This is a genomic window from Aeromonas sp. FDAARGOS 1419, assembly GCF_019047045.1.
GTDB classification, from domain to species: Bacteria; Pseudomonadota; Gammaproteobacteria; order Enterobacterales; family Aeromonadaceae; genus Aeromonas; species Aeromonas veronii.
This window is the reverse complement of the sequence record NZ_CP077209.1, coordinates 460,819-576,161: the sequence shown is the minus strand read 5'-3', so window position 1 is coordinate 576,161 and position 115,343 is coordinate 460,819. Positions and strand designations below refer to the sequence as shown.

General features: G+C 58.4%; 98 protein-coding genes, 1 tRNA gene and 2 pseudogenes (2 of these 101 only partly in view). 51 read left to right on the top strand and 50 right to left on the bottom strand.

Annotated elements, in window-relative coordinates; translation table 11 throughout:
* The 5 genes in view from I6L49_RS02495 to I6L49_RS02475 are tightly spaced (each overlapping or abutting the next) and all read right to left on the bottom strand, a layout consistent with a single transcriptional unit that may run on beyond the window.
* Window positions 1–644: the 5' portion of an acyl-protein synthetase gene (locus I6L49_RS02495; protein ID WP_204383485.1), read on the bottom strand. It extends 412 nt beyond the left edge of the window; 644 of the gene's 1,056 nt are visible here — the first part of the coding sequence; it begins with the start codon at window positions 642–644; the stop codon falls past the left edge of the window.
* The gene (locus I6L49_RS02490; protein WP_216950529.1) at window positions 641–1,999 is read right to left on the bottom strand and encodes an AMP-binding protein; all 1,359 of its coding nucleotides are present in this window, start codon (window positions 1,997–1,999) and stop codon (window positions 641–643) included. Before I6L49_RS02490 ends, I6L49_RS02495 begins: the two co-directional genes overlap by 4 nt.
* Window positions 1,996–2,745, bottom strand: a complete 750-nt coding sequence (locus I6L49_RS02485; RefSeq protein ID WP_216950528.1) for an SDR family NAD(P)-dependent oxidoreductase — start codon at window positions 2,743–2,745, stop codon at window positions 1,996–1,998. Before I6L49_RS02485 ends, I6L49_RS02490 begins: the two co-directional genes overlap by 4 nt.
* Entirely contained in the window at window positions 2,745–2,978 is a 234-nt protein-coding gene (locus tag I6L49_RS02480) for an acyl carrier protein (RefSeq protein ID WP_120413983.1), read from the bottom strand. Before I6L49_RS02480 ends, I6L49_RS02485 begins: the two co-directional genes overlap by 1 nt.
* Window positions 2,975–3,511, bottom strand: a complete 537-nt coding sequence (locus tag I6L49_RS02475; protein ID WP_216950527.1) for a GNAT family N-acetyltransferase — start codon at window positions 3,509–3,511, stop codon at window positions 2,975–2,977. The genes I6L49_RS02480 and I6L49_RS02475 overlap by 4 nt, the downstream gene beginning before the upstream one ends.
* Before the next feature lie 164 nt (window positions 3,512–3,675).
* Between I6L49_RS02475 and pseF the strand changes: the two genes are divergently transcribed.
* From pseF to I6L49_RS02450, 5 genes are read left to right on the top strand one after another with little or no spacing between them, the layout of a single operon-like run.
* Window positions 3,676–4,371, top strand: coding sequence for a pseudaminic acid cytidylyltransferase (gene pseF, locus I6L49_RS02470; protein ID WP_216950526.1), 696 nt, complete (start codon window positions 3,676–3,678; stop codon window positions 4,369–4,371).
* Complete coding sequence (gene pseG / locus I6L49_RS02465; RefSeq protein WP_216950525.1) at window positions 4,361–5,617, top strand: UDP-2,4-diacetamido-2,4,6-trideoxy-beta-L-altropyranose hydrolase; 1,257 nt, start codon at window positions 4,361–4,363, stop codon at window positions 5,615–5,617. Before pseF ends, pseG begins: the two co-directional genes overlap by 11 nt.
* A 6-nt stretch (window positions 5,618–5,623) precedes the next feature.
* Window positions 5,624–6,670 carry a pseudaminic acid synthase gene (gene pseI, locus I6L49_RS02460; protein WP_216950524.1) on the top strand — a complete coding sequence of 349 codons (1,047 nt, stop codon included), beginning with the start codon at window positions 5,624–5,626 and terminating at the stop codon, window positions 6,668–6,670.
* Window positions 6,663–7,955, top strand: a complete 1,293-nt coding sequence (locus tag I6L49_RS02455; RefSeq protein ID WP_216950523.1) for a motility associated factor glycosyltransferase family protein — start codon at window positions 6,663–6,665, stop codon at window positions 7,953–7,955. The genes pseI and I6L49_RS02455 overlap by 8 nt, the downstream gene beginning before the upstream one ends.
* Window positions 7,952–8,197, top strand: a complete 246-nt coding sequence (locus I6L49_RS02450) for a hypothetical protein (RefSeq protein WP_216950522.1) — start codon at window positions 7,952–7,954, stop codon at window positions 8,195–8,197. The genes I6L49_RS02455 and I6L49_RS02450 overlap by 4 nt, the downstream gene beginning before the upstream one ends.
* A 177-nt stretch (window positions 8,198–8,374) precedes the next feature.
* Here I6L49_RS02450 and I6L49_RS02445 read toward each other — a convergent pair whose 3' ends face one another.
* The 7 genes from I6L49_RS02445 to flaA all read right to left on the bottom strand — a co-directional run bounded on the left by I6L49_RS02445 (window position 8,375) and on the right by flaA (window position 15,527).
* A complete protein-coding gene (locus tag I6L49_RS02445; RefSeq protein WP_216950521.1) occupies window positions 8,375–10,456 on the bottom strand; it encodes a 6-hydroxymethylpterin diphosphokinase MptE-like protein in 2,082 nt (693 codons plus the stop codon).
* Between the two features lie 6 nt (window positions 10,457–10,462).
* A complete protein-coding gene (locus I6L49_RS02440) occupies window positions 10,463–10,762 on the bottom strand; it encodes a hypothetical protein (protein WP_216950520.1) in 300 nt (99 codons plus the stop codon).
* Window positions 10,759–11,181 carry a flagellar export chaperone FliS gene (gene fliS, locus I6L49_RS02435; protein ID WP_216950519.1) on the bottom strand — a complete coding sequence of 141 codons (423 nt, stop codon included), beginning with the start codon at window positions 11,179–11,181 and terminating at the stop codon, window positions 10,759–10,761. The genes I6L49_RS02440 and fliS overlap by 4 nt, the downstream gene beginning before the upstream one ends.
* A gap of 25 nt (window positions 11,182–11,206) precedes the next feature.
* Complete coding sequence (gene fliD / locus I6L49_RS02430; RefSeq protein ID WP_118853648.1) at window positions 11,207–12,616, bottom strand: flagellar filament capping protein FliD; 1,410 nt, start codon at window positions 12,614–12,616, stop codon at window positions 11,207–11,209.
* Window positions 12,617–12,643: 27 nt separating this feature from the next.
* Entirely contained in the window at window positions 12,644–13,084 is a 441-nt protein-coding gene (locus I6L49_RS02425; RefSeq protein WP_019446041.1) for a flagellar protein FlaG, read from the bottom strand.
* 33 nt (window positions 13,085–13,117) lie between these two features.
* Window positions 13,118–14,029: a flagellin B gene (gene flaB / locus I6L49_RS02420; protein WP_019446042.1), complete on the bottom strand. Its 912-nt coding sequence runs from the start codon at window positions 14,027–14,029 to the stop codon at window positions 13,118–13,120.
* A gap of 583 nt (window positions 14,030–14,612) precedes the next feature.
* On the bottom strand, window positions 14,613–15,527 hold the full coding sequence (gene flaA / locus I6L49_RS02415) for a flagellin A (RefSeq protein ID WP_019446043.1): 915 nt from the start codon (window positions 15,525–15,527) through the stop codon (window positions 14,613–14,615).
* Window positions 15,528–15,900: 373 nt separating this feature from the next.
* On the opposite strand from flaA, the gene I6L49_RS02410 reads away from it, so the two are divergent.
* Entirely contained in the window at window positions 15,901–16,533 is a 633-nt protein-coding gene (locus tag I6L49_RS02410) for a trimeric intracellular cation channel family protein (RefSeq protein ID WP_005333975.1), read from the top strand.
* A 100-nt stretch (window positions 16,534–16,633) separates the two neighbouring features.
* Window positions 16,634–17,026: a hypothetical protein gene (locus I6L49_RS02405; RefSeq protein ID WP_005333978.1), complete on the top strand. Its 393-nt coding sequence runs from the start codon at window positions 16,634–16,636 to the stop codon at window positions 17,024–17,026.
* Between the two features lie 75 nt (window positions 17,027–17,101).
* Here the strand turns inward: I6L49_RS02405 and thiI are convergent, their stop codons facing one another.
* A complete protein-coding gene (thiI, locus tag I6L49_RS02400) occupies window positions 17,102–18,550 on the bottom strand; it encodes a tRNA uracil 4-sulfurtransferase ThiI (protein WP_216950518.1) in 1,449 nt (482 codons plus the stop codon).
* A 177-nt stretch (window positions 18,551–18,727) separates the two neighbouring features.
* Here thiI and I6L49_RS02395 point away from each other — a divergent pair, with 177 nt between their 5' ends.
* Entirely contained in the window at window positions 18,728–19,693 is a 966-nt protein-coding gene (locus tag I6L49_RS02395; RefSeq protein WP_042053187.1) for a hypothetical protein, read from the top strand.
* 55 nt (window positions 19,694–19,748) lie between these two features.
* On the opposite strand, the gene I6L49_RS02390 is transcribed toward I6L49_RS02395, so the two are convergent.
* The 5 genes from I6L49_RS02390 to I6L49_RS02370 all read right to left on the bottom strand — a co-directional run bounded on the left by I6L49_RS02390 (window position 19,749) and on the right by I6L49_RS02370 (window position 30,133).
* On the bottom strand, window positions 19,749–19,997 hold the full coding sequence (locus I6L49_RS02390) for a hypothetical protein (RefSeq protein ID WP_074042647.1): 249 nt from the start codon (window positions 19,995–19,997) through the stop codon (window positions 19,749–19,751).
* 122 nt (window positions 19,998–20,119) lie between these two features.
* Window positions 20,120–22,552, bottom strand: coding sequence for a penicillin-binding protein 1C (pbpC, locus tag I6L49_RS02385; protein ID WP_216950517.1), 2,433 nt, complete (start codon window positions 22,550–22,552; stop codon window positions 20,120–20,122).
* Entirely contained in the window at window positions 22,518–27,404 is a 4,887-nt protein-coding gene (locus tag I6L49_RS02380; RefSeq protein ID WP_254127527.1) for an alpha-2-macroglobulin, read from the bottom strand. Before I6L49_RS02380 ends, pbpC begins: the two co-directional genes overlap by 35 nt.
* A gap of 165 nt (window positions 27,405–27,569) precedes the next feature.
* Window positions 27,570–28,229 (bottom strand): DedA family protein, encoded by a 660-nt coding sequence (locus tag I6L49_RS02375; RefSeq protein WP_005353037.1) that lies wholly within the window; start codon window positions 28,227–28,229, stop codon window positions 27,570–27,572.
* A gap of 215 nt (window positions 28,230–28,444) precedes the next feature.
* Window positions 28,445–30,133: an FAD-dependent oxidoreductase gene (locus tag I6L49_RS02370; protein WP_005344666.1), complete on the bottom strand. Its 1,689-nt coding sequence runs from the start codon at window positions 30,131–30,133 to the stop codon at window positions 28,445–28,447.
* Between the two features lie 135 nt (window positions 30,134–30,268).
* Between I6L49_RS02370 and I6L49_RS02365 the strand changes: the two genes are divergently transcribed.
* From I6L49_RS02365 to I6L49_RS02355, 3 genes are all read left to right on the top strand, one after another.
* Window positions 30,269–33,205 (top strand): EAL domain-containing protein, encoded by a 2,937-nt coding sequence (locus I6L49_RS02365; RefSeq protein WP_216950515.1) that lies wholly within the window; start codon window positions 30,269–30,271, stop codon window positions 33,203–33,205.
* A 65-nt stretch (window positions 33,206–33,270) separates the two neighbouring features.
* On the top strand, window positions 33,271–34,068 hold the full coding sequence (gene pflA, locus I6L49_RS02360) for a pyruvate formate lyase 1-activating protein (protein WP_216950514.1): 798 nt from the start codon (window positions 33,271–33,273) through the stop codon (window positions 34,066–34,068).
* 87 nt (window positions 34,069–34,155) lie between these two features.
* On the top strand, window positions 34,156–34,797 hold the full coding sequence (locus I6L49_RS02355; RefSeq protein ID WP_043819419.1) for an energy-coupling factor ABC transporter permease: 642 nt from the start codon (window positions 34,156–34,158) through the stop codon (window positions 34,795–34,797).
* Window positions 34,798–34,881: 84 nt separating this feature from the next.
* Here the strand turns inward: I6L49_RS02355 and I6L49_RS02350 are convergent, their stop codons facing one another.
* Window positions 34,882–36,174, bottom strand: coding sequence for an NAD(P)/FAD-dependent oxidoreductase (locus tag I6L49_RS02350; protein WP_216950513.1), 1,293 nt, complete (start codon window positions 36,172–36,174; stop codon window positions 34,882–34,884).
* Between the two features lie 74 nt (window positions 36,175–36,248).
* The gene (ycfP, locus tag I6L49_RS02345) at window positions 36,249–36,788 is read right to left on the bottom strand and encodes an alpha/beta hydrolase YcfP (RefSeq protein WP_005334000.1); all 540 of its coding nucleotides are present in this window, start codon (window positions 36,786–36,788) and stop codon (window positions 36,249–36,251) included.
* Window positions 36,789–37,293: 505 nt separating this feature from the next.
* On the opposite strand from ycfP, the gene I6L49_RS02340 reads away from it, so the two are divergent.
* Window positions 37,294–38,700, top strand: coding sequence for a nucleobase:cation symporter-2 family protein (locus tag I6L49_RS02340; protein WP_216950512.1), 1,407 nt, complete (start codon window positions 37,294–37,296; stop codon window positions 38,698–38,700).
* Between the two features lie 63 nt (window positions 38,701–38,763).
* On the opposite strand, the gene I6L49_RS02335 is transcribed toward I6L49_RS02340, so the two are convergent.
* From I6L49_RS02335 to I6L49_RS02325, 3 genes are all read right to left on the bottom strand, one after another.
* Window positions 38,764–40,560, bottom strand: coding sequence for a M3 family oligoendopeptidase (locus tag I6L49_RS02335; protein WP_216950511.1), 1,797 nt, complete (start codon window positions 40,558–40,560; stop codon window positions 38,764–38,766).
* Between the two features lie 123 nt (window positions 40,561–40,683).
* Complete coding sequence (locus I6L49_RS02330; protein ID WP_128814758.1) at window positions 40,684–41,604, bottom strand: DUF808 domain-containing protein; 921 nt, start codon at window positions 41,602–41,604, stop codon at window positions 40,684–40,686.
* Window position 41,605: 1 nt separating this feature from the next.
* Window positions 41,606–41,746 carry a hypothetical protein gene (locus I6L49_RS02325; protein ID WP_021231002.1) on the bottom strand — a complete coding sequence of 47 codons (141 nt, stop codon included), beginning with the start codon at window positions 41,744–41,746 and terminating at the stop codon, window positions 41,606–41,608.
* A 250-nt stretch (window positions 41,747–41,996) separates the two neighbouring features.
* On the opposite strand from I6L49_RS02325, the gene I6L49_RS02320 reads away from it, so the two are divergent.
* Entirely contained in the window at window positions 41,997–42,599 is a 603-nt protein-coding gene (locus tag I6L49_RS02320; protein WP_216950510.1) for a DUF924 family protein, read from the top strand.
* A 67-nt stretch (window positions 42,600–42,666) separates the two neighbouring features.
* Here I6L49_RS02320 and I6L49_RS02315 read toward each other — a convergent pair whose 3' ends face one another.
* From I6L49_RS02315 to I6L49_RS02295, 5 genes are all read right to left on the bottom strand, one after another.
* Window positions 42,667–44,286, bottom strand: a complete 1,620-nt coding sequence (locus I6L49_RS02315; protein WP_216950509.1) for a methyl-accepting chemotaxis protein — start codon at window positions 44,284–44,286, stop codon at window positions 42,667–42,669.
* A gap of 104 nt (window positions 44,287–44,390) precedes the next feature.
* Entirely contained in the window at window positions 44,391–45,650 is a 1,260-nt protein-coding gene (locus I6L49_RS02310; RefSeq protein ID WP_043819404.1) for a dicarboxylate/amino acid:cation symporter, read from the bottom strand.
* A gap of 204 nt (window positions 45,651–45,854) precedes the next feature.
* Window positions 45,855–46,286, bottom strand: a complete 432-nt coding sequence (locus I6L49_RS02305) for a hypothetical protein (RefSeq protein WP_216951573.1) — start codon at window positions 46,284–46,286, stop codon at window positions 45,855–45,857.
* Between the two features lie 216 nt (window positions 46,287–46,502).
* A tRNA-Pro gene (locus tag I6L49_RS02300) sits at window positions 46,503–46,579 on the bottom strand.
* Between the two features lie 112 nt (window positions 46,580–46,691).
* The gene (locus tag I6L49_RS02295) at window positions 46,692–48,035 is read right to left on the bottom strand and encodes a dihydroorotase (protein ID WP_129503690.1); all 1,344 of its coding nucleotides are present in this window, start codon (window positions 48,033–48,035) and stop codon (window positions 46,692–46,694) included.
* An 80-nt stretch (window positions 48,036–48,115) separates the two neighbouring features.
* Between I6L49_RS02295 and I6L49_RS02290 the strand changes: the two genes are divergently transcribed.
* Window positions 48,116–48,991 (top strand): 6-carboxytetrahydropterin synthase, encoded by an 876-nt coding sequence (locus tag I6L49_RS02290; RefSeq protein ID WP_216950508.1) that lies wholly within the window; start codon window positions 48,116–48,118, stop codon window positions 48,989–48,991.
* Between the two features lie 71 nt (window positions 48,992–49,062).
* Here I6L49_RS02290 and I6L49_RS02285 read toward each other — a convergent pair whose 3' ends face one another.
* On the bottom strand, window positions 49,063–51,075 hold the full coding sequence (locus tag I6L49_RS02285; protein WP_216950507.1) for a methyl-accepting chemotaxis protein: 2,013 nt from the start codon (window positions 51,073–51,075) through the stop codon (window positions 49,063–49,065).
* Between the two features lie 252 nt (window positions 51,076–51,327).
* On the opposite strand from I6L49_RS02285, the gene hinT reads away from it, so the two are divergent.
* The 12 genes from hinT (at window position 51,328) to tyrA (ending at window position 63,783) form a co-directional block, all read left to right on the top strand.
* A complete protein-coding gene (gene hinT, locus I6L49_RS02280) occupies window positions 51,328–51,678 on the top strand; it encodes a purine nucleoside phosphoramidase (protein WP_021231009.1) in 351 nt (116 codons plus the stop codon).
* A complete protein-coding gene (locus I6L49_RS02275; RefSeq protein WP_216950506.1) occupies window positions 51,678–53,114 on the top strand; it encodes a COG3014 family protein in 1,437 nt (478 codons plus the stop codon). Before hinT ends, I6L49_RS02275 begins: the two co-directional genes overlap by 1 nt.
* Window positions 53,115–53,197: 83 nt before the next feature.
* Window positions 53,198–53,596: a YcfL family protein gene (locus tag I6L49_RS02270; protein ID WP_216950505.1), complete on the top strand. Its 399-nt coding sequence runs from the start codon at window positions 53,198–53,200 to the stop codon at window positions 53,594–53,596.
* On the top strand, window positions 53,596–54,192 hold the full coding sequence (lpoB, locus tag I6L49_RS02265; RefSeq protein ID WP_005334041.1) for a penicillin-binding protein activator LpoB: 597 nt from the start codon (window positions 53,596–53,598) through the stop codon (window positions 54,190–54,192). Before I6L49_RS02270 ends, lpoB begins: the two co-directional genes overlap by 1 nt.
* 10 nt (window positions 54,193–54,202) lie before the next feature.
* Window positions 54,203–55,027 (top strand): phosphotransferase, encoded by an 825-nt coding sequence (locus I6L49_RS02260; RefSeq protein WP_254127523.1) that lies wholly within the window; start codon window positions 54,203–54,205, stop codon window positions 55,025–55,027.
* Window positions 55,028–55,030: 3 nt separating this feature from the next.
* Window positions 55,031–55,888 carry a DUF6279 family lipoprotein gene (locus I6L49_RS02255; protein ID WP_216950503.1) on the top strand — a complete coding sequence of 286 codons (858 nt, stop codon included), beginning with the start codon at window positions 55,031–55,033 and terminating at the stop codon, window positions 55,886–55,888.
* A 95-nt stretch (window positions 55,889–55,983) separates the two neighbouring features.
* Window positions 55,984–56,418 carry a hypothetical protein gene (locus tag I6L49_RS02250; protein WP_005334044.1) on the top strand — a complete coding sequence of 145 codons (435 nt, stop codon included), beginning with the start codon at window positions 55,984–55,986 and terminating at the stop codon, window positions 56,416–56,418.
* A gap of 158 nt (window positions 56,419–56,576) precedes the next feature.
* On the top strand, window positions 56,577–58,379 hold the full coding sequence (gene secD / locus I6L49_RS02245; RefSeq protein WP_216950502.1) for a protein translocase subunit SecD: 1,803 nt from the start codon (window positions 56,577–56,579) through the stop codon (window positions 58,377–58,379).
* 150 nt (window positions 58,380–58,529) lie between these two features.
* Window positions 58,530–59,447: a protein translocase subunit SecF gene (secF, locus tag I6L49_RS02240; RefSeq protein WP_005334046.1), complete on the top strand. Its 918-nt coding sequence runs from the start codon at window positions 58,530–58,532 to the stop codon at window positions 59,445–59,447.
* Window positions 59,448–59,737: 290 nt separating this feature from the next.
* A complete protein-coding gene (gene glgC / locus I6L49_RS02235; protein WP_005334047.1) occupies window positions 59,738–61,039 on the top strand; it encodes a glucose-1-phosphate adenylyltransferase in 1,302 nt (433 codons plus the stop codon).
* Window positions 61,040–61,449: 410 nt separating this feature from the next.
* A complete protein-coding gene (locus tag I6L49_RS02230) occupies window positions 61,450–62,523 on the top strand; it encodes a 3-deoxy-7-phosphoheptulonate synthase (RefSeq protein ID WP_021231016.1) in 1,074 nt (357 codons plus the stop codon).
* Between the two features lie 132 nt (window positions 62,524–62,655).
* Complete coding sequence (tyrA, locus tag I6L49_RS02225) at window positions 62,656–63,783, top strand: bifunctional chorismate mutase/prephenate dehydrogenase (protein WP_216950501.1); 1,128 nt, start codon at window positions 62,656–62,658, stop codon at window positions 63,781–63,783.
* Between the two features lie 160 nt (window positions 63,784–63,943).
* On the opposite strand, the gene I6L49_RS02220 is transcribed toward tyrA, so the two are convergent.
* The 4 genes from I6L49_RS02220 to dapB all read right to left on the bottom strand — a co-directional run bounded on the left by I6L49_RS02220 (window position 63,944) and on the right by dapB (window position 71,261).
* Window positions 63,944–65,095 carry a DUF1615 domain-containing protein gene (locus I6L49_RS02220; protein WP_216950500.1) on the bottom strand — a complete coding sequence of 384 codons (1,152 nt, stop codon included), beginning with the start codon at window positions 65,093–65,095 and terminating at the stop codon, window positions 63,944–63,946.
* A 301-nt stretch (window positions 65,096–65,396) separates the two neighbouring features.
* A complete protein-coding gene (gene carB / locus I6L49_RS02215; protein WP_216950499.1) occupies window positions 65,397–68,621 on the bottom strand; it encodes a carbamoyl-phosphate synthase large subunit in 3,225 nt (1,074 codons plus the stop codon).
* Between the two features lie 20 nt (window positions 68,622–68,641).
* Entirely contained in the window at window positions 68,642–69,778 is a 1,137-nt protein-coding gene (carA, locus tag I6L49_RS02210) for a glutamine-hydrolyzing carbamoyl-phosphate synthase small subunit (RefSeq protein ID WP_005337628.1), read from the bottom strand.
* Between the two features lie 670 nt (window positions 69,779–70,448).
* Window positions 70,449–71,261, bottom strand: a complete 813-nt coding sequence (gene dapB / locus I6L49_RS02205; RefSeq protein ID WP_005347132.1) for a 4-hydroxy-tetrahydrodipicolinate reductase — start codon at window positions 71,259–71,261, stop codon at window positions 70,449–70,451.
* Window positions 71,262–71,534: 273 nt separating this feature from the next.
* Between dapB and I6L49_RS02200 the strand changes: the two genes are divergently transcribed.
* The 6 genes from I6L49_RS02200 to I6L49_RS02175 all read left to right on the top strand — a co-directional run bounded on the left by I6L49_RS02200 (window position 71,535) and on the right by I6L49_RS02175 (window position 78,799).
* Window positions 71,535–72,515, top strand: a complete 981-nt coding sequence (locus tag I6L49_RS02200; protein ID WP_216950498.1) for an alpha/beta hydrolase — start codon at window positions 71,535–71,537, stop codon at window positions 72,513–72,515.
* Window positions 72,516–72,953: 438 nt separating this feature from the next.
* Window positions 72,954–74,288, top strand: a complete 1,335-nt coding sequence (locus I6L49_RS02195; RefSeq protein WP_216950497.1) for a Na+/H+ antiporter NhaC family protein — start codon at window positions 72,954–72,956, stop codon at window positions 74,286–74,288.
* A gap of 211 nt (window positions 74,289–74,499) precedes the next feature.
* Window positions 74,500–75,096: a 5-formyltetrahydrofolate cyclo-ligase gene (locus I6L49_RS02190; RefSeq protein WP_058059524.1), complete on the top strand. Its 597-nt coding sequence runs from the start codon at window positions 74,500–74,502 to the stop codon at window positions 75,094–75,096.
* A gap of 161 nt (window positions 75,097–75,257) precedes the next feature.
* On the top strand, window positions 75,258–75,911 hold the full coding sequence (gene rpiA, locus I6L49_RS02185) for a ribose-5-phosphate isomerase RpiA (protein ID WP_005353106.1): 654 nt from the start codon (window positions 75,258–75,260) through the stop codon (window positions 75,909–75,911).
* 324 nt (window positions 75,912–76,235) lie between these two features.
* Entirely contained in the window at window positions 76,236–77,468 is a 1,233-nt protein-coding gene (gene serA, locus I6L49_RS02180) for a phosphoglycerate dehydrogenase (protein ID WP_005337639.1), read from the top strand.
* A 111-nt stretch (window positions 77,469–77,579) separates the two neighbouring features.
* Window positions 77,580–78,799, top strand: a protein-coding gene (locus I6L49_RS02175) for an IS3 family transposase (RefSeq protein WP_216950496.1) whose coding sequence is annotated in 2 segments (ribosomal slippage) — window positions 77,580–77,928 and window positions 77,928–78,799 — 1,221 coding nt in all. Because the reading frame shifts where the segments join, the coding sequence is not laid out codon by codon here.
* A 75-nt stretch (window positions 78,800–78,874) separates the two neighbouring features.
* On the opposite strand, the gene I6L49_RS02170 is transcribed toward I6L49_RS02175, so the two are convergent.
* Window positions 78,875–79,255, bottom strand: a complete 381-nt coding sequence (locus tag I6L49_RS02170) for a diacylglycerol kinase (RefSeq protein ID WP_005337641.1) — start codon at window positions 79,253–79,255, stop codon at window positions 78,875–78,877.
* A gap of 144 nt (window positions 79,256–79,399) precedes the next feature.
* Here I6L49_RS02170 and I6L49_RS02165 point away from each other — a divergent pair, with 144 nt between their 5' ends.
* On the top strand, window positions 79,400–80,461 hold the full coding sequence (locus I6L49_RS02165) for a 3-deoxy-7-phosphoheptulonate synthase (RefSeq protein WP_064336455.1): 1,062 nt from the start codon (window positions 79,400–79,402) through the stop codon (window positions 80,459–80,461).
* A gap of 116 nt (window positions 80,462–80,577) precedes the next feature.
* On the opposite strand, the gene I6L49_RS02160 is transcribed toward I6L49_RS02165, so the two are convergent.
* The 3 genes from I6L49_RS02160 to I6L49_RS02150 all read right to left on the bottom strand — a co-directional run bounded on the left by I6L49_RS02160 (window position 80,578) and on the right by I6L49_RS02150 (window position 83,277).
* The gene (locus I6L49_RS02160; RefSeq protein ID WP_216951571.1) at window positions 80,578–81,375 is read right to left on the bottom strand and encodes an ATP-binding cassette domain-containing protein; all 798 of its coding nucleotides are present in this window, start codon (window positions 81,373–81,375) and stop codon (window positions 80,578–80,580) included.
* A gap of 65 nt (window positions 81,376–81,440) precedes the next feature.
* The gene (gene btuC / locus I6L49_RS02155; protein ID WP_216950495.1) at window positions 81,441–82,448 is read right to left on the bottom strand and encodes a vitamin B12 ABC transporter permease BtuC; all 1,008 of its coding nucleotides are present in this window, start codon (window positions 82,446–82,448) and stop codon (window positions 81,441–81,443) included.
* A gap of 97 nt (window positions 82,449–82,545) precedes the next feature.
* The gene (locus I6L49_RS02150; protein ID WP_216950494.1) at window positions 82,546–83,277 is read right to left on the bottom strand and encodes an ABC transporter substrate-binding protein; all 732 of its coding nucleotides are present in this window, start codon (window positions 83,275–83,277) and stop codon (window positions 82,546–82,548) included.
* Window positions 83,278–83,389: 112 nt separating this feature from the next.
* Between I6L49_RS02150 and I6L49_RS02145 the strand changes: the two genes are divergently transcribed.
* A complete protein-coding gene (locus I6L49_RS02145) occupies window positions 83,390–83,746 on the top strand; it encodes a DMT family protein (RefSeq protein ID WP_005337656.1) in 357 nt (118 codons plus the stop codon).
* Between the two features lie 58 nt (window positions 83,747–83,804).
* On the top strand, window positions 83,805–84,944 hold the full coding sequence (gene tapW, locus I6L49_RS02140; protein ID WP_005353124.1) for a type IVa pilus ATPase TapW: 1,140 nt from the start codon (window positions 83,805–83,807) through the stop codon (window positions 84,942–84,944).
* Between the two features lie 93 nt (window positions 84,945–85,037).
* On the opposite strand, the gene I6L49_RS02135 is transcribed toward tapW, so the two are convergent.
* Entirely contained in the window at window positions 85,038–85,487 is a 450-nt protein-coding gene (locus tag I6L49_RS02135) for an isoprenylcysteine carboxylmethyltransferase family protein (protein WP_216950493.1), read from the bottom strand.
* A gap of 173 nt (window positions 85,488–85,660) precedes the next feature.
* Between I6L49_RS02135 and alr the strand changes: the two genes are divergently transcribed.
* The gene (alr, locus tag I6L49_RS02130; protein WP_216950492.1) at window positions 85,661–86,887 is read left to right on the top strand and encodes an alanine racemase; all 1,227 of its coding nucleotides are present in this window, start codon (window positions 85,661–85,663) and stop codon (window positions 86,885–86,887) included.
* A gap of 64 nt (window positions 86,888–86,951) precedes the next feature.
* Here the strand turns inward: alr and I6L49_RS02125 are convergent, their stop codons facing one another.
* From I6L49_RS02125 to I6L49_RS02095, 7 genes are all read right to left on the bottom strand, one after another.
* Entirely contained in the window at window positions 86,952–87,896 is a 945-nt protein-coding gene (locus tag I6L49_RS02125; protein ID WP_005361606.1) for a TerC family protein, read from the bottom strand.
* A 302-nt stretch (window positions 87,897–88,198) separates the two neighbouring features.
* The gene (gene oppF / locus I6L49_RS02120) at window positions 88,199–89,194 is read right to left on the bottom strand and encodes a murein tripeptide/oligopeptide ABC transporter ATP binding protein OppF (protein WP_005337666.1); all 996 of its coding nucleotides are present in this window, start codon (window positions 89,192–89,194) and stop codon (window positions 88,199–88,201) included.
* Window positions 89,195–90,175, bottom strand: a complete 981-nt coding sequence (locus I6L49_RS02115) for an ABC transporter ATP-binding protein (RefSeq protein WP_005337668.1) — start codon at window positions 90,173–90,175, stop codon at window positions 89,195–89,197.
* A 54-nt stretch (window positions 90,176–90,229) separates the two neighbouring features.
* Window positions 90,230–91,141, bottom strand: coding sequence for an oligopeptide ABC transporter permease OppC (oppC, locus tag I6L49_RS02110; RefSeq protein ID WP_019446650.1), 912 nt, complete (start codon window positions 91,139–91,141; stop codon window positions 90,230–90,232).
* Window positions 91,142–91,155: 14 nt separating this feature from the next.
* Window positions 91,156–92,076 (bottom strand): oligopeptide ABC transporter permease OppB, encoded by a 921-nt coding sequence (gene oppB / locus I6L49_RS02105; protein ID WP_005337672.1) that lies wholly within the window; start codon window positions 92,074–92,076, stop codon window positions 91,156–91,158.
* Window positions 92,077–92,174: 98 nt separating this feature from the next.
* Window positions 92,175–93,794 (bottom strand): ABC transporter substrate-binding protein, encoded by a 1,620-nt coding sequence (locus tag I6L49_RS02100; protein WP_216950491.1) that lies wholly within the window; start codon window positions 93,792–93,794, stop codon window positions 92,175–92,177.
* Window positions 93,795–94,073: 279 nt separating this feature from the next.
* Entirely contained in the window at window positions 94,074–94,709 is a 636-nt protein-coding gene (locus I6L49_RS02095) for a YchE family NAAT transporter (RefSeq protein ID WP_005337678.1), read from the bottom strand.
* A gap of 840 nt (window positions 94,710–95,549) precedes the next feature.
* Here I6L49_RS02095 and adhE point away from each other — a divergent pair.
* The 4 genes and pseudogenes from adhE to I6L49_RS21125 form a co-directional block, all read left to right on the top strand.
* On the top strand, window positions 95,550–98,216 hold the full coding sequence (gene adhE, locus I6L49_RS02090) for a bifunctional acetaldehyde-CoA/alcohol dehydrogenase (protein ID WP_019446648.1): 2,667 nt from the start codon (window positions 95,550–95,552) through the stop codon (window positions 98,214–98,216).
* 108 nt (window positions 98,217–98,324) lie between these two features.
* Window positions 98,325–99,544, top strand: a protein-coding gene (locus I6L49_RS02085) for an IS3 family transposase (RefSeq protein ID WP_216949694.1) whose coding sequence is annotated in 2 segments (ribosomal slippage) — window positions 98,325–98,673 and window positions 98,673–99,544 — 1,221 coding nt in all. Because the reading frame shifts where the segments join, the coding sequence is not laid out codon by codon here.
* Window positions 99,545–99,600: 56 nt separating this feature from the next.
* A pseudogene (locus I6L49_RS21130) lies at window positions 99,601–99,675 on the top strand (hypothetical protein); the annotation flags it as partial.
* A 2-nt stretch (window positions 99,676–99,677) separates the two neighbouring features.
* Window positions 99,678–99,767 (top strand): annotated as a pseudogene (locus I6L49_RS21125) (hypothetical protein); the annotation flags it as partial.
* A gap of 339 nt (window positions 99,768–100,106) precedes the next feature.
* Here I6L49_RS21125 and I6L49_RS02075 read toward each other — a convergent pair.
* The 3 genes from I6L49_RS02075 to I6L49_RS02065 form a co-directional block, all read right to left on the bottom strand.
* Window positions 100,107–100,847: a YebC/PmpR family DNA-binding transcriptional regulator gene (locus I6L49_RS02075; protein WP_005337681.1), complete on the bottom strand. Its 741-nt coding sequence runs from the start codon at window positions 100,845–100,847 to the stop codon at window positions 100,107–100,109.
* 102 nt (window positions 100,848–100,949) lie between these two features.
* Window positions 100,950–102,716, bottom strand: coding sequence for an aspartate--tRNA ligase (aspS, locus tag I6L49_RS02070; RefSeq protein WP_005361614.1), 1,767 nt, complete (start codon window positions 102,714–102,716; stop codon window positions 100,950–100,952).
* Window positions 102,717–102,748: 32 nt separating this feature from the next.
* Window positions 102,749–103,000: an FmdB family zinc ribbon protein gene (locus I6L49_RS02065; RefSeq protein ID WP_005337686.1), complete on the bottom strand. Its 252-nt coding sequence runs from the start codon at window positions 102,998–103,000 to the stop codon at window positions 102,749–102,751.
* Window positions 103,001–103,162: 162 nt separating this feature from the next.
* On the opposite strand from I6L49_RS02065, the gene I6L49_RS02060 reads away from it, so the two are divergent.
* The 6 genes from I6L49_RS02060 (at window position 103,163) to I6L49_RS02035 (ending at window position 109,359) form a co-directional block, all read left to right on the top strand.
* Window positions 103,163–104,011, top strand: a complete 849-nt coding sequence (locus tag I6L49_RS02060; protein ID WP_216950490.1) for a DUF72 domain-containing protein — start codon at window positions 103,163–103,165, stop codon at window positions 104,009–104,011.
* 275 nt (window positions 104,012–104,286) lie between these two features.
* Window positions 104,287–105,033 carry a carboxy-S-adenosyl-L-methionine synthase CmoA gene (gene cmoA, locus I6L49_RS02055; RefSeq protein ID WP_216950489.1) on the top strand — a complete coding sequence of 249 codons (747 nt, stop codon included), beginning with the start codon at window positions 104,287–104,289 and terminating at the stop codon, window positions 105,031–105,033.
* Entirely contained in the window at window positions 105,030–106,007 is a 978-nt protein-coding gene (gene cmoB, locus I6L49_RS02050) for a tRNA 5-methoxyuridine(34)/uridine 5-oxyacetic acid(34) synthase CmoB (protein ID WP_216950488.1), read from the top strand. Before cmoA ends, cmoB begins: the two co-directional genes overlap by 4 nt.
* Before the next feature lie 52 nt (window positions 106,008–106,059).
* The gene (locus tag I6L49_RS02045) at window positions 106,060–106,848 is read left to right on the top strand and encodes an ATP-dependent zinc protease (RefSeq protein ID WP_005337698.1); all 789 of its coding nucleotides are present in this window, start codon (window positions 106,060–106,062) and stop codon (window positions 106,846–106,848) included.
* A gap of 3 nt (window positions 106,849–106,851) precedes the next feature.
* Window positions 106,852–108,390, top strand: coding sequence for an inactive transglutaminase family protein (locus I6L49_RS02040; RefSeq protein WP_005337699.1), 1,539 nt, complete (start codon window positions 106,852–106,854; stop codon window positions 108,388–108,390).
* A gap of 3 nt (window positions 108,391–108,393) precedes the next feature.
* Window positions 108,394–109,359 carry an alpha-L-glutamate ligase-like protein gene (locus tag I6L49_RS02035; protein WP_005337700.1) on the top strand — a complete coding sequence of 322 codons (966 nt, stop codon included), beginning with the start codon at window positions 108,394–108,396 and terminating at the stop codon, window positions 109,357–109,359.
* A gap of 249 nt (window positions 109,360–109,608) precedes the next feature.
* Here I6L49_RS02035 and I6L49_RS02030 read toward each other — a convergent pair whose 3' ends face one another.
* Window positions 109,609–110,211, bottom strand: coding sequence for a peroxiredoxin C (locus tag I6L49_RS02030; protein ID WP_005337701.1), 603 nt, complete (start codon window positions 110,209–110,211; stop codon window positions 109,609–109,611).
* 146 nt (window positions 110,212–110,357) lie between these two features.
* On the opposite strand from I6L49_RS02030, the gene I6L49_RS02025 reads away from it, so the two are divergent.
* The 3 genes from I6L49_RS02025 to I6L49_RS02015 all read left to right on the top strand — a co-directional run bounded on the left by I6L49_RS02025 (window position 110,358) and on the right by I6L49_RS02015 (window position 112,398).
* Window positions 110,358–111,266, top strand: a complete 909-nt coding sequence (locus I6L49_RS02025) for a hydrogen peroxide-inducible genes activator (protein ID WP_005337702.1) — start codon at window positions 110,358–110,360, stop codon at window positions 111,264–111,266.
* A gap of 194 nt (window positions 111,267–111,460) precedes the next feature.
* Window positions 111,461–111,910 (top strand): C40 family peptidase, encoded by a 450-nt coding sequence (locus I6L49_RS02020; protein ID WP_216950487.1) that lies wholly within the window; start codon window positions 111,461–111,463, stop codon window positions 111,908–111,910.
* Between the two features lie 311 nt (window positions 111,911–112,221).
* Window positions 112,222–112,398: a hypothetical protein gene (locus I6L49_RS02015; protein ID WP_005337704.1), complete on the top strand. Its 177-nt coding sequence runs from the start codon at window positions 112,222–112,224 to the stop codon at window positions 112,396–112,398.
* 168 nt (window positions 112,399–112,566) lie between these two features.
* Here the strand turns inward: I6L49_RS02015 and dsdC are convergent, their stop codons facing one another.
* Window positions 112,567–113,511 carry a DNA-binding transcriptional regulator DsdC gene (dsdC, locus tag I6L49_RS02010; RefSeq protein ID WP_216950486.1) on the bottom strand — a complete coding sequence of 315 codons (945 nt, stop codon included), beginning with the start codon at window positions 113,509–113,511 and terminating at the stop codon, window positions 112,567–112,569.
* A 223-nt stretch (window positions 113,512–113,734) separates the two neighbouring features.
* Here dsdC and dsdX point away from each other — a divergent pair, with 223 nt between their 5' ends.
* Together dsdX and I6L49_RS02000 are read left to right on the top strand one after the other, a co-directional pair.
* Window positions 113,735–115,072 carry a D-serine transporter DsdX gene (dsdX, locus tag I6L49_RS02005; RefSeq protein ID WP_216950485.1) on the top strand — a complete coding sequence of 446 codons (1,338 nt, stop codon included), beginning with the start codon at window positions 113,735–113,737 and terminating at the stop codon, window positions 115,070–115,072.
* Window positions 115,073–115,088: 16 nt separating this feature from the next.
* Window positions 115,089–115,343, top strand: the 5' end (the start) of a protein-coding gene (locus tag I6L49_RS02000; RefSeq protein WP_216950484.1) for a D-serine ammonia-lyase. 1,077 nt of this gene lie beyond the right edge of the window; only the first 255 of its 1,332 coding nucleotides appear in the window; it begins with the start codon at window positions 115,089–115,091; its stop codon lies beyond the right edge, outside the window.

Sequence of the window (115,343 nt, the reverse complement as noted above, 5' to 3'; positions counted from 1 at the left end):
TGAAAAAGCGTGCCCTGCGTCAGCGGCAGTTGCAGACCTCGCTCACGCAGCGGTTCCAGCAGACATTGCCAGACCATGAAGGTAAAGCCGAACAACAGGACCGGCTGGCCCGCATATTTGTCACAAAACGCCTCGATGACAGGCCAGTTGGGCCGCATCTGCTCGTCGAGGGCATAGGTATGGTCTCGGCCAAGGAAGGAGAGCCCCAGCGCACCGGCGCCGCGGGCGGAAAAACCGCTGCGGTTTTGAATCAGGGCGGGTTGCTCCACCAGCAGCATGGGCAGCCGCTGCTTGCCGACGAACTCTTGCAGGATCTTCACCAGCACCTTGCTCTGCAACGCGGCTGTATCCCGATCCAGCACGATCCGTGACGGCGTTCCGGTAGTGCCAGAGGAGGTGAGCACCTTGAATACCTCTTCTTGCGGCACGCTCTGCCATTGGGCCAATTTGAACAAACGAGCGGCCAGATAAGGAAGCTCTTGATAGGTCGAGGCCTGACCCCAGCCAAACGCCGACAGAATATTGGCAAAAGCTGGACACCCCTGCGCATGGCGCTGCGTCAATTCATTCAGGCGAGCAAGGAGCAACCAACTTTTTTCATGTTGAGACAGCCCGAAAACCGGCGCATCAAACAGCCTGTTCATAGCTGCTCCAATTGTGTTAACAGGGCCGGATAATCGATCTTCATATTGCTGCGTCGTGGCAAATGATGCCGATAAATGCGAACGCTTGATGGCGGCACCATCAGCCAGCGGGCCAGCTCCAGCTGCAGTGCGTCACTGGGGCACGCGTCTGCCTCGATGGCCACCAGCAGGCAATCATCACGGCCGGTCGCAGCGCAGGAATAGCCCCTCCCCTGCAACCAGGTTTCCACTTCAGCCAAGCTCACCCGTTTGCCAAACAGCTTCAGGAAACGGTTGAGTCGTCCGGTCAGATAGAATCGGCCCGACTCATCACAACGAGCCAGATCGCCGGTAAAGAGCGCATCCATATCACGCCCCCGAGCCAGATCTTCAGGGCGCTCCGCATAGCCCAACATCACATTTGGCCCTTGGTAAACCAGCTCTCCCTCCCCGTCGGGAAAGCCGGACTCATGACGAAGAGAGAGGCACCCGCCCGGTACGGCACGGCCGATCGCATCCGGAGCAACAATCACTTCATCGTGAGCCAACCAGGCGATGCGCGGCGCCGCTTCGGTCTGACCATACATCACGAAAAAACGGCGTCCCAGCGCAGCTGCCTGTTCGGCAAATTGCTTTGCCAGTGCCGGCTCAAGCCGTCCTCCGGCCTGGGTCAGCGTCATCAGGCTGGGATAGCGGGTCCAGTCAAAACGCAAGCGGTTAAGCATCTGAAAGGTAAACGGGACCCCCGCCACGCTAGTGACCTGATGACGATTTACCTCATCCCAGAATTGGCGCTCAAGGGGACTGGCAGTGCATGAAACCAGAGAGGCGCCAACCAAAAGATGGCTGTTAAGTACCGACATCCCGAAGGAGTAAAAAAGTGGCAACGAGGTGATGGCTCGCTCACCCCCGTTCAGCGCCAGATATTCGGCGATGGCCGCGGCATTGGCATCAAGATTGGTTCGCGACAATCGCACCCATTTGCAGGAGCCGGTACTGCCCGATGTCGGCAGCAGCAAGGCCAACTCAGGGTGAAACGAGGGCGCATCGCCAAGATGCGCAACTGCCCCATCCTCCAACACCCGCAGACTGACACCAAAGCGCTGGCACTGCTCATGGTGCAACTGGGCATCCTGTGCAGGATCGGCCAACATGATGGCGTGGCCATCACGCAGGGCCAGCAAGTAGTGAAGCAGATGCAGGGTGGACGTCACAAATGGCAGGTAGACCAAATGACGACCGACGGGATAGGTGGTAGCCAACTGCGCCACACGCCGAGCCAGCTCACCATAACTGAGCCACCCCTCTTGCGGGTCTCGCCAGGCGGGCTCGTCATTACTTTCAACCAGATGCGTCAACAAATCAGGCTGGCTCAAATCACCATCCCCCCATCGACCCCAATCACCTGCCCAGTCACATAGCTCGACAAGTCGGATGCGAGAAACAGGGCCACCTTGGCCACTTCTTCTGGCGTACCAATCCGCCCCATTGCGATGCTGGCCACCCGCTCGGCAAACTTATCTTGCGGGATGGCGTGGGCCATATCGGTATCGATAAAACCGGGAGCAATCGCATTGACCCGGATCTGGCTGGCGGCCAGCTCCTTGGCCAGTGACAGGGTAATGCCAATCACCGCCGCCTTGCTGCCGGCATAGCAGCTGAGCCCAGCCGTCCCCACTTGCCCCATCAGGGAGGCGAGATTGATGATGCTGCCGCCACCACTGCGCGGCATCAGGCGGGCGGCATACTGGCTGCAATAGATCACACTAAAGGTATTGTTGCTGAATGTCTTTTGCAGATGGGTCTGGTTCGCCATCCCCAATAACGCCTCTTCCAGCATGCCGGCATTGTTGACCAGCACGTCCAGCTGGCGAGTCTGAGCAAACAGCTGCTGAAAGGCCTGCTTGACCGCCGACGGATCAGCCACATCAAAGCAGAGAGGCTGGCAAGGCACGCCAAACTCGGAACCAATCGCGGTCGCCAGCAGGCTCATCGTTACCTCATCACGGCCTCCCAGCCACAGTTCAGCCCCCTGAGAGGCAAACTGGCGGGCGATGGCAAGCCCGATGCCACGCCCGGCACCGGTGATCAACACCCGCTTGCCCTGCAACAGTCCCTGCATCAGAAAGCGACCCCGTATTTGGCCAGGATCTCCCGCGCCTTGACGACCGAACTCATGTCGATAATGTCATCGGTGTCGAGCAATACACCGTAGTTATCCTCCAACTGGGCGATCAGCCCCATGTGGGCGACGGAATCCCACTGCGGGATGCTGTTGTAAGCCAGCCCATCGCTGACGCTGCCGATATCAATACCCAAAGCCTCGGCAAAAACCTGTTCCAATGCGATTGTCATCTGAAAAATCTCCGTAGCCGCTCACGGGCGGTATAGTAATTCGCCGGCAGCAGTTCCAATGCAAAAAATCCGTTATCTTGTCCTATCTGGCGGTAACCCAGTTGTTCATTCAAGCGCAGGGCCGAGCGATTGTTCTCCCGAACCAGGGTGCGGATACAACCGATGTGCAGCTCATCAAAACCCTGATCAAGCTGGGTTAAAGCAGCAGCAACGGCCAACATGGGATGCCGCACGGTTGAGTTGCCCAGATAGAGCCCCGCATCGGCAATCGCCTGACCCTGCAGCTTGCCCTGGCACTCACCTTTCAGATTGACGTAACCCGCTCGCACGCCCTTGCACCAGAGCACCCAGTGCAGCTGATCCCGCCGCTCACGGGTAGCGGTGAACCATTGGCGCTGTTGCCGTGGTGAAATACGCGTTTGGGATACCATCTGCATTCGCACCTCATCCTTATTGCGCCAACGTCGCAAGGCAGGAAGATCCCACGGCTCTATCGGGCGTAACTCAACGCCATAGCTCATCTTAAACGCCATCCACTTTTCATGACCTGTCTCTCTTATCGACCACACTGCTGCCATTCCGTAGCAAAAATCGATAATACAAGCATAAAAACCAGTATAATATCAAAAATAATCAAAGAGTTGTCATCGATTATCCTGGCTTTGGCCAGGCATTGATCCAGCGGAGAGAGCCCATCATGGCCATCGCCATTATCCCGGCCCGGGGTGGTAGCAAACGCATTCCACGCAAAAATATCCTCCCCTTCTGTGGTCAGCCCATGCTCGCCTATGCCATCCAGGCGGCGCAAAAATCTGGCTGTTTCAGCAAGGTGGTGGTCTCCACCGATGATGAGAATATTGCCGAAGTTGCTCGTCAACTGGGCGCGGAAGTACCATTTCTACGACCAGCCAACCTCGCCGATGATCACACCGGTACCACCCCTGTGGTGATCGACACCATCCAGCGACTCGACCAGCTCGGCATCCAGGCTGAGCACTACTGCTGCATCTATGCCACGGTGCCGCTGATCCAGGCCGACGACCTGAAGGCCGCCTATCAGCAACTGATCGCCAGCAAGGCCCCCTTCGTCTACACGGTGGCTGAATTCGGCTTCCCTATCCAGCGCGCCGTGCGCATGGATGAGCAGGGCCGGGTCACCCCCTTCTGGCCAGAACAGATGGCGAAACGCTCTCAGGATCTGGAGCCTGCCTATCAGGATGCAGGCCAGTTCTACTGGGGCAGCCGTGCGGCCTGGCTGGGAGGGATCAGCCCGGTGGGGGGAGAAGGGATTGGCCACATACTGCCGCGGCACAGGGTGGTCGACATCGACACGCCGGAAGATTGGCACCTGGCCGAACTGCTCTATCAAGTGCTGGCCCAATATGACGTTTAAGGTTGCCTTCCGGCTCGACGCCGGCACCGAGATTGGGCTGGGTCATCTGATGCGCAGTCTGGCCATCGCCGATCGGCTGAAAACGGCTGGCGCCGAGTGCCACTTCCTCTGCCATCAGCTACCTATGCACCTGTTGCCACTGCTGCACTCCCACCAGCATCACACTCTCTGTGATCTGGACGATGCAGGCCCCTTGCCCACCTTGCGCCCGGAGTGGCTGGTGTGTGATCACTACCAGATTGATCGGCAAATCGAGCAGACACTGGCAAGTCACTGTGGTCAGTTGCTGGTGATCGACGATCTGGCCGATCGCCCTCATCATGGTCAGTTGCTGCTGGATCAGGGGCCACTACGCAGCACAGCCGATTACCAGTCACTCGTCTCTGCCGACTGTCGGCTGCTGCTGGGCACCGACTATGCCCTGCTGCGCCCCGCCTATCGCCAGCTTGCACGCCAAAAGGTCAGCCGGTGGCAACGTGGCCTCATCTGCTTTGGTGGTGCCGATCCTGCCGGAGCCTGCCTCATCACCCTCAACAGCCTAGCCCGCCTGCCTTGGGCCCGCACCATCCAGTGGACCTTGGTGGCGGGCGGCGCCAATCCCTTCTGGCCCGAGCTGGAACAGAGAGTGGCCGAACTGGCCGGCCTCGATTTGGTGCTGCTGCGCCAGAGCGACCAGATGGCCGACCTGATGAGCCGACACGACTTCGCCATTGGCGCCGCCGGCGGCATGACCTGGGAGCGAGCCTGTCTCGGCCTGCCGACTCTGGCGGTGCCCATCGTCGACAATCAGCAGTTCAACGACCTGGTGATCGCACGCTTCCAGTTGGCCGAGCGGCTGACTCTGAGCGAGCTAGCCGAGCCTGAGCGGCTGCTGCAAGCCCTGCACCGGCTTGAACAACAGTCAGACGACTACCGCCGCCGTGGCCAGCAACAGGTGGATGGGCTGGGGCTGGATCGGCTCACCGCCTGGTTGCTGCAACAATCGGATTATCAGCTGTTACCTGATGGTCAACAGTGGCAACTACACCATGATGACCAGCCGCTGCTTACCCTGACGCTGAACGGCCAGCGGCTGACATGGCAGGCTGCCCGGCCACTTCAACCAGCGGAGTGGCAAGAGCTGGCACATCGCTTGCAGACAATTTTCTCCCAATTTCCCCTCTATCTTGCCGAGCCACCGCAGATAGCGCCCCCTGCCCCTTGGCAACCGGCGCCGCAAGGCTGGCAACTTGGCATAGGAATCTGAACACAGATGCAGATCGATCATCGCTCCATCAACCAGGAACAGGCTCCCTATGTGATTGCCGAACTGTCGGCCAACCACAATGGCAATCTGGACCGCGCCCTGGCCATTATGACCGCCGCCAAAGCAGCGGGTGCCAGCGCCGTCAAGCTGCAAACCTACCGCCCGGATACCATCACCCTCAAAAGTGATCGACCGGAATTTCAGATCCACGGCGGTTTGTGGGATGGCCACAGCCTCTATGACCTTTATGAGTGGGCGCACACTCCCTGGGAGTGGCACCAGGCGCTGTTTGCCAAAGGGCGCGAGCTGGGGCTGACGGTCTTTAGCAGCCCGTTCGATTTCAGTGCGGTGGACTTGCTTGAATCACTGGACTGCCCGGCCTACAAAATCGCCTCCTTCGAGCTGGTGGATCTGCCCCTCATTCGCTACACCGCCCAGACCGGCAAGCCGCTTATCATGTCCACCGGCATGGCGGACGAGGCCGAGATCGCCGCCGCGGTCGAGATGGCACTCAAGCACGGCAACGGCCAGCTGGCGCTGCTGCACTGCGTCAGCGGCTATCCGGCGCCGGCGGCCGAATATAACCTGCGTACCATCCCCATGTTGCGCCAGCGCTTCGGGGTCGAGGTGGGGCTCTCCGATCACACCCTGGGGTCGGCCACAGCCATCGCCGCTACCGCGCTCGGGGCCACCCTTATCGAGAAACACTTCACCCTGGCCCGCGCCGACGGCGGGCCGGATTGCGCCTTCTCAATGGAACCGGCCGAACTCACCGAGCTGGTAACCTCGGTCAATACCGCCCATGCCGCCCTCGGAGTGGCCGATTACCATCTCACAGCCAGTGAACAGGGTAACCGCGCTTTTCGCCGCTCCCTCTATCTGGTCAAGGAGATGGCAGCTGGCGAGGTGCTCACCGCAGCGCATATCAAATCGGTGCGCCCCGCCCTCGGCCTGCCCCCGGCCGATTACGATCGGCTCATCGGCAAGCAGGTCAACCGCGACATGGCAGCCAATCAGCCTCTCAACTGGGATTGGATTGCACAAGATGAATGAAGATCTGCTGCGTCATCATCTGGCGATAATCGAACAGCGTTGGCCACAGCTTGCTGCCCACCTCACGGTGACACAGCTGGGCGATCTGCAGGTGGAGTTGTGTGAAGGCCTCAGCAGCACACTGCTGGTCAATGGCATCCAGCTCACCAGCCGGCACGATCGGGTGAAGGAGGCCGAACTGCAAGCGGCAACTCTTCCCGATGTACCCGTGCTGCACCTTTATGGCACCGGACTCGGCGATCTGCAGAAGGTGTTGCTGACACGCCCCCGGTTAGAAACCCTCCATGTCCATATCATGCACCACAATCTCTTCACTCTGGTGCTGGCCTTGCTCGAGCACGACGAGTGGCTGCAAGACCCCCGGGTAGAGCTGAGCCTCGCGGCCGATGAACAGGAGATTGTCCTCCCCTTCTTCGCCCTCCCCAGCGAACTGGAGCTGGCCGAAGATGCGGCCTGCCGCATTCGTGGTCGACTGGTGAGCGAAGTGATGGCGACTTACACCAAGCAACGCTTCGTCCCGGACTTGCCGCGCATTACCGGGCGACTGACCGAGAATCTTCCACTTGTGGGTGAAGATGGCGATGTTGCCACGCTTTTTGGCTCACACCCGGATGCTACTGCACTGGTCATCGCCAGCGGTCCCAGCCTGCAACACCACCTCCCTCGCCTTGCAGGCTTGTTGCAGCAACATCCCGAGTGGAAGGTACTCTGTGTCGATACTGCGCTCGCCCCTCTGCGACAATACGGCATCAGTGTGGATCTGGTCGTAACTATCGACGACGCTCTGACTCCGGATCGACTGGCAAGCCAAGGGCTCACTTCGGTTCCTCTGGTATATGCCCCCATGGTGCCCCATGAGACGCTCGCAAGTTGGCAAGGGCCGCGTTTTACCGCCTACTCCATCAGCCCCGTGTATGAGCAACTTCGTCATACTCATCCCAAAGGGTTACTCCATCAAGGAGGCAGCGTGCTCCATCCCACCGTCGATCTCGCCGTCAAGATGGGTTGTAGAGAGATCATTCTGCTCGGCTGTGACTTCGCCTTCCCCGGTGGCCAGACCCATACCGGCTGGGATGATGGTGCTTTGGGCCCTGTTGCCAGCCAGGCCCTCAGCTGGGTACTGGATGGCCATGGTCAGCGCGTCAGCACCAACCCCAATTTCACCACCTATCAGATCGAGCTTGAGCGCTATATGGCAAGCCATCCGGAAGTCAAATTCTGGAACAGCAGCCGCGACGGTGCGGCCCTGCTCGGCTGTGACTATCATCCGGAGCTGATGCCATGACCATCACAGAGCAGTGCATTGCACTGGCACACAATTTTCGCCTTGGCCTTCATGTTGAAAGTGCGCTGCAGCTACCGGGTCTGGTAGAGCAGGCCTTGCATGCTCTACCTCCGGAGCACCAAGGCGATGCCGTGACCATAGTGAGTGCCCTGCTGGCTTGCCAGGAGCGCCATGACTGGCTGGGATTGGCCGACTGGCTTGAAGTTGAGTTCGCGACTCTTCTTACAACGCCAGAGAAATAATAATGCTGAGCGGGTGAAACGAAAGGAATTTCATATGCGAGCATGATAAAAAACTTGCTCGCAGTAACACCCCAAACGCATGTCACGTTTGGGGCCACAGTTTCTAAATGATAGCTGATAAGTGATTTAGAACACCACATGTATAACGTGACAATAGATACACGTTATAATACACCACTACTTAAATATATTGAGACCTATAAAATAGGCTGTATCATGTCGTTCCAATGCTCCAGCATAAATATGTTTGGCATCAGTAAAAAACTGCTCCAATATAGTGATTGTAGAGTTTAACTTTTCTGTCAGCACATCATCAGAGTCATTGATATGAGCCATCATCAAACTGATGATATTGGCATAAAAATAATTTATTGATCCTATCAACACACGGTAAAGATGACTATCACGACTCATGAACAAATACAGCAGATAATCATGATGGCGTTGCATCATCGATTGAATTGCGTTGTGTTCACGAGGAACTGCCTTCCAATCATCAAGCAGTTTATTAACTACATCATTAAAAAACGGCACGTTAATGGCAGATTGGAAATCAATACTGGCTACATTAAATGGTTTGAAACAACGTGACAGCAAATCATCAATGAAGGCTCGCTTATTAAAATCTGGCCAAGTGGGGTTGATATGCTCAACCCGACGAGGTTCGGCACCAGCAACATAAGCACCATCACTACTATTGACACAACGTATTTCAGGATTATTTTCCAAAACCTGAGCCATATTGTGAATAGAGAGACCAAATAAATGATTGATACGGACTTCACCACCAAAGTTACCATGAGCTGGAAATGTCTCGTTCAGATCCTGATGGTATTTCGCCTCCTGTTTTTCATTATAATAAAGGCTCAAACTGGAGTGATGCTTATCCGCAAATTTATACCCATTGTCAATACCAAATAGATAGATATCCTTGAAGCCAAGCAACGCTGCGTAATTAAGACCGGTATTCCCAACAAATGGATTAGAATATTCAATTGAATCAAATTCAAACTGCTTACCAAAGTGAGTGGTCAGCAGTTTATACATGGGCTCATTGGGTTTAAATGCTAAACCGGTTTTGCGGAAAAATGTCTTGCACTCAGGATGAATCACATCCACGCTTAAAAAAACACTATCCTTGAGAAACTCCCCTGCATCCAAAATATGCAAAAAATCTGCTGAACTTTTGGTACGCTCAACAGCAACATAAATATCTGGCTTGACTCCAGCTTTATAAAGTGCACTGACTGCAGTGCCACAGGCAATGATAATAGCCTGACGTTGATGCTCTCGAATAAAATCAATGCTCTGATCTAACGATGGCCCGTTTCCAACAACAAATACAGGTATAGCCTCAGATGAGGATGTATCACGTTGGCGCAGAAGAAATGGTGTGCCATCTTGCAGATGACTATGGCTATGAGCTAGAGCAAAGACATTATCATCAAAAAAACCCCAACCCGTACGCAGCAGATAGAACTCATTTTCAACCTGGTTAATAAGCGAATGCAACTTTGGCGAATGATAATGGCAGAATGAGAAATATGCTGCAGACCAGAACGCCCCTTTACGATGAAGCGCTTCCATCATATCGGCTGCTAATAATTTCTCGTCAACCCCTATAAATAAATGCAAGCTTAATGACTCTTGCTCCATATAATCCAGCAAAGAGCACCAGTCAAAACAATATAAAGATGCATAAAACATATCAAGATCTGGTTCAAAGGCGAACAAATTCTTGACTTTGCATCGCTCGTATAAATAGCCCAGTTGATAACCCAAACCTATTCCATACATCAAGGATAATGGGATATCCATTGATAGTGCACTCTTGAGTGATAACCCTTCGAGCGTTGATTGTTGTTTAAGCTTGGATATTTCGTTGTTATATTTTATATGTATTTGGTCATCAAAATACCATTGTGGTGCAAAATTAATACATTGCAAAATACTTTGTTCAATTACTTCATCAATTTGTGATTCAGCATCTGCGAATGGATCGTCACCGTATAACGAAACTTGCTCATCAAGCCACAATATATTAGGGATACCATTTTCATTGCAAAAAAAACGGAATGGCCGTACTGGTTGATATGATTCAAAAAAATCATATATACTTGGCATGAATTTTTTAAAGGCATCCATGTTCATTGCAAAACGAACAGGCAATACCTCCAACATAGCAATTTCCTGTTGCTTTTGCCTCTCAAGGCGAACAAGTTCACTCTCGATATTTGTAATTTCTTGTTTAATATCCATGTATGCCTAACCTGCGTTCAGCTTGTACATATCAGATGCTCGACCTGCTTTTGAAAATTTCCACAAAGCTGCTTCTGTCTGATTCTTTGCATGTTCTATCAGCTCATGTAGCGTTTGAAACTGCACCAATGCTTGTTGGTGCCCCATGTCAAGAACCACATGTGGAGGGATATTCTGGAAAACAGCATCAAGGAGAATGAGATAATGGTCGATCAACTGTTCAGCCGTTTGCACATCCTCCTGTTCGAACAAGGTCAGTAACTCTTGACCTACTGCGATTAATTCTGGCAAACGGTTATTGCTCATTCGGTTCCGCCCACTTTTTGTTGAGCCAACGCCTTATCTCGCTCCTCGACAGGAATAGCATCCCAACCGCTTTTAACTGTCAGCATCAGATTCATAACCTCATCGACAGCTGTGATATCCATATCACGGCTGGCATCCATCATCCTAGCTTTCATGTAGTCATAAAGCGCAGAAAGGTCTTCGGGAACCTTACCATAAGAGAGATCAAGCGAATCTTGCAGCCCGTTGATAATGGCCATTGCTTTAGAGATAGAGTGGGATTTTTGCTCAAAATCTCGACGTTCGATAGCACCACGAGCCTGAGCCAAGCGCTCCAGGCAACCTTGCATCAAAAGTTGAATCACGCGGTAAGGATCGGCTACTGCCAATTCGGATTGCAGATTCTGGGTGGTATAGGCCTTTATATTTTTATGATACATATGAAACACCACTCATGACTTCACATTAACTATTGTTTGTATTTAGCATACTTAAATATGAGGCAGATTTATTCATCTTGGCCAACATAGCATCCAGACTTCCGTAACGGGCCCGCAAGGTCTCTTCATACTTGGTCAGCTGAGTGGCGACATCTGACTCCTTACGACCCACTTCGCGCAGATCGGAATTCAAAGAGTCTTCCCGTTTCGCCAACAAACCACCGGTCTTGGAGTAGGTTTCCAGCTGGCTGGCCAGCTGACCGGCGATCCCATCCTTACCGCCAAAAACTGCCACTACCTGATCGAAATTTTTGTCGATGGCCTCGTTGAACTTGGTATCATCGATAGACAATACCCCTTTGTTATCCATCTTTATGCCCATCTGAAAAATCGTTTTATAAGTAGAGGAGTTTTTCGAAGGCTCGGTGATGATGCCATTCATCATATTGACTACGGCACGCGTCGTTGCATCGCCCGCCAGAGCCCCACCATCATTCTTGCTCTTCCCTTCAACGATCGTATTACGCTTGCCGAGCTCATTGCTCTTCTTCACCAGCGCGTTGTAACCGTCGACAAAGCTTTTGACCATGTCCTTTATGCCAGCCTTGTCGGTGGTCACGTCAACCTTGTTAGAGCTGTAGGTCTTGACCGGATTACCGCTGGCATCGGTAGAGGTTGTGCTATCCGACTCCCGCAACACGGTCAGTTTAAGTCCGACAATGGTGCCATCGAAGGTATTGGATGAACTGGTCAGAGTATTTCCATCAACGGTGATCTTGGCATCTTGAGCATCTTGGCGCTTGGTCAGTTTGGATACGAGATTATCGGTCAGGTCGGTAGTACTGCCAGTGACCTGCAGGTCCTTGCCGCTGCCACTTACCCCGGAATCGATCATCAGCTTGGATTTACCATCGGAGGTATTGACTATATTGACGCTCAAACCGAAATTGTCGGCGTCATTGTTGATGCGTTTACGGATGGACTGTAGTGAATCCCCTGCTTTCACATCGACATCGAAGGTCTTGTCACCAGCCTTGAAGGTCAGCTTCCCATCCTCAGTGATAAGGGGAGTCGTCGATGAGTCGAAAGTACCGTCAAATTTACTGGTCTTCGCCAATTGTTCGACGCTGATATCATATTGCCCGTTGGAAGCCCCCGCCTTGCTCTCCACCTTGAGAACGGGTTTGTCCTTGTCCTGGGTAATATTAATCGAGCGTTTGTTGAACGCATCATCTTTGGACATGGCCTGAAGTGTCGTCACAAACGAGGCGATGGCCGACTTCAACTGTCCAACCCCGGAGAGAGTGATCTGGGCATTGGTCTTTTTGGTGGTGATGGGCTGCATCAGTTGCGCCTTCTTGGCATTGACGCTCGCGGCAATGACAGACTCCAAGTCCAGCTGTGAACCCGCACCAGCAGACGTAATCGTGGCCATTCTCACTCTCCTCGTAAAACTTGCGTATTAAATCTCTTTATCAAGCAATAATCCGACTCTTGAGCCACCACCTATAACATCAACTTCACGCAGATCCTTGAGCCGCTTGCTGATAGCCAGCAACTCTTCACTTGGGATCTGACGGATCATTGACTTGGTATTGGCGTCCATCACCTTGATAACAACTTGCTCGAGATCCTTTTCGACGCTGAAGTTGACGGTCCATCCCTGCAACTTGCTGAACTCCTGCAAGTTTTGTACCTCTTTTTCAATATCCTTATCTGAGACATCGGATTTGCGAACCTTCTCTTTGGCTCGCTCCTCTTGTTGTTTTTCCACATCCTGTGTCATCACCCGCTGCTCTTCCGCCATGCCAGATAGCACTTGAGCGGCCGATTGGCCGCTCTTGCTACTTGACTGAAGAGAAGAAGGAGTGACCGATGAGGGAATTCCAATGTCATTGGCCATATCGTCGCTCCTTTTCTATCTCATCACTACCCGTTAACCCAACAGGGACAGCGCAGATTGCGGTCTTTGGTTAGCTTGCGCCAGGATACTTGAAGCAGCCTGCTGCAGGATGTTCTGTTTGGTCAGGTTGGCGGTTTCTGTCGCAAAGTCCGCATCACGGATACGCGAACGTGCTGCACTCAAGTTCTCGGACACGTTGGACTGGTTGCGAATGGTCGAGTCGAAACGGTTCTGGACCGCACCAAGCTCTGCACGTTTGCTATCAACCGCCTTGATCATGTAGTCGAGGTTGGCCATAGCAGACTGGGCACCACTGGCTGTTTTGATACTGTTCATGTTGGCAACAGTTACAGCAGTTGTCGCAGCGGTTACCTTGTACGGCTCTTTACTACCAGTAGAACCGGCGGCGATGGTGGCACTGCCTTTTGATGCGCCAGCAATACCGCTAATGGTAAAGGCACTGGTCATCTTGAAGGTAATGGTCTGGGTAGCATCCGCACCGACCTGGAATGAGCCCTTATATTTACCGTCCAGCAACTTCTGACCACCGAACGTGGTATCACTGGAGATGCGATCGATCTCGGTTGTCAGTTGATCGTACTCTTGCTGCAATGCAACGCGGTCATCCGTATTGTTGGAACCGTTGGCTGATTGCTGCGCCAGAGTCCGCATCCGCTGCAACATGGAGGTTATTTCATCCATGGCCCCTTCTGCGGTCTGGGCTACAGAAATACCATCGTTTGCGTTGCGGTTACCCTGGTTCAAGCCGTTAACCTGTGAAGTCAAACGGTTGGAAATCTGCAAGCCAGCAGCATCGTCTTTGGCGGTGTTGATGCGAAGACCGGATGCCAATCTGGTATAGGAGGTATCCAGAGACTTGTTGGTATTCATCAAGTTACGCTGGGCGTTCAATGATGAAATGTTGGTGTTGATATACATGGCCATAAAATATTCTCCCGAAGAACATGCGACTGCAGGTTGCGTCGTCTAAACAACACGACGTCCCACCGTTTGAAGAGCAGGTTGAACATGCCTATCTCTTCTGGCGGGTGTCTGTTTGAACGAACAGGCCACCCGCAGTAGTGCAAACGTTGGATTCCGAACACCCCTCGATTGCTTCACTTTATTTAACGGCAGCGCAGATACAAGCTTTAGGAAAATTGTTGCCTAAAGCGGCAAGTTTTCTCCGGCAAGCGGCAACAGAACATCAATTGAGCAGCATCACCATGCAAATCACCGCTGATGATGACCTCGTTTACGGGATAAGATGCGTTGGCACGGTTCATGCTTTGAACTGATAGAGTGACGTCAATTTGGCGACACAATAAAAAGAGGCCGGTAAACCGGCCTAAAGATGAGCATATGCTCAGGAGAATATGACCAAGCGTGACAGAACTGAACAGCTGGACAACACTTGGCATTACTAGTAGAGATTATATCTCTCCCGATAGAACAGAGTGCGACCCGAACACCCCTTTGTTCCATCTCTTGATCAGGGCGGCCTGAACAACCGCCCTGTTTTCTTTTGTTAGCCTTGCAACAGTGACAGTGCAGACTGCGGGCGCTGGTTCGCCTGTGACAGAATGGTCGAGGCGGCTTGCTGCAGAATGTTCTGCTTGGTCAGGTTGGCGGTTTCAGTCGCAAAGTCAGCATCACGGATCCGTGAGCGGGCAGCACTAACGTTTTCGGAGACGTTCGCCTGATTGCGAATGGTTGAATCGAAGCGGTTTTGCACTGCACCCAATTCAGCTCGCTTGCTGTCTACAACTTTAATCATGTAGTCGAGGTTGGCCATAGCAGACTGGGCCGAACTCGCCAACTTGATGCTATTCATGTTTGCCACAGTCACTGCGCTGGTTGAGGCCGTTACTTTGAAAGGCTCTTTGCTACCAGTTGAACCGGCAGAGATTGTTGCATTGCCCTTGGCAGCCGAAGCCATACCTGCAATGGTAAACGCAGTGGTCATTCTGAAAGTAATGGTTTGAGCCGCATCAGCACCAACTTGGAAAGAGCCGACATAACCACCGTTAAGCAATTGCTTACCACCGAATGTGGTATCTTTTGCCACACGATCAATTTCGGTCATCAGCTGGTCATACTCTTGCTGCAACGCGGTACGGTCATCAGTGTTGTTGGAGCCGTTGGCTGATTGCTGAGCCAGGGTACGCATACGCTGCAGCATGGAGGTCACCTCATCCATTGCACCTTCCGCAGTTTGCGCTACCGAAATACCATCGTTGGCGTTGCGGTTACCCTGATTCAAACCGTTCACCTGAGACGTCAAACGGTTGGCGATTTGCAGACCCGCAGCATCATCTTTAGCGCTGTTGATACGCAAGCCAGATGCCAGTCGAGTGTAGGAAGTATCCAGTGATTTGGTCGTATTCATCAGGTTACGCTGCGCGTTGAGTGATGAAACGTTAGTGTTGATATAAAGGCCCATGACTATTCTCCTAAGCTATTAAATTTACTCTTCTATTTGCTCAGGCTTTATTATTTTCCGTGCCTGATGCGTCTTATTTAACGGCTCGTTTTTGGATGTCTTTAGCATTTTTTTCAACGCTTCATCGCATTAACGCCGCTTACCTTATATATCGGCGGGTCGGGGGGATACTTAAGGAAAAAATCGGGCCAAAACCAGTGACAGACTCAACCTTCTGAAGCTCGCCAACGGCAGGGAGCAAACGAGACACTACCGTTCGTGCTGCGAGAAAAAATCCGTCCCGACTCTCAATTTTGTCGAGCACTGTTGGCGATTGGGCTCACCAGCCCCTAAAATCGCTGCCCCATCAACAATTTGGCGTGAGTTGTTCTCCATGCAGACACTGGTTGAGCAGATTGTTTACATCAGCGACATGTTTGGTACTGCGGTATTCGCGTTTTCAGGGGTATTGGTGGCTGGCCGACTCAGAATGGACGGGTTTGGCGTCATGGTTTTGGCGGCGGTCACTGCCATCGGCGGCGGCACCATCCGTGACATGATCCTGGGAGCCACCCCCGTGTTCTGGGTGCGCGATCCCCTCTATATCTGGGTCGTCATTGCGACGGCGCTGATCGGTATGTGGATGGTCAAACTGCCCCGCAGAATGCCCTGGTATGTACTGCCGGTGGCGGATGCCTTCGGACTGGCCCTCTTTACCGTGATCGGTGCCCAGAAGGCCCTCAACTTCGGCACCCCGGGGCTGATTGCCGTGATCATGGGCACCATGACCGGGGTAGCCGGTGGCATGATCCGCGATGTACTGGCGCGGGAGGTGCCCATGGTGCTGCAAAAAGAGATCTATGCCACCGCCTGTATCCTCGGCGGCATTCTCTATACCCTGGCGCTGGAGGCGAACATGGACAGGGTAACGGCCATGCTCATCTGCATGACGGCCGTGTTTGGCCTGCGAGTAGCTGCTATCTACTGGCATCTTTCGCTACCGACCTTCTCCCTGCAACGCAATTGAGAGCAGGCCCACAGCGTCATCATGTCGCTGTGGGCCACGCGTTGAACCAAATAGGCTTTTCTGTTGTCATAGAAGCAGTCGTTGTTAGCCGGAACTTCTCATGCGCAAAATCGGTATGCTTACCACCCTTCTCCTGGCGAACGTGACGGCAGCCCACGCCGAAGCACAAGTGGTATTTGGACGACTGGCCTCGGCGCCGGTGCAGCAGTTCAACCAGCAGATACGCCAGGCAAGCCATCAACAGCAAAACTGGGTTAATGACTACCGTGAAGTAGCTCTGCGATTCGTCGGTCATGGTGACACGCCCAGCCGCATCCATGCCCAGCAGCTGGACAATGATCTGGTGCTCTCGGTCGCCCTCGACGGCAGCAAGAGCGACATGATCTACATCCTGACCCTCTATCGCAGCAACAACCTGTGGCAGATGCGGGAGGCGGAAATGGGCTGGCGTTGTCAGGGGCAAGACTCCTTTACTCCGGTTCCCTGTCCCTGATAGTCAGGGCTCACTCTGTGAAATAAAAAAATCCGGCACATTGGCCGGATTTTTTATAGGAGATTGAGCGTCAAATTACGGACGGTAAACTTTGACGTTGTCAAAGCCCTTCTCTTTCAGATAGAGCGCCTGCAGCTTGCTCATCACACCGCGATCGCAGTAGAGCAGATAGGTCTTCTCTTTGGGCAGATCGCCAAAGGCGGTGGCCAGCTTGAAGAAGGGGATATGCAGTACTTCACGACCTTCCACCACCAGCGGCTTCTCGTCGTGTTCGTCGGCAGAGCGGATATCCAGGATCACCTCGTCAGCGCCCAGCACCTGGGTGGTTTCCACCTCTTGCACTTCAGCGGCAGTCTCTTCGCCGATACGGCGGATATCGAGGTAACGGGCCTCGGAGACCACCTTGTCCAGAATGGCGAAGTCGAAGTTGCCCTCTTCCTCTTCAATGCGGGAGAGCTCGGCCTTCACGGTCGGCTTCTTGGAGATGACACCGCAATACTCCGGCATGGTCTCGGCAAATTCCAGGGTGCCGATACGGCGGGCTTCGTTGATGATATCCGGCTTGTCCCAAGTAATGAGCGGGCGCAGGATCACCTTGTCGGTCACCCGGTCGATCACGTTCAGGTTGGTGAGAGTCTGGCTGGAGACCTGACCCACACACTCACCGGTCACCAGCGCCGGGATCTGGAATTCATCGGCCACCTTGGCGGCTGCACGCATCATCATCCGCTTGAGCACCACACCCATCTGACCGTTGTCGATCTTCTCGAGGATCTCGGCAACCACCGGCTCGAAGTCCACCGCGGTGAAACGTACTCGGTGGGAGGAGCCGAAACGGTTCCACAGGTGATAGGCCACCTGCTTGACGCCGATCTCGTGAGCGGCGCCGCCCAGATTGAAGAAGCAGTAGTGCACACGGCAGCCGCGCTTGATGAACTGGAACGACGCCACGCCGGAGTCAAAACCGCCGGAGAGCAGGCTCAGCACATCTTCCTGGGTCGCGATGGGCATGCCGCTCAGGCCCTGATGGATGGCGCTGACGATAAAGAGCTCCTCACCGTCGATCTCGAGGTTGATCTTCACATCCGGGTTCTTGAGGCGCACACCATTGCTTTCGCAGTGCTGATTCAATCCACCGCCCACGTAACGCTCAACCTCGAGGGAGGAGAACTCATGCTTGCCGTGGCGCTTGGCGCGCACGCAGAAGGTTTTGCCCTTGAGCTGGTCGCCCCATACGGCTTTCACCTGCTCGAAGATGTCGTGCAGATCGGTAAACTTGCTGGCCTGAACCTCGAGGAAAGCCTGAATGCCCGGAATACAAGCCAGGGCTTCGATAGCCTGCTCGCGGAACTGGTCATTGCGGGAGCTCACAATCAGCTTGTCCCAATCCATCCGTACGCGGGCATCGTCGTCGAAGCGGCGCAGGACATTGCGGATATTGCCCTGCAGGATCTTGATAAAGCGCTGGCGAACCGACTTGCTCTTGATGGTGATTTCCGGGAACAGCTTGATAATGAACTTCATGGTAATGACTCGGGTGACCTTGATTTAAGGGCGCGAATTATATCAGAACTTTGTGGCCAGCGCCTACTGGATGAGCGTTTGCTCACATTACCCCACGCAGTGTTTGCCGTGCAGCGCCAATCTTGCGTATATTCCCGACCCTGCGCCTCGCCAGATTTTTGACAACAGACTGATCCGATGAAGACCTACATCTACTACCCCGGCATGGAGGTACGCGACGAGCTCTGGCTCAAATTTGCCCTGCTCTATCTGGAGCGGCTCGCCTTTGTCTTCACCGTCAGCGAAAAGAGCGGCCTCACCGCCCTGCTCGATACCCTTCAGCAGCAGACCGATCTGCTGGCCGAGCGGCCCGATGCCGCCTTCTTTGCCGCCATTACCCCGCAGCTGGAGAGCCAGATAAGCGGTCTGGTGGCCCCCGATTTCGTCCGCCACAAGGTGTTTGGCAACAAGGAGCTGATTGGTCGCTGGCGTCAGGAGGCCAACCACGACTGCTTCTGCCCGGAGCAGGCGGGGCTGGAGCGGCTGCACGGCTTTTGCCTGACTCACGGCTTTGCGACCCGGGATGAGGGTGGGATCAGAATGGCACGGCGCTTTGCCAATCTGCTCTCCATGCGTCTCGCCCGTGAGTGGGCACTCGCCAATGACGGGGCGCTTATTACCGATCACGACTATCTCGACCGACTGCTCCATTTGCTCGAATCCCGCTACCACAATCGCGGCGGTCAGGATTGCTTCCACCTCGAAATCCCGTTGCAAGTGCCCACTCACCTGGCCGATATTCCGTTTGCAGAGCTGATTGCCCTGCGCGGGCGCAGCGGCTTTCGCCAGCAGTTGGCCGAATTTCATCTGGCCCTCGACAACCTGCTCACCATGCTGGGTAGCGGCTATGCCGACCCGGCGGCACTGACCCGCTTTGAACAGGCTCAGCAAGGGCTCAATCAACTGCTCGGCCCCGAGACCCTCAGCATGCCACTCACCACCCTGGTCAGCACCAGCCTGCCCGCCGTGGCGATGCTCCACCAGTTAAAGGCGAGCCACCCCGAAAGCAACCTTATCTTCCATCCCATCAAGAAGAGCCACTTTCACCAGCGCAAGAGCCAGCACTTCTTCACCCGGCTCGGCCATCTGCGCCACCTGGGCTGAACCGATGGAATGAAAAAGGGGTTGGCATCTACCAACCCCTCTCGTTTTCTGCGGCCTACCAATCATCACCCCGGTGATTGGCCTGCTCTTGCGCCTGCCTGCGCGCCTCCATCGCCCTGTCACGGCGGATATTGGCAGGGGTACAGGCAAACTGTTTCTGATAGCAACGCGCAAAACTATCGGAAGCAGGTTCGAAAGGTGAATAGAACCCGGTACGTTCAGGAGAAACATGGTGATCACCATGATTGGTTGTGGCACAACCCGAACTCATCAGCACCAGCAAGGGACACAGAACACGCAGCAAAAGAGAACTCCCGATTGGATTTGAATGAACTCGTAATTATTCACAAATTAATTCATCCAATCAAATATTGATGCATTTCAAATAGTTAATTACATTCACCTCAATGGCTGTCGGCAAAACGATCAACGGGTGATGGTGCCGGCATCACTGTCAGGATGCACCACGCGAAACTCGATACGATCGCTGTTGCCCGCTTCATCCACCACCACCAGCTGATAACGACCCGCCACACTCAGCACCTGATCCCCGTCCCAGCGCAGTCGCTGGCCGTTGAGAAACCAAGCCGACTTGCCGACACCGCCCAGCACCTTGGGCTGCAACCGATAGCGCTGGCTGCGGATAAGGTTGCCCTCCCCCAGCGCCACGATGCGAATGGGGGCCTGCAGCTCGGCGCTCTGCCCCTCCCCTGCACAACTGCTGGCGAGCAGCGACTGCCGCCGCTCACCGGGGGACCGCCACGGCTCCAGCGACAATGGCCAGAGCGCCCGAAAACCGGATTGTGCCGCATCGGGGCAACAGGTCAGCGTCGGCTTGCCTTCGGCAGTGAGTGCAACTTGCCGCAGCGGCGAGGGCCAGTCCATGGGATCCGGCAAGGTGGGAGGATCGCGCCCTTCCAGCAACCAGGCGCTCTGGCGCTGCAAACAGGCTTCAGGCAGGGTCGCGTTCGCCTTGCGCCCCAGCGGCCAGCAGATCTCCGCTTCGCTCACCGTGTTGGGTTGTGCCGGCAGAGGGCTGTTGTCAGCCAGCCGCGAATAGACAGAGAGCAGCAGTGGCACTGCCGCACTCTGGCCGTAGAAACCGGGCATGGGGGTGCCATCGGGGCGCCCCAGCCAGACGCCGATGGTCCAGCGACCAGAGACCCCCATCGCCCAGCTGTCGCGATAGCCATAGCTGGTACCGGTCTTCCAGGCCAGCCGATTGACCCGGCCGGTCGCCTCACTGGCAAAAGGCTGATCCGCCCGCCCCTGTGCGCTCAATATTTGCCAGATGATCCAGGCCGATCCCGGACTCAGCAAGGGGCGCGACACCGCCTGCTGCCCCGCCAGCCAGACCGGCATCGCCACCTGCCCCTGCCGGGTCAGCGCACTGTAGAGCGCCACAAGCTGCTCGAGTCGAATCCCCGCCGCCCCCAGCGCTATGGCCGGATTGGGTTTGTCGGAGAGCGCCAGCCGCACTCCGGCGTTGTCGAGGCGGCTGACCAGTTTGTCGGGCCCGAGCGCCTCCAGCACCTGCACCGCCGGCACGTTGAGGGATTGCTGCAGCGCTTGGGCTAGCGTCACCGGCCCCTGAAAGGCGCCAGAAAAGTTGGCGGGGCGATAATCAGAGCCCAGCCTTGGCGCATCGGAGAGCAGGGAGGCCGAGTGCACCAACCCTTCATCCATAGCCAGACCGTAGATAAAGGGCTTGAGGGTGGAGCCGGGAGAGCGGATCGCCTGCACCATGTCAAGGTAACCGTGGCGGCGCAAATTGCCATACTCGGCGCTGCCCACATAGGCGCGCACCGCCATGGTTTTGTTGTCTACCAAGAGCAACGCCGCTGAGGTCTGCTCGGGGAAGCGGCGAATGTAGCTCGCCACCCGTCCCTCCAGCCAGCGCTGTAGATCCCCGTCGATGGTGGTGTGCACCAGCGCCCCGGTCTGATTATCAGCGGCGAGGCGGGCAAAGAGCGGCGCCTCCATCGGCGTGAAGTGACCGCGGGCCAGCACTGGCTCGATACGTCCCTCCAACCACACCGGCTCGGGCCAGACGCCCTGCGCCACAAGTCGCTGCATCACCTTGTCACGGGCGACGCGAGCCCGTTCGGGATGGCGGTCTGGCCGGTTGCGGCTGGGGGCCTGCGGCAGCACCGCCAGCAGCGCCGCCTCGGCATAGGTCAGCTTGGCCGCACTCTTACCGAGATAGGCAAAACTTGCCGCCTGCACCCCCTCCAGGTTGCCGCCAAACGGCGCCCGGTTGAGGTAGACGGTGAGCAGGGTGCGCTTGTCGTAGTGCCACTCCAGCTGCAGCGCGCGCGCCATCTGGCGCAACTTGCCGGGCACGCTCCGGTGGTAGGGCTCGATAAGGCGCGCCACCTGCATGGTGAGGGTCGAGCCGCCCGACACAGCCCGCCCATAGCGCAGCCACTGCCAGACCCCGCGCACCATGGCCACCGGATTGACTCCAGGATGACGCCAGAAGTAGCGATCCTCGTAGCCCAGCAGCGCCTCGATATAGCGGGGGGAGACCTGCTCCAGGGTCACCGGGTAGCGCCACACGCCGCTGGTATCGGCAAAGGCGCGCAGCGGCCGCCCTTTCATGTCGAGCACCACCCGTGCGTAGGCGGGGTCGAGTGGCGGCGGCGGGAAAATGCGATCCAGCGCCAGCAATGACAGGAGCAGTGCGACAACTCCCAGCACCGAAAAGCGCAGCCAGCGCGGCAGACCGCCAAGCCTGCGCCAGCCTGCGCGGCCACTGCGGCGAAGCCTCAGCCAACCACGCTGCCAAAAAGTGAGCGGGCGAACCCGCTCAAGGGAGGGTTTGTTACTCAGAGATACGCACCTCGTGGATATCCTCACCCACAGCCCGCAGTTCAGGCCGGTACATATCCTCCACCTGGGTCGGTGGCACCTGATAGCGACCCGGCGTCACCGCCCGCATCAGGTAGACCAGCTGCTGGTTGCTCCCCTCACTCAGATCCAGCGCCGCCGTATAGCGGTCGTCGCGAAACTCCTGATGCTTGAGATAGTCGTTCCATTCGCTCTGCCACGCCGGTTTCCCCTCAATGGAGAGCTCTTCGAGCTTGATGCTGTTGCCAAGGGCCGGGTTCTCCAGCTCGAAGCCTGCGGGCACCATCTCCACCAGCAGGGCATCGGGCACCGCGGATTCGCTGCTGACGTTGAGTCGCACCACCACCAGATCGCCCACCTTCACTTTGGCCGGGTCAAAACGCTGACCGTCGCTGTTGAACCAGCTGCGGGTCACACTCATCCCCTTGCTAATCCGTGCTGGCGCCTGTTCGGGGTAGCCGACCAGAGTGCGCTGCACATAGAGGGATCCCTTGCCCTCGTTGGTGACGGTGCTCGCCGCCAGTGCCTCGGGGGCACCCAGTTGCAACGGGGCTGAACCGCTCAGGGATTCACTGCCTGGGGATGAAGCGACCTTGGCCTGCCAATCGACGGCCGGATCGAAGCGGGCGAGTCGCAACAAGGCGAGCCGCTCTTGGGTGCTGAGCCACTGACGGTGAGCCAGGGTATCGGCCACCTTGGCGCTGAGGGCCGGCCAGCGCTCCGCAGCCAGCTTGTGCTGGCGCAGCAAGGAGAGCTCAAGGGCTTCATCGCGCAGCGGTGAGCCGTAATCACCCAGATAGTCATCCCCGCGCTCGGTCGCCAATGCCCGGCTGAGGGCCTTGGCGGCGTTCTGCTCATCCCCCATGGCCGAGAGCGCCAGCGAGAGGTGCAAGAGCGGCAAACCGGAGCGAGCGTGATCGGCCTGCTGCTCCCAGATAAGTCGCAAGGTAGCGAGCGGCGCCTTGCCCACCCGGGCCAGCACATAGGCGCTGTAGGCCTGATAGGTCAGCCGGCTGTGCTCGGGGGCACTGCTCCAGCGCTCACCGTACTGGCTGTCGGTGAGATAGCTTTGCAGCCGGTTCAAAGCCTGATTGAGCATCGCCTCCGGCACTGCGTCACCCGCCTCCTTGCGCGCCAGCAGATAGTCAGCGGCATAGGCGGTGAGCCACTGCTCCTCGTCGGAGCGACCATCCCACAGGCCAAAGCCACCGCTTGGCAGTTGCAACCGCTGCAGCCGCTGTAGCAGGGCGCGTTGCACATCCGCCTCGCTCGCCGCTTTCTTGCCCTCTGCGGGTTTGCGCCAGGCGGCCCGCTCATCGGCCGTGGTCAGCAAGTAGGGCCAGGCACGGGACAAGGTCTGCTCCAGACAGGCATAGGGGTAATCGGCCAGCGCCTGCCACTGGGCAGCCGGATCCCAGGGGGGAGTACCGGAGAGGCTGAGCAGCCCCTGCAGGTTGGCGCGATCCAGCCCGACCAGCTCAGCTGGCGCAAAGCTCATCTGCTGGCCGGGGGCCAGCATCTGGTAGCGCTGGCGAGTCTCGGCAGGCCAGGGGGAGCGCAGCGGCAAAGTCCAGTCGCGGCTGATGGCAAAATCCTTGCCGCTGGCCGCCAACTGCAGGCTCGCCACGCCGCTCGCCCCGGTCACGGTGAGCGGCAGGGTCAGCCAATGCTCCTCGCCATTTTTAAGGGACAGAGTGCCGGGCAGCTCGCCATTTGCCTTGAGTCCGCCATTGAGGGTCCAGGCAAGGGAGAGGGTCTGATCCTCGCCGCTCATGTTGCGCAGCTGCACCAGCGCCCGGGTCTCATCCCCTCTCGCACCAAAGCGCGGCCAGCCAATCTCGGCCACCAGCGGCGCCACTACCTTGACGGCGCGCTCGGCCTCACCGACTTGCTGTTCGTTCCAGGCCAGCGCCATCAGTGCCAGTTCGCCGTTGAAGTTGGGCAAATCGAGCGGGATCACCGCCTTGCCGCTCTCGTCAAAACTCACCTCGCCGCTCCAGAGGGCGGCTACTTCGACCCGGCTCTCCAGCGCGCCACCCTTTTTCAGCGGCGCCCGATCGCCCCCGTAGTTGAGGCGGGCCAGCTTGCCATCCTGCGGCGGGATCACCTGGCCGTAGTTGTCGAACAAATCTTGGGAGAAGCGCTTGCGACCAAAGAAGATCTCAAACGGATCGAGCGGCTGATAATCGCTGATATTGAGCACGCCCCGATCCACTGCGGCCAGTACCACACGGCCTTGGCTATTGGGGGTGGAGGTTGCGGTCACTTCCAGCCGGGTAAGCGGCACGGCTTTGTCCGGTGCGCTCAGGGTAAGCGGCAGACGGCGCGCTTCCCGGTCCAGGGTGAGCGGCACCAGTCCGACCGAGCGCAGGCTCTGCCCCTGCTGGCTGCTGACCGGTTTGGAGGCGCTGTCTGGCGCGGCGATCTGGGCCGAGATATGCAAGTCATGGCGCTGCCACTCGGGACTGACCGGGAACTCGAACTCGCCGCGGGCATCCTTGGCATCGCCAGCGCCCCCCTTGAGCTCGATGCGCTGCCACCAGCGCAGACCGTCGCCATCTTCCACCAGCAGCAAGCCCTTACCGGGGCGCGGGGCTACCAGCGTCACTTTGGCCTTGTCGCCCGCCTGATAAGCGCGCTTGTCGAGGGTGATGGCAATCTTGTCGGGCCGTGCCTGCTCGCCACCGCCGCCCCAAGCGTAACTGCCTATTTCCACCCGCAGGCTGGATTGATGGCCCTGACTGTTCTCCACCTCCAATCGATACCAGCCCGCGGCGAGTTGCAAGCTTAGGGGGGTCGGCCCCTTGCCATCCAGCTGCAGGGTCTGCTCCTGCTCCAGATAAGGCTGGCTGTTGAACTCGTACTTCCACCCCTCGCCATCGGCGTAGTGCCAGTAGTAGTCGCGGTACTCGTTGATAAGGCGCACCTTCACCGCCCCCGCCACCGGTTGACCTTGCTCATCGAGGTTGAGGATCTGGAAGGGGAGCGGCTTGCCCCCTTCCACCCGATCCGCCACGAAATCGGCCTTGAGTGCCGGCCACTGGCTGCCCGCAGGCCAGCCATACTGGGTGCGGCTGCGATTGACGGCGCGGCCACCGGGCTCGGAGAGCGACACCCGATAGGCCACCTCCAGCGGCCCGAGGGCTCGCACCCCATCGAGCTCATCAGCAAGCGAAAAAGTCCCCTGCCCCTGTTCATTGAGGGTGAGACTGCGCGCCTCGAGATCCTTGGCCTGCTCGGCTAGCAGCACGTCACCCAGCGTGAACTCCTGCCACTGGGTAAAGGGCATGGTGGCGCGGCTGATTTTTACCTCCGCCTTGGCCTTGGTGGCGCTCGCAGGCGCACCGTAGAGATAGTCCCCTTGCAACGGCAGGGTGAGGGAGGCGCCCAGATCCGTCACTTCACCATCCGGCCCCTTGCCGAGCTGCAGTTTGAGCCGCTCCGGCAAAAACTCCTCCACCAAAAAGGGCCACTCGAAGCGACTACCAGCGGCGGTCTTGAGGTTGATGGTCCAGCGCCCGAGCGGCGCATCGTCCGGCAGGCGCAGACCGTAGTGGGCCGCGCCCAAATTGTCCGGTAGCAGCCGTTTCTGCTCGAGCAGCTGGCCGTCCGGCTGTTTCACCTCCAGCTCCACCGCCATCCCCGGCAGCAACTGGCCATCCTGCCCCTTGAGCAGGATCTCGCTGTCGAGCCGCTCGCCGGGGCGATAGAGATCGCGCCCGCTGAACAGATAGAGCTGCTGAGCCTGCCAGGGCTGGGTGCCGAGATCGAAGGTGGAGAGATCGAGTGCCGCCCCATCGAGGCGCAGCACCGCCAGATGGTTGCCCTGTTCGGCCAGCAGCAAGCGAGCCCCCTGCACCTGATCGAAGCGGCGATGGCCCTGCGGATCGGTGGTTTGCACCTGCAGCCGGTTGCCCTTCTCGTCGAGCAGGGAGAGCTGCACATCCTTGAGCGTGTCGGCGCTGGCCAGGGAGCTCACGAACACCTCCAGCTGATCGCGGTAACGGCGGGCACTGAGCCCCATGTCGCTCACCGCAAAATAGGTGGTCTCCTTGCGCCAGTCGTAGTTGCCAAGGGGCGACATCACCGCAAAGTAGACGCCAGCCTCAGCCAGCTGCGGCTCCTTCACATTGATAAGGCGGGTCTCGCGCCGGTTGGCATCGAGCTCCAGCGCATAGCGGCCACTGAATACCCGCTTGGCCCGCTTGGTGATCTGCTCAAGCTCCCAGTTCCCCATGCCGGCACCGGGGCGATATTCCGCAAGAAAACGGGGCAGATATTCCGCATCGACCCGAAAGAAATCGATATTGACCTCGTCCACGTTGACAGCGCTGATGGGCAGGCGCAGCTCGTCGCGCAGCGGCAATACCATGCCGCTGGCGGTAAACGAAGCACCCGCCTCCAGCGGCCGGGTTTTGAGGGTCCAGCTCTGGGGAGATGGGCCCAGCCCAGCCTTGAGGCTCACCTCGTAGCTCTTGTCGGGCTGAACGTTCGGGAAATAGAGGGTCCGGCCATCGTCGGCCAGGATCCACTCCCCCTGCACCTGCTTGCCCCCCTCACTGACCCCGAGCCAGCTCTGCCAATTGGCCTTGGGCGCCAAGGAGCCGGAGAAGACCAGCGCCAGCGCTGGCGCATCGCGGTATTGGCGGGCATTGGCCTGCACTACAGAAGTTGGCGCCCCGGCCTCCTGCTGCGCAGTGGATTCTGTGTTCGATATTTGGCTGGCGGGCTTGTCAGGGCCACAACCAGCCAGCAGCAAACCTGTCAGCCCGGATAGCAGCAGGGCCGAGCAGCGGCGGCGCAGAGCGCCGGTTCCGGCGGTAGAGCGGTGAGAAGCAGAGGGAGAGTCGAAGAGGCGCATAGGTTCCATCCCGAGTTGGAGCGCTGCAAACGCAGCGTGGCTGGAAACAGGATAAGGCATCCTGCTCACCCGACACAAAGCTCATTACCCGAATGGGCACAATTCCGCCCCCCTGCAGCACGAGCCCCCCCTTGCCCACTGATCCAGTGCGGCAAGGGTTGTCATCTAGTCATGGCTGGTCTCATTTTTCGCTCCGCCTTTGAACCAGCGAAACAGGATGGCCATGACGGCCGCCAGAAACAGCACCAGCGAGGTAATCAGCAGGGCCCGGGTCAACAGTTCGCTATGGTGGAGGAAGAAGGGGGTATTCATCGCCAGCTTGCCCACCAAACTGAGGCAGAGCGCCCACATAAAGGCACTGGCAAAGCTGGCCACGCACATCCGCAGCACGCTCAGGCGGCCAATCCCCATCAACATGGGGGTCAGCACCCGCACGAACGGGATAAAACGGGAGGAGAACATCGCCAGAAAACCGTACTTTTTCAGCAGCCGGGTCGCCTTGGGCAGGCTGTCGGGAGGCAACATCCGTTCGATATGATCCATAAAGCGGGTGCGCTGCAGTGCCCGTCCCTGCCAGTAGGCGAGCACAGAACCTATGCCAGCAGCCAACGGCAGATAGACAAGAGTCACTTCGGGGCCAAACACCCCCATGCCCACCAACCCACCGGCCAGCAGTACCAGGCTGTCCCCCGGCAGGGGCAGGAAGACGAATGCGGACTCCAGCAGCAGTACCAGCATCAGGCAACTGATCAGCAGGGGTACCGCCTGCATCTGAACCAGGGCGTCAAAATCCTGATGCCAAATGGCCATCAGCATATCCAGCATGTCACTCTCCCTACTACACGGTTCATCATGAACGAGGCAGGGGTTATAGCACCCATCCCCTGAACAAAACGTTAATTTTGTCCGGCACAGGAAATAAAGTGTGTCGAAATATTGCAGTAACCAGGGGAATGCAAGAAGGGCGAAAAGCAGAAACAAAAAGCCCCTCATCTTGCACGCACAAGGGAGAGGGGCAAACAGGCACAGAAATAAAACGGTTACTCGGCGGTGGCCATCTGCCAGGTTTTGAAGCCGCCGGAGAGATTCTTCACTTTAAAGCCGTGCTGGCTCAGCAAGCGGCAGGCGACATGGCCGCGCAGCCCGACCTGACAGCTGATCAGCAGCTCTTTCTCTTTGGGCAACTCATGGAGGCGACCACGCAACTCGTCAAGGGGGATATGCAGCGCCCCCGGAATGCGGCCCAGCTTGTCAAGCTCCGGGCCATTGCGCACATCCACCACCAGCTGATGGGGGTTACGAGCCTGCACCTCGGCCACGTGGCAGAGCAGGGTGTCCCCCTTCAGGTGGTTGCTTGCCACGAAGCCGGCCATATTGATCACATCCTTGGCCGAGCCGAACGGCGGCGCATAGGTGAGCTCCAGATCCTGCAGGTCAAACACGGTGAGACCGGCACGCTGGGCCACCGCCAGCACGTCGATGCGCTTGTCGATGCCATCCTTGCCGATGGCCTGGGCGCCATAAATCTTGCCATCCGGGGCAAACAGCAGCTTGAGGCTGACCGGATGAGCACCGGGGTAGTAACCGGCGTGGCTGCCCGGGTGGACATAGACCTTCTCGAACGGCAATCCCAGCTGCACCAGTCGCTTCTCGTTGAGGCCGGTGCTGGCCACTGCCAGATCGAACAGCTTGCAGATGGCGGTCCCTTGCGTCTTCTTGTAGGTTTCGCTTCTGCCCAGCATGTTGTCGGCAGCGATGCGCCCCTGCCGGTTGGCCGGGCCCGCCAGCGGGATCAGCACAGATTCGCCGGTGACGAAGTCAATCTCTTCCACCGCATCCCCCACCGCATAGATGAAGGGATCCGAGGTACGCATCCCGGCATCCACCTTGATGCCGCCCCGCGGGCCCAGCTCTAGCCCCGCTTTGGCGGCGAGCAGAGTTTCCGGCTTGACGCCGATGGCGAGGATCAAGAGACCGGTATCAAGATGGGAGCCGTCATTAAGGGTCAGGCGCAGGCCACCACTTTTGGCGGTCGGTACGGCGGAAGTCTTCTCGGCTGGCAGATCCAGACTCTCGATGGCGGTGAGGCCGGTGCGCAGACGCAGATCGATCCCCTCTTCCCGGATGCGGGCATGGAGCATGTTGGCCATCTCCTTGTCCACCGGCGCCATCACCTGATCGGCCAGCTCCAGCAATGTGACATCCAGCTTGCGCTGGTGCAGCGCCTCCATCATCTCCAGCCCGATAAAGCCGCCGCCCACCACAGTGACGTGGCGCGGCTGATCGTGATGCAGAGCCGCCAGAATGCGATCCATGTCCGGGATGTTGCGCAGGGTATAAACATGGGGGCTGTCGATACCGGGGAAGGGAGGACGGATCGGCGCCGCCCCCGGGCTCAGCAGCAGCACATCGTAATGCTCGCGCTGCTCTTCACCGGTTTGCAGGTTGCGCACCAGCAAGGTCTTGCCCGCCTTGTCTATCTCAATCACATCGTGGAAGACCCGCACATCGACGTTGAAACGGCGCTTGAAACTCTGGGGAGTCTGCAGCAGCAAGGCATCCCGGTCGGGGATATCGCCCCCGATGTGATAGGGCAGACCGCAGTTGGCGAAGCTGACAAACTCGCCCCGCTCGAACATCACGATCTCTGCCTCTTCACTCAAACGACGAGCACGAGCCGCCGCCGATGCGCCCCCCGCGACACCACCGATAATCAGGATCCGTTTCATCTGCAAGACTCCTCATACATGATAATGGGCAATAAATTAGACTTTTCTAATTTAGAATTCAATGAAATTTTGTTTCACACCATTTTGCAGTATTCTTGCAACCCCGACGGTTGCTTAACAGGATGTTGTTTGTTCATGTCGTCTACCGCACTCAGTCATCTTCCTCCTGCCCTCCAGACGCCGCTCTTTTTCCGTCTGGATCTGCGCAGTCAACGGCTGGTCGCCCTGACCGACGTGATGCAAACCCCGCTCTACTGGCTCGATGAGCCGCGCGCCCCCTGGCCTGCCCAGCTGCCCGATGCCCTGCGCCTGCCCATCGAACAACTGCTGGCCAACGGCCATGGCGGCAAGATCACCGTGCGCTTTGCCAGCCAGTTGTGGCATATCGCCCTCGCTCACGAGCAGGATGGCTTCTGGCTCATCTGTCTGCAGAACCTTCGCCAGGAGCCCATCGCCGATCTGGCATTGCAACTACCGCGCCTCAGCCAGATGGCGAGCCAGCAACAGTATGCGCCCCTGCTCGAGGCCCTTAAAGAGAGTTTGGGGGCCGATCGGCTCATCCTCTGGCACTATCAGGCCAACGGCGATCTCGGCAGCGAGCAACTCACCCCGGTGTTCACCTTGGGGGTCGAGGCGCTCTACCCCATTCGTGGTGACAGCCGCTATATCCGCGCCTTACGTACCCGCAAAGCGTTGAGTTTCTCGGAAGCCGCCCACCAGCCGATGCTGAGCAATCACCTCTATCTGACCAGTGCCGGTGTGCGCTCACGCCTCGATGGTGCCCTGCTGGAGCAGGACAAGCTGTTCGGGGTGCTGAGTCTGGAGTATCTCGATCCCACCCCGCTTAGCGAGGAGATGTTGCAGCTGGTGCGCAGCAGCGCCCAGCTGCTCGGCCACTGGCAACCGCAACCGGAAGAACACCGCACCGAGCTGGCCCTCCCGCCCGAACTGCACCAGCAGACCGGCATCGACTACTGCAAGACGCTGGTAAGCTGGGCCATGAGCGCCAGCGGTGCCCGGGTGGGCTGGATCGGCGAGTTCCAGCCCCGTGGTCAGGATCTCTGGATCATCCCCCGCTGCGTCATCAACGAGGAGATCTGCTCCACCCTCAAGCCCATCCAGCTCGACCCCGGCCCCGCTCAGGAGCTGTTCCAGCACGGTCAGGCCATCTATGTGGAAGATCTGCCCGTGCGCTATCCCAAAGCGACCCGGCTGCTTGCCCTCAATGCCAGCGCCTACATCGGCATTCCGCTCCATGGCCAGAGCGGCGCCCCCATTGGCCAGATCACCCTGCTGCTCGATATCCCCCTTGAGGAGCCCGAACAGTTGCTGGATCTGTTGAGCAGCCAGCACGAACGGGCTGCCATCGAGCTCAAGCGCCTCGCCACCGACGATGCCCTGCGGCTCGCTGAGGTAGCCTTTAATACCCACGATGGGCTGATCGTGATGGATCACAACGGCATCATCCTCAAGGTCAACCACTCCTTCAGCCGGATCACCGGATTTGGCGAGGTAGAGGTGATCGGTCACTCCATTCGCAAGCTGCGTCCCACCTACTACGGGGATCATCTCAAGGAGGATGTCAGCCGCACCGTCAACGAGCAGGAGTTCTGGCTCGGTGAAGAGCGCTGCCTGCACAAGGATGGTCACCTCTTTCCGGTGCGCTTGATGGTGAACGGCGTCAAGGATGAGCAGGGGGAGCTCAGCCACTTTATCTGCAGCTTCTACGACATCACCCAGGAAAAAGAGGCGGCCAGACACATCGAGCAGCTCGCCTACTACGACGATCTCTGCGGTCTGCACAACCGGCGCAGCCTCAACCATATTTTGCAGCAGACCCTGAGCGCCACCAACGGCCAGTGGGGCGCCCTGCTGCTGCTGGATCTCGACAACTTCAAGTCGATCAACGACTCCCTCGGTCACGCCTGCGGCGATCTGCTGCTGCAAGCCGTGGTGCAGCGTTTCAGGGAGCTGCCCCAGGACAATCTGGTACAAGCGCGCATCTCGGGGGATGAGTTTGCCCTGCTCTTTACCCAGCTCGGACAAGGGGAAGTCACCGCCAAAATTCTGGCAGAGCACTTCGCCCGCGAGCTGATGGGGCTGTTTCGCACCCCGTTTGACATCGGCGATCACAAGCTGCACTGCAGCGCCTCGGTGGGGATCAGCCTCTTCTCCGGCAACGAGACGGATCATCTGGTCCTGATGCAACAGGCCGACACCGCGACCCACATGGCCAAGCGCGCCGGTCAGGGCCACTACGTCTTCTTTACCGAGGCGATGGCCCAGCACGAGAAAAATCGGCTGACCCTCACTAATGAGCTGCGCGATGCCCTGCGTCATCACGAGCTGCAACTCCACTATCAACCGCAATACCGGGTCGACAATGGCTCACTGTCGGGTATCGAGGCGCTGCTGCGCTGGCAGCGCAGCGACGGCACCATGGTGCCACCCGGGGAGTTTATCCCCATCGCCGAAGAGACCAGCCTGATCCTCGAAATCGGCTACTGGGTGATGAAGACCGCCTGCGCCCAATACAGCTTCTGGCTCAACCGTGGCCTGCAGATCCCCCATCTGTCGGTCAACGTCAGTGCCCGCCAGTTCCACACCCAGGGCTTCGTACAACAGGTGGAGTACATCTTGCGCGATACCGGTGTGCCCCCCTCCCGCCTGCTGCTGGAGGTGACCGAATCGGTAGTATTGGAGAATCGGCAGGAGAGTATTGCCAGAATGCGCCAGCTCAAGGAGCTCGGCATCCTCATCTCCATCGATGACTTCGGTACCGGCTACTCGTCGCTGGCCTATCTGCGGGATCTACCCGCCGACGAGGTGAAGCTGGACAGAAGCTTCATTCAGACCCTGGTACACAGCGAACAGGACAGAGCCATCGTCAAGGCGATACTCGATCTGGCCCAGGTCTTCCGTTTTACCGTCACCGCCGAAGGGGTGGAAGAGGAGGCGCAGCTGGCCATCCTCAAAGCGCTGGGATGCCAGCATTATCAAGGGTTTCTCACCAGTCGGCCGCTCACCGTCAAGGGGCTGGAGCAGCTGCTTGGCAGCCGGGCGCCGGACTAAAGGTGTAGGATCAATAGGGGTTTATGTAATAAAATAACGGCCTGCTCGAATCGTTGGAGTTGTTTATGTCTGTCATTAATCGGATCCCAGCCGTTGAAATCAGCCAGCCAGCCGGAGCTCACGGCACCGTTGGCCGGATCCATTCCGTCGAAACCTGCGGCACTGTCGATGGCCCGGGAATACGCTTTATCGTATTCATGCAAGGCTGCCTGATGCGCTGCAAGTACTGCCACAACCGCGATACCTGGGATACCGAAGGTGGCCGCGAAGTGACCGTACCGGAGTTGATGAGTGACATCACCAGCTATCGCCACTTCATGAATGCCTCCGGCGGTGGCGTGACAGCGTCCGGCGGTGAAGCCATGCTGCAACCCGCTTTCATTACCGAACTGTTTACCGCCTGCAAAGAGAAAGGGATCCACACCTGTCTCGACACCAACGGCTTCGTCCGCCATCTCGACGAACAGGTGGACAAGCTGCTCGACCAGACCGATCTGGTGCTGCTCGACATCAAACAGATCAATGACGAGAAACACATTCCGCTGACCCACGTCAGCAACAGATACACCCTGGAGTTTGCCCGCTATCTGTCAGCCAAAGGCAAGACCATGTGGATCCGCTACGTGGTGGTACCGACCTGGAGCGATGACGACGAGAGCGCCGAAGGGCTGGGTCAGTTCATCGCCGAGCTGGGCGAGAGCGTGGAGAAGGTGGAGCTGCTCCCCTACCATGAGCTCGGCAAACACAAGTGGGACGTGCTGGGCGATCCGTACGAGCTGAGCGGGATCAAGCCCCCCAGCAAGGAGACCATGGAACGGGTCAAGGGCATCCTCGGCAAGTACCACAACAACGTCAAATATTGATGGTAAAAGCAGGCTGACTCGTCAGCCTGCTCTGCTATGGGCGGTCGGGAAGGCCGCCCGGACTCTACTGCATGAATGGACGACAAGATGAGTGAAGGACAACTCGCCGCCCTCCTGATCTGGCTGGTACTGCTGGCCTTCAGCCTGCGCCGCTCTCTGTGGCAAACCCTCCATGACAACCCCCTCTATCAGCACCTGCTGCTGGGGAGTGCCATCGCGCTGGTGCCGCTCTGGTATCTAAGGGCCGGTCTGCATGAGGGGCTGGAGGTCCATTTTCTCGGGCTCACCTCCCTCACCCTGCTGCTGGGCTGGCGGCTGGCACTGCTCGCCCCCTGCCTGACCCTGCTGGTGCTCGGTTACTTCGGTGTCACCAATCTGGCCGATTTTGGCTGGCAGGCACTGGTGGGCATCGCCCTGCCGGTAGCCACCAGCTGGCTGCTGTTTCTGGCCAGCTGGGCCTGGCTGCCGCGCCATCTCTTTGTCTATATCTTCGTGGCCGCCTTTCTCGGTGGCGCCATCACCATCTCGGTCAAGGTGGCCGCCAGCGCATTGCTGATGGGGCTAAGTCACAGCTACCCCTGGCACACCATCACGGCGGATTACCTCTCCATCTGGCCACTGCTGCTGTTCCCCGAAGCTCTGCTCAACGGCATGGCGATGACAGTGCTGGCCATCTACCGTCCTCACTGGGTCAATACCTTCTTCGACCGTACCTATCTGGGCAAGTAGCTCTCTCTTTCCTGATCTGCGCCCATAAAAAAGGAGAGGCCATCGCCTCTCCTTTTGGTATTCAACATGTTGCCAAATCCCGGCTTAGTGCAGCTTCAGGGTCGGGCGCAGTACCCGGTTGATGCGACCCACCAGCATGATGAGGCCGGTCTTGACGTAACCGTGCAGGGCGATCTGGTGCATCCGGTAGAGGGAGATGTAGACCAGACGGGCAATGTAGCCCTCGACCATCATGGAGCCGCGCATCAGGTTGCCCATCAGGCTGCCTACGGTGGAGAAGCGGCTGAGGGAGACCAGCGAACCGTGGTCGTGGTAGAGGTAAGGCTTCATCTCGCCGCCGCTCATCTTGGCCAGGATATTCTTGAACGCCTGGCTGGCCATCTGGTGGGCAGACTGGGCGCGCGGCGGCACGAACTTGCCATCCGGCTGCGGGCAGGCTGCGCAGTCACCGATAACGAAGATGTTCTCATCACGGGTAGTCTGCAGGGTCTCTTTCACCACCAGCTGGTTGATGCGGTTGGTCTCAAGACCGGCGATATCCTTCATGAAGTCAGGTGCCTTGATACCGGCCGCCCACACCATCAGATCCGCTTCAATCAGCTCGCCATCCTTGGTATGCAGACCGTCGCTGGTCGCTTCGGTGATCATGGTGGCGGTACGCACGTCCACACCCAGCTTGACCAGCTCCTGATGGGCGGCACCGCTGATGCGCTCCGGCAGAGCCGGCAGGATGCGGGGGCCCGCTTCTACCAGCGTCACCTTCAGGCTGTCGGTGGTGAGGTTCTTGAAACCGTAGGCGTAGAGCTGCTCGACCGCATTGTAGAGCTCGGCAGAGAGCTCAACGCCGGTTGCGCCGCCGCCAACGATGGCAATCTTCACTTTGTCGCCCGGCTTATATTCGGTGGCGAACTGCAGGAAGCGGTTCATCATGCTGTTGTGGAAACGGTGCGCCTGGGAGGGGCTATCGAGGAAAATACAGTTATCCTTGATGCCCTTGGTGTTGAAGTCGTTGGAGACAGAACCGATGGCCATCACCAGATAGTCGTAGGGCAGCTCGCGCTCGTTGACCACGATGTCGCCATTGTCGTCGTGGATCGGGGCCAGCACGATGCGTTTATCGTCACGCTTGATGTCGGTCAGGGTGCCGAGCTGGAAGTCGAAACCGTGGTTCTTGGCGTGAGACTGGTAGCTCAGGGCATCGATGCCCGCGTCCATGGAGCCGGTGGCCACTTCGTGCAGCAGGGGTTTCCACAGGTGGGTGCGGTTGCGATCGACCAGAGTGATCTTGGCCTTGTTCTTCTTGCCAAGCTTGCGACCCAGACTGGTGGCCAGCTCCAGGCCACCGGCGCCGCCGCCTACAACGACAATATTCATCATGATGATTTTCCTCGGTTCCTCAAAACGAAAGGGAGCCATTGGCTCCCTAAAACGAAATCGGTCGACGTGATGGATCAGGCTTCTTTGAAGGCCTTCATCCGCTGCAGATGATGCGAGATATTTTTGAACTTATGAGTCTCGCGCTCATCCCACACGATGTCGTAATAGTTCTTCAATTCACGTTCAGTGTCCCGATTATCGCGCACTTCATCCTGAACGGAAAGGATACACAGGCAGTTTCCTGAATTTTTCTTACGAAATTCAGTTACACACTTGGTACCGATATCGTCATATTCTTCCGGCCGGTCGATCTTGCCCTGCATGTTCTCTTCCGGATGGAGGTTGGGGTTGAAGATCACCTGGCGAATGCCGCACAGAAAGCCGATCCGCTCGCTCCAGTAGCCACCAAGACCCACGCCGCAGATCAGCGGTTTGGGATCGGTACTCATATCGAGCTGTTTTTTCACTTCCTTGAGCAGATGGCTCATATCATGACGGGGGTGAACCGTGCTGTAGTGCACGAAACGCACATCATCATCAATAAACTGCAACTGCAGCACTTTCTCGTGATTGCCTGGGCTGGTGGCATCAAAGCCATGCAGATAGATGATCATGGATAAGACCTCAGGATCTGTGTCGGTTTTATCGAAACTACCCCAGCGGCGGCCCCGTGCGCCACCAAAACATCCAACTTTCTTGCTTTGGATCACGCCCCCGCCCCCGATTGCGCCCTGCGGCCCGCGAGCGCCGTCACATGCAGACGGGCGCATTGCGAGCAACGTTATGGTGCCCGGCTATCAAAGTGAGATCGCCAGACCAATAATGATAAACCCCTTACCAATCTGAGATGCCCCCACCTCCTTCCCCTGCCAGCAGCCGGACACTTATCTGGCCGGTATGTGACTCATCCCGCAAAAACAAGGCGTTATCGCCAAACGTTTTCTCTCGTGAGCGGCATTGTGCATGTTTTGTGCACTTACCCGTGCTGCACCGGATCCCTCTCACTACTGCCGAGGGATCTGGCTCCTCTGTCAATACACGAGATCAATGACCGGGAAAGCTGCGGCTTTCACTATCTTGCCTGTAGCAGTTGCGCGGGCTTCAAGGAGTGATCTGTTCATGAACGAGACCAATCCCCCCTCCCCCCGACCGGGTGCGCGCAAGCGCCCGGTGGATGAAGTGGAGCGCATGCTCCCCATGGGCCAACTCTTTACCCTGGGCCTGCAACATGTGCTGGTGATGTACGCCGGCGCCGTGGCGGTGCCATTGGTGATTGGCGGCAGTCTGGGGCTGCCCAAGGAGCAGATCTCCTACCTTATCAGTTCGGATCTCTTCTGCTGCGGCATCGTCACCCTGCTGCAATGTGTCGGGATTGGCCGCTTTGCCGGGATCCGGCTGCCGGTCATCATGTCGGTCACCTTTGCCGCCGTGATGCCCATGCTGGCCATCGGAGCCAACCCGGATCTGGGGCTGACGGGCATCTTCGGTGCCACCATCGCCGCCGGTATCATCTCGACCCTGCTGGTGCCGCTGATAGGACGACTGATGCCGCTCTTCCCCACCGTAGTGACCGGGGTGGTTATCACCTCCATCGGGATCAGCATCATGCAAGTGGGGATCGACTGGATGGCGGGGGGCAAGGGCAATCCGGAATATGGCAGCCTGCGCTATATCGGCACCAGCTTTCTGGTGCTCGTCTTTATCCTGCTGGTGACCCGCTTCACCAAGGGCTTTTTCAGCAATATCTCGGTGCTGCTCGGGATCATCTTCGGTTTCGTGGTGGCCATCGCCATGGGCGAAGTGAGCCTCGATGGCCTCGGCGAGGCAGCCTGGTTTGCCCCCATAGTGCCCTTCGCCTTCGGCTGGCCCACCTTCGATCCCATCTCCATCGCCACCCTGACGGTGATCATGCTCATCACCTTTATCGAGTCGATGGGGATGTTTCTGGCCCTTGGCGACATCGTCGGCCATCCGGCCAGGCGCGGTGATATCGTGCGCGGGCTGCGGGTGGATGGCATCGGCACCATTATTGGTGGGATATTCAACAGCTTCCCCCACACCTCCTTCTCCCAGAATATCGGTCTAGTGAGCGTGACCGGGGTATCGAGTCGCTGGGTCTGCGTGATGTCGGGGGGGATCCTGCTCGTCTTTGGCCTCATCCCCAAGATGTCGGTGCTGGTCGCCTCCATCCCGCCCTTCGTGCTGGGGGGCGCCGGTATCGTGATGTTCGGTATGGTGCTGGCCACCGGCATTCGCATCCTGGCGCGCACCGATTACAATAGCAACCGCCACAACCTCTATATCGTCGCCATCAGTCTCGGAATTGGCATGATCCCGACGGTCTCCGGGAATTTCTTCCAGCAGCTTCCGGCGCAACTACAACCGCTTTTTCATAGCGGTATCCTGCTGGCCACCATCAGTTCGGTGCTGCTCAACCTCTTCTTCAACGGCTATCAGCCGGATCTGAGTCACCAGACCCGTCCTCTGTTCGTTGGTCCCATCAAACCGCAGCAAGAGCAGGCATAACAAACAGGCCCCCGGACAGCGAGACTGTCCGGGGGCCTGTTGTTCAGATCACCGCTGACCCAATCAGGCAGGCAACTGCTCGAAGCGCTCTACCGCCTGCGCTACTTGTGCCAGACTCCCCTGCCAGAAGGCGGCCTCACGGATATCCTGCCCCAGATGCTTGGCTACCAGATCTTCGGCGCTCATCCGGCCGGTATCGCGCAACAAGGCACGATAGGCCTCGGCAATGCCCTCTTCCCCCGCCGCCTTGCGGCTCATCAACTGCTGATAGACCCCGAGGCTGAACAGATAACCGAACAGATAGGGATAGTTGTAAAAGCCCAGCCCCGCGATGGAGAAGTGCGCCTTGGCCGCCCAGAACATGGGGTGATAGCGGGTCAGGCTCCCCTCATACCAGCGTCCCCACGCCTCGTCGGTCAACGCCTTGAGCCGCTCTGCCGACACATAACCCTGCGCCCGCTCGGCCACCAGCGCCCGCTCGAAATCGAAGCGGGCCGGAATATTGACCAGGAAGGTGGCCGCGCCGTCGGCCTCGGCCCAGGCGATGACCAGCTGCTCTTCCGGGCTTTGCGCCTGCTCGAACAGGGCGCTGCGCACCAGAGTTTCGGCGAAGATGGAGGCGGTCTCCGCCAGCGTCATGGGGTAGCTGCGCTGACTCATCGGCAGATCGCGGATCACCCAGTTGTGCCAGGCGTGACCCAGCTCATGGGCTAGCGTAATGACATTGTCCATGGTGCCGGCATAGGTGACGAAGACCCGCGGCTCGACCGGTTCGGCAAACTTGGTGCAGTAGGCGCCGGTGCGGCGATTTGGTGTGGGCGCCGCATCAATCCACCCCTTCTCGGCCATCATGCGGGCAAATGCCCCCATCTCGGGATCGAAACGGCTAAAGGCATTGGCAATCAACTCGATCGCCTCATCAAAAGGAATGTCGCGGCTGCTGGAAGCAGGCGGCGGCGCAAAGAGATCCTCCGGCCCCAGATCGTCGAGACCAAGGCGCTCGGCCATCAGCCCCAGGGCGCGCTGACCCAACCCACGGGCTCGCCAGGTTTCGCTCATCAGGGCATCGAGGGTGGCACGCTCGATATGGCTCTGGTGGCAGGAGAGATCCAGCGCATCAAGCACACGGGTTTTGCCGCGCTGACGGGCCAGCTCCAGCCGCCAGCCGTTGAGGGCATTGAGGATAGCGGCAACCGTCTCCTGCTCACCTTCCCAACCGGCGCTGATGGCATCAAAGGCTTCTAAACGCAGCGCACGTATCGGGCTGGAGAGCAGATTGCTCGCCTCGGCCAGCCCCATCTCGCGGCCATCAATGGTTAACCGGATCTTGCCCACCAGATCGTTGTAGAGGTTGCCCCAGGCGTGCAGGCCATCGGTACCCAGACCGATCACCAGTTGCTCCGCCTCCACCGGCAAGCGCTGATCCTGCAAACGACGCTCGTGGCGCAGGCGGTACGCCTCCTCACCGAGCAGTGGATCACTCATCAGCGCGGCGAATTTCTCTTCCGGCAACGCCAGCATCAGATCTTCCACCGGCGCCAGCGTCTTGAACAGATCGGCATTAAGGGCGCGGGCACGAGACGCCAGCTGTTTGGCCTGCGGATCCCGCGCATCCTGACTGCCGCGGCACGCGGCCAGAATGGCGACGTTCCAGCCGATATGGCGAATATCACGGGCGCGCAGCCGCACTTCCCGCAAGAAATCCAGCAGCGCAGCTGCATCGTCGCGTACCCCGTCCAGACCCGCCATATAGCTGGTCAGCTCTTCCAGCGCGTGGCGGGCTGCGCGCATGTCCGCTTCCAGCTCTGGGCTGTCGAGGCCCGGGTAGATATGGTCGTTATTCCACTGTTGTTGATACATAACTTCTCGCAAAGGCCTTTATCGGGAGGCGCAACAGACCTGCGGGCAGCAAGTCCGACACCGGGCAACCCGAAGGCCAAAAAATGAAGAGAGGAAAAAAGAGACAATGGCCCGCAAGCTCGCTTATCCCTTGGCCGGGGCAAGACGGCTCACCAGCGTCATCACGGCAACCAGCAGCAGACCCGCCACCACACCGGCCACGGCGTTGAGCAGAGTCGGCGTCACCGCCGCCAGTACGGCCCCTACTGTGGGCAGGGTAGCAACGACAGCGGCTGCGCCTTCAATCAGGTGATGGGCAAAAGGCCAGCCATGCACCAGAATGCCGCCGCCCACCATAAACATGGCGATGGTGCCGACCAGTGCCAACAGGTGCATCAGACGGGGCGCCGTCACCAGCAGCCCCTGCCCCACCGCGCGGCGCAGGGCGCTGCCATCGGGCTTTTGCAGCAGATGCAGACCGATGTCATCGAGCTTGACGATCAGCCCCACCAACCCGTAGACCCCGATGGTCATCAGCAGGGCGATGCCTGCCACTACCGAGAGCTGCAGCGCGAGGCTTGCTCCCTGTACCGTGCCAAGGGCGATGACGATGATCTCGGCAGAGAGAATAAAATCGGTGCGGATCGCTCCCTTCACCTTCTGCTGCTCAAACGCGGCCAAATCATCGGGAATAGGAGCAGTGTGTGCCTCACCCTCGCTCACTTCATGAGGCAGGAACTTGTGGGCCAGCTTCTCGGCCCCCTCAAAGCAGAGGTAGGCGCCTCCCAGCATCAAGAGTGGCGTGATAAGCCAGGGCACCAGCGCACTGATGGCGATGGCTGCGGGCACCAGAATCAGCTTGTTGCGAAATGACCCCTTGGCCACCGCCCACACCACCGGCAACTCCCGCTCGGCGCGCACCCCGGAAACCTGCTCCGCGTTGAGGGCCAGATCATCCCCCAACACCCCGGCAGTCTTCTTCGCCGCCATCTTGGTCATCAGCGCCACGTCATCGAGCACGCTGGCGATATCGTCGAGCAGGGCCAACAAACTGGTTCCAGCCATATCAAAGATCCCTTATATCAGTGAGAAACGTCTTCCCGAAAAATGTCTCGCGCTTGTTCACCACGACCTTGGTCATCAGCGCCACGTCATCAAGCACGCTGGCGATATCATCGAGCAGGGCCAACAAACTGGTTCCGGCCATATCAAAGATTCCTTATATCAGTGAGAACAACCCCGGGAGAGAGGTTTACGTCCCGATAACCACCAAGGTCAACAGGACCACCTCATGGCGATCGCAGGCCATCATCGGCCGAGCCAAGAATCCGGTGCTCACCATCGGGGGTTACGTCTTTCGGGCAAAAGATGGCACAGTGTAACGAGAAGCCGCCGTTTCGGCAGCACCCCTGAGCCATTTGTTCCTGGTTCCCTCTGAATCACCTCAAGGAGTTCCCATGCAACCCTGGCAACCTCTGCTCGCTCTCTGGTTTGGCGACGAAGCCGATGACATCCTGCGGGCCACACGGCAAGCCCCCCTCTGGTGGGGAAAAAGCAGCGAAACGGATGCCCTGCTAGCCAGCCGCTTTGGCGAGCAGGCAGAGGCCGCAGCCAAGGGCAGTCTCACCTACTGGGCCGATCTCCCCAGCGGTCGGCTGGCGCTGCTCCTGCTGCTTGACCAGCTGCCACGCAATATCCATCGCGGCACGCCTGCGGCCTTTGCCCAGGATCCGCTGGCACGGGATCTCTGCCTGAAAGGGCTATCCATCGGGGCGGACAAATCCCTCTCGCCACTGGAGCGGGTCTTCTTCTATCTGCCGCTGGAACATGCCGAATCCCGCGAACAACAGGCTAGAAGTGTGGCGCTGTTCGAGGCACTCGCTGCCGAGCAGGCTGGCACACCGGCGCAGGCGACCTTCGCGGGCTTTGCCGACTTTGCCCGTCGTCATCAGGTGATCATCGAACGCTTTGGCCGCTTTCCCCACCGAAACGACATTCTGGGTCGCACCAGCACACCGGAAGAGGCGGCATTTTTGCAGCAACCGAGCTCAGGCTTCTAAGCAGGTCATATAAAAAATCCCCGCCAGCTGGCTGGCGGGGATAGCAGATGGATAACAACCGTCAGCATTACTGAATGCGGTAACGGGATATCTGCTGGTGGATACTCTCGGTGGTGACATTGAGCTCCTCGGCTGCGGCAGAGGTCTCCTCTGCTGTGCTGCTGGTTTGCTGCACGACCTGAGCTATCTGCTCCACCTGATGAGCGATCGACTCGGCGGCCGAACTCTGCTCGCGGATGGCATTGGTGATCTCGCCCACCTGCTCCATCACCCGGTGCGACGCACTGCGGATCTCGGCAATAATGGCACCACTCTCTGTCGCCATGGTGACCCCCTGGCTCACCTTCTCCTCCACCAGATGCATGCGGGAGACCGTATTGTTCGACTCCTGCTGGATCGCCTCTACCGTGGCGGAGATCTCCTGGGTGGATTGCGCCGTCCGCTCTGCCAGTTTGCGCACTTCATCTGCCACCACCGCAAAGCCACGGCCGGACTCCCCGGCCCTCGCCGCCTCAATGGCCGCGTTCAAGGCCAGCAAGTTGGTCTGCCCCGCCACATCACGGATCACGTTGACCACACCGCCAATGCGCGAAATGCCCTCACCCAGCGCAATGACCTCGGCCGAGGCCTGCCGGATCGAGTCGGCTATCTCGTTGATGGCATGGACGGTGCGCTCGATGGTCCGGCCCCCCTCGGTCGCCAGCTGCCCCGACTCGTTGGTGATGCGGCTCGTCTCCAGAGTGCGCTGGGAGATATCTGTGATGCTGACCGTCATCTCTTCGACACCGGCGGCTATCAGACTGGTGGCATCATTGGCCTGATTAGCCGAGCTGGCCAAGTGTTGCGCTGCCTGAGAGAGGGATTCGGCAGTGCTCTTGATCTGCAAGCTGCCGACGGAAAATTCGGTAAATGTCTGCTGCAAGGTATCGAGCAGACGGTTGACCGCATTGAGGGTCAGGCCAATCTCATCCTGCTGTTTCACATCCGCTCTGAGGGTAAAGTTGAGGTCACGCTGGATCCGGGTCAGGGTATCCATGGCGGTGCGAAGGGGATTGGCCACCTGATTGAACAACCAGACAAACAGCCCCATCGTCAGTACGGTGGCACCACCGGCGATCAACAGCAGGGTTTGCAGGCTGTTGTCGTAGTTCTCCTGACCCTGCTTCTTGAGCGCCAGTCCCAAATCCATATTGAAGTTGACGTGAAGCTCGATGGCCTTGGCAAACTGCTTGAACAGTGCGTATGCCTCTCCCGCCAGCATGTCTCTGGCTTCATCATTCTTGTTTTGGCGGGAGAGCTGCAGAACCTTGTCTATCTCCTGATAATATTGCGCGACAATACGTTGATCATCGTCAGTCAGGCGCCGATCTTCATCATTGGAGAGCATCTCTGCCTTATATTTGTCGAGCAGCGAATTGATTTGTCCCCGTATCTCGGTGATACCCGTTTCAATCTGCTGCATCTTGCTTGAGTCGGTATTGAGCACATGTGTTTGTACCAGCGAGTGCAATTCATAGAAATCGGCCTGCACTTCCTTAATCAGCGAAATACTGGGCACCGTATTGTCCGTCACATAGCTCAAATCACGGTTGCCTGCCCCAAGGCGATTGATACTGAACCAACTGAGAAAAATGAGCGTCAGCATCACCAACAGCGCTATCAGTTGCAGTCGACGAGCAATATTCATAACCGTACACTCCAGATGGAAACTATCTAGCAGTGTAGACGAGCCATAAACAACAACGGCCCGCATTGGCGGGCCGTTGTTGTTTATTTTTCATGGCGTTGTGATCAGGCTTTGGCTGGCTCACTCTCGCCCAGCGCGACGGTTTCACCCAGACTGTCTTCGGTCTTGGCGACCACGCTGGCGGCGATGGCGTTGCCCAGCACGTTGGTGGCTGAGCGGCCCATGTCGAGGAAGTGGTCGATCCCCAGCAGCAGCAGGATGCCCGCTTCCGGAATATGGAACTGGTTCAGGGTGGCGGCAATCACCACCAGAGAGGCGCGCGGTACCCCGGCCATCCCCTTGGAAGTGACCATCAACAGCAGCAGCATGGTGATCTGCTGGGCCATGGAGAGCTCGATACCATACGCCTGGGCGATGAACATCACCGCGAAGGTGCAGTACATCATGGAGCCGTCGAGGTTAAAGGAGTAACCCATCGGCAGCACGAAGCTGGCGATGCGCTTGTCACAACCGAACTTCTCCAGACGATCCAGGGTCTTCGGATAGGCCGCTTCGGAGCTGGCGGTCGAGAAGGCGAGCAGGATCGGCTCACGGATCATCGCCAGCAGCTTGATGACACGGCCACGCAGGAAGACGCTGCCCATGGCGATCAGCAGCAGCCAGAGGCAGGCCAGCGCGATATAGAACTGAGCCATAAAACTGCCGTAGGTAACCAGAATACCCAGCCCCTCTTTGGCTACCATGGCGGCGATGGCGCCAAACACCGCGAACGGCGCAAAGTTCATCACATAACCGGTCACTTTCAGCATGATCTCGGCAGCGCTGGCCATCAGCACCACTACCGGCTTGGCCAGATCGCCGAGTGCGGCGGCAGCCAGACCGAAGAAGAGGGAGAAGACCACGATCTGCAGGATCTCGTTGGTGGCCATCGCCTCGACCACGCTCTTGGGAATGGCGTGAGTCACGAAATCTTTCAGGGTAATGGCACCGGCAGCAATGCCCGAGCTGGCGGTGTCATTGGGCAGGGAGAGCGAAAGCCCCACACCCGGCTGCATCAGGGTCACCATCACCAGACCTAGGCTCAGGGACATCAGGGAGGCCAGCATGAACCAGCCGAGGGTCTTGGCACCGATACGCCCCACGGTGCGGGTGTCGCCCATCTTGGCGATACCGACCACCAGGGTGGTGAAGACCAGGGGAGCGATGATCATCTTGATCAGGCGCAGAAAGATATCGGTCAGGATCGTGATGTTACTGGCGAAATCCGCAGCCTGATCTGCGGCAAACATCCGATAGCCCTGGCCGGTGAGGATGCCAAACATCATGGAGATGAGGATGGCGACCGTCAGTTTATTCATTTTCATGGGGGAGTCCCGGTTTTGATTGGTGCAAGCCGTAAACAGTGGCGTGGGAGCCACTACAGTCCGTTTTTGTGATCCGAGCCGTTGATTCCTGGCGGCTGGTATGCTGGGAGAATGCCTAAAAGCAGGGGGTAAATCTAGAGGCTTTATCCAGAATTTTATCCTGCCATTAGGTGTATGTGATATAGATCTTGCAATTCACCAATATTAATCACTGTTTATTTTGATTTCGGCGAGATATTTCGCATCCAGAGTTCGCTCATCGAGTGCCCGTGGCAACAGGCGAAAAGTGAGCAGCGCCGAGATGGTATGCAGCACCTGCATCTGGGCCATAAAGAGATCCGGTTCATCCTCGTCAAAGCCAAAGATCGGCCGTGATGGGGTCACCCTGACGGCATCGCGGTTAATGGTCAGCTCATCGACCTTGAGCCAGGAGTAACCCTCTGCCAGTGCCAGCTCCCCTGCCCGCTTGAGCACATATTTGCGGGCGGTCTCCCTGCCCACCAGATCGTTGCCGACAAACTCCAGCTGCCACTTGTCCGGGCCAAGCCTGGTCTGGGAAAAACCGGTCTGGCCATTCCAGAACGACTTTTCACTCTCGTAAGGGGTGGCGCAGCCCGCCAGCAGCAGGGTGAGCATCAGCAGACAACAGGGTTTAGATACGGATGCAGACACGAAAGGCCTCGCCAAGCAAATGAGCAACAGAGTCGTTACTACACCATAAAGCGCGGTGGCTGCACAATCCGCTCGCGCCAACAGCGACCAGCTTGCATCACCACTGGCTTCGCGCCTGTGCGGCAAATCGCAGGCAAAAGAAAAGGCCTTGTCGTTTGACAAGGCCTTTACCGGGGAATTTGGTCGGTGTGAGAGGATTCGAACCTCCGACCCTCTACACCCCATGCAGATGCGCTACCTGGCTGCGCTACACACCGACGGAGTCAGCTCGGCTGACGGGGGCAGAGTTTATGGAGATGACCCTGCCCTGTCAACAGGGAAACGCCGCCAATTCCTCGGCCACGGTGCGTTCGCCTGCTTTGCGAACAATCAGCGGTTAAAGGTCAGCCGCTTGCCCAGGATCTGGTCAGTCACCTGCCCGTTTTGCCAGGCGATCTGGCCATTCACCAGCGTCATCTCCACCGTGCTGTGGAAGCGGTAGCCGTTGAAGGGCGACCAGCCACAGTGGTAGAGGATGTTGTCATCGTTGACCACATAAGGCTTGCCCAGATCCAGCAGCACCAAATCGGCGAAATACCCCTCGCGGATATAACCGCGATCCTGCACCTGGAAGCGCTCGGCTACCGCGTGGGAGGTCTTCTTGACGATAGTCTCCAGGGTAAACACGCCGTTGTGGTAGAGCTCCAGCAGCGCCTGCAAAGAGTGCTGCACCAGCGGCACACCGGACGGCGCCTTGAAGTAGCTGTTCTGCTTCTCTTCCCAGGTGTGGGGCGCGTGGTCGGTGGCGATGATGTCGAGCACATCGTTGCGTACCGCATCCAGCAGCGCCTGCTGGTCGGCAGCACTCTTCACCGCAGGGTTGCACTTGATCAGGCTGCCCTGGGTCTCGTAATCGGCTTCATTGAAGAAGAGGTGGTGAACGCACACCTCGGCGGTGATGTTCTTGTCCTTCAGCTCGCTCAGGTCGTGACTGGCGGTAAACAGCGACAGCTCCTTGGCCGAGGTCAGATGCAGCACGTGCAGCTTGGCACCGTACTGCTTGGCCAACGCCACCGCCATGCTGGAGGATTTGTAGCACGCTTCGTCGCTGCGAATGCGGCCGTGCTCGCCCATCGGCACATTCTCGCCCCACTTGGCCCGTGCCGCCTCTTCCGCCTTGGCGATGGTCGGGGTGTCTTCGCAGTGGGTCACGATCATCACCGGGCTCTCGCGGAAGATGGCCGCCAGGGTCTCCTGATTGTCCACCAGCATGTTGCCGGTCGAGGAGCCCATAAACACCTTGACCCCGCAGGACTGCTTGGGGTCGAGACGCTTGATCTCTGCAAGGTTGTCGTTGGTGGCGCCGAGATAGAAGCTGTAGTTGGCGACGGAGGAGTTGGCGGCGATCTGGTATTTGGCTTCGAGAGCGTCGAGGGTGGTGGTCTGGGGATTGACGTTGGGCATTTCCATGAAACTGGTGGTGCCACCGGCGACGGCGGCGCGGGATTCGCTGGCGATAGTCCCCTTGTGGGTCAATCCCGGCTCCCGGAAGTGGACCTGATCATCGATCATTCCGGGGATGAGATGACGACCTGCGGCATCGATAACCAGCGCATCGGGCGCCTCGATATCCGGGGCGATGCGGGCAATCCGTTCCCCCTCGATCAACACATCGGAGGCATAGATGCGGCCTTCGTTGACCAGGGTGGCATTTTTGATAAGCAGTTTGTTCATGGGGGGTTCCAGTTCCTTTGCCGATAATCGCGGGTCATAATAGCGCAAAACTGCCCTTTCTCTGTAGCAAGGCCTGACTGATGAAGTTATTTGTAAGAGATTTGACCGTGATCGACTCCAGCTACCTGTGCGAACGCCGCGGCATGGTGGGCGAGAGCTGGCTGGTAGATATCGAAATGAGCGGTGAGCTGAACGAAATGAGCATGCTGCTGGACTTTGGCCGGGTAAAGAAGCTGATCAAGTCGATCATCGATGAAGAGGTGGATCACAAGCTGCTGGTGCCGACAGAGTGCCCGCTGATCCACGTCGAGACACTGGATGGTAACGAAAGCACAGTGGATCTGCTGCGCCCGGGGCGCTCCATCCATCTGCGCTGCCCATCCCAGGGCTTTGCCTTTATCCCGGCCCCGCAAGTTGATAAAGAGTCGGTGACCCGCTACCTGCTGGCGGTACTGGCCAAACGGCTGCCGGGCAATATCAAGGATCTCTCCCTGACCCTGCGTCAGGAGGCAATCACCGGTGCCTTCTACCACTACAGCCATGGCCTGAAAAAGCACGATGGCAACTGCCAGCGCATCGCCCACGGCCACCGCTCTCCCATCGAGATCCACGTCGATGGCGAGCGCGACCAGGAGCTTGAGCTCAACTGGGCCGAACGCTGGGGCGATATCTACCTCGGCACCGAGGAGGACAAGGTGGCGCTGACCGAGCTCGCTTTGAGCCCTCGCGCCAATGCCCAGCTTGGCGAGCATCACTGCGGCTTCAAATATGTGGCGCCGCAAGGGCTGTTCCAGCTGGCCATCCCCACCGCCGAGGTGGAGATGATCGACACCGACACCACAGTCGAGCTGCTGGCCTGCTATATCGCCCGCGAAGTGAAGAAGATGGTGGGCGACAAGTTCGTCAAGATTGTCGCCTATGAAGGGGTCGGCAAGGGCGCAATTGCCTACGCCTGATCCCCTTGTCACGGCCGCAATAAAGAGAAGGCCCCGCATCTGCGGGGCCTTGTTGTTTCAACTCTCGACCATCAGGCGCTCAGGCGGAAGCGCTTGACCAGGCTCTCCTGCTGCTCGGCAAGGGAGTCCAGCTGCTGGCTGGTCTCGGCCACCCGCTCGATCCCCTGGTAGTTAAGATCCGAGATATCGGAGATGCGGTTGAGGTTGGTGGCGATATCGGCGCTGGTCGCCTGCTGCTGCTCGGCGGCAGAGGCGATCTGGCTCGACATGTCGCTGATCAGCACCACAATCCCCTGCACCTCCTCCATGGCGTTGTTGGCGTGAGAGCTCTGATCCACGCAGCAGTCCATCTCGCGAGAGCACTCCTGCATCACGGTCACCGCCTTGGCGACTCCCTGCTGCAGGTTCTCGATCATGGTCTGGATCTCGCTGGTGGACTGGGCGGTACGGCCCGCCAGACTGCGCACCTCATCCGCCACCACCGCAAATCCGCGCCCCTGCTCGCCGGCCCGCGCCGCTTCGATGGCAGCGTTGAGGGCCAGCAGGTTGGTCTGCTCGGCGATGCCTCGAATGACATCGAGGATATTGCCGATCTGGCTGCTCATGGCGCTCACATCGCCAATCACCTTGCCGGTCTGTTGCAATTTGCCTGCAAGTTGATGAGTGGTGGTGATATTGCCCGCCATCACCTTGCGCCCCATCTCGGAGGCCTTCTCCACATCCTGCACCCGCTCCAGGGTCTGGTTGGCGGCCTGCGCCACTTCCCGCACCGAGGCCTCCATCTGGGTCATGGCGGCGGCGACCGAGGCGGTCTCCTGCCGCTGTTTCTCCAGATCCGCCCGCACTGATTCGGTGGTGTGGCGATTGCCGTGGGCGGCATCGTTAAGCTGGGCAGACGCTTGTGAAAGCTGCGCCAGCACCTCCCCCATCTGGGCAATCAGCAGGTTGATCTGGCTGCCCAGCTGGCCGAATTCGTTCTTGCTCTGAAAACCGATGCGCTGGGTCATGTCGCCCTGGGTCACTTCGGTCAGCACCCGCAGCAGCTCCCTGAGCGGACGGCGAATGGCCTTGCCCAGGGTATAAGCCACCAGCATGGCGATCAGGATGGCGACTACGATGCTGGTTCCCTGGGTCAGGGTGCTCTGGCTCTGAGTCGCTTTGGCGTGCTGAATGCTTTGACTCATCAGCTGCTGACTCTGGCCGGTGATCCGCTCAAGCCGGTTCTGGATCTCGACGATGAGCGCGCTCGCCTGCTTGCTCTTCTCCCGCATCTGCTCCTGCTGCTTCATCAGCGCCAGATACTGGGAGAGCACGCCTTCGCTTGCGGTGGTGTCGCGCACGAAGCCGTGAACATAGTGGCCCATGTCGTTCTCGAAGTTCTTGAGCTCCCCCTGCAGATCCTTGATGGTGCTGTTGAACCCCTCGATCTGCATCTTGTTGCGCTTGAGCGCCCCTTCGATGGGGGCCGGAATGGTCTGATTGAGGGCGTCCATGGTGGAGAGTTCGATGGCGGAAAGCTTGGTGGTCAGGGTCTCGGAGAGCATCTTGATGAAGCTGTCGTCGATGGTGACCATCATGTCACCCAGACTCTTCTTGAACTGGGGCAGACTGACCTGAAACTGCCCCTTGGCCAGATTGACCTTGTGCAGTCGGGTGAGCAGCGCCTCGTGTTCGCCGGGCAGGGTATCGGTCAGTTGCAGGTAGCTGTCGACCTGCTGGCTGAGGCTGCTCATCTCCCCTTGCAGTTCGGGGTGGTGGGCCACCTGCTGGCGCAAGACGTCAAGGCTCTTGCCCACCGCGGCCTTGGCTTGTTTCAGTTCGGCCACTTCGGCCGGCAGCTGTTTGGGGTCCTGCTCGGTGAGCACATCCCCCAGCCACTTGTTGGCGCTGAGCAGGGTGATCTGGGTCTGGCTGCTGGCAATCACCAGCGGCATAGACTGCTGGGTAACCTGCTCCAGTGCGTTCCCCAGGGTCTCCTGACTACGAAATGTGAGCAGTGAACTGGCCACCATCACGGCCACCAGGATCGCGAAGCCAAGGTAGACTCGCTGCAAGATGGAGAGATCCGACATTGTTTGTTTCATTATTGTCCCGCTGTATATGCAAAAGTCCCTTGCCTGAGTACCCCGTCCTTTTGATACCCTGCAGACCACCCTGAACAGGCGTTGCAGATGACGTCCCTCTGGCTATCGGTATTTTTAACAATAACTGAAGGGAATGGGACATCAGCTGTGTCAAATGTCGGCTTGTGTCACACTTGGCGTGCTGCTCGCCCCCCTTTCGGGAGCCGCTTGGGGTTCTAGTTCAATTTTCTGTTTCATATAAGGGAGTTAGCCATGGCGCAAGAAACCATTTTCAGCAAAATCATCCGTAAAGAGATCCCCGCCGACATCCTTTATCAAGACGATCTGGTCACCGCATTCCGGGATATCCAGCCCAAGGCCAAAACCCATATTCTGATCATCCCCAATGTGCTGATCCCCACCGTCAATGACGTGGAAGCCGAACATGAACTGGCCCTTGGCCGGATGTTCACCGTGGCCCGCAAGCTGGCAAGCGAGGCGGGCATCGCCGAAGATGGCTACCGCCTCATCATGAACTGCAACCGCCACGGCGGGCAGGAGGTCTACCACATCCACATGCATCTGGTCGGTGGCCAGCCGCTGGGACCGCTGCTCAGCCTTTAATGAATCGCCACGCCTCAACCTGCCGCAGCGCCCTGTTGCTCTGCGGCGCCCTGCTGTTGCTGGGAGGCTGCGCCTCCCGCTGGCAGGATATGTTCGTCTCCTACTCCGATCAGATGGTGCCCCTGCGCAACCAGCTGCTGCTGGGCCATGCCGCCGAGGCGCTGCCCGAGGTGCGTGACTCCACCCTTGGGGATGACACCTTTGTCCTCGATCGGCTCGAACAGGGGCGTATCGCCTGGCTGGCGGGTCAGGATGCGGGCAGCAAGCAGGCGTTCACCGCCGCCGACAGCCGCCTTCAGTGGGAAGATAATCAGGCCGAATACCGGCTGAGCCACGGTCTGGATCAGGTGGGCAGTCTGCTCACCAACGACCAGTCGATGGCCTATCTCACTCCCGATTACGAACGCACCATGCTGCACCACTATCTGGCCCTCAACTACCTGCAACGGGGTGATGCCGATGGCGCCCTGGTGGAGGTGCGCCGGGCCAATCAGGTGCAGGAGCAGGCCCTGAAACGGCGAGCCGATGAGGTGCGCAAGGCGAAGGATGAGAGCGAAGAGGCCGAAGCAGAAGGCGAGATGCGCCAGCTGATGTCGCGCGGCGCACCGGATCTCGACCGGTTGATCGGCAAGGTCAAAAACGGTTTTCAGAACGCCTACACCTTCTATTTTTCCGCCGTGCTCTATGAGGCGGCCGGGGATCTCAACGATGCCTGGGTCGACTATCAGCGCGGCTACCAGATAGCGCCGGACAACCGCAGCCTGCAAGATGCCTTGCTGCGTCTGGCGCGGCTGCGTGGCTCACCGGACGAGATCCGCGAGACCGAGAAAAAGATAGGCCGCAAAGCACCGCCGCTTGCAAAAGATCAAGGCCAACTGGTGGTGCTGTTTGAAGATGGTTTGATCCCGGCACGGCGCGAACTGTTCCTGCCGCTCCCCATCTCCACCTCCCGCGGCGATTTTCGCACCTTTACCGTCGCCATCCCCTATTACGATAATCGGACCAGCGACACCGGCCCGCTGACGGTGGAAGTCGGCAAGCGGGTCGAGCAGACCAGCGAGCTGGTCAGGCTGGAAGCGCTGGCCGCCAAAGATCTGCAGGAGCGGCTGCCCGGCATGCTGACCCGCCAGGCGCTGCGACTGGTGGCCAAGGAGCAGATGCGCCGCACCGCCGCCAAAGAGGGAGGGGATGTGGGCAATATTCTGGTGGGGATCTTCAATACCCTCTCCGAGCGGGCCGATACCCGCAGCTGGCTGACGCTGCCAGCGCAGGCATCGAGCTGGCAGGGAATGGTGCCAGCCGGTGACATCAATCTCACCCTGGGCGCGGGGGCAGCGCAGCGGCAATTGCCGCTCACCATCCACAAGGGACGCACCACCCTGGTCTGGGTACAGCGCCTCGGCGCCGGTCTGACCACCCGGGTGATGCCGCTCTGAGCAGATGGCGAAGAGATATGAGCAAGACCATTAACGGGCAGCCCCTCAGTGCTGCCCAAATCCCTCCAATTAAGGAGAGCAAGATGAAATCATACGGGTTGGCCCTCGGGCTCGCGCTGCTGCTGACCGGTTGCGCCCCCAACACCTCAGGCGTGGCGCTCTATGGCCCGGCGGGCGGTGCTCCCACGCTGGAGCACCATCAAAACGTCAACGTCACCCTGACCGAGCTGAGCCGCCGCCAGCAAAATGGCCTGCTGCAGGTCAATGTGGCCGCCGCCAGCACCCAGCGCGGCGATAACAAGCTGCAATATATCTTCTATTGGTATGATGAGGCCGGTCAGGAGGTCGCCAGCGATGGCCGCGGCTGGACCCCCATCAAGCTGCATGGCTATCAGACCCGCACCCTCTCGGCCCTGGCGCCCAGCCCGGCGGCGCAGGGTTACCGGATTTACGTACGCGAAGTGATTGAGGAATCCTACTGATGAAAATGAATCATGCCCTGCTGATATTGACCTCTGCATTGCTCTTGGGCGGCTGCTCCAGCACCACCGTCAGCTACGGCGATCCGACCGAAACCGAAACCGTCACCGTCGATTACGGCTCAAGTGACCTGCAGGCCATCGCCGACAAGATGGCAGACTCCATGCTCGCCTCCCCTGCCACCAGCGAGATCACCGCAGGCGGTCGTCCGGTGATGTTTATGGACTCTATCCGCAACAAGACCTCCGAGCACATCGATACCGAAGCCATCACCGATACCATCCGCACCAAGTTGCTGCGGGCCGGCAAATTCCGCTTCGTCGACATGAGCAAGGTGGCCGCCGTCAAGCAGCAGCTCGAATACCAGCAGAGCAGCGGTATGGTGGATCCTGCCTCCATGGTGCGGCTTGGCAAGCAGACCGGTGCCCGCTACATGGTCTATGGCAACCTCGCCAGCATCGTCAAAGACAATGGCAAGGTGAAGGATGTCTACTACCAGATGACCATGAACCTGATGGATCTGCAAAACGGCGAACTGCTGTGGGCCGATCAGAAAGAGATCCGCAAACAGGCGAAGAAATCCACCTTTGGCTGGTAACAGGCTCCTGGTGACAGGCAACTGTGATCCGCTACTGGCCAGCCTGCCCGCCCCCTGGCGGGAGGGGCAGCTGGAACCACTCGGGTTAGGCCTGACCAACTGCAACTATCGACTGCGCCTCCCCTCGGGGCGCAGTTACTTTTTGCGTCAGGGCCACTCCGACCCGGTGCGCCTTGGCATCGACCGTCCCACCGAGTGGCAGCTTTATCAGGGGGCGATGGGCGAAGGGTTGGCACTGTCTTGCCACTATGGCGATCCCGCCAGCGGTCTGATGCTGCTCGAATGGTGCGATGAGCCAAACTGGGTACACGCGGCGCCACCGGAAGTCGATCAGCCCCGCCTGCTGGCTGAGGTGCTGCGCAAGCTCCATCGCCTGCCGCTGCCTGCGGTGGTGATGGCGGTGCGAGCCCACGCCGCGAGCTATCGCGCCCGACTGGCCCACATTCCCTCCTGGCTGCCCGCCCTGGAGCGGAGCTTGCTCGCCAGCTGTGAGCCAAATGATTGCTGGCGCCCTTGCCACCATGATCTCAATCCGGCTAACTTGTTGGGAAGCAAACCCTGGGTCATCGACTGGGAGTATGGCGCGGCAGGTCACCCCGGCTTTGAGCTCGCCAGCATCCAGCGCACCCATGAGTGGCCCGCCGAGCAGCGCGACGAGCTGGAAGCGCACTATCTGCAGGCCCTGCCGCGCCACCAGTGGCCCGATTTTCAGAGCGAGGCATTTTTACCCTGGGTCGACTATATCGGCCTGCTCTGGGCCCTGCTGATGGCAGAGCAACAGCCCTCACTCGACTATGACACCCTGATCGCCATCAACCGGCAACGACTGGAGTAACAGATGATAAACAAGGTGCGCTGGCACAAGCCGAAAACCTGGGGTCTGCTGCTGATCGGCCTGCTGCTGACCGGCTGCTCCACCCGGGTGATCTACTACTGGCTCGATACCGCCATCATCTGGCAGCTGGATGACTACTTTGCCCTCTCCTATTCGCAGAAGGATCTGCTCAGCCGTGAAGTGAAGGGGCTGATGGCCTGGCATCGCCAGCACGAGCTGCCGCGCTACGCCAAGGATCTCGACGCGCTGGCCAAGGCGGTGGCCAGCCCCATGACGCCGGAGCAGATCTCGACCAACCTCGATGCGGTGCAGCAGAGCCTGACCCGCACGCTGGAAAACACTATCCCCCGCGCGGTCAGGCTGGCGCGCACCCTGACCGACGAGCAGGTGACCCGCTTTATGACCGATCGGGTCAAGCGGCAACAGGAGCGGCAAAAGGACTTTGCCACTGAGCCCAAAGAGCAGATGCTGGCGGAGTTTCGCGACAAGATGAACAAGCGGCTCGAGTTCTGGATTGGCGAGGTGAAACCGGCACAGGCGCCACTGGTGGCCCAGTGGGCCGAATGGCAATACGAGCTGATGCCTCCCTGGCTCGAGTTTCAGGAGTCCTGGACCCAGGAGCTGGACAGGCTGATGAAGCAGCGCCAGAGTCCCGACTTTACCCGCGAGCTGACTGATCTGCTGGCCGAGGGGGATGGGCTGATGGATGGCCGCTTTACCGGCTATACCGAACAGTCGCGCCAGCGTACCGTCAACTGGCTGAGTGCCATGAGCCAGTCGCTGGATATCTCCCAGCGGGCCCATCTCTACTCCCTGCTCAAGGGCTACGCCCGCGACTTCAAGCAGATGAGCGGCAGCTGACAGCCAGCACCGAATGGTGCCATGCGCCCGGGGCAACCTTGTTCAAACCGGGCGCTTATGGTAGTTTGCCCTTTCTATTTATCGGGAATTAACTTTTGCGCCTTATCGACAAAGTAAAACTGGTGCTGGTAACTCTGGTTATCGCCCTCACCCTGCTTTGTTCCATCGCCCGAATGGAAGGCCCGCTGCTACCCGCATCTCCCCAGAGTGAACAGCAGCAGACTCAGGTGTTCAATCAGCTTAGCGACAGCGACGATGGCATCATCAAGTTTGTTGGCAGCCATCAGAATCACCTGCTGCGTCTCGAACAATCCCTGCGCAGTGACAACCAGCCCAAGAGTGTGGTCTACGAGCTGATCCAGAGCTGGTCGGCCCAGGCCATCCTGCTGTTGCTGCTCGGCTGGCTGATGCTAGCACCCGAGCTCTATCACAAACAGAGTTTTCGCGATCGCTTTGGCGCGATCCACCGGCGCCATCTACAGCGCCAACATCTGCAATACCGCTTCACCCAGAGCTATCTGAGCGCCTGACCCCGGAGGGGCTGGCACATCCACTGTTTGCTCATCTCCTCTTCCTGACGGATCCGGCGGCTGCCTGATCCGCATCTGATGCATCCCATTTTTTGCGCCTTGCCGAGCCTTGTTGCTATCGGCCCAGGCACCATTCTCCTGACAGAGGCTTGTTTGCCATGAGAAAGAGCAATCGCACCGTTCTCAACCGCATGAGCAAGTGGCAGTACGCACTGCTGCTGTTGATGCTGTTGACCTTTACCTTTTACTCCCTGCCCACCTTTTTTGGTGAGCAGCCCTCCCTCGGCCTGCACGGACAGCAGCGCCTGACGGCTCAGCAGCAGATGTTGCTGAGCGACAAACACCTGACCCCGATCAAGGTCATTGAGCAACCTGAGCGGGTCGAGCTGGTCTTTGCCAGTCAGGGCGATCAGCAGCGCGCCAAGCAGTTGCTGGAGCTGCAAGGGGTCGACAGTGCCGCCCTGACCCTGGAGTTTCACTCCAACGCGCCGGCCTGGATCACCCGCCTCGGCGCCGACCCCATCAAGCTGGGGCTCGACCTGCGTGGCGGCTCCCAACTGCTGATCGGGGTGGACGTGGACTTTGTCATCGACAATCAGACCAAGAATCTGGTGGATACCCTGCGTACCCGCTTCCGTGAAGCCAATCTGCGCGGCGCTAGCGTCACGCGCAGCGCACAGGGCGCCGTAGCCGTCACCCTGCCGGAGGTCGCCGAACAGGAGAGCTGGCTCGCCATCATCAAGGAGAGTGCCGGTACCCGTCAGGATCAGTGGAAGCTGACCCGCTCAGGTAATGATCTGAAACTGGTGCTGAGCGAGGCGGAGCGTACCCTGCTGGTCAACAACGCCGTGACCCAGAACCTGTCGATCCTGAAAAAACGGATCAACGAGCTCGGCATTGTCGAGGCCTCGGTGGTGCGTCAGGGCCAAGATGGCATCCGTATCGAACTGCCCGGGGTGCACAACCCCAAGCAGGCGAAAGAGGTGATCGGGGCCACCGCCTCGCTGGCCTTCTACGAGGCCAAAGCCGACAGCCACTTCTATATCGCCGATCGCAACGGCCAGGCCGTCGGCATGGCGCGCAAGCCGGTACTCACCGGAGAGCACATCGTCGATGCCCGCGCCAATATGGGCGAGATGGGTCAACCCCAGGTCAATATCGTGCTCGACACCCTGGGTGGCAGCAAGATGAACCAGTTCAGCCGCCAGCATGTGGGCAAGCCGATGGCGACCGTCTTCACCGAGTACAAAACCAACGCCCTGGGCAAACTGCGCGCCCAGAGCGAGGTGATCAACGTCGCCACCATCCAGACCGCCCTTGGCAACCAGTTCCGTATCACCGGCATTGGCAGTCTGCCGGAAGCGCAAGAGCTGGCCATGCTGCTGCGTGCCGGCGCCCTCACCGCCCCGCTCAAGATCCTGGAGGAGCGCTCCATTGGCCCGACGCTGGGGATGCAGAATATCGAGGCAGGCTTCACCGCGCTGGCCTTCGGCATGGCAGGCATGATGCTGTTCATGATGGCCTGGTACCGCAAATTCGGCTGGGTTGCCATCACGGCGCTGGTCGCCAACCTGTTGATGCAGGTCGGCATGCTGGCAGTGCTGCCGGGCGCCGTGCTGACCCTGCCGGGGATCGCCGGTCTGGTGCTGACGGTGGGCATGGCGGTGGATACCCATGTGCTGATCTTCGAGCGGATCAGGGACCGTCTGCGAGAAGGGGGCTCATTGGCCAACGCCATCGACTTTGGCTATCGCTCGGCCTTCCACACCATTTTCGATGCCAACATCACCACCCTCATCTGCGCCGTGGTGCTCTACTCCATCGGCTCCGGGCCGCTGCAGGGCTTCTCCATCACCCTCATTCTGGGTCTGCTCTCCAGCATGATCACCGGGATCTGGGGAACGCGCGCCATCATCAATCCCCTGTGGGGACGCAGCAACGAGCGCACGCTGAAGGTGTAACGGGACAGCAATCCCTCTGATGAGCGGCTTTGGTTGCGCCATCGGCCATGGATATGGCCGGAGCGGCCAAAGCAGAACACTATTTCCCGGCGTGTCGCGACACGTCGTGATGGGCCAACAGCCTGATGCTGGCTGGCCAAGGAGAGAATTATGTTGAGAATGATCGTTGCCATGGGGCTGACCCGTTGGCGTTATATCGGCCTGTGGGCTTCCATCCTGCTGACCGTGGCCAGCGTCGCCATCTTGCTGGTGAACGGCCTGACACTGGGGCTCGATTTTACCGGCGGGATCCTGCTGGAGTTTCATATCCAGACCCTGAAAGAGGCCCATGAGCTCAATGCCATGCTGGTTTCCCCGCTGGCGGGAGCCGTTGAGCTGAGCTCGGCCGGAATTCCCGGCGAGTGGCTGATCAAGCTGCCCCCCCACGAACTGCCCTGGCCCGCGGCGGATCTCGCCACCATGCTGACCCAGCAGTTGGGGATGCCGGTCGAGTTGCTGCGCACCACCATCGTCGGTCCTCAGGTGGGTGCCGAGCTGTTCCAGCAGGGGATGCTAGCGGTGCTGGTTGCGTCGCTGGCGATGTCGGCCTATCTGGCGTTTCGCTTCGAGTGGCGTCAGGCCATCGGCATCCTGCTCTCGGTGGTCCATGACGCCATCGTAGCGCTGGGGCTGCTGTCACTCTTTCAGATCGAATTCGATCTGAACATCATCGCCGGTTTGATGGCGGTGATCGGCTACTCCCTCAACGACAGCATCGTCATCTCGGACAGGTTGCGGGATCTGCTGAGCTCGCGTACCCAGATGGGGATCCACGAGTGCTCCGATGTGGCCATCAAGGCGACCTTCAGTCGCACCATGATCACTTCGGGCACCACCCTGTTTACCGTGGGCGCTCTGTTGCTGTTTGGCGGTGACGCCCTCTACGGCTTCTCCTTCACCCTGTTTGCCGGGATCCTGGTGGGCACCGTCTCCTCCATCACCGTCGCCTCGACCGTACAGGAGCTGCTGGGCCTCACCCCGCAGGCCTACCAGAAGAAGAGCGAGGAGCCACTGGCCAACGCAGCCTGAACCTTGTTAACCAGGCCCGGCTCACCGGGCCTCAACAAACCGGGCTCCTGCCAACCATTGGCAGGGGCTTTTTCCCATACCTCCTCTCGGTCTCTCACCGCCCCTTTTGTTGCTCGGCTCGCCTCAATTGACAACTGACCATATTGAAAGCAATGACGGATCAACCCGTCATTTTTAATAACAAAAAGGTCATTTTATTACGTCGGAAACCATAAAATGTGACTGAAAGCACTTTCTTGAGGGCTCAAAGGAGGCAACATTGTAGTGATTTATCTACAAAGGGATATGAGATGTTGTTACAACCTGCCAATACAGCAAAATCCAGACAGTTGCTGAACGAGACCATGGCTTTGGTACTCGCAGGAGGGCGGGGTAGTCGCCTCAAACAGTTAACCGACAACCGTGCAAAACCTGCCGTTCATTTCGGCGGCAAATTCCGCATCATCGATTTCGTGCTCTCCAACTGCATCAACTCCGGCATCCGTCGGGTCGGTGTCGTGACCCAGTACAAATCCCACAGCCTGTTGCGCCATCTCCAATCGGGCTGGTCTTTCCTGCGCTACCAGATGAACGAGTTTATCGATCTGCTCCCTGCCCAGCAGCGGGTGGATGAGGTGAACTGGTATCGGGGTACCGCCGATGCGGTCTACCAGAATCTGGATATCATCCGCGATCACGCCCCCAAATATGTGGTGGTGCTGGCAGGCGATCACATCTACAAGATGGATTACGCCGCCATGCTGCTCGACCACGTCAATATGGGCGCCAAGGTGACCGTTGCCTGCATCGAGGTGCCACGCAGTGAAGCAAGCGCCTTCGGGGTAATGGCGGTGGATGATGATCGCAAGATCAATGCCTTCGTCGAAAAGCCTGCTAACCCGCCCGCCATGCCGGGCAAGGCCGACACCGCGCTGGCCTCAATGGGCGTCTATATCTTCGATGCCGAGTATCTCTATCAGTTGCTGGAAGAGGACATTGCCAACGAGCAGTCCCATCACGATTTCGGCATGGACGTGATCCCCCGCGTGGTGAAAGAGGGCACCGCATTCGCTCACCCGTTTGGCATGTCCTGTGTCGGCTGCTGTCCGGATCGCCGCCCCTACTGGCGCGATGTGGGCACCGTGGACTCCTTCTGGGAGGCCAATATGGATCTCGCTTCCGTCACGCCTGAGCTGGATATCTACGATCAGGACTGGCCCATCTGGACCAGTCAGAACATGACTCCTCCCGCCAAGTTCGTGCAGGACCGAAACGGCCAGCACGGCATGACCATCAACTCCATGTTTGCCGGGGGCACCATCGTCAGTGGCTCTTTCATCCTGAGTTCGGTGCTCTTTACCAATGTGCGGGTCGACTCCTTCTGCACTCTGGATCAGGCCGTTATCTTCCCGGGTGTGGAGATTGGTGCCGGTTGCCGACTGCGCCGGGTGGTGATCGACAAGGGGTGCAAACTGCCGGAAGGCACAGTGATAGGTGAAAACGCCGATGAAGATGCACGTCGCTTCCACCGCTCCGAGCAGGGCATAGTGCTGGTCACCCAGGGGATGCTCACTCGCCTGAACAAAGAGCTGCAGGGAAAACAAAAGCGCTGATCCGCAGCCAGACGGGATCCCCCTTCCTACCGCAAAGGGAGCCATTATGGCTCCCTCTTTCTATGGCTGACCAGATAGCCACCTCACACCATCACTGCCATCGCGTTGCAGTCTCCCAGAGATACCATTTACTGTGGGTTAACAGCTGCGCAACGCAGCCTTCACACCCTCAAATCGTAAACATTAAATTACACAAAAAACCATTAACCCTCCGAAAAACCCTCTGTATTATTCCTGTTCGCGCTATATAGCAGCTCCTTTATCTGACTTTTTAGTGGTAAACCCACTAGTTTCACTTGATTGTTTGTTTTTCCTTGGTAAGGTGAGGGCGGTTGCGTAACAAAGCAGGTACCAGTGTAAATATATGGGTACAATCGCTTTTGGCTTAATACAGTAGAGAGAATGAAATCATGCAAAGAGACCCCCTGAACAACATCCATATCCAGTCCGAACAAGTGATGATCACGCCTGCCCAGCTCAAGGAGAAGTTACCCATCTCCGACAAGGCGCTGGCATTCGTGCAAGGGGCCCGCAATACCATCGCCGACATCATTCACCGCCGCGATCACCGGCTGTTGGTGATCTGTGGTCCCTGCTCCATCCACGATATGGACGCCGCCAAAGAGTACGCAACCAGACTCAAAGCGCTGCATGATGCCTACCAGGACTCTCTCTACATTGTCATGCGGGTCTACTTTGAGAAACCGCGCACCACGGTCGGCTGGAAAGGCTTTATCAACGACCCCAATCTGGATGGCACCTTCGATGTGGAGCTGGGGCTGCACCGTGCCCGCGAGCTGCTCTGCTGGCTGGCGGAGCTGGAGTTGCCGCTGGCCACCGAAGCGCTCGACCCCATCAGCCCGCAATACCTGGCGGAGCTCTTCTCCTGGTCAGCCATCGGCGCCCGCACCACCGAATCCCAGACCCACAGGGAGATGGCGTCCGGCCTCTCCATGCCGGTCGGCTTCAAGAACGGCACCGACGGCAACCTGGGGACTGCCATCAATGCGCTGCAGGCGGCCTCCTCCCCTCACGCCTTTATGGGGATCAACCAGCAGGGCCAGGTTGCGCTGCTGCAGACCCAGGGCAACCCGGATGGCCACGTGATCCTGCGCGGCGGCAAACATCCCAACTATGACTCGGTCAACGTGTCGCTGGCGGAAGAGGCGCTGGAGAAAGCGGGCCTGCTGCCGAGCCTTGTGGTGGATTGCAGCCACGGCAACTCCAGCAAGGATCACCGTTTGCAGCCCAAGGTGGCCGACAACGTCATCCACCAGATCCAGGAGGGCAACCGCTCCATCATCGGGGTGATGCTCGAATCCAACCTGTTCGAGGGAAACCAGTCCAGCGAGCAGCCCAAGGAGCAGATGCGCTACGGGGTCTCCATCACAGATGCCTGCATCGACTGGGACACCACCGCTACCCTGCTCGCCCGCTGCCACAACCAGCTGGCTGACCCCCTCAAGGGCAGAACTGCACGGTAAGCCGTGGTATCTTGTCGTAACCTATTGAACAATCTGGGTATCACCGCAGGTGGCATCTGGCCGCTCATGCCGTGATACCTTGTTGCATCTTGATTTTCAGGGCGCCGCTCGCGGCGCCAGCAGGGACTGGATATGGCTGAAGAGTTGAATGTACTCAGGGACAAGATAGATGCGGTGGACAAGCAGCTGATCGATCTGCTGGCCGCCCGTCTGGCCCTGGTGGGAGAAGTGGGTGAGGTAAAGAGCCGCCACGGCCTGCCCATCTATGCACCGGATCGGGAAGCGAGCATGCTGGCCCGCCGCCGCGCCGAGGCTGAGCAGTTGGGGGTGCCCGGCGATCTCATCGAAGACGTGCTGCGCCGGGTGATGCGTGAATCTTATGCCAGCGAGAAAGATACCGGCTTCAAATGCATAAAGCCGGATCTTGGCAAGGTGGTCATCATCGGCGGTCAGGGCCAGCTTGGCCGCTTGTTCGGCCATATGTTCAGCCTCTCAGGCTATCGGGTCGAGACGCTGGAACAAGCCGACTGGCCGCGCGCTGACGAAATCCTCGCCGGAGCCGGTCTGGTGATGGTGGCGGTGCCCATCGATATCACCTGCCAGCTCATCGACCGCCTCGGCAACCTGCCCGCCCACTGCCTGCTGGTCGATGTCACCAGCGTGAAAGCGGCGCCGCTCGAACATATGCTGGCGGTGCACCAAGGGCCGGTACTGGGACTGCACCCCATGTTCGGGCCGGATGTGGCGAGTCTCGCCAAGCAGGTGATCGTCTGCTGCCAGGGTCGTGACCCCGCCGCCAGCCAATGGCTGCTGGATCAGATGACCATCTGGGGCGCCCGCTTGCAACAGGTAGAAGCCAAGGCCCACGATGAGGCGATGACCCTCATTCAGGCACTGCGTCACTTCGCCACCTTTGCCTATGGCTGGCACCTCTCCCGGGAGCAGGCCAATCTGGATCGCCTGCTGAGTTTGAGCTCCCCCATCTACCGGCTGGAGCTCGCCATGGTGGGGCGGCTGTTCGCTCAGGATCCCCACCTCTATGCCGACATCATTTTGTCGTCACCGCAGAATCTGGCGATGATCCGTCGCTACTACCAAAACTTCGGCGAAGCGCTGGGGCTGCTGGAACGAGGGGACAGAGACGGTTTCATCGATGCCTTCTCGCAAGTCTCCGGTTTCTTCGGCGAGCATGCCGACCAGTTCCTGCGTGAAAGCCGCATGCTACTGGCCCAGGCCAACGACCGCCGCCAACACGGCTAATCCTGCAAAAGTAGTAACAACTCATGCCACTCGGAAGGAGCCGCCACCGTTCATGACTGGATGCGAGCCAAAGATCTCCATTGGAAGGGGCGATTAAGCGTGCGGGTTGCCATTAACGATGGCAACCCGCTTTGCAACTAGTCTCGAAGCAAACCCAGTCCTACCTAATCGTCGCCATCTGCCGCACGCAGCGCTGTTCTCGGTCATCCACCCGCTTGGCAAACCAGGCGGTGGTGAGGTTGCGGGTGATTTTCGGGCTCTTTAGCTGTATGCCGGGCAGGATGGCGCGGGGCAATCGCTTGCCCGCTTGCTTGTCGGCCAGGGTAAAGATGCGATGGTAGAGATCGGTCTCGGCAAATTCGGCGGTATCCCCTTTGCGAAGGCTCTGGTGGATCGCTTGTTTGCTCATATTGACCCGGTTGGCGAGGGTGTAGACGGCAAGCTCGGTATTGCCCGGCAGATCCGAGTCATAGCGGATCAGATCCCCGTCCAGCGCCAGAGTTTTGCCACTCAAACGGCTGACGGCGGCCTGAAAGGCGGCATTGCGACTGGCATACCAGCCGGCGTTGAAGTCGGCAAAGCGGTAGAGGGTATCCGGGTAGTCAACGGGATAACCGAAGATATGTTTGGTGCCAAACCAGATGCCGCCGCGACGGGTAAAGACTTCGTGGCGGATGGAATCCTTGATTGGATAGGGGTAGCCACGGGCGTTGGCCTCGGCAAAGGCGATGCTCACCTGCATCGGGCCACCGGTATGCACCGGGTTGAGGTTGCCAAACAGCGTCTTGCCCATCGGCAGCATGCTGGTCATATCTTCGAAGATTTCACTCATCTCCCGCTCGGTACGCAACTTGTCGATCCGCTCGGCGTAGCTCTTGCCGGTGGGCGAGTTGATGGATAGCGCGGCCCGCACCATAAATTCGGGGATCAGCAGCTTGGCTGCCCGTGAGTTGATCTCTTTCCAGGCGATCTTGCCAAGGCCCGGCACCACGGGGTCCGCCTGATAAGTGGCTTCCTGCTCCGCCACCGCCAGCACGCTACAGACATTGTGATCATTGACCGTCACCCCCTGGGTGGTGAGCGCCGTCACCACGTCGTTAGCCCACCCCTGTTTGTCAGGCACCTGACGGGGCAAGAAGCGCACGATGCGGCTCTTCATATCCGCCGGTTTGCGCGGCTGCATGGCAGGCGGCGTTTTGGGGTTGCTCACGCTCGCCTCTTTGGCTGGCGCGGAGGCGGGATCACTGGCACAACCGGCCAGCAGCAAGGCGGAGCAGAAGGCAAGAAGACGGCAGGAAGGCAAAGCGGTCATAAGCATGTCCATTTTTTGTAGGCCCTACAGGCAGCGCCGCTGGCACTGCACTGACAAGCAAAGTGGGGCCATTGTAGAGGATTGCCTGCTGCAGTTGAAACCCGCGCTCGCAGCATCCCCTCACCTTGCCAGCTTTTACCACCCCACGCGCCATCCGTTGTCTGCGATGCGGAACTCATAACCTTCCTCAATGGCTCACCTGGCCCGAACCGAACGCTTAGCGACAGATAAAAAGAAACCCCCGCCATCGCTGGCGGGGGTTGGTCGTCTGGCAAGTCGGGCTGATGCCCGCTGCAAACTCTTAGCGGTTTTTCACCTTCTGGTGCAACTCCTGCACCGAGTTGACGTTGGCGGTGGCATCCACGCTGATGGCCATGCAGGTGGCAAACGCCTCATTCATGGTGGTGGTATACGCCACCTTGTTCTGCAAGGCGGCGCGACGCAGCTGCTTGGAGTCCTGGATCGCCACCCGCCCTTCGGCGGTGTTGACGATGTAGGTGTACTCGCCATTCTTGATGCGGTCGAGAATGTGCGGGCGACCTTCGTGCACCTTGTTGACCAGACGCGGGTTGATGCTCGCCTCGCCCAGCGCGACAGCGGTGCCGTGGGTGGCGTCGAGCTCGTAACCCAGCTCCAGCAGCTTGGCGGCCAAATCGACCACCTGTGCCTTGTCGCTGTGACGCACTGACAAGAGAGCACGGCCCTCTTTCGGTACGGCGTGGTTGGCACCCAGCTGCGCCTTGGCATAAGCCTCGGCAAAGCTGCTGCCCACCCCCATCACCTCACCGGTGGAGCGCATCTCTGGCCCCAGCAGCGGGTCAACCCCCGGGAACTTGGCGAACGGCAGTACCACCTCTTTCACCGAGTAGTAGGGTGGGATGATCTCTTTGGTGAAGCCCTGTTCTTGCAGCGACTGACCGGCCATCACACGGGCGGCAATCTTGGCCAGCGGGGCACCGGTCGCCTTGGAGACAAACGGCACGGTACGGGCGGCACGCGGGTTCACCTCGATGAGGTAGATGTCATTGCCCTTGACCGCGAACTGCACGTTCATCAGGCCGATAACGCCGAGCTCCAGCGCCAACTTGCGCACCTGCTCGCGGATCTCGTCCTGAATCTTCTTGGACAAGGTGTAGGGCGGCAGGGAGCAACCGGAGTCACCGGAGTGGATACCGGCCTGCTCGATGTGCTCCATGATGCCGCCGATGACTACATCGGTGCCGTCGCAGATGGCATCCACGTCCAGCTCGGTCGCATCGTCCAGGAAGCGATCCAGCAGTACCGGCGATTCGTTGGAGACGCTTACCGCCTCGGCGAAGTAGCGACGCAAATCCTGCTCGTCGTAGACGATTTCCATGGCGCGGCCACCCAGCACGTAGGAGGGGCGAACCACCAGCGGGTAGGTAATGCGCTCGGCCAGCAGCACGGCCTGCTCCAGCGCGATGACGGTGCCGTTTTCCGGCTGCTTGAGGCCGAGGCGCTCGACAGCAGACTGGAAGCGCTCACGGTCTTCGGCGCGGTCGATGGCATCCGGGCTGGTACCGATAATCGGCACGCCGTTGGCTTCCAGTGCACGGGCCAGTTTCAGCGGGGTCTGGCCACCGTACTGAACGATGACGCCCTTGGGTTTTTCGATGCGCACGATTTCCAGCACATCTTCCAGGGTCACCGGCTCGAAGTAGAGACGATCCGAGGTGTCGTAGTCGGTGGAGACGGTCTCCGGGTTGCAGTTGACCATGATGGTCTCGTAACCATCTTCGCGCAGGGCTAGCGCCGCGTGCACGCAGCAGTAGTCGAACTCGATACCCTGACCGATACGGTTCGGGCCGCCGCCGATGATCATGATCTTGTCGCGGCTGCTCGGGGCAGCTTCGCACTCCTCGTCATAGCTGGAGTACATGTAGGCGGTGTTGGTGGCGAACTCGGCGGCGCAGGTATCTACCCGCTTGTAGACCGGGAAGATGTTGTGGCGGGCGCGCAGTTTGCGCACTTCCCCTTCGGCCACACCGAGGATCTTGGCCAGACGGGCATCGGCAAAGCCCTTGCGCTTGAGGGCGCGCAGGAAGTCGGCATCGAGACCGGCCATGCCGCGCTCTTTCACCTCTTCTTCCAGCTTCACCAGGTCTTCAATCTGTACCAAGAACCAGGGGTCAATCTTGGTCAGCTTGAAGATGCCGTCCATGGAGAGACCGGCGCGGAATGCATCGGCGATATAGAAGATACGGTCACTACCGGCGTCCTGCAGCTCGTGACGGATGCGGGTCAGGGAGTCCGGGGCATTGAGGTCAACCATGGGGTCGAAGCCGGTTTTGCCGGTTTCGAGGCTGCGCAGCGCCTTGTGCAGGGACTCCTGGAAGTTGCGGCCGATGGCCATCACTTCACCGACCGACTTCATCTGGGTGGTCAGACGGTCGTTGGCACCGGCGAATTTTTCAAAGTTGAAGCGCGGCACCTTGGTGACCACGTAGTCGATGGCCGGCTCGAAGGAGGCCGGAGTACGGCCGCCGGTGATGTCGTTCATCAGCTCGTCGAGGGTGTAACCGATGGCGAGCTTGGCGGCGATCTTGGCGATGGGGAAACCGGTCGCCTTGGAGGCCAGCGCAGAGGAGCGCGACACCCGCGGGTTCATCTCGATGATGACCATGCGGCCATCTTTCGGGTTGATACCGAACTGGACGTTGGAGCCGCCGGTTTCGACGCCGATTTCGCGCAGCACCGCCATGGAGGCGTTGCGCATCAGCTGGTACTCCTTGTCGGTCAGCGTCTGGGCTGGCGCGACCGTGATGGAGTCACCGGTGTGGATACCCATGGGGTCGAAGTTTTCGATGGCGCAGACGATGATGCAGTTGTCGTTGCGATCCCGCACCACTTCCATCTCGTACTCTTTCCAGCCGATCAGCGACTCGTCGATGAGCAGCTCTTTGGTCGGCGACAAGTCCAGACCGCGCTCGCAGATCTCGACGAACTCTTCGGTGTTGTAGGCGATGCCGCCACCGGAGCCACCCATGGTAAAGGAGGGACGGATGATGCAGGGGAAGCCGACCATCTGCTGCACGCCCCACGCCTCTTCCATGTTGTGGGCGATACCGGCACGCGGGCACTCGAGGCCAATGCTGCGCATCGCCTTGTCAAAACGGGAGCGATCTTCGGCCTTGTCGATGGCGTCGGCGGTGGCACCGATCATCTCGACACCGAACTCGGCCAGCACGCCGTGCTTCTCCAGCGCCAGTGCGCAGTTGAGCGCAGTCTGGCCGCCCATGGTGGGCAGGATGGCGTCCGGGCGCTCTTTCTTGATGATTTCGCGCACCACTTCCCAGGTGATGGGCTCGATGTAGGTGGCGTCTGCCATCTCCGGGTCGGTCATGATGGTGGCCGGGTTGGAGTTGACCAGAATGACGCGGTAGCCCTCCTCGCGCAGGGCTTTGCACGCCTGGGCGCCGGAGTAGTCAAATTCGCAGGCTTGGCCGATGACGATGGGGCCGGCGCCGAGGATCAGGATGCTCTGAAGGTCATTACGTTTTGGCATGAAACTCTTTCCTCTATTTCTTAGGCGCGATACTGCTTAATCAATTCAATAAAGTGGTCAAAAAGACCGGCACAGTCGTGTGGGCCCGGGCTCGCTTCGGGGTGCCCCTGGAAGCTGAAGGCCGGACGGTCGGTGCGATGGATACCTTGCAGGGAACCATCGAACAGGGAGACGTGGGTGGCGCGCAGGCAATCCGGCAGGCTGTTCTCGTCTACCGCAAAGCCGTGGTTCTGGGCGGTGATCATCACTGTGTTGTCATCAAGGCTCTTCACCGGATGGTTGGCGCCGTGGTGGCCAAACTTCATCTTGACGGTCTTGGCACCGGAGGCCAGACCCAGCAGCTGGTGACCCAGACAGATACCAAACACCGGCGTGTTGGTATTAAGGAAAGCCTTGATGGCCTCGATGGCGTAGTCGCACGGCTCGGGGTCGCCGGGGCCGTTGGAGAGGAAGATGCCATCCGGGTTCATAGCCAGTACCTCGGCGGCCGGGGTCTTGGCAGGCACCACGGTCAGGCGGCAGCCACGGTCAACCAGCATCCGCAGGATGTTGCGCTTGACGCCAAAGTCATAGGCTACCACGTGGTATTTCAGCTGGTCGGCATCCGGGGTGACGTGCCCCTTGCCAAGCTGCCAGCTCCCTTCGGTCCAGTTGTACGCCTCACCAACCGTCACCTCTTTGGCCAGATCCATCCCCTTCAGACCGGGGAAGGCGCGGGCCTGTTCGAGAGCATAGGCTTCATCGACCTGTTTCCCGGCCAGAATGCAGCCAGCCTGAGCGCCTTTCTCGCGCAGGATGCGGGTCAGTTTGCGGGTGTCGATGTCGGCGATGCCAACGATGTTGTGAGACTTGAGGTATTCGGAGAGGGATTGCTGATTGCGGAAATTGGAGGCAAGTATCGGAAGGTCCCGGATGATCAATCCCTGAGCATGGATCTGACTGGACTCTTCATCTTCGCTGTTGGTGCCGGTGTTGCCTATATGGGGGTAAGTGAGGGTGACTATCTGACGGGAATAAGAGGGATCGGTGAGGATTTCCTGATAGCCCGTCATCGACGTATTGAAAACCACTTCACCAACGGAACATCCCTCGGCGCCTATCGACACGCCTTTGAACACAGTTCCATCTTCCAGCACTAGCAATGCAGTGTGATTCAAGACAACCTCCAGTTATTTAGCTTTAAATTCAGCAATTTACCTGGGTGTTGCGGGCTCGGTTCCGGTCTTGGACAGGACTCGAACCCGGCAGATTTCTGGCAAATTGGGCGCATTCTACTTAAAAAAAGTGGCATTTCAACGTCTTTTCTCAGATGAAATGCATCTAAATTCAATAAAAAAGTAACATTACCCATTATCTATGCACTTAATCGCTTTGCAACCCCCTCCCGCGAAAGAAAAGGAAAAACCACCATCAAAAGATGCCACCAAGCCAGCGATAACGACAAAAACAAACAAAAAAAGCAATTAAAACAATGGCATTTATTTTTTACACAAAAAACATTAATGACAAATTTAACGCTTTTATGATGACAAGATTGAACATGAAAAATGGAAAACGTTTTTCCTCATTTGAATTTTTAGTCTTTTTCAGCCCGTGTAAAAAAATGGCTTTATCCGCCATAAAGATGCTCAAATCTGTTACCTGGTGATGACATTCAGGAAGGGGAAATCTGGCGGATAACGCAATAGTGTGATTTATAAGGCGTTCAGTTAAAAATTGCAGGCAGCGTGTCTTTTTACACAAACTCTGGCTGACTGACAGCAAAAACCCCGGCAAGCCGGGGTTTTTCACTGGATAGCAGTAGTACGAAAGTGCCGCTCAGAGACATCACTTGAGATTGAGCACATCCTGCATGTCATAAAGACCGGCACCCTGCTGACCAAGCCACTTGCCCGCCCGCACAGCACCGTTGGCGAAGGTCAGGCGACTGGAGGCCTTGTGGCTGATCTCCACCCGCTCTCCGATATCGGCAAACATGACGGTATGCTCCCCCACCAGATCGCCGGCGCGAATGGTGGCAAAGCCGATAGTGTTGCGATCCCGCTCGCCAGTGATCCCCTCGCGACCATAGACGGCGCACTCCTTGAGATCCCGGCCCAGGGTTTTGGCGACCACTTCCCCCATGGAGAGCGCAGTACCGGATGGCGCATCCACCTTGTGGCGATGGTGGCCCTCGATGATCTCGATGTCGGTGTAATCCCCCATCACCTTGGCGGCCTGCTCCAGCAGCTTGAACACCAGGTTGACCCCGACCGAGTAGTTGGAGGCGAACACGATACCGATCTGCTTGCCAGCCTCTTTCAGAGCAGCCTTGCCTGCATCGTCAAAACCGGTGGTGCCAATCACCATCTGCTTGTGGTGGGCCAGCGCAAAGGCCAGATTGGCAAGGGTCACCTCGGGGCGGGTGAAGTCGATGATGAGATCAAACTCATCGCGCACCTTGTCCAGACTATCGCTGATGGCCACGCCCAGATGGCCCAGCCCATTGAGCTCACCGGCATCAAGGCCGATCACCGCCGAACCCGGCCGCTCCAGCGCGGCACCGACCACTACGCCATCGGTGTTGGTGATGGCCTCCAGCAGCACCTTGCCCATACGACCATTACAGCCCATCACGGCCACACGGATCGGATTGTCCATCTCCACCCTCTCATCTCTTTTAATTATGGAAAGAGACCGTTTTACCAGCCCGCGCCGGGTTTGAAAAGCCATGATGCCACCACGCCTTGCTGCGCTCGCCAACGGCAGCGCACACTGGCTGGCCAAGAACTTCCTTTTGGTCACAGGCCGTTTTTCATCGTCTCACTCCATCATTTGGCAGACCGGGTGCCATCTGATAGGTTCGAACGAGTGAAATGCCAGCATAAGCAAAATCAGGGCAACGCCCGTGTCGATATCAAACGAGGTGCAAGGATGAGCGCAGGATTTCTGTTTGCTGTGGGGTTGATATCACTGACCCTTGTCATACTGGCCGCGGCTCTGCTGTTTGGTGGGCCGAGCTCGGCATCGGCGATGGCCAGCATCAACGACCCTTTCAAGGGGAGTGGCTGGAGCAACATGCCACCCCTCTCAAGATACCCGGCGCGTGACGGCACGCAGCTGGCCTATCGGCACTATGGCGCAAAAGAGCACGGAGAGAACAACAAGGTCAAGGGCAGCGTGGTACTGGTTCACGGCTCTTCTGCCAGCAGTCAGAGCATGCACAAGATGGCGAACGCCTTTTCGCAAGCGGGATATGACGCCTACTCCCTCGATATTCGCGGCCATGGCGCATCGGGCGACAAAGGCACCATTGCCTACATTGGCCAGCTTGAAGACGATCTGGAAGATTTCATCAAGTCGGTGGCCCCCGGCAAGCCTGCAACACTCGTCGGCTTCTCGTCAGGGGGTGGCTTTGTGCTGCGCGTTGCTGGCAGCACGCGACAAACCCTGTTCGAGAGCTATCTGCTGCTCTCCCCCTATCTCGGCCCCACCGCCGCCAACTACCGGCCCAACAGCGGTGGCTGGGTGCGTGTCGGCTTGCCTCGCCTCATCGCCCTGAGCATCCTCAACGGTTTCCATATTTCCGCACTCAACCATCTGACCGTGCTGAACTTTGCCCTTAATGATGAGGCGAAATCCCTGCTGACCCCCTCCTACTCCTTCAACCTTGCTTCGAACTTTCAGCCGGAGCGTGACTACCAGCAGAATTTGCGCAATGTGCAACGCCCCTGCGCCGTGATCGCGGGTGCAAATGACGAAGCCTTCCAAACAGATCAACTTGAACCTGAGTTAAGACGTCTCGGCATCTCCTGGCCTGTCACCCTGCTGCCCGGAGTTGGCCACATTCCGCTGACGCTGGAACAGGACGCCATCACAACAGCCGTTCAGGCGGTGGAGAAATTGACACAGTAACCACACAGCCCAGGTCTTGTGTCCACGCGTTCTGGAAATATCCGCACCATGCTCACGTAGAGATAGAGAGAGGTGCAGCTGACGTTTGGCAGCGGGAGAAATCCCCAAGATGGCATGCAGAGATCTTATCGTTTACCTCTTTCCTTATTAAAGGCACGCGATACCCCCAGATACCCGTGGACTGCGTCAGAACAGCAATGAACAATAAACAGCGCCAACTTCTTTTTCCGAATATTCTTTGGATATCTCAATAACACCAGAATCATCAAACAAAAACACCTATCCATCTGGACGTCTATCTTGACCAAGCGAGGTTGACTCACTACTGTGGGCACCCCAATGCGGCAGGATGCCCGCCCTGTTTTCCCCCTATCCCTATCCGATACAGGTACAAAGCAGTTTATGACAGGAGGTCATTGTTCAATTTCAGAGGAACACATGATCCAGACTCAACCCAGTGCCAGGGCCTTGTTGCCACTTCTGGTTTTTCTCGCACTCTTTATCGGTACCGGTACCTGGCTGACCCTGCAGGGGGTCGAATTCGCCTTCTATCAGCTGCCCGCTCCGGTTGCTGCCCTGCCTGCGGTGATGCTCGCCCTGCTGCTTGGCAAAGAGAGCTTCAACAGCAATCTGGAGACCTTCTTCAAGGGGGTCGGCCACAGCAATATCATGGCGATGTGCCTTATCTATCTGCTGGCGGGCGCCTTTGCCAGCGTGGCCAAGGCCACCGGCGGCGTTGATGCTACTGTGGCGCTGGGCCTGTCGCTCATCCCTGGCTGGGCGCTGTTGCCCGGGCTGTTCCTCATCTCTGCCTTTATTGCTACCGCCATGGGCACCTCCATGGGCACCATAGGTGCCGTGGCGCCGGTCGCGCTGGGCGTGGCGCAGGCGGCCGGTATCGATCCGGTACTGATGGCAGGCACCATTCTCTCCGGCGCCATGTTTGGCGATAACCTCTCCATCATCTCCGACACCACCATTGCGGCCACCCGCAGCCAGGGGTGCGAGATGAAGGACAAGTTCCGCGAAAACTTCAAGATTGCGGCCCCAGCTGCCATCGCGGTGATCCTGCTCTATCTGACCCTGGGCTCAGTGGGTGAATCCCCTGCCAGCGGCAGCGCCATCGAGTTGTTCAAGGTGATGCCTTATCTGCTGATCCTGGGGCTGGCGCTCGCCGGAGTGAATGTGTTTGTGGTGCTGGGGATCGGTATTCTGGCCGCCGGAGTGGTGGGCATGATCAACGGCTACGCCATCGGTCAGTTCAGCAAGGATATCTATCAGGGCTTTACCGGCATGCAGGAGATCTTCCTGCTCTCCATGCTGATCGGCGGTCTCGGCGCCCTGATGGAACGTCAGGGTGGTCTGGCCTGGATAAGCGATCGCATCAGCGCCCTGATTGCCCGTTTCACTCGCGAGCACAATGGTGAACAGAACGAGAAAGCGGCCGAGCTCGGCATCGCCGGGGTGGTGAGCCTCACCAACCTCTGCACTGCCAACAATACCGTCGCCATTATCGTTGCGAGCAAGGTGGCCCGGGATCTGGCCGAACACCACGGTGTCACCCCGCGCCGCGCCGCCTCCATGCTCGATATTTTCTCCTGCGTGGTACAGGGTCTGATCCCCTGGGGCGCACAGGCGCTGCTGCTGGGATCCATCTTTGCCATGTCGCCGTTGGCGGTGGTGAGCATGAGTTTCTACCCGATGGCGCTCGCGGTAGCGGCACTCATTGCAGTGTTTGTGAAGCACCAGATGCGCGGCAAAGCTGACAAGTAACAGACCAGACGCTGGCGCGCCGACATGCTGTCAACAGGGGCCACACCCTGGCCCTTGTTGACTCACTAACGGATCAGCCAGCATTTATCCCACCGTTCCGGGCATCAGCCGTCCGGGGCGGGGTTTCCCTGTCCCCCTTAACGTCAAGAGTGAATGTGCTAAGGTAGAGCGCGTTCAAGCCATCGATGCGCAGCTATACCAGAGGTTCCCCATGCATGAGTCCCAACCCGAACGTCAATCCCTGCGCCAACTGGTTCGTCAACGCCGCAAAAATCTGAGTCCGGCCGAGCAGCAATTGGCGGCCCAACAGCTGCTGGCCCAGTTCAAGCAACACCCCGAGATCCTCGCCGCCAAACGCATTGCCCTCTATCTGGCCAATGACGGGGAGATCAATCCATTGCCCACCATCCATTGGCTGTGGGCCCAGCACAAAGAGGTCTACCTGCCGGTGCTCCACCCCTTTACCCCGGGTCACCTGCTCTTTTTGCGCTATACCGCCACCAGCCCCATGGTACGCAACCGCTACGGCATCGAAGAGCCGGAGCTGGATATCCTGCAGGTGGTGCCCCACAGCACGCTCGATCTTATCTGCACCCCGCTGGTCGCCTTCGATGCCCAGGGCAATCGTCTTGGCATGGGGGGCGGCTACTACGATCGCACTCTCGCCATCTGGCATGAGCACAAGCTGGGCCCCAAGCCGCTCGGCATTGCCCACGACTGCCAGCAGGTGGATGCGGTCCCGCAAGAGGAGTGGGATGTGCCGTTGCCCCAGATCATCACCCCGAGCCACTGCTGGCGCTTTGAATAAGCTGTTTTTGGCAGGCAGCCCCTGCTTTGTGCGCGCAAACGCAGAATAAACAGGCAAACGATTTACAAAGTCCCTCTTTTTGCCCCGGAACGTGAGCAACAAGGTCGCGACGGGGTACCGGGTTGGATATAATGCGCCCGCTTTTTTCTTAAGGAACGATCATGACTCAAGATGAAATGAAGAAGGCGGCCGGTTGGGCTGCGCTCAAGTATGTGGTTCCCGGCACCATCGTCGGGGTGGGCACCGGCTCTACCGTCAACCACTTTATCGACGCGCTGGCGACCATGAAGGACGAGATCAAGGGGGCGGTATCCAGCTCCGTGGCCTCTACCGAGCGCCTCAAGGGCTTCGGCATCACCGTATATGATCTCAACGAGATCGACGCCCTCTCCGTCTATGTGGATGGCGCCGACGAGATCAACGCAACCCGCGACATGATCAAGGGCGGTGGCGCAGCCCTGACCCGCGAGAAGATTGTTGCCGCCGTCGCTGACAAGTTCATCTGCATCATCGACAACACCAAGACCGTCGACGTGCTGGGCCAGTTCCCGCTGCCGGTGGAAGTGATCCCGATGGCCCGCGAATACGTGGCCCGCGAAATTCGCAAACTGGGTGGCAACCCGGTGTGGCGTGAAGGCGTGGTCACCGACAACGGCAACCACATTCTGGATGTGAAAGGCATGGCCATTACCGACGCCAAGGCGCTGGAAGTACGACTGAACGCCATTGTTGGTGTGGTCACCAACGGCCTGTTCGCCGCGCGCGGCGCCGATGTTGTCCTGATCGGTACGCCGGACGGCGTGATTACCCAGTAATCCCGACACCGGTAGCACAGTGCAGCGGCATCCTCCCTCCCTCGCCAGCGCCACTCTGCAACCTCTGACGCAGCAGCGGCGTTGATTGAGCCCCGGGATGGGATATGACCCAAACATTGCACTGTGAATAAATGACGGCGCCTGATGGCGCCGTTTTTATTTATCCCTCAACAAGTTGCATACGGATGTTTACAACATTCGTTGATAACTTCAAAGAATTTGACTTTCGTCACAAATATTCCCTCTCCCAAACGTTTTTGCTACTTTACGGTTTTCTTCGCACACCAAATCTGCACTTACGTTTGCACATACAGAGGGATCGTCATGACTGCCAAGTTTTCGTTGGACAAGGATAAAATCAAGGTTCTGCTGCTGGAGGGGGTTCACCCCAACACCGTAGAGACCTTTCGTGCCGCAGGTTACACCAGTGTGGAGTATCTCAAGACCTCGCTCTCCGAAGAGGAGCTGATCGAGCAGATCCGCGACGTCCATTTCATCGGGCTGCGCTCCCGCACCCAGATCACCGAGAAAGTCCTCGACGCCGCCAACAAGCTGGTCGCCATCGGCTGCTTCTGCATCGGTACCAACCAGGTCGAGCTGGAAGCGGCCCAGATCCGCGGTATTCCGGTCTTCAACGCCCCCTTCTCCAACACCCGTTCGGTCGCCGAGCTGGTACTGGGCGAGATCCTGCTGCTGCTGCGCGGCATCCCCGAGAAGAACGCCAAGTGCCATCGCGGCGTGTGGGAAAAACTGGCCAATCGCTCGGTGGAAGCGCGCGGCAAGAAGCTCGGCATCATCGGCTACGGCCACATCGGTACCCAGCTTGGCATCATCGCCGAGAGCATCGGCATGAAGGTTTATTACTACGATATCGAGAACAAGCTCTCGCTGGGCAACGCCATTCAGGTGCCGAGCATGGTCGAGCTGCTCAATATGTCTGACGTCATCAGCCTGCACGTGCCGGAGACCGCCTCCACCAAGAACATGATCGGTGCCGAGCAGCTGCGGATGATGAAACCGGGCGCCATCTTCATCAACGCCGCCCGCGGTACCGTGGTGGATATCGATGCGCTGGCTGACGTCATCAAGAGCGGCCATATCGCCGGCGCCGCCATCGACGTCTTCCCGGTCGAGCCCAAGTCCAATGACGAGGAGTTCCAAAGCCCGCTGCGTGGGCTGGAGAACGTGATCCTGACCCCGCACATCGGTGGCACCACCCATGAGGCGCAGGAGAACATCGGGCTGGAAGTAGCCAACAAGCTGGTCAAATACTCCGACAACGGCTCCACCCTCTCCGCCGTCAACTTCCCGGAAGTGTCGCTGCCGGGCCACAAGGGCTCCAGCCGCCTGCTGCACATTCACCGCAACCAGCCGGGCGTGATGAACCAGATCAACCAGATCTTCGCCGAAGAGGGGATCAACATCGCCGGTCAATACCTGCAGACCAGCAGCCATATCGGTTACGTGGTGATCGACGTGGAGACCGAGCACAGCGAGAAGGCGCTCGCCAAACTCAAGGAGATCAACGGCACCATCCGCGCCCGCATCCTCCACTGATAGACCCTTATCTGCGCAGCAAAAAGCCCGTCGTGATGACGGGCTTTTTTATGAAGCATGTCCCGTCCTGAATATGGTTTACACCTTTCCCCCCAATAAATGGAGAACCCGATGGGACAAGGTGTGAAACGGACACAGCGCGATTACTCGCTGACTTTTAAACTGGCACTGGTCGAGCAGATTGAAAAAGGCGAGCTCACCTACAAACAGGCTCAGGTGCGTTATGGCATTCAGGGCCGCTCCACCGTTCTGGTATGGTTGCGTAAACATGGTCGGCAAGATTGGAGCCAGGGGGCTTCTGTGCGCGCCGGCAGGAGCATCACCATGCCTGACCCCGACAACCAGACGCCCGAACAGCGCATCAAGGAACTTGAGCAACAGCTGGCGCTGATGAGCCAGAAGGCCCAGTTCTTTGAGGCCGTCGTCGATGTACTGAAGAATGACTACGGCGTCTCCATCGTAAAAAAGCGACCCGGCAAGTCCTCTCGCAGCGGCAAGTCGAGAAGCTGACCATCGTCAGGGCTTGCCTGTTTCTGGGGATAAGCCGGCAGGCTTACTACAAGCGCAATCGGGTCGCCGACGAGCGCCATGCACAGGGATTGCAGGTGGTGCGCTTCGTGCGTCAGGTTCGACTGCGACAACCGCGGGTCGGCACCCGCAAGCTGCATTATCTGCTGCAGGGTCAGGATGATGACGGGCTCAAGGTCGGGCGGGACAGGCTGTTTCGGATATTGACCGAGCACCGCCTGCTGGTGCTGCCCAGGCGTGCGTATCACAAGACCACCCACAGTTTTCACCGTTTCTACCGTCATCCCAACTTGCTCAAGGCGGGGCAAGAGCAGGTCACTCCGGTGGCCCCGGAGCAGGTCTGGGTCGCAGATATCACCTATCTGCCAGCCAGGAGCGGGCCGCTGTACCTGAGCCTGATGACGGATGCCTACTCACGCAAGATAGTGGGCCATCACGTGCACGAAGGGATGCACGCGGAGTCGGTGGCGATGGCGTTCAAGAAAGCACTGAAGCAACGGCGTGGCGACGGTGAACTCATCCATCACTCAGACCGCGGCGTGCAGTATTGCTCGGGACTGTATCAGTCATTACATGAACGGTACGGGGTGAAATGCTCGATGACGGATGGGTATGACTGTTACCAGAATGCGTTGGCGGAGCGGGTGAACGGGATTTTGAAAGGAGAGTTATTGTTGCAAAGCCCGCAGGATTTGACGCAAGCGCGGGAAATGGTGCGTGAAGCTGTGGATATTTACAACGAGGAGCGGCCGCATCATGCGTTGAAATACAGAACCCCCGATGCGGTACATAGGGGGTTCTGAGTAGAGAAATGCTAGTTGAAAATGTGTAAACCTATTTCAGGACTAGACAGCAGAACCTAAAGGCAGCGTAGTGGCTTACCACCACCCCAACAGGTTGCGGCCCACCAGCGCCCCCCATACCAGGGCGTTCAGGGCCAGCGCGATAAAGACGGCGGCGGAGCCCAAATCCTTGGCGCGACCGGAGAGCTCATGATGCTCGGAGCCAACCCTGTCTACCACAGCTTCAATGGCAGAGTTGAGGATCTCGACGATCACCACCAGCCAGCTGATGACGATAAGCAGCAGGATCTGGTTGAGGGAATCCCCCAGCCAGAAGGCCAGCGGCATCAGCAACAGGATCAGCATCAGCTCCTGCCGAAAAGCCGCCTCGTTAATCCAGGCTGACTTGAGCCCCTTCATGCTGTAACCGGTTGCGTTGATGATGCGGGTGACCCCGGTTGCCCCTGGCTTTGCCACGCTATCTACCTCATTTGGAATCGATTTTGGCCTCACATCCTATCAGAGCCCCCCAAGGTTTCAATCAGGGGACTTTTGCTTTATTTTATCTCTTTGCTTTTTCGCCCCTTGCGGCTGACACCACCCACTCGAGACTTGAGTTGTATGTCCATTCACACAGATGAATTGCGCACCCGTCGCCTGGAGTCACTGATCACTCCGAGCGAGCTTGCACACGCGTTTCCGATCACCGATACCATTGCCCAGAATCTGCTGGATGCCCGTCGCGAAGTGGAAGCCATTCTGGCCGGAGACGATCAGCGCCTGCTGGTCATTGTCGGCCCCTGCTCTATCCATGATCCCGCTGCTGCTCGCGAGTATGCCCAGCGCCTCAACGCCCTGCGCGAGCAGTATAAAGAGAGCCTCTGCATCGTGATGCGCACCTATTTCGAGAAGCCGCGCACCATCGTCGGCTGGAAAGGGCTGATCAACGATCCGCGCCTCGATGGCAGCTTCGATGTCAACGAAGGGCTGAAACTGGCGCGCAAACTGCTGGTCGACATCAACGAGATCGGCATGCCCACTGCCACCGAATTCCTCGATATGGTGACCGGCCAGTATATTGCCGACCTCATCACCTGGGGCGCCATCGGCGCACGTACCACTGAATCCCAGGTACACCGCGAGATGGCTTCGGCCCTCTCCTGCCCGGTCGGCTTCAAAAACGGCACCGACGGCAATACCCGCATCGCCATCGATGCGGTGCGCGCCGCCCGTCACAGCCACATCTTCTATTCGCCGGACAAGGACGGCAAGATGACCATCTACCGCACCGCCGGTAACCCCTTTGGTCATGTGATCCTGCGTGGCGGCCACCGACCCAACTACGACACCGCCAGTGTCGATGAAGCCTGTGAAGCGTTGGCCGATGTGGGCCTGCCGGAGCGTCTGGTGGTCGATTTCAGCCACGGCAACAGCATGAAGGATCACCGCCGTCAGCTGCTGGTGGCGCAAGATATCTGCGATCAACTGCGCCGCGGCCGTACCGGCATCGCCGGCATCATGGCCGAGAGCTTCCTGGTGGAAGGGCGTCAGGATGTGGAGAACGGCTGCGCCGCCACCTTCGGCCAGAGCATCACCGATGCCTGCCTGTCATGGAGCGACACCGAAACCCTGCTGGCGATGCTGGCAGAGGCGGCGCAGGTGCGCCTGAGCAAACAGGCTTGAACTGCGAATAAAACCAAAGGGGCCAGTATTTTTGATACCGGCCCCTTCTTCTTGCCGTCGGCCGATTACGCTTCGCTAATCGACCCTACATGCGCCCTCTTTCCTGTACACCCTACTTACAAACTGGGCATAAACCACACGCGCCCCGCAGCTTCGATGCGGTCGGTGCGGATCTGGAATACCTGCGCCAGCAGCGCCTCATCCACCAGCTCGACACCCCCTTCGCGCACCACCGCGCCCCCTTGCAGGCAGAGAATGCGGTCGGCCCAGTCGATGGCCAGATTGATATCGTGGATGGCGAGCACCACCAGCAAGCCCTGAGCGGCCAGGGTTTTCAGCAACCGCAATAGCGCCAGCTGGTGATGCAGGTCGAGCCCCGCCAGCGGCTCGTCCAGCAGCAGCACCTTGCCGGTCGGATTGAGGCTCGGCCACACCTGCAGCAGGGTGCGGGCAATCAGCACCCGCTGCTGCTCGCCCCCCGACAACCGGCTGAAGTCCCGGGCCAGCAAAGCTTCCAGCTCCAATGCCTCGCACAATGCATTTATCGCCTCGTTCTGTCTGGCAGGTGCAACCATCTCATCAAGCCCCAGGCTCAATACCTGAAACACCGGAATATGAAACAGCTGGGGCTGACGTTGGGGCAGCATGGCGCGCCGTTTGGCAAGCTCGGGCCAACTCAGGTCAGTAAGCACTTCCCCCCCCAGCAGCACTGTGCCATCGGCGGGTAAAATCCCCGCCAGCGCCCCGAGCAGGGTCGACTTGCCACTGCCATTGGGTCCAAGCAGCGCCACCAGCTGGCCGCCATGCCAGCGAAGATCGAGGGGAGAGAGCCGTCCGGCAATGGCGAGTGCGCGTGCTTCCAGCAGCGGCGCAGCAGCACGAGAAGAAACCGGCATGGGATCAGCGGGTGACATCGGCATCTTGCCTCAACAACGGGTAAATAAGGAGACTGCGCGCCCCGACCAAATCATGCAGATATTCATGCAGCACCATCGGCAGTTTGCCTCAATAGCAGGTAGATAAAGAGCGGCGCCCCCACCGAGGCGGTGATGACGCCGATAGGCAACTCCCCCGCGCTCAGGGTGGATCGAGCAACCAGATCGGCCGCCAGCAGCAGGGCCCCGCCGCCAAGCGCCGAGGCAGGCAGCAGAAAGCGCTGATCGCAGCCACCGCAGAGCCGCAGCAGATGGGGCACCACCAACCCGACAAAACCGATGACACCACACAACGACACCGCCACACCGGTCAGCAGACAGACCGCCAGCACCAACCGCACCCGCATCCTGTCGACATCCATCCCCATCAGGCGGGCCTGAGTCTCCCCCAGCAGCAACTGTTGCAGCGCCTTGCCCTGCCAGCAGAGCCAGCCCAGGGTGAGCGGCAGCACCAGCCACCACCAGGCAAACTGCTGGCTGCCGTAAGAGAGGCTACCCATCATCCAGAACATGAATTCACGCAAGGAACCATCGTCGGCAAAGTACATCAACCAGGTCATGGCGGCATTGGTAAGAATACCGATAGCGACGCCAAACAACAGCAAGCGGGCATGGCCGAGACGCGCCCGGCGAGCCAGCCGAATGAGCAGCATGGTCACCAGCAGGGCGCCACCAAAGGCCGCCAGCGACAGCCCCCAGCCGGGCAGATAGAGGCCGAGGGACTTGGCCACCGCCATCGCCACCATGGCGGCAAGGCCAGCCCCGCTCGAGACACCAAGCAGCCCGGGTTCGGCCACCGGGTTGTGCAGCATCACCTGCAACACGGCGCCGCCACAAGCAAGGGCTGCGCCAGCCAATAGGGCCAGCAAGGCACGCGGCAGACGCAGCTCCAGCAGGATGCGCAGTTCGAGATCGCCAAGGGGATGCCAGGGCAGCAGCACAAACTCGCCCCAGACGAGGGAGAAGAGAAACAGCAGCAGGGTCAGCAGCGTCAGGCCACAGAGCCAGCGCCGCTGCCAGCGCTGCTGGCGGGCGATAAGGGAGAGGTACAAGGATGATCCCCGAATAACAAGGCTTCATCCCCGGCCCTGTCGCAGCGCCGGGGGGAAGCAGGAAAAGGGCATGATAACAGTGGCTTGCCACCCAAGGTCAAGGCTGGTAACGCTTGGCCATCACCCTTATCTCGCCGCTGGCCACCAGATTTTGCAGCGCCACCAGCAAGGGCTGGCGCAGCGACTGGTGAGGTGAGTGCTTGCTCATTCCCAGATAGAGGGTCACCGGCGTGGCGGGGCGGTAGTCCGCCTTGCCTATCCGGCTGGCATTTCCCTGACTCAGGGCATAGTCCACCTGACAGTCAGTGCCAATCATCAGCGGCAGGTGACCGCGCTGCACCATGCGCAGCAGCTGATCTTCGGTGGGTACTCCGTGCTTGTCGAGGCGGCTGTCACTGCTGAAGGGCTCAAAGTAGGCGGAGTTGAGCACATAGCCCACCTTCACCCCCTGCAGATCGCGGTATTGGTGGATCCGGGCCACATTGACCGGCTGACCATAAAACGCGGGCCAGCACTGGTAGTAGGCAGGCTGCAGATAGTCGATGAACTGCGCCCGCTCGGCGGTATAGGCGAGGCCAATCATCAGATCGACCTGGCCGGTCTGCATCTGCTTGAGCGCCCTGCCCCACGGCATCCGCCGTACCTGCAACTCAATGCCGCTCGCCTGTTGCAACCGGCGTAGGATGTCCATGTCGAGCCCCTGCAACCGGCCATCCGCTTGCAGGATGCGAAATGGCGGCCACAGATCGGTGGCCACCGTCAGCGTCGGGGCCGCACGCACCGGCATGGCAAATAACAGTAACAACACTATCCCGCATAACTTGCCCATCCCGTCGCATACCTCGCACGGCTTATCCTGTTGGTTAAAAATACCCTCCCGCACCACGTATGAAAACCCGTGGTTCAGGGATAAAATGCGCCGGATTTTCAAGGAGAACCCTATGAACCCGATTTTCACCAGTATCGGTCTGCTGCTCTGCAGCAACGTCTTTATGACCTTCGCCTGGTACGCTCACCTCAAGAGCATGAACCACAAACCCTGGATCATTGCCGCCCTGGTGAGCTGGGGGATCGCCCTGTTCGAATACCTGCTGCAAGTGCCCGCCAACCGCATCGGTCACACCGTGATGAGCGTGGGCCAGCTGAAAATCTTGCAAGAAGTGATCACACTCACCGTATTCGTCCCCTTCTCTATCTTCTATCTCAAGGAAGATCTGAAATGGGACTATCTCTGGGCAGGGCTCTGCATTCTCGGTGCGGTCTTTTTTGTCTTTCGCGAGAAACTGACCGGCGCCTGAGGCTGTACACTCAATATCATCCCGCTCATGGCATCTCATTGATCGACGAGGCAAAAAAATGGAATTGCGAGACATGTTACAGATCCTGGCCAAGCAGGATGGCTCAGACCTCTATCTGTCGACCGGCGCGCCCCCCTGCGCCAAGTTTAACGGCGGCCTGCGCCCCCTCAACGAAACGCCGCTGGAACCGGGGGAAGTGGCGCGGATCGCCGCCGAGATCATGGATGGCGAGCAGAAGCAGCAGTTCGAGAAGGATCTGGAGATGAACCTCGCCATCTCCCTGCCCCAGATCGGCCGCTTTCGGGTCAACATCTTCAAGCAGCGCAACGAAGTCTCTCTGGTGGCCCGCAACATCAAGACCGAAATCCCCCGCTTTGAAGATCTCAAACTCCCGCCTGTGCTGCTCGACACCATCATGGAGAAACGCGGTCTGGTGCTGTTTGTCGGCGGTACCGGCTCGGGTAAATCCACTTCGCTGGCAGCGCTTATCGACCATCGCAACCGCAACAGCGGTGGCCACATCATTACCATCGAGGATCCGGTGGAGTTCGTTCATCGCCACCGCAAGAGTATCATCAATCAGCGGGAGGTTGGTGTGGATACCCGCAGCTTCCACGCAGCCCTGAAAAACACCCTGCGTCAGGCGCCGGACGTCATTCTTATCGGCGAGATCCGCGATCGCGAGACCATGGAACATGCGCTGGCCTTCTCCGAAACCGGCCACCTTGCCATCTCCACCCTGCACGCCAACAACGCCAACCAGGCGCTGGATCGCATCATCAACTTCTTCCCCGAGGAGCGCCGCCCCCAGCTGCTCAACGATCTGGGCAACAACCTCAAGGCTTTTGTCTCCCAGCGGCTGGTGAAAACCACCGATGGCGGCCGCCGGGCCGCAGTGGAGATCATGCTTGGCACCCACACCATCCGCGACATGATCAAGCGCGGTGAATTTGGCGGCCTCAAAGAGGTGATGGAGAAATCCAAGGCCCTCGGCATGGTTACCTTCGACAGTGCCCTGTTTGATCTGGTGGTGGAAGGGGTAATTGAGGAAGAAGAGGCGGTGAAAAACGCCGACTCGGCCAACAACCTCCGCCTCAAGATCAAGCTGTGGAAGGAAAAGGGACAGATTGCCAGCAGCAGCGATGCCACCGGCTGGAGCCTCGAACCCACCAAGGACGAGAAGGGCGATTTTTTCTAACTAGCCCCTCGAGAACCCCGGGCCAGCCCGGGGTTCTCTTTATCCCGCACGGCTGACCCGACTTATCCCTCAGCTCACGCAGATCATAGCCAGTCAGCACCAACGGCGAACGCGCTGGCAATACGCCACATACTCGTCGCCGAAACGGGCGCGCAGCAGCCGCTCCTCCGGCATGATCTGAAAGCGAGTCAGCCAAGCCACCAGCACGATTGGCCCAACCCAGACCCAACTTCCACCGAGATAACAGCCCCAGGCGGCCAGCCAGCAGAGCAGCCCCAGATACATGGGATTGCGGCTGACACGATAGACGCCACAGGTCACCAGACGGCTGGTGTGCTGCGGCTTGGTGGGGCTGACCGTGGTCTGATGGTGACGAAATCGTTGCAGGGCCCCAAAGCCCATGATGGCCCCCGCCACGACCAGCACAGCCATCAGCGCCATTGCCCAGATGCCGGGCTGGCTCTCCCCTCTTAGCCACCACATGGCCCCGGAACAGAGCAGGAAGATCAGCGGTGGTGGCAAACGTAACTCAAGATTGACCATTTTCTTCCCCTGACGAGTGTCGGCCGAACCCGTGTTGCGGTAGACTCCCAACCAGTCAGCGCCTGTTGAGAGTGACAAAGATCATAATAATAACAACAAGTTGTGGTTAAACCACCACCAATGTGGCCGACCCCGTCCAAACTATCCAACGCGAACAACAAAAAGGAATCACCATGCACAAGAAAACTCTGCTGGCTACCCTGATCTTCGGCCTGCTCGCGGGCCAAGCCGTTGCGGCTCCCTATCTGCCCCTTGCGACGGATCATCGCAACGGCCAGGAGCAAACCGCCAGCAACGCCTGGTTGGAAGTGGATCTGGGCGCCTTTGAGCACAATATCCAGACCCTCAAGGATCTTCTCGGTGACAAGGGCCCGCAGATCTGCGCCATCATGAAGGCCGACGCTTACGGTCATGGCATCGACCTGCTGGTCCCCTCCGTGGTCAAGGCCAATATCCCCTGCATCGGCATCGCCAGCAACGAAGAGGCCCGCGTCGCCCGCGAGAAGGGCTTTACCGGCCGTCTGATGCGGGTGCGTGCTGCCACCCCGGACGAAGTGGAGCAGGCCCTGCCCTACAAGATGGAGGAGCTGATCGGCAGTCTGGTGAGTGCCCAGGGCATCGCCGATATCGCCCAGCGCCACCACACCACCATTCCGGTGCATATCGCGCTCAACTCCGCCGGCATGAGCCGCAACGGCATCGACCTGCGTCTGGCCGATGCCAAACAGGACGCGCTGGCTATGCTCAAGCTAAAGGGGATCACCCCGGTCGGCATCATGACCCACTTCCCCGTGGAGGAGAAAGAGGACGTCAAGATGGGACTGGCCCAGTTCAAACTGGACTCCCAGTGGCTGCTGGAAGCGGGTAAACTGGATCGCAGCAAGATCACCATCCACGCCGCCAACTCCTTCGCCACCCTGGCCGTGCCGGACGCCTACTTCGACATGGTGCGCCCGGGCGGCCTGCTCTACGGCGACTCCATCCCCTCCCACACCGAGTACAAGCGGGTGATGGCATTCAAGACCCAGGTCGCCTCGGTCAACCACTATGCCGCGGGCAACACCGTCGGTTATGACCGCACCTTTACCCTCAAGCGTGACTCCTGGCTCGCCAACCTGCCGCTGGGCTACTCCGATGGCTATCGCCGCGCCCTCAGCAACAAAGCCTATGTGCTGATCCAGGGTCAGAAGGTACCGGTGGTCGGCAAGACCTCCATGAACACCATCATGGTGGACGTGACCGACCTGAAAGGGGTGAAACCCGGTGACGAAGTGGTGCTGTTTGGCCGTCAGGGTGACGCCGAAGTGAAACAGGCGGATCTGGAGGAGTACAACGGCGCCCTGCTGGCGGACATGTACACCATCTGGGGCTACACCAACCCCAAGAAGATCAAACGCTGATCACGCGATATGAAAAAGGGCTCCCGCGGGAGCCCTTGTTGTTTGGTATTAAATGATATTGCGTTTAAGCGACCTTTTTACGGGTCACAAACAGACTCAGCCCCATGGATGCCAGCAGGATCAATGCAACTACGCCCAGTGCGATACCGGTCGGGATCTTGAAGATATCCAGCAGCAGCATCTTGACCCCGATAAACATCAGGATCAGCGCCAGACCGTATTTGAGCAGGGCGAAGCGATCAGCCACACCTGCCAGCAGGAAGTACATGGCACGCAGACCCATGATGGCGAAGATGTTGGAGGTCAGCACGATGAAGGGATCCGTGGTCACCGCGAAGATGGCCGGGATACTGTCCACCGCGAAGATGAGATCGCTCACCTCCACCAGAACCAGAATGAGCAGCAGCGGGGTGGCATAGCGCACACCGTCACGCCAGACGAAAAACTTCTCCCCTTCCAGGGTCTCGGTCACCTTGAAGCGACGGCGCATCCAGCCTAGCAGCGGATTGTTGGCCAAGTCAGGCTCCTTGTCGGCCGCCCACAACATCTTGGCACCGGTCAGCAGCAGGAAAGCGCCGAACAGGTAGAGGATCCAGTGGAACTGCTCGATAAGCCAGCTACCGGCGAACACCATACCGGCACGCATCACGATGGCACCCAGCACCCCGTAGAGCAGCACCCGGCGCTGCAGCTCGGCCGGAATGGCAAAGTAGCCGAACAGCATCAGCCAGACGAAGACGTTGTCCACTGCCAGCGCTTTCTCGATGAGGTAGCCGGTAAGGAACTCCAGTCCCTTCTGGTTGGCGATTTCACGGCCCGCGCTGTGATCCAGCCAGAGCCAGATAGCCAGGTTGAAGAGCAGGGCCACGCTGACCCAGATGAGAGACCAGACACCCGCCTCTTTGAGGGACACCTTGTGTGACTTGCCGCCACCGACAAACCGTATGTCTATCCATAACAGGACCAGCACTATGCTGAAGAAACCGGTCCACATCCACCATTCACCCATGTTCACTTCTCCCAAAAACGACAAAACCCACGACCGAGAGGCGTGGGTTTGCGTTTGGAGCAGATACACCTTGCCTCTCGGCAAGGTCTCACTTACAGCTGATTTGCATCAACTGCCCGGCTGCCGGGTGCACTGCAGGAAATGGGTGCACCGTAATGACGACAAACCGGCGAGAAGTTACTCCCCTTGTTGCGCGGATAGTAGCAGCGGTAAAAGATAACGCCAAGAGGCATCTTCACTACCGCCAGAAATAAATCGGGGCCCCATCAAGGAGCCCCGCAAACAGGTTCAACACATCCCCATCAGAGCGGGTCGACCTTGAGGCAGGAGACCGCGTGATCGAAGTTCCCCTCCAGCACGGGGCGGGTCTTGGCACACTCGGGGCCAGCCACCGGGCAGCGGGTGCGGAACACGCAGCCTGACGGCGGATTCATTGGCGATGGCAAGTCCCCCTCCAGGATCTGGATCACCTTGTTGCGCTCCAACTCAGGGTCCGGGATCGGCACCGCTGACATCAGCGCCTTGGTGTAGGGGTGCAACGGGTTGGCGAAGATCTCCTTGCGGGTCCCCAACTCGACGGCGTTGCCCAGATACATCACCAGCACCCGATCGGAGATATGCTTGACCACCGACAGGTCGTGGGCGATGAAGATAAGCGACAGCCCCATCTCCTTTTGCAGGGATTTGAGCAGGTTGACCACCTGCGCCTGAATGGATACGTCAAGTGCCGAGACCGGCTCGTCGCAGATGATCATCTTGGGCTCGAGGATCAGCGCCCGGGCAATCCCGATCCGCTGGCACTGACCGCCGGAGAACTCGTGCGGGTAGCGGTTGACCAGGTTGGGCAAGAGCCCCACCTTGCTCATCATGGCGCGCACCTTCTCCTTCACCTCTTCCCGCGGCAGGTTGGGGTAGAAGGTGATGAGCGGCTCGGCGATGATGTCGCCAATGGTCATACGCGGGTTCAGAGAAGCCAGCGGGTCCTGGAAGATCATCTGGATCTCTTTGCGCTTCTCGCGCAGGGCATTCTGATCGAGCTTGGTGAGATCGTCACCCAGCCACACCACCTTGCCATCGGTGGCCGGTACCAGACCGATGATGGCGCGGGCAAAGGTCGATTTGCCGCAGCCGGACTCCCCCACCACACCGAGGGTTTCACCCTCATAGAGACGCAAGGTCACCCCATCGACCGCCTTGAGGTCGGACGGTTTGGCCCAGGGCCACGCCTTGCCACTCTTGATACTGAAGTGGACCTTGAGGTCAGACACTTCCAACAGCAATTTTTTGTCGGCACCCATTTAGTTGGCCCCCTTGTTCATGGCATCCGAAACCCAGTGACAAGCACGCTCCCGACCGTCGTTGAACGGGGTCAGGATCGGTGACTGCTGGCCGCAAATCTCGCTGACCCGGTGGCAACGCTCCTGGAAGGGGCAGCCGGTCGGCAGACGCAGCAGGTTGGGCGGATTGCCCGGGATGGTGGGCAGCACTTCCCCTTCGGTATCGAGACGAGGAATGGCGCGCAGCAGGCCTTCGGTGTAGGGGTGGCTCGGGCGATAGAAGATATCGTCTACCTTGCCGTACTCCATGGTACGACCGGCATACATCACCAGCACCTTGTTGCAGATACCGGCGACCACGCCAAGGTCATGGGTGATCATGATGATGGCAGTGTTGAACTCGCGCTTGAGCTCGTTCATCAGAGTCATGATCTGGGCCTGTACGGTCACGTCGAGTGCGGTAGTCGGTTCGTCGGCGATCAGCAGTTGCGGCCGGCAGAGCAGCGCCATGGCGATCATCACCCGCTGACGCATACCGCCGGAGAACTCGTGGGGATACATGCCCATCCGCTTGCGTGCTTCGGGAATTTTCACCGCATCGAGCATCCGTACCGACTCTTCGAACGCTTCCGCCTTGCTGACGCCCTTATGCAACATCAGCACTTCCATCAGCTGATCCTGCACCTTCATGTAGGGGTTGAGCGAGGTCATGGGGTCCTGGAAGATCATGGCGATCTTCTCGGAGCGGATCTTGTTGAGCTTGGACTCCGGCAGGTTGAGGATCTCCTCCCCCTGAAACTTGGCGGAGCCCGTAATAATGCCGTTTTTGGCCAGCAGCCCCATGATGGCAAAGGCCGTCTGGGATTTGCCGGAGCCGGACTCGCCGACGATCCCCAGGGTTTCACCCGCAGAGAGAGAAAAGTTGAGGTCGTTGACCGCCACCACATTGCCGTCCGGGGTCTTGAACTCGACCCGCAGATCTTTCACATCCAGTAACTTCATATAAAAACTCCTTATCGATCTTTCGTGATGCTTTCCTGTCGACCCGATGCTCGATTAACGATCTTTCGGATCGAGGGCGTCACGCAGACCATCCCCGAGGAAGTTGAAGCAAAACAGGGTCACCACCATAAAGCAGGCGGGGAACAGCAGTTGCCAGATGGCCACTTCCATCGACTTGGAGCCTTCATCCAGCAGGGCGCCCCAGCTGGTCATCGGTTCCTGAACACCAAGGCCCAGGAAACTCAGGAAGGATTCAAACATGATCATCCCCGGCACCAGCAAGGTGGCGTAAACGGCCACGATACCGAGTACGTTCGGTACGATGTGACGGGTGATGATCTTCCACTTGGAGACGCCACAGACGTGGGCTGCCTCGATAAACTCCTTGCTCTTGAGGCTGAGAGTCTGGCCGCGCACGATCCGCGCCATGTCGAGCCAGCTCACCGCCCCGATGGCGATAAAGATGAGCGCCAGATTGCGGCCAAAGAAGGTGACCAGCATGATGACAAAGAACATGAAGGGGAAGGCGTTGAGGATCTCCAGTACCCGCATCATCAGGCTGTCGACCCGCCCGCCGATAAAACCGGAGGCTGCGCCATACAAAGTACCGATGATGACCGCCACCATGGCGCCCATGATGCCGACCATCAGGGAGATGCGACCGCCCAGCAGGGTGCGCACGAACAGATCGCGCCCCAGACTGTCGGTTCCGAAGTAGTGACCCGCCTCCATATCCGGCGGCGACTGCATGGCGCCCCAGTCCGGATCGTCAAAGGTGTATTGGGACAGATGGGGGCCAAAGATGACCGCCAGACCGATGATGGTCAGAATGATCAGGCTGGTCAGGGCCGCCTTGTTGCGCAGGAAACGGCGACGGGCATCCTTCCACAGGGAGCGTCCCTCCACCACTTCCACTTTTTGCGCGAACGCCTCGATGGCATCGCGTTTTTCAGTTGAAACAACCATGATGAACTCCCGAATTAGTAACGGATCTTGGGATCGATAAAGGCGTAGAGAATATCGACCACAGCGTTAAAGGTGATGGTGAGGGCGCCGACCAGAATGGTCAGACCGAGCACCATGGAGTAATCACGGTTAAGGGCACCGTTGACGAACAGCTGACCGATCCCCGGCAGGCCGAAGATGGTCTCGATCACCACGGAACCTGTGATGATGCCGACAAAGGCCGGGCCCAGATAGGAGACCACCGGCAGCATGGCCGGACGCAGTGCGTGTTTCAGGATGATGTGGCGCAGCGGCAAACCCTTGGCACGGGCGGTACGGATGAAGTTGGAGTTCATGGTCTCGATCATGCTGCCCCGCATGATCCGCGAGATGGCAGAGATGTAGTACATCATCATGCCGAACACCGGCAGCACCATAAACTGGATGCCACCCCCCTGCCATCCACCGGCAGGGAACCAGCCAAGATGAATACTGAAGAACAGCACCAGCAAGGGCGCCAGCACAAAGCCCGGGATCACCACCCCGGCCATGGCCGACGACATCAGTAGATAGTCGATGATGGTGTTCTGTTTCAGTGCCGCTATGGTGCCGAAGGTGACCCCCAGCAGCACGGCGAAGAAGAAGGCCGTGGTCCCGATCTTGGCGGAAACAGGCAGCGCCTGACTCACCAGATCATTGACGGTGAAATCTTTGTATTTGAAAGAGGGGCCCAAATCACCCTGCACCAGGTTGCCCAGGTAGGTGAGATATTGCATGCCAATGGGTTTGTCGAGCCCGTATTTGGCCTCGATGTTGGCGATGACTTCGGGGGGCAGTGAACGCTCGCTGGTAAAGGGGTTACCCGGGGCGAAACGCATCATGAAGAAAGAGACGGTGATCAAGACCAGCAGAGTCGGGATCGCTTCCAATAGCCGTTTAAAAATGAATTTCAACATAGACATTTCCTGTCCTGTACTGCTTCCAAATGGTCGCGGTTGTAATAAAGGCCCGCCGTCCGGCGGGCCCTGCTTGTTATGCGACTTGTTGCTTTAAATCAGTGAGCAATGATGTACATATCTTTGCTGTAGAGGTTATCCAGCGGGTTGGCCGGATAGCCGCCGACATAGGGTTTGACCATACGGGCAGTCACGTACTGGTAGATGGGGGCGATCGGCATGTCCTTGGCCAGGATCTCTTCAGCCTGGACGTAGAGCTTGTTGCGGGCCGCCACATCAACCTGATCACGGGATGAATCCATCAGCTTGTCGAACTCCGGATTGGAGTACTTGCCGTCGTTGTTGCCGTGGGTGGTCTGCATCAGATCCAGCATGGAAGAGGCTTCGTTGTAGTCGGCGATCCAGCCGGCACGACCTACATCAAACTGACCCTGTTTCTTGGTTTCCAGGTAAGTTTTCCACTCCTGGTTGACCAGGCTCACCTGCACCCCCAGCTTCTTCCACATGGAGGCCACGGCCACAGCCACTTTCTTGTGGTTGTCATCGGTGTTATAGAGCAGCTCGAACTTCAGCGGCTTGCTGGCATCGAAACCGGCCTCTTGCAGCAGCGCCTTGGCCTTGGCATCACGCTCGGCCTGGGTCATCTTCGACCACTCGGGCGCTACCGGCTTGAAGCCATCGACGAAGTCCGGCACCAAGGTGTAACCGGGCGTCTGACCCTGCCCCATCACCTTGTCGGCGATCACGTCGCGATCGATGGCATAGGAGAGCGCAGTACGGACGCGCACATCGTCAAACGGCTTCTTCTTGACGTTGTACTGGTAGTAGTAAGTACCAACATAACCGGTCACTTTCAGCTCGTCCGGCTTCTCTTTCTTCATCTGCTTGAAGCGCTCGATGGGCATCTGATAGGTGATGTCCACTTCGCCCGCCAGATAGCGGCTCAGGTCAGCGTTGGTAGACTGGATGGGCAGATAGACCACCTTGTTGATGACGGTCTTGCCATCGTTCCAGTAGTGCTTGTTGCGCTCCACTTCGACGCGCTCGTTCACCACCCAGTTCTTCAGGGTATAGGCACCGTTGGATACCATATTTTCCGGCTGGGTCCACTTGTCACCGAACTTCTCGATCACCTTCTTCGGGACCGGATAGGTGGTGGTGTGGGAGAGCATGCTGACGAAGTAAGGGATCGCTTTCTCGAGCTGCACTTCGAAGGTGTAGTCGTCGGTCGCCTTCACGCCCAGCGTATCAGCCGGCTTTTTACCTGCGATGATCTCGGAGGCATTGGCAATGGTCGGGATCTCCAGATACCAGGAGTAAGGAGAGGCGGTTTTCGGATCAACGGCACGCTGGAAAGCAAAAACGAAATCGTGGGCAGTGACCGGGTCACCATTGGACCACTTGGCATCTTTGCGCAGGTGGAAGATGTAGTGCTTGTTATCCTTGGTTTCCCAGGATTCAGCCACAGCCGGGAGAATTTCCCCTTTCGGGCCGGAAGCAACGAGACCCTCGAACAGGTCGCGCAGGATATTGGATTCGACCGTTCCTTCGGTCTTGTGCGGGTCAAGGGTCGCAGGCTCGGAGCCGTTGCCTTTTACCAGTTGCTGGACTTCAGCCAGCTTGGTTCCCGCCGGGACATCGGCAGCCTGAGCCACATTGACGCCACCAAACAGTGCAGCCACCAGCAATGTGTTAATCATTGTTTTTTTATGAGTCATTTCCCTACTCCAACAAGAACATTCCATGCATTTTTTAAAGTGACGGGGTTAAAACCCGCTCCCAGCATAATTCCCTGCCAATTCTGATAATGCAATAGATATTGTCAGGGTAATCGTCATTTTCTGGTCAAAAAATCAGCCATCATGCGCTTTTTCAGTATTAAAACACCAGCATGGCGCTCATTTTTTACACAAACGACCGATTCTAGAAAAGACCGGGCAAAAAGCAACCAATAAAAAGCCGGTCACGAGGACCGGCTTTCATAAAGCGGAGCTGGCTCACATCAGGCTGGGGAAAACCCCCTTGATGCCGGCCACCATGATCTCGATACCCAGCGACATCATGATAAGACCCATGATACGGGTCACCACGTTGATGCCTGTGTTGCCCATGATCTTGAACAGCAGCGGCGCGGCGCGGAAGATGAGCCAGGAGCAGAAGGAGAAGACCACGACAACCACTGACATGCCGAGCAGCTGCTGCCAGTGGCTCTGGCTGGCATAGACAATCACCGAGGAGATGGCACCTGGGCCCGCCATCAGCGGCAGCGCCAGCGGTACCACGGCGATAGACTCGCGCACCGCCAGTTCGCCCTTTTCCTGTTTGTTGTGCTTTACCTCGCCCAGCTTGCCCTGCAGCATCGACCAGGCAATCAGGGTAATCAGCGACCCACCGGCGATCCGGAACGATGCCAGCGAGATGCCAAACCCATCGAGGATCAGCTGCCCCATATACATGGAGACCAGCAGGATCACCATCACCGCGATATTGGCGGTGGTATTGGTTTTCATCCGCTCGGCCTGGGTATGGTGGCTGGTCAGGCTGACAAACACCGGCAACAAACCAAGCGGGTTGATAATTGCGAACAAACCAACAAAAAACTTCAGATACAACGAGACGTCAATTGCTGCCATAGGCGCCTTCCAATAGAGTTTCGGGCCCAGCGGGCCAGTCCATTAATTTCGTGCGTAAATTTACATCATAGCCAGAGCGGGCACCAATCAAATAATCTCACCATTTTGAGGGTTTTTTAGTTAGTTCATCTAATGCATCAGCGCTAACTGGCATAAACCGATGCCAAAAACCCTTTCTACCGCCCGACACGCGCCAGAAAAGTGAGCGCAAGCCTGCTTAATCATGACCAGAGAGTCCGACGATGACAGACCGAATGACCAAGCGACTCGAGAGGATCCAGGCTTTGCCTTCCCACTATTTCAGGCCAGACATCACTTCATTGACTCGGCAAGAGAGCCACAATGCAAAAACCGGGAAAGGGGGCAGAAATGGCCCCCTCGGGGAATAAAGCGGATTAGTCATGGATTAAAACAACAATCATTTTTGCAACAAACGCTGGAATAAAGTGCGTTTGTCGGTGATTTTGAAACCAATTCACTCATATTTGCTAACCTATACCGCCAAAATAGCTCTGCAATCCTATGTTCGATTGCAATTAACCACTTGATAAATGTGGTTTATTACCCTGCATTAACAAGTCTCTCGCCTTTCCCTTTGATGCACATTCCGATAACATCAGTCAAACAAGGATTGTGAAATAAAATTTCTTTTGTTCTTTTGTTACACATGATCCAGATCAAGTTTTTCTGAGTCAGCCCCGCTCTATAATCGACTCAGAAAGCGATTTAGTAAGGCATGTGAAAAAGCTGTTGCAACGATACCGTCTTGACAGGGCGACTATAATTGCCGGGCATTGCCAACGTCTTACTAAACAGTTTTCAAATAATCAGGAGATAAACATGGCAGTAACCAATTTGGCTGAACTGGATGCACTGGTCGCCCGCGTTAAGGAAGCCCAGCGTGAATTCGCCAGCTTCTCTCAAGAGCAGGTAGACAAGATCTTCCGTGCCGCCGCCCTGGCCGCCAACAACGCCCGTATCCCCCTGGCCCAGATGGCCGTGGAAGAATCCGGTATGGGTATCATCGAAGACAAGGTTATCAAGAACCACTTCGCCTCCGAATACATCTACAACAAGTACAAAGACGAGAAGACCTGCGGCATTCTGAGCGAAGATGATCAGATGGGCACCATCACCATCGCCGAGCCGGTAGGTATCATTTGTGGTATCGTTCCGACCACCAACCCGACCTCCACTGCGATCTTCAAATCCATGATCGCGCTCAAGACCCGCAACGCCATCATCTTCTCCCCGCACCCCCGTGCCAAGAACTCCACCAATACCGCTGCCAAGCTGGTACTGGATGCCGCTGTTGCCGCCGGTGCGCCGAAAGACATCATCGGCTGGATCGACCAACCGTCTGTTGAGCTCTCCAACGCCCTGATGAAGCACGAAGACATCAACTTGATCCTGGCCACCGGTGGCCCGGGCATGGTGAAAGCAGCCTACTCCTCCGGTAAACCTGCTATCGGTGTGGGTGCCGGTAACGTACCTATCGTTATCGACGAAACTGCCGACGTGAAGCGTGCCGTTGCCTCCATCCTGATGTCCAAGACTTTCGATAACGGCGTGGTCTGTGCTTCCGAGCAGGCAGTCATCGTTGTTGATGCCATCTACGACCAGGTTAAAGAGCGCTTTGCATCCCACAAGGGCCACGTGCTCTCCAAAGAAGATGCTGACAAGGTACGTAAAGTCATCCTGATCAACGGTGCCCTGAACGCCAACATCGTTGGCCAGCCGGCCACCAAGATTGCCGAGATGGCAGGCGTGACTGTGCCGGCTGATACCAAGATCCTGATCGGTGAAGGCGTCAAGCTGTGTGCAGAAGATGAGTTTGCTCACGAGAAATTGTCCCCGCTGCTCGGTATGTTCCGTGCAAGCAGCTTCGAAAACGCCGTTGATATGGCCTGTGACATGGTCAACATCGGTGGTATCGGCCACACCTCAGGTCTGTACACCGACCAGGACCGCAACGCTGACCGCATCAAGTACTTCGGCGACAAGATGAAGACCGCGCGTATCCTGATCAACACTCCGTCTACACAAGGCGGTATCGGTGACCTGTACAACTTCGCAATGGCACCGTCCCTGACCCTGGGTTGCGGCTCCTGGAGCGGTAACTCCATCTCCGAAAACGTGGGTCCGAAGCACCTGATCAACAAGAAGACAGTCGCAAAACGGGCAGAAAACATGCTGTGGCACAAACTTCCGAAATCCATCTACTTCCGTCGTGGTTCCCTGCCGATCGCTCTGAGCGACCTGGAAGGTAAAAAGCGTGCCATGGTCGTAACTGACCGCTTCCTGTTCAACAACGGCTACGCCGATGAACTGGTCAGCCTGCTGAAAGCACAGAATATGGAAGTGGAAGTGTTCTACGAAGTAGAAGCTGACCCGACCCTGGCTGTGGTTCGCAAGGGTGCCGAGATGGCCAACTCCTTCAAACCGGACGTTATCCTGGCGCTGGGCGGTGGTTCACCGATGGATGCAGCCAAGATCATGTGGGTGATGTACGAGCACCCGAACACTGCGTTCGAAGATCTGGCCATGCGCTTCATGGACATCCGCAAGCGTATCTACAAATTCCCGAAAATGGGCGTGAAGGCCGAACTGGTCTGTATCACCACCACTTCCGGTACCGGCTCTGAAGTCACTCCGTTTGCGGTAGTAACCGATGAAGTGTCTGGTCAGAAGTATCCGCTGGCTGACTACGAGCTGACCCCGAACATGGCCATCGTTGATGCCAACCTGGTTATGGGTATGCCGAAGTCCCTGTGTGCCTTCGGTGGTATCGATGCCGTGACTCACGCCATGGAAGCCTATGTTTCCGTACTGGCTAACGAGTACTCCGACGGCCAGGCGCTGCAAGCCCTGAAAATGCTGAAAGAGTACCTGCCGTCCAGCTACCAGAACGGTGCCAACGACCCGATCGCTCGTGAGAAGGTGCACAATGCTGCCACCATCGCCGGTATCGCGTTCGCCAACGCCTTCCTGGGTGTGTGCCACTCCATGGCTCACAAACTGGGTGCCGAGTTCCACATTCCGCACGGCCTGGCTAACGCCCTGCTGATCAGCAACGTCATCCGCTACAACGCGAACGACAACCCGACCAAGCAGACTGCGTTCTCCCAGTACGACCGCCCGCAGGCTCGTCGTCGTTACGCCGAAGTCGCTGACCACCTGGGTCTGACTGCTGCCGGTGACCGCACCGCTGCCAAGATCGAGAAGCTGCTGACATGGCTGGACGAGCTGAAGGCTACCCTGGGTATCCCGGCCTCTATCCGCGAAGCTGGCGTAACTGAAGCTGACTTCCTGGCCAAGGTTGACCAGCTGGCGATCGAAGCTTTCGATGACCAGTGCACCGGTGCCAACCCGCGCTACCCGCTGATCAGCGAGCTGAAGCAGGTTCTGCTGGACTCCTACTACGGTCGTCCGTTCACCGAAGCCGCTCCGGTAACTGCTGCCCCGGTTGAAGCCAAGGTTGAAGGCAAGAAGAAATCCAAGGCCTGATAACCAGTCCTGAGATAACAAGCCCGCGCACTGCGCGGGCTTTTTTTTATCTGCCTGTCCCGTCCTGAATATGGTTTACACCTTTCCTCCCAATAAATGGAGAACCCGATGGGACAAGGTGTGAAACGGACACAGCGCGATTACTCGCTGACTTTTAAACTGGCACTGGTCGAGCAGATTGAAAAAGGCGAGCTCACCTATAAACAGGCTCAGGTGCGTTATGGCATTCAGGGCCGCTCCACCGTTCTGGTATGGTTGCGTAAACATGGTCGGCAAGATTGGAGCCAGGGGGCTTCTGTACGCGCCGGCAGGAGCATCACCATGCCTGACCCCGACAACCAGACGCCCGAACAGCGCATCAAGGAACTCGAGCAGCAGCTGGCGCTGATGAGTCAGAAGGCCCGGTTCTTTGAGGCCATCGTCGATGTACTGAAGAATGACTACGGCGTCTCCATCGTAAAAAAGCGACCCGGCAAGTCCTCTCGCAGCGGCAAGTCGAGAGGCTGACCATGGTCAGGGCTTGCCTGTTTCTGGGGATAAGCCGGCAGGCTTACTACAAGCGCAATCGGGTCGCCGACGAGCGCCATGCACAGGGATTGCAAGTGGTGCGTTTTGTGCGTCAGGTTCGACTGCGACAACCTCGGGTGGGCACTCGCAAGCTGCATTATCTGCTCCAGGGTCAGGATGATGGCGGGCTCAAGGTCGGGCGGGACAGGTTGTTTCGGATATTGGCCGAGCACCGCCTGCTGGTGCCACCCAGACGGGCTTATCACAAGACCACCCACAGTTTTCACCGTTTCTACCGTCATCCCAACTTGCTCAAGGCGGGGCCAGAGCAGGTCACACCGGTGGCCCCGGAGCAGGTCTGGGTCGCTGATATCACCTATCTGCCAGCCAGGAGCGGACCGCTGTACCTGAGCCTGGTGACGGATGCGTACTCACGCAAGATAGTAGGCCACCACGTACACGAAGGGATGCACGCGGAGTCGGTGGCGATGGCGTTCAGGAAAGCACTGAAGCAACGGCGTGGCGACGGTGAACTCATCCATCACTCAGACCGCGGCGTGCAGTATTGCTCGGGACTGTATCAGTCATTACATGAACGGTACGGGGTGAAATGCTCGATGACGGATGGGTATGACTGTTACCAGAATGCGTTGGCGGAGCGGGTGAACGGGATTTTGAAAGGAGAGTTGTTGTTGCAAAGCCCGCAGGATTTGATGCAAGCGCGGGAAATGGTGCGTGAAGCGGTGGATATTTACAACGCGGAGCGGCCGCATCATGCGTTGAAATACAGAACCCCCGATGCGGTACATAGGGGGTTCTGAGTAGAGAAATGCTAGTTGAAAATGTGTAAACCTATTTCAGGACTAGACAGCCACTTATCACAGAGCTCCTCTCTCCACCCGATTGCGGTAGTGCAGCCCCTAACGTCCCAACCAACCAACCAACCAACCAACCAACCAACCAACCAACCAACCAACCAACTCGCCCCAGCCAATCCGTTATCGACATCCCAACCTGTCACTCTGTATTGATGGCCCCCTCTGATAACAAGGGCACGCTCCATCACCTCCCACCCCCTACCCGCAACGCAATTACCCTGACGGGCAGATGTGAGCAGTCAACGCCATCTCAAGAGCTAAAGGTGTGATAAACAGGATAATCGGAGCCTCGCTAACGCAATGCAGCAGAACTGCGACTGGCATACGTGCAGGGCCAACCGACTGGCAGGGACAGATCAATGATAATTCGCGGAGAAAGCGGGAAAGATTGTAAGTGAAGAGAGTTGTAGCAGCGGTTGCGCAACCGACACATCAGCAGTTGCCACGATGCAAAGATAAAAAATGGCAGCCATCAGGCTGCCATCGGGAGAGCACAATTCAGCGATCAGAGGGTCGCAGCGACTTCATCGGAGATTGAGCCGTTGTGGTAAACCTCTTGCACGTCGTCCAGATCTTCCAGCATGTCGATCAGACGCATCAGCTTGGGTGCAGTTTCTGCATCCAGCTCCGCTTCGGTGGAGGGGATCATGGTCACTTCGGCGCTCTGGGCCTTGAAGCCGGCAGCTTCCAGACCGTCCAGCACGGTACCGAAGTCGTTCGGGGTGGTGTACACCTCGATGGTGCCATCCTCTTCAGTGACCACGTCATCGGCGCCCGCTTCCAGCGCGGCATCCATCAGGGCATCTTCGTCTACGCCCACGAAGGTCAGCAGACCTTTCTTGCTGAACAGATAGGCGACGGAGCCGTCGGTACCCAGGTTGCCACCGCACTTGCTGAAGGCGTGGCGCACTTCGGCTACGGTACGGTTACGGTTATCGGTCAGGCACTCTACCATCACGGCAGAGCCAGCCGGGCCGTAACCTTCGTAAACGATGGTCTCGAGCTGTTCACCATCGCCACCACCGGCGCCACGCTGAATGGCACGGTTGATGGTGTCGCGGGTCATGTTGTTGGTCAGGGCGGCAGTCACCGCAGCACGCAGACGCGGGTTGTTGGCCGGATCGGCATCACCCAGACGCGCGGAGGTAGTGATTTCGCGGATCAGTTTGGTGAAGATCTTGCCACGCTTGGCGTCCTGAGCGGCCTTGCGGTGTTTGATGTTGGCCCATTTACTGTGACCTGCCATAGAGACTCTCCGTTATTTTTTAAATGTCAGTAACACTGATCATGACTAACCCAAGGGAAACACAGAGGCCGCACGGCGGCGGCCTCCGGTGCCGGTATCGGCTTACTCGTCGCCCTTGACGGTGGTTGCAATCGCCAGCTCACCCAGTTGGGCGGCATTGGCAAGGCTGGGGGCGTCTGTCATCAGACAGGCAGCCGCGGTCGTTTTCGGGAAAGCGATGACGTCCCGAATGTTTTCGGTGCCGGTCAGCAGCATGCTGAGACGGTCCAGACCGAAGGCCAGACCGGCGTGCGGCGGGGTACCGTACTTCAGCGCATCCAGCAGGAAGCCGAACTTCAGGCGCTGCTCGGCCGGGGTGATACCCAGGATGTCGAACACGGTGGATTGCATCTCGCTGTTGTGGATACGGACAGAGCCGCCACCCACTTCGTAGCCGTTGATCACCATGTCGTAGGCGTTGGCGTAAGCACCCACAGGGTTGGCTTTCAGCTCGGCCGGGCTCATGTTGCTCGGCGCGGTGAACGGGTGGTGCATGGCGGCCAGACCACCTTCACCATCTTCCTCGAACATCGGGAAGTCGATGACCCACAGCGGTTTCCAGCTGTTCTCCAGCAGGCCCAGATCGCGACCCACTTTCAGACGCAGGGCGCCCATAGCATCGCAGACCACTTTCTTGCTGTCAGCGCCAAAGAAGATGATGTCGCCGTCGGCCGCGCCGGTACGGGCCAGGATCTCGCGCACGATGGCGTCAGAGAGGAACTTGGCAACCGGAGACTGCACGCCTTCGATGCCGTTGGCGGCTTCGTTAACCTTCATCCAGGCCAGGCCCTTGGCACCGTAGATGCCGACAAACTTGGTGTATTCGTCGATCTGCTTGCGAGAGAGCTCGGCACCGCCCGGCACTTTCAGAGCAGCCACACGGCCTTTCGGATCGTTGGCGGGGCCCGCGAACACGGCGAACTCGACAGCAGTCAGCAGATCAGCCACATCAACCAGCTCCATTGGCAGACGCAGGTCCGGCTTGTCGGAGCCGTAGCGACGCATGGCTTCGTCGAAGGTCATGATCGGGAAGTCGCCCAGATCCACGTTCAGGATGTGCAGCCACAGTTTGCGGATCATCTCTTCCATCACTTCACGCACCTGCGGTGCGGTCATGAAGGAGGTCTCCACGTCGATCTGGGTGAATTCCGGCTGGCGGTCGGCACGCAGGTCTTCGTCACGGAAGCACTTGACGATCTGGTAGTAACGGTCGAAGCCGGACATCATCAGCAACTGCTTGAACAGCTGGGGTGATTGCGGCAGAGCGTAGAACTTGCCCTTGTGCACGCGGCTCGGCACCAGATAGTCACGGGCACCTTCCGGGGTGGCTTTGGTCAGCATCGGGGTCTCGATATCGAGGAAGCCGTGCTCGTCCATGAAGCGGCGTACGAAGGCGCTGGCCTTGGCACGGGTCTTCAGGTACTTGGCCATCTCGGGACGACGCAGATCCAGGTAGCGATACTTGAGGCTGATCTCTTCGCTGTTGACCTGATTGAAGTCCAGCGGCAGCGGCTCGGCACGGTTGATGATGTTGAGTTCGTGGGCGAACACTTCGATGGCGCCAGTGGCCATGTCGCTGTTGCGCTGGGACTCGGGACGGGTGCGCACCACGCCGGTCACCTGGATGCAGAACTCGCCGCGCAGCTCGGAGGCCAGGGCAAACGCCTCCGGCTTGTCCGGATCGAAGAACACCTGAACGATCCCTTCCCGGTCGCGCATATCGATAAAGATCAGACCGCCGAGATCACGACGACGATGAACCCAACCGCACAATGTAATGGTCTGCCCTGCATGGGCCTCATTGACCTGTCCGCAATAGATAGAGCGCATGGACTTCTTCCTTCGAAATTGTAGAGAGACGGTTAACCTTGGGCCGCCGGGCACGACTGGCAAGCACCGTCTGTCTCACAGCTGGCCAGATTCTTTTTCTTACCCGGTTTGAAATCAGTCTCGTACCATCCGGTTCCCTTGAGCCGGAAGCCTGCCGCCGATATCAGCTTGACCAGATTCGGCTTGCTACAGGCCGGACAGTCGGTCAGGGGGGCATCGGAAAGCTTTTGCAGTTTTGCCAATTCATGGCCACAGACGTCGCAACGATATTCGTAGATAGGCATGGGTCACAAGAAATTGAAAAACAAAAGGGCTGGCATTATAGAGGAAAACCCCCTTTTGGGTAAAATGGCCAGCAGCCTCCTTTCGCCAGTTTTTTGCACTCGATGGCAAAAAGCGGGCAAAAAATCGGCACGAATGCACCAAGAGCGAAGAGAATAGCCATCATGAGCCTCTATTTGGGCCTGCCACAGTGGTCCCACCCCAGCTGGCCCGGCCAGTTGCTGGGCCTTAGCGCCAAGCCTGCCGAACACCTTGCCCACTACGCGGCCGTCTTCAACTCGGTGGAGGGTAACACCACCTTCTACGCCCTGCCGACACCGGACACGGTACAGCGCTGGGCCGATGCGGTGCCCGATCACTTTCGTTTCAACTTCAAATTTCCGCAAACCATCAGCCACCAGAGCGATCTGGTGAGCGCAGACAAACAGGTTGCCGACTTTATCAAGCTACTTGCGCCACTACACGAGAAGCTGGGGCTGCTCACCCTGCAGCTGCCCGCCCGTTTCGGGCCACAGGGGCTGGCCAGACTGGCGGCCTTTATCGAGCGGCTGCCACGGGCATTTCGCTACGCCCTCGAGGTGCGTCACCCCGACTTTTTCGCCAAGGGGGAGGCCGAGCGGGCATTGAACCGGCTGCTGATGGAACAGGGTGTGAACCGGGTGATGCTCGACAGCCGGCCACTCTTCTCGGTGCAAGCAACCACGCCAACCCTTGTCGATGCCCAGGGCAAGAAACCGCGCCTGCCGGTGCATCTGCTGGCCACCGCCAACGCCCCCATGGTGCGCTTTATCGGCCTGCCGGATCCGGCGGCCAATCACCCCTTCCTGCCCAGCTGGCTCCCCCACTGGCGCCAGTGGCTTTCCGAGGGCAAGGATCTCTACCTCTATATACATACTGCCGACAACGCCCAGGCACCTGAGCTGGCCCGCCAGATAACCCGCTTGCTGGAGCAGGAGATGGCCCCCTGGCCAGGGGAAAACGATCGCGCACGGCAGGGAGTGCTGCGCTTTTAGCCAACCCATTCTGTAGCCATCGTTTCGCTGTAAAAAAAGTACTTTTTTGTGGCGTGGCAAGCCCTGGCGTCAAGACAAACGGCCATCAATCCTCTACACTACCGCCCCAAGTAAGGGTCCGGAACATGGCCCGTACGAACAGGACAGGTCCAAAGGATTTCATGACCAGCCACCCCGTTCGTAAACAGGTGATAAATCTACTCTGATGGGTGTCACCCAACGACTCAATTGAACAATACAGCCGGGTGATGTCCCGACTGTCAGGTTGCGCCAGCATGCATACCAAAGATCAAATTTTTGCCGCCCCGATCGCCCGATTGGGTGACTTCTGTTTTGACGAACAGGTCGTCGACGTGTTTCCCGATATGATCCAGCGCTCGGTGCCGGGTTACAGCAACATCATCTCTGCCATCGGCATGATGGCCGCCCGCTACGCCCAACCCGAGAGCCGACTCTATGATCTCGGCTGCTCACTGGGCGCCGCGACCCAGGCGATGCGTCGCCATGTCAGCCAGCCCGGCTGCCGCATCACCGCGGTGGATCTCTCCCATCCGATGATCGAGCGCGCCCGCGCCCACCTCTCCGGCTTCAAATCCGAGGTACCGGTGGAGCTGGTGGAAGCAGATATCTGCGACATCGAGATCGAGAACGCCTCCGTGGTGGTGCTCAACTTCACCCTGCAATTTGTCGAACCAGAGAAACGGACCGCCCTGATCCAGCGCATTCACGATGGGCTGCGCCCGGGCGGGATCCTGATCCTGAGCGAAAAGTTCCGCTTCGAAGATGAACCGGTCAACGAGCTGCTGATCGATCTGCATCTCGACTTCAAGCGGGCCAATGGCTACAGCGAGCTGGAGATCAGCCAGAAACGAACTGCCCTTGAGAACGTGATGCGCACCGACAGCCTGCCGGTGCATCAGGCTCGCCTGCGGGACGCCGGTTTCGTCCATCAGGATCTCTGGTTCCAGTGCTTTAACTTCGGCTCCATGATTGCCATCAAATCCAGCGACGCCCAGCCATGATCGACTTTGCCAATTTCTATCAACTGATTGCCAAAAACCGGCTGAGCCACTGGCTGCATACCCTGCCCGCCCAGCTGCACGCCTGGCAACATGACAACCAGCATGGCGACCTGCCGCGCTGGAATCGCGCCCTCAACAAGCTGCCGCAGGTGGCTCCCGGCAACATCGAGCTGAAAAGCCGGGTCGAGATTGGCTCGGCCGAGAGCCTTGGCGAAGGTGAGCGCAAGAAGGTCGAGAGCCTGCTGCGCCACTTCATGCCCTGGCGCAAGGGGCCGTTCACCGTGCACGGCATCCATATCGATACCGAGTGGCGCTCTGACTGGAAGTGGGATCGGGTGCTGCCCCATATCAGCCCGCTCGAAGGCCGTTACGTGCTGGATGTGGGCTGCGGCAGCGGTTACCACCTCTGGCGCATGGTGGGTGAAGGGGCTCGGCTTGCAGTCGGCATCGACCCGAGCCCGCTGTTCCTCTGCCAGTTCGAGGCCATTCGCCACTTCGCAGGCAATGATCAGCGCGCCCACCTGCTGCCGCTCGGTATTCAGGAGCTGCCGGAGCTGCGTGCCTTTGACACCGTCTTCTCCATGGGAGTGCTCTATCACCGCAAATCCCCCATCGAGCACATCGAGCAGCTGCGCAATCAATTGAAAGATGATGGCGAGCTGGTGCTGGAGACCCTGGTGATCGATGGCGGGGTCAACGACGTGCTGATGCCCACCGACCGTTACGGCAAGATGCGCAACGTCTGGTTTATTCCCTCAAGCCGCGCCCTCAAGCTGTGGGTCGAGCGCTGCGGCTTCACCGACGTGCGGATAGTAAACGAGAATATGACCAGCACCGACGAACAGCGTCGTACCGACTGGATGATTAATGAATCCCTGAGTGACTATCTGGATCCAGACAATCCGGCACTCACGGTAGAAGGACACCCGGCGCCGAAACGTGCCGTACTGATTGCCCGCAAGGCCAAAGACTAGCCGATGGCGATTCAGGAAGTTACACTGACCCAATTCCAGGAAGCACAGTTAAATGAATGACATGAAAAGCAAATTAAAAGGAATGACCCTGCTCTCCCTGCTTAGTCTCGGCGGGTGTGTCAATATGGAAAAAGCGCCTCAGGTCCCTGCTCTGACGCTGGCCGAGCTTCGTAGCGAGCTGAGCCAGAGCGAGCAGCGCCTGCAAACATCCATGGAACAGCAACAGAAGCAGTATGTGCAGCAACAGCACCTGCTGGTTCAGCTCAACACAGATGTCACCAATATGAAAGAGTCCGTCAAGCAAGTAGACCACAAGCTCGCCACCCTCCCCTCCGAGCCGCCCAAGCCGATGGCCATCCCCACCGAGAAGTGCCCGGCCCCCAATCAGGGTCACACCATCGATGGCAAGCTGATGGTCGGTGAAGCCGAGTGGATCTGGGTTGATGCAGCCAACGACGCCTTCCAGGCGCGGGTCGATACCGGTGCGACCACCTCCTCCATCAGTGCGCAGGAGATCACCATTTTCGAGCGCAACGGCAAAAACTGGGTGCGCTTCTTCCTGAGCCATCAGGAAGTGGACGACAAGATCCAGATCGAAGCGCCGCTGGTACGCCATGTGCGGGTGCGTCAGGCCTCTGCCGACGATCTGGACCGCCGTCCGGTAGTGCGTCTGGCCGTGCGCATTGGCGACATGACCGAGAAAGCCGAATTTACCCTGAAAGACCGTAGCGACATGACCTTCCCTGTGCTGCTGGGTCGTGAATTTTTGAAAGACATCGCCGTGGTTGATGTGGCCCGCGAATATATCCAACCCAAACCCAAGCTCAAGGATGTGAAATAATCCATGGTTTCCCGTAAGCCGTTCTATTTGCTGGTAGCCCTGCTGTACATTGTCGGCCTGGGGATGACGATCTATCACCATATCGCGTTGGATGTACCGCTGACGCCCGGTGAAAAGCGCCAGATCTGGTCCATCGAAGCCAAGCTGGAGTTCGAGGCGACCGGTGAGCCGGTGATCGCCTCCCTGGCCATTCCGGGCACCCAGCCCGGTTTCACCCTGATGAACGAGAACGCCGCCAGCCCGGGCTACGGCCTCTCCTTCGTTGAGAAAGATGGCGATGCCCGCGCCGAGTGGTCCATCCGCACCGCCTCTGGCCGTCAGGAGCTCTATTACCGCGTCGACATGATGGCGGATGCCCACGCCAAACCGGCCGCCAATCCGCAGCCGCCTGCCATCGAGAAGCAGATCGAGAGTGAGCCTTATGCCACCGCGATGAAGCAGATCCTCGAGCGGGCACAGGAGCGCTCTGCCGACGGCTACACCCTGACTCGCGAGATCATCAAGGAGATCGAGAAGCAGGAGCAGAACGCCGAGCTGCTGAAAAAGCACAAGAGCCGCGCCAACCTGATCGCCGAGCTGCTCAACAATGCTGACGTCCCCACCCGCGTGGTGCATGCCCTGAATCTGGAAGATGGCCGCCGTCGTCAGGAGCTGGTGGATTACCTGCAGGTATTCAACAGCCCGACCGACTACAAGCTGTTCAACCCGCAAACCGGTGAACAGGGTCGTCCGGCCAACCTGCTGCTGTGGGAATACAACTCCGGCGCCCTGCTGGACGTGACCGGTGGTCACAACTCCCGTGTCAGCTTCTCGATGATCGAGCAGGAGCAGCCGGTGAGCGTTGCACTGGCGCAGAAGTTCGAAAAATCAGAGATGATGAACTTCTCCATCCACAGCCTGCCGCTGGAAGAGCAGACTCTGTTCAAGGGCTTGCTGCTGATCCCGATCGGCGTGCTGATGGTGGTGTTCCTGCGGGTGCTGGTGGGGATCAAGACCTCAGGTACCTTTATGCCGGTGCTGATCGCGGTCGCCTTTATCCAGACCTCGCTGGTCACCGGCCTCATCGGCTTCCTGCTGATCGTCGGCACCGGTCTCATCATCCGCTCCTATCTGTCTCGGCTTAACCTGCTGCTGGTCGCCCGAATATCGGCCATCATCATCATGGTTATCTCGATGATCGGTATCTTCTCCGCATTCGCCTTCAAGCTGGGGCTGACCGACGGTATGAAGATCACCTTCTTCCCGATGATCATCCTCTCCTGGACCATCGAACGGATGTCCATCCTGTGGGAAGAAGAGGGCCCGAAAGAGGTGTTCCGCCAGGGCGGCGGCTCTCTGCTGGTTGCCGTCATCGCCTATCTGGCCATGGATAACGAGCTTATTCGTCACCTCACCTTCAACTTCCTCGGCCTGCAGCTGGTGCTGATGGCGACCGTGCTGTTGATGGGTAACTACACCGGCTACAAGCTGAGCGAACTGAAGCGCTTCAAGCCGCTGGTGGACGAGATGAAATCTGGCGTCACCCCGGGTAAGGACAAGTAACCGATGTGGTTCTGGGAAAAATACACAACCCCGTGGAGCCTGTCCCAATCAGGCATCCTCGGCATGAACAAGCGCAACCACTCCTATATCAGCCGCTACAATCCGCGCAGCCTCTATCCGCTGGTGGATGACAAGCTGCAGACCAAGCAAATTGCGCTGGATGCAGGGGTCACCGTGCCTGAGCTGATCGGTACCATCCGTGCCCAGCACGATGTGGGTCGCATCACCGAGCTGGTAAAAGATTGGCCGGGCTTCTGCATCAAGCCGGCCCGTGGCTCGGGCGGCAAGGGGATCCTGGTGATCCTGCGCCAGGAAGATGGCCTCTTCTACAAGCCCAACGGCAGCGCCTCCAACGGTCAGGATCTGGAGCGCCATGTCTCCAACATTCTGGCGGGGCTCTATTCGCTCGGCGGCAAGCCAGACGTGGCACTGGTCGAAGGTCTCATCAACTTTGATGATGTGTTCGACGGCTACTCTTTTGAAGGGGTGCCCGATGCCCGGGTGATCATCTTCAAGGGGTTCCCGGTGATGGCGATGATGCGCCTCTCCACCGCAGCCTCCGATGGCAAGGCGAACCTGCACCAGGGCGCCGTGGGGGTGGGTCTGTGCCTGCGTACCGGTCGTGCCCTGCGGGCGGTGCAGTTTGGCAATCCGCTGCGCCACCATCCGGACACCGGCCTCGATCTCTATGAGCTCAAGGTGCCCCACTGGGATACCCTGCTCACCCTGGCCGCCTCCTGCTACGAGATGTCGGGTCTGGGTTATATCGGTACCGATATGGTGCTGGACAAGTTCCGCGGCCCCATGCTGCTGGAGCTCAACGCCCGTCCCGGTCTTGCCATCCAGATCGCCAACGGTCGCGGCCTGGTGCCCAATCTCAAGACCATTGAGAAGCTGGGACAGGTGAAGATGAACGTGGAGCAGCGGGTCAATTTCGCCAAGGATCACTTCGGGATCTTTGAGGAATAGCCCCTCCGCTTGTGAACTGAGCGCGCCTATGGCGCGCTTTTTTTATGGCTATTGTCTGTCGGCATATCCCCCCACCCAGCCATTCGGATCAGCACCTCATTTCGAAACAACGAGTACGCCAGCGAACAGCTGCTTGGAATAGCGATGGAGCGAGAAAAGTGTGACCGGCGATATCAGGGGGATAGATGACTCACAGGTATAAAAAAACCGGCGCCAAGACGCCGGTTCTTCAAGGAGAGTACGACTCGATTACAGGGAGTCAGCATTCTCGGACAGGTACTTGGCAACGCCGTCCGGAGAAGCTTGCATACCTTTTTTGCCTTTTTCCCACTGAGCCGGGCACACTTCGCCGTGCTCTTCGTGGAATTGCAGGGCATCGACCATGCGCAGCATCTCGTCGATGTTGCGGCCCAGCGGCAGATCGTTGACAACCTGATGGCGAACGACACCGTTCTTGTCGATCAGGAAGGAGCCACGGAACGCCACACCGGCTTCCGGATGCTCAACGTCATAGGCTTTGCAGATTTCGTGCTTGACGTCAGCGATCAACGGGTACTTGACCTGACCGATACCGCCATCTTCCACTTTGGTGTTGCGCCATGCGTTGTGGGAGAACTGGGAATCGATGGAAACACCGATCACTTCCACGCCACGCTTCTGGAACTCTTCATAACGGTGATCGAAGGCAATCAGCTCGGACGGGCAGACGAAGGTGAAATCGAGCGGGTAGAAGAAGACAACGGCAGCTTTGCCTTTGATGTGGGATGACAGGTTGAATGAATCAACGATCTCGCCATTACCCAGAACAGCTGCGGCGGTAAAATCGGGTGCGGGACGGCCTACCAATACCATATTCAATTCCTCTTTATGTGAAGTGAACAATCCGGTGAGGATTGGGCTACCTAGAGCCAAGTCCATCTAATTCAAGCGACAAACTATAGACCCGGTGGTAGATTAGTTAAATCAAATTAAATAGATAGCATTAATCGGGTTTTTCTATGCAACGTTGGCCCAGCCTCAAACAGCTGCAATATCTGGTCGCTCTCGATGAGCACAAGAACTTCAACCGCGCCGCCAAGGCCTGTCATGTCAGCCAGTCGACCCTGAGTACCGGGATCCAGACGCTGGAGGACATGATGAACCTGCAACTGGTGGAGCGGGACCACAAGAGCTTCATTATGACCCCGGTCGGCATGGAAATCGTCGAGCGCGCTCGCAATTTGCTCTCCGATGCGCGGGATCTCATGGAGCTCGGGCAACATCAGGGCGGCGTGATGCAGGGGACGGTACGTCTGGGCTGCATTCCCACCATCGCCCCCTTCCTGCTGAGCAAGCTGCTGAAAGAGTGCAGCAAAACCTATCCTGACCTCGAATTGTTGCTGCGTGAAGACACCACCAGCAATCTGCTCAAGCAGCTGGAACAGGGTCAGCTCGACTTGCTGATCCTCGCCCTGCCCATAGAGATCGGGGGATTTCACTGCAAGACCGTCGGCCAGGATCCGTTCCACATGGTGATGCCCGCCAGCATGGCGGCCGGTCTGCATACCCCGTTCGACTACAAGGAGCTGCCCAACCAGAGCATCTTCCTGCTGGAGCGGGAGCACTGCCTCACCGAGCACGCAGTGAGCGCCTGCCGCCTGCGGGACAAGAGCAAGATCAACCCGTTCGCCGCCACCAGCCTGCACACCCTGGTGCAGATGGTGGAAGCGGGTCTTGGCACCACCTTCCTGCCGCAGATGGCCATCGATGCCGGCATTCTTGCCAACTCCGATCTGGTGGCCATCCCGCTGCCGGGAGAGACCTCCTATCGCGAGATCGGGCTGGTCTGGCGCCCCAGCACCACCCGGGTACAGACCTTCTACAAGCTGGCCGAGCTGCTTAAACCGCTGATCAGCCACAACGAGTGACAACAAACGCCAGCCCTCGGGCTGGCATTTTTCAGTTCCCCACCACATTTTTCCTCTCGGAGACTAGGTCTGGAGCCAGATCCCTGTTTATGATGGAAAAGTTGTCGCGTGCCCTCCTGCCCCCAGAACGATTTGACAGGATATGGCGTTCGATAAATGTCTCGTTTGGTAGACCCGTCCGTGGAGAGAGCCCGATGTATCGCAAGCTGCTGCTATCCCTGCTGACCCTGCTGCTGGCCGCCTGTTCCAGTACGCCTGAGCCGCCGCCGCCCCCCCGGCAGAGCAGTGCCTTTGATGGCTTCTACCAACAGTGGCGCGGTGTTCCCTACCGCATGGGCGGCGCCAGCCGCGCCGGGCTAGACTGCTCCGCCTTTACCCAGCTCGCCTACAGTCAGGTGCTGGGCTTCAACCTGCCAAGAACCACCGAATCTCAGGCCACCATTGGCAAACCGGTGGATCGCTACCGGCTGCAACACGGGGATCTGGTCTTCTTCAAAACCGGCTGGCAACAGTACCATGTGGGGGTCTACACAGGTGCCGGCGAGTTTATTCACGCCTCCACCAGTAAGGGAGTGATCCGCTCCCGCCTCGACAACGTCTACTGGAACAGTCGCTACTGGCAGGCACGTCGGGTGACCCAGTAACCACTCAAACGCCTGCTTGCGGCACAAGTTGCGTGCCGATACTCTCCGTCAATCCCTGTCGCTATGTCGGGACACGCAACCCACGCTTATAACTCAATTGGCCCCAAAGCCTGCATATCACACCATTTTGTGATAAGGTGGTGGCCAATTTTTAACACTTTTGCCTTTTTCTCATACGCTCTCTGTCCTGATTGACAACAAGCGAGGCGATAACAAGCAGCGCGCGGCGAAAGTGGAGTGTGGCGCAACACTGCCGGACGGGTGGCCCACAGCTGCAGTATCAAGGGTTAAATAGATAAGGAGATCGTGCAATGAAACAGTATCAAAGCTGGCTGGGGCAATACCTGATGAGTCGCCGTGACGGTGACCACGCCATGGCATGCGAGATGGCGAGTTCCATCTGCGAGTTCTGGCAACAGCAGGGTGATGAAAACGAACTGGACAAGTGGCAGCAGATTTACCAGAACCATCTGGAAAAGACCACCTGATCCCGACCGTTGCCTTGCTGCCAGCCACCCGGTGTTGGCAGCAAGGCCACTCGCGACCAACCACCATCAGCCAACCCCTCTCCCCCAATTTTCCCGCTACGTTAAACCACTACCTTCGTTCACTCGCGCTTTACCATCTTCATTTTGCTCTTGCGCACCGACCTCTGTTCATTCCATCTCGGCAGCCATTTCCTGCGCCCAGTCGATAAAGGCCTGGATCTTGGGACACGCCCGATTGGGCAGGGTCGCCATGTAATAACGCTGCTCGCACTTGATCTCCAGCCCGGCAAAAGGGGCCACCAGCTCGTTGCGTGCCAGTCGCTTGCTCACCAGATTCTTGCGCCCCATGGCGATCCCGGCGTGATTCATGGCGGCGATGATGGCGAGATCCGAGCGATCAAAACCCATGCTCAGCTGGCATGCCTCGAGGCTGACCCCGGCGTGGCGAGCCCAGCAGCTCCATTCGTCGGTATCCGAGTCAAATCCCCATGCCTGCCGATCATGAAGCAGACGGCACAAGGACAAGTTGGCGGGATTGCCGACAAGCCCGTGCTGCTCGGCATATTCCGGGCTGCAGACCGGCAGCATGAACTCATCCATCAGCGGGTGGATGGCAAGCCGCTCCGGGCTCTTCTCATCGAAATAGAGGGTCAAATCGATGCCATAACCATGCAGGTTGATGTTCTCGTTGCCGGTGATGATATTGAGCTCGATCTGCGGATGCAGGCGGGAGAAATCAGCCAACCTGGGCACCAGCCAGCACTGGGCGATGGAGGGACGCGAATAGATGGTCAGGGTACCGGAGAGCTCCTGATTCCTGATCTCCAGGATCTCCTGATTGATGAACTCCAGCGAAGATTTGAGCGCCCAGAACACCCGCTGCCCATCCGCCGTCAGTACCACCTTGCGGTGAAAACGCTCAAAGAGCTTGAACCCCAGCTCCTCTTCCAGCGCGCTGATCCGGTGGCTCACGGCACTGGGACTCAGCGACAACTCATCAGCCGCCATGGCAAAGGATCCGTGGCGGGCGGCCGCCTCGAAGGTGTGCAGCTTGGCCAACTGGTAGCCGCTCAACAGCTTGTTGCGCGATATGTAATTATCCCCGTTATACATTCATCCCCCTCTTCGCAATGGCCGCCGATGATACACCCACAGGCCACCTTCAGGATGAAGCCAAAAGACCCAAAGAGTGTTATTTCGATAAATTGTGACCAATGCAGCGCCTTTGCATCACCTCATCTCACCCAAGTGGTCGATTTCATCATTTGTCAGCCCCGCCTCATTTTCATTCAATAAGCGCATAAACAATCACACACAACAGATGTCGAGGCGCAGTATGAGTTCAGAGGTATGGGTCATCGCTACCTTGCTAAGTAGCATCGTTCTTATCGTGGTCACCATAGTGAAGGGCAAGGTGCATCCTTTCCTTGCCCTGCTGCTGGCAAGCTTCTATGTGGGCACCCTGATGGGGATGAATCCAGTCAACATGGTCAATGCCATGGAAGAGGGCATTGGCGGCACGCTCGGCTTTCTCGCCGCCGTCATCGGCCTTGGCACCATACTCGGCAAGATGATGGAGGTGTCGGGCGCGGCGGAGCGCATCGGCCTCGCCCTGCAGAGATGCCGCTGGCTTTCGCCGGATGTCATCATGGTGCTGGTGGGTCTGGTATGTGGCATCACCCTGTTTGTCGAAGTCGGCGTGGTACTGCTGATCCCGCTGGCCTTCTCCATCGCCCGCAAGACCAACACCTCGCTGCTCAAGCTGGCCATTCCGCTCTGTACCGCCCTGATGGCCGTGCATTGCATCGTACCGCCTCACCCTGCCGCCCTCTATGTCACCAATCAGCTGGGCGCCGATGTGGGATCCGTCATCGTCTATGGTCTGGCAGTCGGCCTCTTTGCCTCCCTTATCGGCGGCCCCCTGTTCCTCAAACTGCTGGGCAAGCGGGTACCGTTTAAGGAGGTGCCAGCCACCTTTGCCGATATCAAGGCCCGCGATGAAGCAACTCTCCCGACTTTAGGCGCCTCGCTCTTTACCGTGCTGCTGCCCATCCTGCTGATGCTGGCCAAGACGGTCGCTGAGCTCAATATGGATCACGCCAGCCACCTCTATGTCGTGCTGGAGTTTATCGGCAACCCTATCACCGCCATGTTTATCGCTGCCTTCACCGCCTACTACGTGCTGGAGATCCGCCAGCAGATGAAGATGGAGGGACTGCTTAACAAGACCGAGGAGTGCTTCTCCCCCATCGCCAACATTTTGCTCATCATCGGTGCGGGTGGCGCCTTCAACGGGGTGCTCAAGTCAAGCGGCCTGGGCGATAGCCTGGCCACCATCCTCTCCCAGCTGGATATGCACCCCATTCTGCTGGCCTGGCTGGTGGCCATCGTGCTGCACGCCGCCGTGGGCTCCGCCACCGTCGCCATGATGGGCGCCACCGCCATTGTCTCCCCCATCATGGTGCACTACCCGAACATCAGCCCGGAGATCATGACCCTGGCCATCGGCTCCGGCGCCATTGGCTGCACCATGGTGACCGATTCCCTGTTCTGGCTGGTCAAGCAGTATTGCGGCGCCACCCTGAACGAAACGCTCAAGTACTACACCACCGCCACCTTGGTTGCCTCCCTGATGGCGCTGGCCGGTACTTTCCTGCTCTCCTTTATCGTGTAACAAGACCGAGAACACTATGAAAAACATCGACGTCCAACAGCTCACAGCGCAATTTCCACTAGTGCAATCCCTGATCGCGCTTGAGCCAGTCACCTGGTTCAACCCCAACACCACCACTCTGGCTGCCGGTCTGCCCTATGTGGGGCTCGATAAAAACAATGTGGCGGACGCTTCCGCGCGGCTGGCCCGCTTCGCCCCCTACATGTGCGAAGCCTTCCCCGAGACCCGCGCCAGCAACGGCATTCTGGAGTCCGAGATCGCCGCTATTCCG

Excerpts from the sequence above, each read along its gene's own strand:
- I6L49_RS02485 (WP_216950528.1), bottom strand. The coding sequence starts at position 2,745 with ATGCAGGGACTGTTGCAGGGCAAGCGGGTGTTGATCACCGGTGCCGGG.
- I6L49_RS02480 (WP_120413983.1), bottom strand. The coding sequence starts at position 2,978 with ATGACAATCGCATTGGAACAGGTTTTTGCCGAGGCTTTGGGTATTGAT.
- I6L49_RS02475 (WP_216950527.1), bottom strand. The coding sequence starts at position 3,511 with ATGGCGTTTAAGATGAGCTATGGCGTTGAGTTACGCCCGATAGAGCCG.
- pseF (WP_216950526.1), top strand. The coding sequence starts at position 3,676 with ATGGCCATCGCCATTATCCCGGCCCGGGGTGGTAGCAAACGCATTCCA.
- pseG (WP_216950525.1), top strand. The coding sequence starts at position 4,361 with ATGACGTTTAAGGTTGCCTTCCGGCTCGACGCCGGCACCGAGATTGGG.
- pseI (WP_216950524.1), top strand. The coding sequence starts at position 5,624 with ATGCAGATCGATCATCGCTCCATCAACCAGGAACAGGCTCCCTATGTG.
- I6L49_RS02455 (WP_216950523.1), top strand. The coding sequence starts at position 6,663 with ATGAATGAAGATCTGCTGCGTCATCATCTGGCGATAATCGAACAGCGT.
- I6L49_RS02450 (WP_216950522.1), top strand. The coding sequence starts at position 7,952 with ATGACCATCACAGAGCAGTGCATTGCACTGGCACACAATTTTCGCCTT.
- I6L49_RS02445 (WP_216950521.1), bottom strand. The coding sequence starts at position 10,456 with ATGGATATTAAACAAGAAATTACAAATATCGAGAGTGAACTTGTTCGC.
- I6L49_RS02440 (WP_216950520.1), bottom strand. The coding sequence starts at position 10,762 with ATGAGCAATAACCGTTTGCCAGAATTAATCGCAGTAGGTCAAGAGTTA.
- fliS (WP_216950519.1), bottom strand. The coding sequence starts at position 11,181 with ATGTATCATAAAAATATAAAGGCCTATACCACCCAGAATCTGCAATCC.
- fliD (WP_118853648.1), bottom strand. The coding sequence starts at position 12,616 with ATGGCCACGATTACGTCTGCTGGTGCGGGTTCACAGCTGGACTTGGAG.
- I6L49_RS02425 (WP_019446041.1), bottom strand. The coding sequence starts at position 13,084 with ATGGCCAATGACATTGGAATTCCCTCATCGGTCACTCCTTCTTCTCTT.
- flaB (WP_019446042.1), bottom strand. The coding sequence starts at position 14,029 with ATGGCCATGTATATCAACACCAACATTTCATCATTGAACGCCCAGCGT.
- flaA (WP_019446043.1), bottom strand. The coding sequence starts at position 15,527 with ATGGGCCTTTATATCAACACTAACGTTTCATCACTCAACGCGCAGCGT.
- I6L49_RS02410 (WP_005333975.1), top strand. The coding sequence starts at position 15,901 with ATGCAGACACTGGTTGAGCAGATTGTTTACATCAGCGACATGTTTGGT.
- I6L49_RS02405 (WP_005333978.1), top strand. The coding sequence starts at position 16,634 with ATGCGCAAAATCGGTATGCTTACCACCCTTCTCCTGGCGAACGTGACG.
- thiI (WP_216950518.1), bottom strand. The coding sequence starts at position 18,550 with ATGAAGTTCATTATCAAGCTGTTCCCGGAAATCACCATCAAGAGCAAG.
- I6L49_RS02395 (WP_042053187.1), top strand. The coding sequence starts at position 18,728 with ATGAAGACCTACATCTACTACCCCGGCATGGAGGTACGCGACGAGCTC.
- I6L49_RS02380 (WP_254127527.1), bottom strand. The coding sequence starts at position 27,404 with ATGCGCCTCTTCGACTCTCCCTCTGCTTCTCACCGCTCTACCGCCGGA.
- I6L49_RS02375 (WP_005353037.1), bottom strand. The coding sequence starts at position 28,229 with ATGCTGGATATGCTGATGGCCATTTGGCATCAGGATTTTGACGCCCTG.
- I6L49_RS02370 (WP_005344666.1), bottom strand. The coding sequence starts at position 30,133 with ATGAAACGGATCCTGATTATCGGTGGTGTCGCGGGGGGCGCATCGGCG.
- I6L49_RS02365 (WP_216950515.1), top strand. The coding sequence starts at position 30,269 with ATGTCGTCTACCGCACTCAGTCATCTTCCTCCTGCCCTCCAGACGCCG.
- pflA (WP_216950514.1), top strand. The coding sequence starts at position 33,271 with ATGTCTGTCATTAATCGGATCCCAGCCGTTGAAATCAGCCAGCCAGCC.
- I6L49_RS02355 (WP_043819419.1), top strand. The coding sequence starts at position 34,156 with ATGAGTGAAGGACAACTCGCCGCCCTCCTGATCTGGCTGGTACTGCTG.
- I6L49_RS02350 (WP_216950513.1), bottom strand. The coding sequence starts at position 36,174 with ATGATGAATATTGTCGTTGTAGGCGGCGGCGCCGGTGGCCTGGAGCTG.
- ycfP (WP_005334000.1), bottom strand. The coding sequence starts at position 36,788 with ATGATCATCTATCTGCATGGCTTTGATGCCACCAGCCCAGGCAATCAC.
- I6L49_RS02340 (WP_216950512.1), top strand. The coding sequence starts at position 37,294 with ATGAACGAGACCAATCCCCCCTCCCCCCGACCGGGTGCGCGCAAGCGC.
- I6L49_RS02335 (WP_216950511.1), bottom strand. The coding sequence starts at position 40,560 with ATGTATCAACAACAGTGGAATAACGACCATATCTACCCGGGCCTCGAC.
- I6L49_RS02330 (WP_128814758.1), bottom strand. The coding sequence starts at position 41,604 with ATGGCTGGAACCAGTTTGTTGGCCCTGCTCGACGATATCGCCAGCGTG.
- I6L49_RS02325 (WP_021231002.1), bottom strand. The coding sequence starts at position 41,746 with ATGGCCGGAACCAGTTTGTTGGCCCTGCTCGATGATATCGCCAGCGTG.
- I6L49_RS02320 (WP_216950510.1), top strand. The coding sequence starts at position 41,997 with ATGCAACCCTGGCAACCTCTGCTCGCTCTCTGGTTTGGCGACGAAGCC.
- I6L49_RS02315 (WP_216950509.1), bottom strand. The coding sequence starts at position 44,286 with ATGAATATTGCTCGTCGACTGCAACTGATAGCGCTGTTGGTGATGCTG.
- I6L49_RS02310 (WP_043819404.1), bottom strand. The coding sequence starts at position 45,650 with ATGAAAATGAATAAACTGACGGTCGCCATCCTCATCTCCATGATGTTT.
- I6L49_RS02305 (WP_216951573.1), bottom strand. The coding sequence starts at position 46,286 with ATGCTCACCCTGCTGCTGGCGGGCTGCGCCACCCCTTACGAGAGTGAA.
- I6L49_RS02295 (WP_129503690.1), bottom strand. The coding sequence starts at position 48,035 with ATGAACAAACTGCTTATCAAAAATGCCACCCTGGTCAACGAAGGCCGC.
- I6L49_RS02290 (WP_216950508.1), top strand. The coding sequence starts at position 48,116 with ATGAAGTTATTTGTAAGAGATTTGACCGTGATCGACTCCAGCTACCTG.
- I6L49_RS02285 (WP_216950507.1), bottom strand. The coding sequence starts at position 51,075 with ATGAAACAAACAATGTCGGATCTCTCCATCTTGCAGCGAGTCTACCTT.
- hinT (WP_021231009.1), top strand. The coding sequence starts at position 51,328 with ATGGCGCAAGAAACCATTTTCAGCAAAATCATCCGTAAAGAGATCCCC.
- I6L49_RS02275 (WP_216950506.1), top strand. The coding sequence starts at position 51,678 with ATGAATCGCCACGCCTCAACCTGCCGCAGCGCCCTGTTGCTCTGCGGC.
- I6L49_RS02270 (WP_216950505.1), top strand. The coding sequence starts at position 53,198 with ATGAAATCATACGGGTTGGCCCTCGGGCTCGCGCTGCTGCTGACCGGT.
- lpoB (WP_005334041.1), top strand. The coding sequence starts at position 53,596 with ATGAAAATGAATCATGCCCTGCTGATATTGACCTCTGCATTGCTCTTG.
- I6L49_RS02255 (WP_216950503.1), top strand. The coding sequence starts at position 55,031 with ATGATAAACAAGGTGCGCTGGCACAAGCCGAAAACCTGGGGTCTGCTG.
- secD (WP_216950502.1), top strand. The coding sequence starts at position 56,577 with ATGAGAAAGAGCAATCGCACCGTTCTCAACCGCATGAGCAAGTGGCAG.
- secF (WP_005334046.1), top strand. The coding sequence starts at position 58,530 with ATGTTGAGAATGATCGTTGCCATGGGGCTGACCCGTTGGCGTTATATC.
- glgC (WP_005334047.1), top strand. The coding sequence starts at position 59,738 with ATGTTGTTACAACCTGCCAATACAGCAAAATCCAGACAGTTGCTGAAC.
- I6L49_RS02230 (WP_021231016.1), top strand. The coding sequence starts at position 61,450 with ATGCAAAGAGACCCCCTGAACAACATCCATATCCAGTCCGAACAAGTG.
- tyrA (WP_216950501.1), top strand. The coding sequence starts at position 62,656 with ATGGCTGAAGAGTTGAATGTACTCAGGGACAAGATAGATGCGGTGGAC.
- I6L49_RS02220 (WP_216950500.1), bottom strand. The coding sequence starts at position 65,095 with ATGACCGCTTTGCCTTCCTGCCGTCTTCTTGCCTTCTGCTCCGCCTTG.
- carB (WP_216950499.1), bottom strand. The coding sequence starts at position 68,621 with ATGCCAAAACGTAATGACCTTCAGAGCATCCTGATCCTCGGCGCCGGC.
- dapB (WP_005347132.1), bottom strand. The coding sequence starts at position 71,261 with ATGGACAATCCGATCCGTGTGGCCGTGATGGGCTGTAATGGTCGTATG.
- I6L49_RS02200 (WP_216950498.1), top strand. The coding sequence starts at position 71,535 with ATGAGCGCAGGATTTCTGTTTGCTGTGGGGTTGATATCACTGACCCTT.
- I6L49_RS02195 (WP_216950497.1), top strand. The coding sequence starts at position 72,954 with ATGATCCAGACTCAACCCAGTGCCAGGGCCTTGTTGCCACTTCTGGTT.
- I6L49_RS02190 (WP_058059524.1), top strand. The coding sequence starts at position 74,500 with ATGCATGAGTCCCAACCCGAACGTCAATCCCTGCGCCAACTGGTTCGT.
- rpiA (WP_005353106.1), top strand. The coding sequence starts at position 75,258 with ATGACTCAAGATGAAATGAAGAAGGCGGCCGGTTGGGCTGCGCTCAAG.
- serA (WP_005337639.1), top strand. The coding sequence starts at position 76,236 with ATGACTGCCAAGTTTTCGTTGGACAAGGATAAAATCAAGGTTCTGCTG.
- I6L49_RS02165 (WP_064336455.1), top strand. The coding sequence starts at position 79,400 with ATGTCCATTCACACAGATGAATTGCGCACCCGTCGCCTGGAGTCACTG.
- I6L49_RS02160 (WP_216951571.1), bottom strand. The coding sequence starts at position 81,375 with ATGTCACCCGCTGATCCCATGCCGGTTTCTTCTCGTGCTGCTGCGCCG.
- I6L49_RS02150 (WP_216950494.1), bottom strand. The coding sequence starts at position 83,277 with ATGGGCAAGTTATGCGGGATAGTGTTGTTACTGTTATTTGCCATGCCG.
- I6L49_RS02145 (WP_005337656.1), top strand. The coding sequence starts at position 83,390 with ATGAACCCGATTTTCACCAGTATCGGTCTGCTGCTCTGCAGCAACGTC.
- tapW (WP_005353124.1), top strand. The coding sequence starts at position 83,805 with ATGGAATTGCGAGACATGTTACAGATCCTGGCCAAGCAGGATGGCTCA.
- I6L49_RS02135 (WP_216950493.1), bottom strand. The coding sequence starts at position 85,487 with ATGGTCAATCTTGAGTTACGTTTGCCACCACCGCTGATCTTCCTGCTC.
- alr (WP_216950492.1), top strand. The coding sequence starts at position 85,661 with ATGCACAAGAAAACTCTGCTGGCTACCCTGATCTTCGGCCTGCTCGCG.
- I6L49_RS02125 (WP_005361606.1), bottom strand. The coding sequence starts at position 87,896 with ATGGGTGAATGGTGGATGTGGACCGGTTTCTTCAGCATAGTGCTGGTC.
- oppF (WP_005337666.1), bottom strand. The coding sequence starts at position 89,194 with ATGGGTGCCGACAAAAAATTGCTGTTGGAAGTGTCTGACCTCAAGGTC.
- I6L49_RS02115 (WP_005337668.1), bottom strand. The coding sequence starts at position 90,175 with ATGAAGTTACTGGATGTGAAAGATCTGCGGGTCGAGTTCAAGACCCCG.
- oppC (WP_019446650.1), bottom strand. The coding sequence starts at position 91,141 with ATGGTTGTTTCAACTGAAAAACGCGATGCCATCGAGGCGTTCGCGCAA.
- oppB (WP_005337672.1), bottom strand. The coding sequence starts at position 92,076 with ATGTTGAAATTCATTTTTAAACGGCTATTGGAAGCGATCCCGACTCTG.
- I6L49_RS02100 (WP_216950491.1), bottom strand. The coding sequence starts at position 93,794 with ATGACTCATAAAAAAACAATGATTAACACATTGCTGGTGGCTGCACTG.
- I6L49_RS02095 (WP_005337678.1), bottom strand. The coding sequence starts at position 94,709 with ATGGCAGCAATTGACGTCTCGTTGTATCTGAAGTTTTTTGTTGGTTTG.
- adhE (WP_019446648.1), top strand. The coding sequence starts at position 95,550 with ATGGCAGTAACCAATTTGGCTGAACTGGATGCACTGGTCGCCCGCGTT.
- I6L49_RS02075 (WP_005337681.1), bottom strand. The coding sequence starts at position 100,847 with ATGGCAGGTCACAGTAAATGGGCCAACATCAAACACCGCAAGGCCGCT.
- aspS (WP_005361614.1), bottom strand. The coding sequence starts at position 102,716 with ATGCGCTCTATCTATTGCGGACAGGTCAATGAGGCCCATGCAGGGCAG.
- I6L49_RS02065 (WP_005337686.1), bottom strand. The coding sequence starts at position 103,000 with ATGCCTATCTACGAATATCGTTGCGACGTCTGTGGCCATGAATTGGCA.
- I6L49_RS02060 (WP_216950490.1), top strand. The coding sequence starts at position 103,163 with ATGAGCCTCTATTTGGGCCTGCCACAGTGGTCCCACCCCAGCTGGCCC.
- cmoA (WP_216950489.1), top strand. The coding sequence starts at position 104,287 with ATGCATACCAAAGATCAAATTTTTGCCGCCCCGATCGCCCGATTGGGT.
- cmoB (WP_216950488.1), top strand. The coding sequence starts at position 105,030 with ATGATCGACTTTGCCAATTTCTATCAACTGATTGCCAAAAACCGGCTG.
- I6L49_RS02045 (WP_005337698.1), top strand. The coding sequence starts at position 106,060 with ATGAATGACATGAAAAGCAAATTAAAAGGAATGACCCTGCTCTCCCTG.
- I6L49_RS02040 (WP_005337699.1), top strand. The coding sequence starts at position 106,852 with ATGGTTTCCCGTAAGCCGTTCTATTTGCTGGTAGCCCTGCTGTACATT.
- I6L49_RS02035 (WP_005337700.1), top strand. The coding sequence starts at position 108,394 with ATGTGGTTCTGGGAAAAATACACAACCCCGTGGAGCCTGTCCCAATCA.
- I6L49_RS02030 (WP_005337701.1), bottom strand. The coding sequence starts at position 110,211 with ATGGTATTGGTAGGCCGTCCCGCACCCGATTTTACCGCCGCAGCTGTT.
- I6L49_RS02025 (WP_005337702.1), top strand. The coding sequence starts at position 110,358 with ATGCAACGTTGGCCCAGCCTCAAACAGCTGCAATATCTGGTCGCTCTC.
- I6L49_RS02020 (WP_216950487.1), top strand. The coding sequence starts at position 111,461 with ATGTATCGCAAGCTGCTGCTATCCCTGCTGACCCTGCTGCTGGCCGCC.
- I6L49_RS02015 (WP_005337704.1), top strand. The coding sequence starts at position 112,222 with ATGAAACAGTATCAAAGCTGGCTGGGGCAATACCTGATGAGTCGCCGT.
- dsdC (WP_216950486.1), bottom strand. The coding sequence starts at position 113,511 with ATGTATAACGGGGATAATTACATATCGCGCAACAAGCTGTTGAGCGGC.
- dsdX (WP_216950485.1), top strand. The coding sequence starts at position 113,735 with ATGAGTTCAGAGGTATGGGTCATCGCTACCTTGCTAAGTAGCATCGTT.